This window comes from Streptomyces sp. NPDC055140 (assembly GCF_053607285.1).
Window position 1 is genome coordinate 56986 of sequence record NZ_JBSGTG010000010.1, and the last position, 111282, is coordinate 168267.

General features: G+C 71.5%; 98 protein-coding genes and 5 pseudogenes (2 of these 103 cut by a window edge). 38 read left to right on the forward strand and 65 right to left on the reverse strand.

From position 1 onward, the window contains the following. The 5 genes from scpA to ACWFR4_RS20490 form a co-directional block, all read right to left on the reverse strand. A protein-coding gene (gene scpA, locus ACWFR4_RS20470) for a methylmalonyl-CoA mutase (protein ID WP_453468409.1) crosses the window boundary here: on the reverse strand, window positions 1-1705 show its 5' portion. 482 nt of this gene lie to the left of the window's left edge; 1705 of the gene's 2187 nt are visible here — the first part of the coding sequence; the start codon lies at window positions 1703-1705; its stop codon lies beyond the left edge, outside the window. After that, window positions 1705-3513: a methylmalonyl-CoA mutase family protein gene (locus ACWFR4_RS20475; RefSeq protein ID WP_453468408.1), complete on the reverse strand. Its 1809-nt coding sequence runs from the start codon at window positions 3511-3513 to the stop codon at window positions 1705-1707. Before ACWFR4_RS20475 ends, scpA begins: the two co-directional genes overlap by 1 nt. Before the next feature lie 334 nt (window positions 3514-3847). After that, a complete protein-coding gene (locus ACWFR4_RS20480; RefSeq protein WP_453653769.1) occupies window positions 3848-5335 on the reverse strand; it encodes an amino acid permease in 1488 nt (495 codons plus the stop codon). Window positions 5336-5597: 262 nt separating this feature from the next. Further along, window positions 5598-6944, reverse strand: coding sequence for a diaminopimelate decarboxylase (locus ACWFR4_RS20485; RefSeq protein WP_453654026.1), 1347 nt, complete (start codon window positions 6942-6944; stop codon window positions 5598-5600). Window positions 6945-7245: 301 nt separating this feature from the next. Then, window positions 7246-8892 (reverse strand): PucR family transcriptional regulator, encoded by a 1647-nt coding sequence (locus ACWFR4_RS20490; protein WP_453653771.1) that lies wholly within the window; start codon window positions 8890-8892, stop codon window positions 7246-7248. A gap of 256 nt (window positions 8893-9148) precedes the next feature. On the opposite strand from ACWFR4_RS20490, the gene ACWFR4_RS20495 reads away from it, so the two are divergent. After that, the gene (locus ACWFR4_RS20495) at window positions 9149-10663 is read left to right on the forward strand and encodes an SDR family oxidoreductase (RefSeq protein ID WP_453464811.1); all 1515 of its coding nucleotides are present in this window, start codon (window positions 9149-9151) and stop codon (window positions 10661-10663) included. A 93-nt stretch (window positions 10664-10756) separates the two neighbouring features. Here the strand turns inward: ACWFR4_RS20495 and ACWFR4_RS20500 are convergent, their stop codons facing one another. Together ACWFR4_RS20500 and ACWFR4_RS20505 are read right to left on the reverse strand one after the other, a co-directional pair. Continuing rightward, window positions 10757-12064 carry an amidase gene (locus ACWFR4_RS20500; RefSeq protein ID WP_453464813.1) on the reverse strand — a complete coding sequence of 436 codons (1308 nt, stop codon included), beginning with the start codon at window positions 12062-12064 and terminating at the stop codon, window positions 10757-10759. 24 nt (window positions 12065-12088) lie between these two features. After that, a complete protein-coding gene (locus ACWFR4_RS20505) occupies window positions 12089-13363 on the reverse strand; it encodes a glycoside hydrolase family 10 protein (protein WP_453464816.1) in 1275 nt (424 codons plus the stop codon). 268 nt (window positions 13364-13631) lie between these two features. Between ACWFR4_RS20505 and ACWFR4_RS20510 the strand changes: the two genes are divergently transcribed. The 5 genes from ACWFR4_RS20510 to ACWFR4_RS20530 all read left to right on the forward strand — a co-directional run bounded on the left by ACWFR4_RS20510 (window position 13632) and on the right by ACWFR4_RS20530 (window position 18869). Beyond that, window positions 13632-14771, forward strand: a complete 1140-nt coding sequence (locus ACWFR4_RS20510; protein WP_453464819.1) for a peptidoglycan recognition protein family protein — start codon at window positions 13632-13634, stop codon at window positions 14769-14771. Window positions 14772-15637: 866 nt separating this feature from the next. Beyond that, a complete protein-coding gene (locus ACWFR4_RS20515; RefSeq protein WP_453464821.1) occupies window positions 15638-15913 on the forward strand; it encodes a hypothetical protein in 276 nt (91 codons plus the stop codon). 346 nt (window positions 15914-16259) lie between these two features. Next, a complete protein-coding gene (locus ACWFR4_RS20520; RefSeq protein WP_453464824.1) occupies window positions 16260-16466 on the forward strand; it encodes a hypothetical protein in 207 nt (68 codons plus the stop codon). Window positions 16467-16526: 60 nt separating this feature from the next. Continuing rightward, window positions 16527-16709 (forward strand): hypothetical protein, encoded by a 183-nt coding sequence (locus ACWFR4_RS20525; protein ID WP_453653773.1) that lies wholly within the window; start codon window positions 16527-16529, stop codon window positions 16707-16709. A gap of 687 nt (window positions 16710-17396) precedes the next feature. Then, complete coding sequence (locus tag ACWFR4_RS20530; RefSeq protein WP_453464827.1) at window positions 17397-18869, forward strand: sialidase family protein; 1473 nt, start codon at window positions 17397-17399, stop codon at window positions 18867-18869. A 362-nt stretch (window positions 18870-19231) separates the two neighbouring features. On the opposite strand, the gene exaC is transcribed toward ACWFR4_RS20530, so the two are convergent. From exaC to xylB, 7 genes are all read right to left on the reverse strand, one after another. Next, a complete protein-coding gene (gene exaC, locus ACWFR4_RS20535; protein ID WP_453464830.1) occupies window positions 19232-20755 on the reverse strand; it encodes an acetaldehyde dehydrogenase ExaC in 1524 nt (507 codons plus the stop codon). A gap of 54 nt (window positions 20756-20809) precedes the next feature. After that, entirely contained in the window at window positions 20810-22108 is a 1299-nt protein-coding gene (locus tag ACWFR4_RS20540) for a GAF domain-containing protein (RefSeq protein ID WP_453464833.1), read from the reverse strand. Window positions 22109-22265: 157 nt separating this feature from the next. Continuing rightward, complete coding sequence (locus ACWFR4_RS20545) at window positions 22266-22862, reverse strand: N-acetylmuramoyl-L-alanine amidase (protein ID WP_453464836.1); 597 nt, start codon at window positions 22860-22862, stop codon at window positions 22266-22268. 60 nt (window positions 22863-22922) lie between these two features. After that, window positions 22923-23954, reverse strand: a complete 1032-nt coding sequence (locus tag ACWFR4_RS20550; protein WP_453653775.1) for an acetamidase/formamidase family protein — start codon at window positions 23952-23954, stop codon at window positions 22923-22925. Beyond that, complete coding sequence (locus ACWFR4_RS20555; RefSeq protein ID WP_453653777.1) at window positions 23951-25477, reverse strand: APC family permease; 1527 nt, start codon at window positions 25475-25477, stop codon at window positions 23951-23953. Before ACWFR4_RS20555 ends, ACWFR4_RS20550 begins: the two co-directional genes overlap by 4 nt. 210 nt (window positions 25478-25687) lie before the next feature. Beyond that, window positions 25688-26893 carry an ROK family protein gene (locus tag ACWFR4_RS20560; RefSeq protein WP_453653779.1) on the reverse strand — a complete coding sequence of 402 codons (1206 nt, stop codon included), beginning with the start codon at window positions 26891-26893 and terminating at the stop codon, window positions 25688-25690. Window positions 26894-26969: 76 nt separating this feature from the next. After that, entirely contained in the window at window positions 26970-28409 is a 1440-nt protein-coding gene (xylB, locus tag ACWFR4_RS20565; protein ID WP_453653781.1) for a xylulokinase, read from the reverse strand. Window positions 28410-28573: 164 nt separating this feature from the next. Here xylB and xylA point away from each other — a divergent pair, with 164 nt between their 5' ends. Further along, on the forward strand, window positions 28574-29740 hold the full coding sequence (xylA, locus tag ACWFR4_RS20570) for a xylose isomerase (protein ID WP_453464851.1): 1167 nt from the start codon (window positions 28574-28576) through the stop codon (window positions 29738-29740). Between the two features lie 166 nt (window positions 29741-29906). Then, entirely contained in the window at window positions 29907-30440 is a 534-nt protein-coding gene (locus ACWFR4_RS20575; protein WP_453653783.1) for a GNAT family N-acetyltransferase, read from the forward strand. 24 nt (window positions 30441-30464) lie between these two features. Here ACWFR4_RS20575 and ACWFR4_RS20580 read toward each other — a convergent pair whose 3' ends face one another. The 5 genes from ACWFR4_RS20580 to ACWFR4_RS20600 form a co-directional block, all read right to left on the reverse strand. Further along, window positions 30465-31859, reverse strand: a complete 1395-nt coding sequence (locus ACWFR4_RS20580) for an NADP-dependent succinic semialdehyde dehydrogenase (RefSeq protein WP_453653785.1) — start codon at window positions 31857-31859, stop codon at window positions 30465-30467. Window positions 31860-31950: 91 nt separating this feature from the next. After that, window positions 31951-32415 carry an NUDIX domain-containing protein gene (locus ACWFR4_RS20585; protein WP_453653787.1) on the reverse strand — a complete coding sequence of 155 codons (465 nt, stop codon included), beginning with the start codon at window positions 32413-32415 and terminating at the stop codon, window positions 31951-31953. 139 nt (window positions 32416-32554) lie between these two features. Continuing rightward, window positions 32555-33847 (reverse strand): cation:proton antiporter, encoded by a 1293-nt coding sequence (locus ACWFR4_RS20590; protein ID WP_453468818.1) that lies wholly within the window; start codon window positions 33845-33847, stop codon window positions 32555-32557. A 4-nt stretch (window positions 33848-33851) separates the two neighbouring features. After that, window positions 33852-34337: a cation:proton antiporter regulatory subunit gene (locus ACWFR4_RS20595; protein WP_453468817.1), complete on the reverse strand. Its 486-nt coding sequence runs from the start codon at window positions 34335-34337 to the stop codon at window positions 33852-33854. Window positions 34338-34460: 123 nt separating this feature from the next. Beyond that, window positions 34461-36002, reverse strand: coding sequence for an ATP-dependent DNA ligase (locus ACWFR4_RS20600; RefSeq protein ID WP_453653789.1), 1542 nt, complete (start codon window positions 36000-36002; stop codon window positions 34461-34463). A gap of 198 nt (window positions 36003-36200) precedes the next feature. On the opposite strand from ACWFR4_RS20600, the gene ACWFR4_RS20605 reads away from it, so the two are divergent. From ACWFR4_RS20605 to ACWFR4_RS20620, 4 genes and pseudogenes are all read left to right on the forward strand, one after another. Beyond that, complete coding sequence (locus ACWFR4_RS20605) at window positions 36201-36284, forward strand: putative leader peptide (RefSeq protein WP_351255852.1); 84 nt, start codon at window positions 36201-36203, stop codon at window positions 36282-36284. Between the two features lie 251 nt (window positions 36285-36535). Next, window positions 36536-37096, forward strand: a complete 561-nt coding sequence (gene ssuE / locus ACWFR4_RS20610) for an NADPH-dependent FMN reductase (RefSeq protein ID WP_453469302.1) — start codon at window positions 36536-36538, stop codon at window positions 37094-37096. Window positions 37097-37160: 64 nt separating this feature from the next. Next, window positions 37161-37299, forward strand: a pseudogene (locus tag ACWFR4_RS20615) (LLM class flavin-dependent oxidoreductase); the annotation flags it as partial. Continuing rightward, window positions 37296-37487 (forward strand): annotated as a pseudogene (locus ACWFR4_RS20620) (LLM class flavin-dependent oxidoreductase); the annotation flags it as partial. The pseudogenes ACWFR4_RS20615 and ACWFR4_RS20620, both read left to right, overlap by 4 nt. Window positions 37488-37508: 21 nt before the next feature. On the opposite strand, the gene ACWFR4_RS20625 reads toward ACWFR4_RS20620, so the two are convergent. Continuing rightward, the gene (locus ACWFR4_RS20625) at window positions 37509-39032 is read right to left on the reverse strand and encodes an MFS transporter (RefSeq protein ID WP_453653791.1); all 1524 of its coding nucleotides are present in this window, start codon (window positions 39030-39032) and stop codon (window positions 37509-37511) included. A gap of 182 nt (window positions 39033-39214) precedes the next feature. Then, window positions 39215-39706, reverse strand: coding sequence for a glutathione peroxidase (locus tag ACWFR4_RS20630; protein WP_372560868.1), 492 nt, complete (start codon window positions 39704-39706; stop codon window positions 39215-39217). Between the two features lie 117 nt (window positions 39707-39823). Between ACWFR4_RS20630 and ACWFR4_RS20635 the strand changes: the two genes are divergently transcribed. The 4 genes from ACWFR4_RS20635 (at window position 39824) to ACWFR4_RS20650 (ending at window position 43890) form a co-directional block, all read left to right on the forward strand. After that, window positions 39824-40909 (forward strand): S-(hydroxymethyl)mycothiol dehydrogenase, encoded by a 1086-nt coding sequence (locus ACWFR4_RS20635; RefSeq protein ID WP_326709031.1) that lies wholly within the window; start codon window positions 39824-39826, stop codon window positions 40907-40909. Next, on the forward strand, window positions 40909-41541 hold the full coding sequence (locus ACWFR4_RS20640; protein ID WP_453653793.1) for an MBL fold metallo-hydrolase: 633 nt from the start codon (window positions 40909-40911) through the stop codon (window positions 41539-41541). Before ACWFR4_RS20635 ends, ACWFR4_RS20640 begins: the two co-directional genes overlap by 1 nt. A 134-nt stretch (window positions 41542-41675) precedes the next feature. Next, entirely contained in the window at window positions 41676-42254 is a 579-nt protein-coding gene (locus ACWFR4_RS20645) for an IS607 family transposase (RefSeq protein ID WP_453468261.1), read from the forward strand. Next, window positions 42247-43890, forward strand: coding sequence for an IS200/IS605 family accessory protein TnpB-related protein (locus ACWFR4_RS20650; RefSeq protein ID WP_453653795.1), 1644 nt, complete (start codon window positions 42247-42249; stop codon window positions 43888-43890). Before ACWFR4_RS20645 ends, ACWFR4_RS20650 begins: the two co-directional genes overlap by 8 nt. Here the strand turns inward: ACWFR4_RS20650 and ACWFR4_RS20655 are convergent. The 3 genes from ACWFR4_RS20655 to ACWFR4_RS20665 all read right to left on the reverse strand — a co-directional run bounded on the left by ACWFR4_RS20655 (window position 43887) and on the right by ACWFR4_RS20665 (window position 45336). Then, complete coding sequence (locus tag ACWFR4_RS20655; protein ID WP_453468259.1) at window positions 43887-44291, reverse strand: ATP-binding protein; 405 nt, start codon at window positions 44289-44291, stop codon at window positions 43887-43889. The genes ACWFR4_RS20650 and ACWFR4_RS20655 overlap by 4 nt on opposite strands. A 5-nt stretch (window positions 44292-44296) precedes the next feature. Next, the gene (locus ACWFR4_RS20660) at window positions 44297-44842 is read right to left on the reverse strand and encodes a VanZ family protein (protein WP_453653797.1); all 546 of its coding nucleotides are present in this window, start codon (window positions 44840-44842) and stop codon (window positions 44297-44299) included. 209 nt (window positions 44843-45051) lie between these two features. After that, window positions 45052-45336 carry a hypothetical protein gene (locus ACWFR4_RS20665; RefSeq protein WP_453653799.1) on the reverse strand — a complete coding sequence of 95 codons (285 nt, stop codon included), beginning with the start codon at window positions 45334-45336 and terminating at the stop codon, window positions 45052-45054. 145 nt (window positions 45337-45481) lie between these two features. Here ACWFR4_RS20665 and ACWFR4_RS20670 point away from each other — a divergent pair, with 145 nt between their 5' ends. Further along, window positions 45482-46177, forward strand: coding sequence for a DUF2470 domain-containing protein (locus tag ACWFR4_RS20670; protein WP_453653801.1), 696 nt, complete (start codon window positions 45482-45484; stop codon window positions 46175-46177). Here the strand turns inward: ACWFR4_RS20670 and ACWFR4_RS20675 are convergent. Then, complete coding sequence (locus ACWFR4_RS20675; protein ID WP_453468255.1) at window positions 46158-46457, reverse strand: hypothetical protein; 300 nt, start codon at window positions 46455-46457, stop codon at window positions 46158-46160. The genes ACWFR4_RS20670 and ACWFR4_RS20675 overlap by 20 nt on opposite strands. 72 nt (window positions 46458-46529) lie before the next feature. Then, window positions 46530-47618 (reverse strand): acyltransferase family protein, encoded by a 1089-nt coding sequence (locus ACWFR4_RS20680; protein ID WP_453653802.1) that lies wholly within the window; start codon window positions 47616-47618, stop codon window positions 46530-46532. 110 nt (window positions 47619-47728) lie between these two features. Between ACWFR4_RS20680 and ACWFR4_RS20685 the strand changes: the two genes are divergently transcribed. Continuing rightward, window positions 47729-48100 carry a hypothetical protein gene (locus tag ACWFR4_RS20685; RefSeq protein WP_453653804.1) on the forward strand — a complete coding sequence of 124 codons (372 nt, stop codon included), beginning with the start codon at window positions 47729-47731 and terminating at the stop codon, window positions 48098-48100. On the opposite strand, the gene ACWFR4_RS20690 is transcribed toward ACWFR4_RS20685, so the two are convergent. The 11 genes and pseudogenes from ACWFR4_RS20690 to gcvPA all read right to left on the reverse strand — a co-directional run bounded on the left by ACWFR4_RS20690 (window position 48085) and on the right by gcvPA (window position 60301). Further along, complete coding sequence (locus ACWFR4_RS20690; RefSeq protein WP_453653806.1) at window positions 48085-48876, reverse strand: SDR family NAD(P)-dependent oxidoreductase; 792 nt, start codon at window positions 48874-48876, stop codon at window positions 48085-48087. The two genes, ACWFR4_RS20685 and ACWFR4_RS20690, sit on opposite strands and share 16 nt — an antisense overlap. 8 nt (window positions 48877-48884) lie before the next feature. Beyond that, entirely contained in the window at window positions 48885-49547 is a 663-nt protein-coding gene (locus ACWFR4_RS20695; RefSeq protein ID WP_453469209.1) for a TetR/AcrR family transcriptional regulator, read from the reverse strand. Between the two features lie 70 nt (window positions 49548-49617). Next, window positions 49618-50658, reverse strand: coding sequence for a PhlD (locus ACWFR4_RS20700; protein ID WP_453653808.1), 1041 nt, complete (start codon window positions 50656-50658; stop codon window positions 49618-49620). Window positions 50659-50748: 90 nt separating this feature from the next. Next, window positions 50749-51576: a helix-turn-helix transcriptional regulator gene (locus ACWFR4_RS20705; protein WP_453653810.1), complete on the reverse strand. Its 828-nt coding sequence runs from the start codon at window positions 51574-51576 to the stop codon at window positions 50749-50751. Window positions 51577-52059: 483 nt separating this feature from the next. Beyond that, window positions 52060-53109 (reverse strand): hypothetical protein, encoded by a 1050-nt coding sequence (locus ACWFR4_RS20710; RefSeq protein ID WP_453653812.1) that lies wholly within the window; start codon window positions 53107-53109, stop codon window positions 52060-52062. Between the two features lie 93 nt (window positions 53110-53202). Further along, complete coding sequence (locus ACWFR4_RS20715) at window positions 53203-54414, reverse strand: DUF4032 domain-containing protein (protein ID WP_453468767.1); 1212 nt, start codon at window positions 54412-54414, stop codon at window positions 53203-53205. Window positions 54415-54548: 134 nt separating this feature from the next. Then, a complete protein-coding gene (locus tag ACWFR4_RS20720) occupies window positions 54549-55190 on the reverse strand; it encodes a GntR family transcriptional regulator (RefSeq protein ID WP_266933058.1) in 642 nt (213 codons plus the stop codon). 49 nt (window positions 55191-55239) lie between these two features. Beyond that, window positions 55240-55985 (reverse strand): annotated as a pseudogene (locus ACWFR4_RS20725) (SDR family NAD(P)-dependent oxidoreductase). 40 nt (window positions 55986-56025) lie between these two features. Continuing rightward, window positions 56026-57054, reverse strand: coding sequence for an ATP-NAD kinase family protein (locus ACWFR4_RS20730; RefSeq protein ID WP_453653814.1), 1029 nt, complete (start codon window positions 57052-57054; stop codon window positions 56026-56028). Window positions 57055-57314: 260 nt separating this feature from the next. After that, complete coding sequence (gcvPB, locus tag ACWFR4_RS20735; protein WP_453653816.1) at window positions 57315-58913, reverse strand: aminomethyl-transferring glycine dehydrogenase subunit GcvPB; 1599 nt, start codon at window positions 58911-58913, stop codon at window positions 57315-57317. Then, window positions 58910-60301: an aminomethyl-transferring glycine dehydrogenase subunit GcvPA gene (gcvPA, locus tag ACWFR4_RS20740; RefSeq protein WP_453653818.1), complete on the reverse strand. Its 1392-nt coding sequence runs from the start codon at window positions 60299-60301 to the stop codon at window positions 58910-58912. The genes gcvPB and gcvPA overlap by 4 nt, the downstream gene beginning before the upstream one ends. 154 nt (window positions 60302-60455) lie before the next feature. On the opposite strand from gcvPA, the gene ACWFR4_RS20745 reads away from it, so the two are divergent. The 6 genes from ACWFR4_RS20745 (at window position 60456) to ACWFR4_RS20770 (ending at window position 68773) form a co-directional block, all read left to right on the forward strand. Further along, window positions 60456-61793, forward strand: a complete 1338-nt coding sequence (locus ACWFR4_RS20745; protein ID WP_453653820.1) for an ABC transporter substrate-binding protein — start codon at window positions 60456-60458, stop codon at window positions 61791-61793. 4 nt (window positions 61794-61797) lie between these two features. Next, window positions 61798-62724 carry a carbohydrate ABC transporter permease gene (locus ACWFR4_RS20750; RefSeq protein WP_453653822.1) on the forward strand — a complete coding sequence of 309 codons (927 nt, stop codon included), beginning with the start codon at window positions 61798-61800 and terminating at the stop codon, window positions 62722-62724. Next, window positions 62721-63578 (forward strand): carbohydrate ABC transporter permease, encoded by an 858-nt coding sequence (locus ACWFR4_RS20755; protein ID WP_453653824.1) that lies wholly within the window; start codon window positions 62721-62723, stop codon window positions 63576-63578. Before ACWFR4_RS20750 ends, ACWFR4_RS20755 begins: the two co-directional genes overlap by 4 nt. Continuing rightward, window positions 63575-65608 carry a beta-galactosidase gene (locus ACWFR4_RS20760; protein WP_453653826.1) on the forward strand — a complete coding sequence of 678 codons (2034 nt, stop codon included), beginning with the start codon at window positions 63575-63577 and terminating at the stop codon, window positions 65606-65608. The genes ACWFR4_RS20755 and ACWFR4_RS20760 overlap by 4 nt, the downstream gene beginning before the upstream one ends. Beyond that, window positions 65605-67785: an MGH1-like glycoside hydrolase domain-containing protein gene (locus tag ACWFR4_RS20765; protein ID WP_453653828.1), complete on the forward strand. Its 2181-nt coding sequence runs from the start codon at window positions 65605-65607 to the stop codon at window positions 67783-67785. The genes ACWFR4_RS20760 and ACWFR4_RS20765 overlap by 4 nt, the downstream gene beginning before the upstream one ends. Before the next feature lie 64 nt (window positions 67786-67849). Then, window positions 67850-68773 carry a phosphotransferase family protein gene (locus ACWFR4_RS20770; protein ID WP_453653830.1) on the forward strand — a complete coding sequence of 308 codons (924 nt, stop codon included), beginning with the start codon at window positions 67850-67852 and terminating at the stop codon, window positions 68771-68773. On the opposite strand, the gene ACWFR4_RS20775 is transcribed toward ACWFR4_RS20770, so the two are convergent. Continuing rightward, window positions 68741-69667, reverse strand: coding sequence for a Gfo/Idh/MocA family protein (locus tag ACWFR4_RS20775; RefSeq protein ID WP_453653832.1), 927 nt, complete (start codon window positions 69665-69667; stop codon window positions 68741-68743). The genes ACWFR4_RS20770 and ACWFR4_RS20775 overlap by 33 nt on opposite strands. Beyond that, complete coding sequence (locus tag ACWFR4_RS20780; RefSeq protein WP_453654028.1) at window positions 69664-70590, reverse strand: DMT family transporter; 927 nt, start codon at window positions 70588-70590, stop codon at window positions 69664-69666. The genes ACWFR4_RS20775 and ACWFR4_RS20780 overlap by 4 nt, the downstream gene beginning before the upstream one ends. Window positions 70591-70720: 130 nt before the next feature. On the opposite strand from ACWFR4_RS20780, the gene ACWFR4_RS20785 reads away from it, so the two are divergent. From ACWFR4_RS20785 to ACWFR4_RS20800, 4 genes are all read left to right on the forward strand, one after another. After that, window positions 70721-71614, forward strand: a complete 894-nt coding sequence (locus tag ACWFR4_RS20785; protein WP_453465692.1) for a LysR substrate-binding domain-containing protein — start codon at window positions 70721-70723, stop codon at window positions 71612-71614. 189 nt (window positions 71615-71803) lie between these two features. Then, window positions 71804-73285 (forward strand): MFS transporter, encoded by a 1482-nt coding sequence (locus tag ACWFR4_RS20790; protein ID WP_453653834.1) that lies wholly within the window; start codon window positions 71804-71806, stop codon window positions 73283-73285. 4 nt (window positions 73286-73289) lie between these two features. Continuing rightward, window positions 73290-73928: a TetR/AcrR family transcriptional regulator gene (locus ACWFR4_RS20795; protein ID WP_453653835.1), complete on the forward strand. Its 639-nt coding sequence runs from the start codon at window positions 73290-73292 to the stop codon at window positions 73926-73928. After that, window positions 73925-74707: a nucleotidyltransferase domain-containing protein gene (locus tag ACWFR4_RS20800; RefSeq protein WP_453653837.1), complete on the forward strand. Its 783-nt coding sequence runs from the start codon at window positions 73925-73927 to the stop codon at window positions 74705-74707. The genes ACWFR4_RS20795 and ACWFR4_RS20800 overlap by 4 nt, the downstream gene beginning before the upstream one ends. A 57-nt stretch (window positions 74708-74764) precedes the next feature. Here the strand turns inward: ACWFR4_RS20800 and ACWFR4_RS20805 are convergent, their stop codons facing one another. The 4 genes from ACWFR4_RS20805 to ACWFR4_RS20820 form a co-directional block, all read right to left on the reverse strand. Further along, complete coding sequence (locus ACWFR4_RS20805) at window positions 74765-75544, reverse strand: arylamine N-acetyltransferase family protein (RefSeq protein ID WP_453653839.1); 780 nt, start codon at window positions 75542-75544, stop codon at window positions 74765-74767. A 109-nt stretch (window positions 75545-75653) separates the two neighbouring features. Further along, window positions 75654-76904 (reverse strand): cytochrome P450 family protein, encoded by a 1251-nt coding sequence (locus ACWFR4_RS20810; RefSeq protein ID WP_453653841.1) that lies wholly within the window; start codon window positions 76902-76904, stop codon window positions 75654-75656. A gap of 108 nt (window positions 76905-77012) precedes the next feature. Next, window positions 77013-77243, reverse strand: a complete 231-nt coding sequence (locus tag ACWFR4_RS20815) for a hypothetical protein (protein WP_453465681.1) — start codon at window positions 77241-77243, stop codon at window positions 77013-77015. A gap of 136 nt (window positions 77244-77379) precedes the next feature. After that, window positions 77380-78858 (reverse strand): cytochrome P450, encoded by a 1479-nt coding sequence (locus tag ACWFR4_RS20820; RefSeq protein ID WP_453653843.1) that lies wholly within the window; start codon window positions 78856-78858, stop codon window positions 77380-77382. A gap of 123 nt (window positions 78859-78981) precedes the next feature. Here ACWFR4_RS20820 and ACWFR4_RS20825 point away from each other — a divergent pair, with 123 nt between their 5' ends. Next, entirely contained in the window at window positions 78982-79590 is a 609-nt protein-coding gene (locus ACWFR4_RS20825; RefSeq protein WP_453468445.1) for a TetR/AcrR family transcriptional regulator, read from the forward strand. 19 nt (window positions 79591-79609) lie between these two features. Here the strand turns inward: ACWFR4_RS20825 and ACWFR4_RS20830 are convergent, their stop codons facing one another. The 3 genes from ACWFR4_RS20830 to ACWFR4_RS20840 form a co-directional block, all read right to left on the reverse strand. Continuing rightward, window positions 79610-81079, reverse strand: coding sequence for a SulP family inorganic anion transporter (locus ACWFR4_RS20830; protein WP_453653845.1), 1470 nt, complete (start codon window positions 81077-81079; stop codon window positions 79610-79612). Window positions 81080-81202: 123 nt separating this feature from the next. Next, window positions 81203-81580: a hypothetical protein gene (locus tag ACWFR4_RS20835; RefSeq protein ID WP_453468443.1), complete on the reverse strand. Its 378-nt coding sequence runs from the start codon at window positions 81578-81580 to the stop codon at window positions 81203-81205. 149 nt (window positions 81581-81729) lie between these two features. Then, window positions 81730-82899: a serine hydrolase domain-containing protein gene (locus ACWFR4_RS20840; RefSeq protein ID WP_453468442.1), complete on the reverse strand. Its 1170-nt coding sequence runs from the start codon at window positions 82897-82899 to the stop codon at window positions 81730-81732. Window positions 82900-83081: 182 nt separating this feature from the next. Here ACWFR4_RS20840 and ACWFR4_RS20845 point away from each other — a divergent pair, with 182 nt between their 5' ends. Beyond that, window positions 83082-83528 (forward strand): MarR family winged helix-turn-helix transcriptional regulator, encoded by a 447-nt coding sequence (locus ACWFR4_RS20845; RefSeq protein WP_116513140.1) that lies wholly within the window; start codon window positions 83082-83084, stop codon window positions 83526-83528. 105 nt (window positions 83529-83633) lie between these two features. Beyond that, window positions 83634-84035: a hypothetical protein gene (locus ACWFR4_RS20850; protein WP_266570640.1), complete on the forward strand. Its 402-nt coding sequence runs from the start codon at window positions 83634-83636 to the stop codon at window positions 84033-84035. 62 nt (window positions 84036-84097) lie between these two features. Here ACWFR4_RS20850 and ACWFR4_RS20855 read toward each other — a convergent pair whose 3' ends face one another. After that, entirely contained in the window at window positions 84098-84730 is a 633-nt protein-coding gene (locus ACWFR4_RS20855; RefSeq protein WP_453653847.1) for an LUD domain-containing protein, read from the reverse strand. Next, window positions 84727-85194 (reverse strand): nuclear transport factor 2 family protein, encoded by a 468-nt coding sequence (locus ACWFR4_RS20860; protein WP_453468440.1) that lies wholly within the window; start codon window positions 85192-85194, stop codon window positions 84727-84729. Before ACWFR4_RS20860 ends, ACWFR4_RS20855 begins: the two co-directional genes overlap by 4 nt. A 145-nt stretch (window positions 85195-85339) precedes the next feature. Here ACWFR4_RS20860 and sigJ point away from each other — a divergent pair, with 145 nt between their 5' ends. Further along, a complete protein-coding gene (gene sigJ / locus ACWFR4_RS20865; RefSeq protein WP_453653849.1) occupies window positions 85340-86266 on the forward strand; it encodes an RNA polymerase sigma factor SigJ in 927 nt (308 codons plus the stop codon). A gap of 19 nt (window positions 86267-86285) precedes the next feature. Here sigJ and ACWFR4_RS20870 read toward each other — a convergent pair whose 3' ends face one another. The 4 genes from ACWFR4_RS20870 to ACWFR4_RS20885 form a co-directional block, all read right to left on the reverse strand. Further along, on the reverse strand, window positions 86286-87770 hold the full coding sequence (locus ACWFR4_RS20870; protein ID WP_453653851.1) for a sialate:H+ symport family MFS transporter: 1485 nt from the start codon (window positions 87768-87770) through the stop codon (window positions 86286-86288). An 88-nt stretch (window positions 87771-87858) separates the two neighbouring features. Beyond that, window positions 87859-88551, reverse strand: a complete 693-nt coding sequence (locus tag ACWFR4_RS20875) for an N-acetylmannosamine-6-phosphate 2-epimerase (protein WP_453469556.1) — start codon at window positions 88549-88551, stop codon at window positions 87859-87861. Window positions 88552-88574: 23 nt separating this feature from the next. Further along, window positions 88575-89501 carry an ROK family protein gene (locus tag ACWFR4_RS20880; protein ID WP_453653853.1) on the reverse strand — a complete coding sequence of 309 codons (927 nt, stop codon included), beginning with the start codon at window positions 89499-89501 and terminating at the stop codon, window positions 88575-88577. After that, entirely contained in the window at window positions 89498-90457 is a 960-nt protein-coding gene (locus ACWFR4_RS20885; RefSeq protein WP_453469115.1) for a dihydrodipicolinate synthase family protein, read from the reverse strand. Before ACWFR4_RS20885 ends, ACWFR4_RS20880 begins: the two co-directional genes overlap by 4 nt. Window positions 90458-90936: 479 nt before the next feature. On the opposite strand from ACWFR4_RS20885, the pseudogene ACWFR4_RS20890 reads away from it, so the two are divergent. Beyond that, window positions 90937-91602, forward strand: a pseudogene (locus tag ACWFR4_RS20890) (IS200/IS605 family accessory protein TnpB-related protein); the annotation flags it as partial. Between the two features lie 147 nt (window positions 91603-91749). On the opposite strand, the pseudogene ACWFR4_RS20895 reads toward ACWFR4_RS20890, so the two are convergent. From ACWFR4_RS20895 to ACWFR4_RS20910, 4 genes and pseudogenes are all read right to left on the reverse strand, one after another. After that, window positions 91750-91884: pseudogene (locus ACWFR4_RS20895) on the reverse strand (exo-alpha-sialidase); the annotation flags it as partial. Window positions 91885-91926: 42 nt separating this feature from the next. After that, window positions 91927-92649: a FadR/GntR family transcriptional regulator gene (locus ACWFR4_RS20900; RefSeq protein ID WP_453469116.1), complete on the reverse strand. Its 723-nt coding sequence runs from the start codon at window positions 92647-92649 to the stop codon at window positions 91927-91929. 112 nt (window positions 92650-92761) lie between these two features. After that, window positions 92762-93187 carry a nuclear transport factor 2 family protein gene (locus tag ACWFR4_RS20905; protein ID WP_453653855.1) on the reverse strand — a complete coding sequence of 142 codons (426 nt, stop codon included), beginning with the start codon at window positions 93185-93187 and terminating at the stop codon, window positions 92762-92764. A 29-nt stretch (window positions 93188-93216) separates the two neighbouring features. Continuing rightward, entirely contained in the window at window positions 93217-94041 is an 825-nt protein-coding gene (locus ACWFR4_RS20910) for a slipin family protein (protein WP_453653857.1), read from the reverse strand. Between the two features lie 421 nt (window positions 94042-94462). On the opposite strand from ACWFR4_RS20910, the gene ACWFR4_RS20915 reads away from it, so the two are divergent. Then, on the forward strand, window positions 94463-95272 hold the full coding sequence (locus ACWFR4_RS20915; RefSeq protein ID WP_453653859.1) for a putative protein N(5)-glutamine methyltransferase: 810 nt from the start codon (window positions 94463-94465) through the stop codon (window positions 95270-95272). Between the two features lie 39 nt (window positions 95273-95311). Here the strand turns inward: ACWFR4_RS20915 and ACWFR4_RS20920 are convergent, their stop codons facing one another. From ACWFR4_RS20920 to ACWFR4_RS20930, 3 genes are all read right to left on the reverse strand, one after another. Continuing rightward, window positions 95312-96361 carry a PHP domain-containing protein gene (locus ACWFR4_RS20920; protein ID WP_453654030.1) on the reverse strand — a complete coding sequence of 350 codons (1050 nt, stop codon included), beginning with the start codon at window positions 96359-96361 and terminating at the stop codon, window positions 95312-95314. A gap of 129 nt (window positions 96362-96490) precedes the next feature. Further along, window positions 96491-98410 (reverse strand): tetracycline resistance ribosomal protection protein Otr(A), encoded by a 1920-nt coding sequence (gene otr(A), locus ACWFR4_RS20925; RefSeq protein ID WP_453468911.1) that lies wholly within the window; start codon window positions 98408-98410, stop codon window positions 96491-96493. A gap of 184 nt (window positions 98411-98594) precedes the next feature. Beyond that, complete coding sequence (locus tag ACWFR4_RS20930) at window positions 98595-99065, reverse strand: phosphatase domain-containing protein (protein WP_453653861.1); 471 nt, start codon at window positions 99063-99065, stop codon at window positions 98595-98597. Window positions 99066-99214: 149 nt separating this feature from the next. Here ACWFR4_RS20930 and ACWFR4_RS20935 point away from each other — a divergent pair, with 149 nt between their 5' ends. Further along, window positions 99215-100273, forward strand: a complete 1059-nt coding sequence (locus ACWFR4_RS20935) for a DMT family transporter (RefSeq protein ID WP_453653863.1) — start codon at window positions 99215-99217, stop codon at window positions 100271-100273. On the opposite strand, the gene ACWFR4_RS20940 is transcribed toward ACWFR4_RS20935, so the two are convergent. Both ACWFR4_RS20940 and ACWFR4_RS20945 read right to left on the reverse strand, forming a co-directional pair. Then, window positions 100209-100649, reverse strand: a complete 441-nt coding sequence (locus ACWFR4_RS20940) for an SPW repeat protein (protein ID WP_453468682.1) — start codon at window positions 100647-100649, stop codon at window positions 100209-100211. The genes ACWFR4_RS20935 and ACWFR4_RS20940 overlap by 65 nt on opposite strands. Before the next feature lie 76 nt (window positions 100650-100725). Beyond that, window positions 100726-101898 (reverse strand): dihydrofolate reductase family protein, encoded by a 1173-nt coding sequence (locus ACWFR4_RS20945; protein ID WP_453653865.1) that lies wholly within the window; start codon window positions 101896-101898, stop codon window positions 100726-100728. 157 nt (window positions 101899-102055) lie between these two features. On the opposite strand from ACWFR4_RS20945, the gene ACWFR4_RS20950 reads away from it, so the two are divergent. Continuing rightward, window positions 102056-102394: an ArsR/SmtB family transcription factor gene (locus ACWFR4_RS20950; RefSeq protein ID WP_453653867.1), complete on the forward strand. Its 339-nt coding sequence runs from the start codon at window positions 102056-102058 to the stop codon at window positions 102392-102394. Window positions 102395-102399: 5 nt separating this feature from the next. Further along, window positions 102400-102942 (forward strand): SRPBCC family protein, encoded by a 543-nt coding sequence (locus ACWFR4_RS20955; protein WP_453653869.1) that lies wholly within the window; start codon window positions 102400-102402, stop codon window positions 102940-102942. A gap of 57 nt (window positions 102943-102999) precedes the next feature. On the opposite strand, the gene ACWFR4_RS20960 is transcribed toward ACWFR4_RS20955, so the two are convergent. Next, on the reverse strand, window positions 103000-103644 hold the full coding sequence (locus tag ACWFR4_RS20960) for a LuxR C-terminal-related transcriptional regulator (protein WP_453653871.1): 645 nt from the start codon (window positions 103642-103644) through the stop codon (window positions 103000-103002). 210 nt (window positions 103645-103854) lie between these two features. On the opposite strand from ACWFR4_RS20960, the gene ACWFR4_RS20965 reads away from it, so the two are divergent. After that, complete coding sequence (locus tag ACWFR4_RS20965; RefSeq protein ID WP_453653873.1) at window positions 103855-107016, forward strand: cytochrome P450; 3162 nt, start codon at window positions 103855-103857, stop codon at window positions 107014-107016. A gap of 78 nt (window positions 107017-107094) precedes the next feature. Here ACWFR4_RS20965 and asnB read toward each other — a convergent pair whose 3' ends face one another. From asnB to ACWFR4_RS20980, 3 genes are all read right to left on the reverse strand, one after another. After that, a complete protein-coding gene (gene asnB / locus ACWFR4_RS20970; protein WP_453653875.1) occupies window positions 107095-108936 on the reverse strand; it encodes an asparagine synthase (glutamine-hydrolyzing) in 1842 nt (613 codons plus the stop codon). A gap of 276 nt (window positions 108937-109212) precedes the next feature. Beyond that, on the reverse strand, window positions 109213-110553 hold the full coding sequence (locus ACWFR4_RS20975; RefSeq protein WP_453653877.1) for an MFS transporter: 1341 nt from the start codon (window positions 110551-110553) through the stop codon (window positions 109213-109215). A 166-nt stretch (window positions 110554-110719) separates the two neighbouring features. After that, window positions 110720-111282, reverse strand: the final stretch of a protein-coding gene (locus ACWFR4_RS20980; RefSeq protein ID WP_453653879.1) for a TIGR03364 family FAD-dependent oxidoreductase. 622 nt of this gene lie beyond the right edge of the window; only the last 563 of its 1185 coding nucleotides appear in the window; its start codon lies off the right edge, out of view; its stop codon occupies window positions 110720-110722.

Consider the following 111282-nt stretch of genomic DNA (forward strand, 5'->3'; position numbering starts at 1 on the left):
TCCGGTACACACCCGAAATCGTACGGATCTGCCCGGCGTGGCGCCCGTACACCTTCTCCAGGGCGTCGGAGATCTCCCCGACGGTCGCCTTCGCGCGGGCCGCGTTCACGGCCAGCTCCAGCAGGTTGCCCTCGCCGGCCGCCGCCCGGGTGAGGGCGTCGAGTGCGTCCTGGCAGGCGGTGGCGTCGCGTTCGGCGCGCAGACGGCGCAGCTTGGCGATCTGCTGCGAGCGCACCGAGGAGTTGTCGACCTTGAGGACCTCGATCTGTTCGTCGGAGTCCACCCGGTACTTGTTCACCCCGATCACCGGCTGCCGCCCGGAGTCGATCCGTGCCTGCGTACGGGCGGCGGCCTCCTCGACGCGGAGTTTGGGAATGCCCGCGTCGATGGCCTGCGCCATGCCGCCCGCGGCCTCGACCTCCTGGATGTGCTGCCATGCGCGGCGGGCCAGGTCGTAGGTCAGCTTCTCGACGTACGCGCTGCCGCCCCACGGGTCGATGGCCCGGGTCGTGCCGGACTCCTGCTGGATCAGGAGCTGCGTGTTGCGGGCGATGCGCGCGGAGAAGTCGGTGGGCAGCGCCAGCGCCTCGTCGAGGGCGTTGGTGTGCAGCGACTGGGTGTGCCCCTGGGTCGCGGCCATCGCCTCGACACAGGTACGCGTGACGTTGTTGAACACGTCCTGCGCGGTCAGCGACCAGCCCGACGTCTGCGAATGGGTGCGCAGGGAAAGGGACTTGGCGTTCTTCGGGTCGAACTGCTTGACCAGCTTCGCCCACAGCAGCCGTGCGGCCCGCAGCTTGGCGATCTCCATGAAGAAGTTCATGCCGATCGCCCAGAAGAAGGAGAGGCGGGGTGCGAACGCGTCCACGTCCAGGCCCGCCTCCCGTCCGGCGCGGAGGTACTCCACGCCGTCGGCGAGGGTGTACGCCAGCTCCAGGTCGGCTGTCGCACCCGCCTCTTGGATGTGGTAGCCGGAGATCGAGATGGAGTTGTAGCGCGGCATCCGCTGCGAGGTGTACGCGAAGATGTCGGAGATGATCCGCATCGACGGCTTCGGCGGATAGATGTAGGTGTTGCGGACCATGAACTCCTTGAGGATGTCGTTCTGAATGGTCCCCGCCAGCTTCTCGGGCGGTACGCCCTGCTCCTCGGCGGCCACGATGTACAGCGCGAGTACGGGGAGCACGGCGCCGTTCATCGTCATCGACACGGTCATCCTGTCCAGCGGGATGCCGTCGAAGAGCTGCCGCATGTCGAGGATCGAGTCGATCGCGACACCTGCCATGCCGACGTCACCGGTGACCCGTGGATGGTCGCTGTCGTAGCCGCGGTGCGTGGGCAGGTCGAAGGCGACCGACAGGCCCTTCTGGCCGGCCGCGAGGTTGCGCCGGTAGAAGGCGTTCGACTCCTCGGCCGTGGAGAAGCCCGCGTACTGGCGGATCGTCCAGGGCTGGTTCACGTACATCGTCGGGTACGGGCCGCGCAGGTACGGGGCGACGCCCGGGAAGGTGTCGAGGAAGTCGAGGCCCTCCAGATCCTGCCCGGTGTAGAGCGGCTTGACCGTGATGCCTTCGGGGGTCTCCCACAGCAGGTCGTCGCCGTCGGTGGCCCGCTTGACCGCGGTGCGCCAGTCGTCTGCGCCGGCGCCGACGGCCGGTGTCCCGAGCTCTACCGCCGAGAAGTCGGGGACGGAAGGGATGGACATCAGGACACTCCCATGCGGTCGAGCGTGGCGGAGAGCACGGCCACGGCGTCACAGCCGGCGAAGACGTACGTGTCGACCCCGGCATACGGTCCGGGCCGGCCCGCCAGGGACACGTGCCGCGCGCCCGCGGCCCGCAGAGTCCCGGCGGTCGCCTCGGCCTGCTCCTCGTACACCGTGTCGCTGGAGCACAGGCACACCTCCTGGGCCCCGCTCTCCTCGAACGTGCCGTCGATGACGGCCTCGATGCCGCCCGCCTGGAACAGGTTGGCTGCGAAGGTGAGGCGCGCGGTGTGCGCGGTGGCCGGGCCCAGCGCGGCCAGATACACCCGGGGGCGGCAGCCGGTCGCCGCGAGGTGGCCGTCCGAGCGGGCCCGCAGAGCCTCGAACGCCTCGTCCCGCCGCACGCGGGGCAGGCCACCGGAGGGCGGAGCCTCGGCGGGCACGCGCTCGACCGGCTTCTCGCCGAGGTGCGGGAACTCGCTCACGCCGGTGATGGGTTCACGCCGATGGGCGAGCCGCACGCTGCGTGCCGCCCAGGTCTCGGCGAGCCGTTCGCGGACGAGACCGGAGCGCAGGGCAGCGGCCTGCCCGCCCTCGCGCTCGATGGTCCGGAAGAACTCCCAGGCGGCGTGGGCGAGTTCATCGGTCAGCCGCTCCACGTACCAGGAGCCGCCCGCGGGATCGATCACCCGGGACAGGTGCGATTCCTCGATGAGGATCGTGGAGGTGTTGCGCGCGATACGGAGGGCAAACCCGTCGGGCACACCGATCGCGCTGTCGAAGGGCAGTACCGTCACCGCGTCCGCACCGCCCACGCCGGCCGCCAGCGTCGCGACCGTGGTCCGCAGCATGTTCACCCATGGGTCACGCCGCGTCATCATCACCGGCGACGTCACGGCGTGCTGCAGCTGGGCGCCCGCCTGCGACGCCCCGCACACCTCGGCGACCCGGGCCCACAACCGGCGCGCGGCGCGCAGCTTGGCGACGGTCAGGAACTGATCGGCGGTCGCGGCGAACCGGAACTCCAGCTGAGCCAGGGCCTGTTGAGTGCTGAGCCCCGCTTCGGTGAGCTCGCGCAGGTATGCGACGCCGGTCGCCAGCGCGCAGCCGAGTTCCTGTGCGGCCGAGCCGCCCGCCTCGTGGTACGGCAGGGCGTCCACGGTCAGCGCGCGCAGTCCCGAGTACTGCCTGGCGCACAGCGCGGCCAGCTCGGTGACCGGCGCGCCGTCGTAGCGCAGCCCGGTGCGGGCCTCGTGGCCCAGCGGGTCCGCGCCGAGGTTGCCGCGCGCCGCGTCCGGGGCGATGCCCGACTCCTCGTAGAGGCGCAGCAATTGACGTGCGGCAGCGTCGACTTCGGCGCCGGCGTCGAGGACGATCGGAGCCAGATCCAGATAGACGCCGTCGAGGGCGCCGGGCAGCGCGGAGACGGGAATGCCGGAGGAGCCCACGGTGAGCCACAGAGAGGTGACGCCGTTCTCCAGGTCGGCCAGTACGGCCGCCGGGTCGGCGGCAGTGTGCCGTTGGCGCACGTCCCAGCCGCCGACGCTGTTCCCCTCGGCGCGTCCGCCGCGCACGAACGGCGCGAAGCCGGGCAGGCCGGTGGCAGGAGCGTCATCGCGCGCGGTGTACAGAGGGCGGGCGCGGAGCCCGTCCTCCAGCGCGGTGGACAGGGCGTCTTCCGCCGCGGAGCTCGAGACTTCCTTGCCCGACCTGTGCAGGACACCCGAGACCAGGTGCTGCCACTGCTCATATGTCGCGTCAGGAAACTCGGCCGCCAGGGAGAGCCCGTCGTCAGGCAGGACCGTCATGCTCGGATGCTAGGTCAGACCGACAGAAGAGCAGCACACCGTAGGGGTGTGACCTTGTTCTCCTTGCCCGGGGGGCGTGGGTCGTCTATTGGCCGGGAACCGGCTGCTGTCCGTGCATGACACGCATGGCATCGGCATGCATGCATGCCGGCTCTCGGTCGTCGCAGTCAAACGGCGCTGTTCGCACGCGAGTTGTTCCGCCGCCCAGTCGTCACCGACTGACGTTCTTCGCCGTTCACGCTGACGCAGGGCACCGTTGCCGACTCGCCGGGGCGCGGCGTATCGGCAACGGTGTCACCACCCGTGTCGTTCAGCCCTGTTGCTCGGCCGGGTGCTATTCGACCGCTCGATGTCCGGTCGCCTGCCGCTCGGCGACCCGGCCGCGGACCGCGAACCAGCCGATCACCAGGCCGATGGCGATCAGCGGGACACAGGCCACCGACCAGGCGGCGTCGCCGCCGTCGACGCACATGAGCACCACGACGACGCCGAGGAAGGCGAGCGTGAGCCAGGAGGTGAAGGGCGCGCCGGGCAGCCGGAAGGCGGGGCGCTCCAGCTCGCCGCGCAGCGCCTTGCGACGCAGCACCATCTGGCAGACCATGATCATCACCCAGGTGCCGATCATGGTGATCGCGGAGAAGTTCAGCACGATGGAGAACGCCCGCTCCGGCACGACGTAGTTGAGAACGATGCCGAGGATGTAGCAGCACGCGGTCAGCAGGACGCCGCCGAACGGCACGCCCCGCTTGTTCATCTTCGTGGTGAAGGCGGGCGCCGAACCGGCCAGGCCCATCGAACGCAGCACGCGGCCGGTCGAGTAGAGACCGGAGTTGCAGCTGGAGAGAGCCGCCGTGAGGATCACGAAGTTCATGATGCCGCTGATACCGGGAATGCCCAGCTTGCCCATCAGCGTCACGAAGGGCGACTCGCCGGCCTTGTACGCGGTCCACGGCAGCAGGAGGACGAGCAGCAGCACGCTGCCGACGTAGAAGAGCACGATGCGCCACGACACGGAGTTGATGGCGCGCGGGATCACCTTGCGCGGGTTCGCGGTCTCGCCGGCGGCGATGCCGACCATCTCGATCGCGGCGTACGCGAAGACGACGCCCTGGATGAGCACGACGGCGGCGAGCAGGCCGTTGGGCAGCATGCCGCCGTTGTCGGCGATCAGCTGCGGGCCCGTGCCGTGGCCGTCGACGGGGTGCCGGCTGGCCAGCAGCCAGCAGCCGATGGCGAGGAACGCCAGGATCGCGGCGACCTTGATGATCGAGAACCAGAACTCGAACTCGCCGAACCAGCGCACCGAGATGAGGTTCGCGACAAGCACCACAAGCAGCGCGAACAGGGCCAGCGTCCACTGTGGAATGTCCCGGAACGCCGCCCAGTAGTGCAGATACATCGCCACCGCGGTGATCTCCGCGATGCCGCTGCACACCCAGTGCAGGAAGTAGACCCAGCCCGCCGTGTACGCGGCCTTCTCGCCGAGGAACTCACGCGAGTACGAGACGAACGAACCGGACGTCGGCCGGTGCATCACCAGCTCGCCCATGGCGCGCGAGATGAAGAAGGCGAACAGGCCGGTGAGCGCGAAGATGACGACCAGCGACGGGCCGGCCGCGTGCAGCCGCTCGCCGGCGCCGAGGAAGAGGCCGGTGCCGATGGCGCCGCCGATCGCGATCATCTGGACCTGGCGGTTGCGCAGACCGGCCGTGTAACCCCCCTCGCGGATGGTCCCGGCCGCGCCGGTCGCGCTGCCCCCGGTCGCAGCGGCAGGGGCCTGCGCCGGCCGGGCCTGCGGCTCGGCTTGTGCTGTGTGCTCCATGTTTCTCCGACGTGCATAGCGGTACACCGCACCCCCGCGCACGCGAAAGCGAACGCCGGCAAGCGGCGCGGCATACCTGTTGGACAGGGCCCGTCCCCCCGTACGGCGGGCCGGCAGAGCGGGACAGCGGCGGACCTGGCGTGATGCTGTGCGGATCACGCCAGGAACGAAGCGTCCCGGTGGGGCGCCGCGGGATGACCACGCGGCGACAAGCCACCTTAAACCGTTTCCTGGGGCAACTTTTCCCAGGTGGAAAGCGCCCCTACGAAGAGGGCCGGTCGGTCAGCCCGAGCAGCGAAGCGGCCTGCGCCCCACCGGACTCCGCGACCACCTCGGCCACCGTCTGGGCGGGCCTGACCGGAGCGAACGTCACCACGCCCGCATCCGACACGACATATCCGTACACAGCGGGACGCGGAAGGCTGTTGTAGTGGAAATGGGTCGAAAAGTAGTAGGCCCCGGTGTCGTACAACGCGACCAGATCACCGGGCGCCAGCTCGGGCAGCTCCCGCTCCCGCGCCACCAGATCCCCGGCGAAGCAGCACGGCCCGGCGACGTCCTGCACCAGCGGCTCGGTCGTCCTGGACCGGCCGTCGGCGTCGTACGCGCCCACGCGCAGCGGCCACGACTCGGGCACGAACACGGTGCGCGTGGCCACCTGCGCCCCGGCGTGCGTGACGGCGATCCGCCGGCCGCCGGAGGTCTTGGTGTACTCGACGTACGCCATGATCAGCCCCTGCTTGGCCAGCAGCGAACGGCCGAACTCGGTGACGAGCGTGTAGCGCCCGTCGAACAGGCCGGGCACAGTCTCTCGCAGCAGCCGCGCGTACTGCGCGAAGGCCGGGGTCACCTCGTCCGAGGCGAAGTTCACGGGCAGGCCGCCGCCGATGTCGAGGGTGTCGATCTGCTGCCGGCCGACGTGCGCGTTGATCTTCTCCGCCAGCTCGTACGCGGCCCGCACCCCTTCGGCCATCAGTTCCAGGGCGACACCCTGGGAGCCGGTGTGGGTGTGCAGCCGGGTCATCCACGGGCGCAGCCGGTAGGCGTCGAGCACCCACTGTTCCGCGCCCTCGTCGCGCAGCGCCACGCCGAATTTGGACGTCGCCGTCGCCGTGCTCATCGCCCCGATCGAACCGCTGCCGACCTGCGGGTTGACCCGCAGCCCCACGGGCGCGCAGCCGACGCCGAGATCGGCGACGACGGCGTCGACACGGTCCAGCTCCTGCGGGTTGTCGGCGTTGACCGCGATGCCGTGGGCGAGAGCGTCGCGCAGCTCGTCCATCGTCTTGGCCGGGGAGTCGAAGACGATCCGCTCGGCGGGGACGCCCGCGGCGCGGGCCAGTTCCAGCTCACCCACGCTGGCCACCTCCGCGCCCACACCCTCCTCGTTCAGCAGCGCGAGGACCGGCACCAGCGAGGCGGCCTTCACCGCGAACGTGTGCTGCACCGAGACCCCGTCGAAGGCGAACGCCTCGCGCAGCTCGCGGGCGGCGCCACGGATCCCTTCCACGTCGAGCAGGCCGAGGACCGGCGCCTGCGCACCGACCAGGCCCTGCGTGGCGGCGGCGCGCACGGCCGCCTCCCTGCGGACGACGGATTCCGGGGCCATGGTCATGGGGTGTTCCTGCCTTCTCACTGCGCACTGCCGGCTACGTGCCCGGCGGATCGTTCGCCGGGCGGGCCGCCGACTCCGGCGGCCGCGGGCGGTGTCCACGCCACCGGCTCGTCGCCAGTGCGCTCCGCCCCGGTTCACTGTGCAGCCCCGAGCCCCGCGCTGTCTGCGTGCTCCGGCACGAAGTCCGGGCCGCTCCCGTCGTGGCCGCGCACAAGCGTCGGGCCCCGCCCACGTCTCCATGGTGCGCCCGCACGATGCGGAGGAGGAGGTCGTGGTGCGCCCGCACCACACCCGTTCAGGGCAGCGGGATCAGCCCGGCCCGCCGCAGCCCCAGCTCCACCAGCAGCCGCACGTCGGGATCGGTGAGGTCGATGCCGCACAGCTCACCGGCGCGGCGCAGCCGGTACCGCAGCGTATTGGTGTGGACCCCCACATAGCGGGCGGTGGCCGCCGCGTCACCGAAGAACACCAGGTGCGCGGCGACGGTGCGCGGGAGGTCAGTGCCGTGCCGCTCGTCGTGCTCGAGCAGTGCGGCCACCGCGTCGGCGGCCGACGGCACGTGCTCGGCGACCGCATCGGTCACCCGGAGCGCGTCCATGGCGAACCGGACGTCCTCGGCGCCGGCCGTCTCGGGCCCGCCGCGCTCGCGCAGCACCCGCAGCACCTGGGCGGCCCCCGCACGGGAGGCGGCGGCGTCGCCGAGCCCTCCGACGGCGGGCCCCACCGCGACCAGCGGCCGCACCCCGGCGCCGCGCAGTACGGCGGCCAGGTCGCGTGCCAGCCGGTCCACGCCGTCCCCCGCCCCGGTCCCGGCCACCAGGATGTCGAGCCGGTCGCCGTCGCGGTGAGCGAAGGCCGGGGTGTGATGCGCGGCGACGCGAAGGGAGGCCAGATGGAAGGCCCGGTCCAGTACGTCCGGTGCGATCGCGGTCGCGGTGGCGGCCATGAGTACGGTGCACGCCTGTCCGGCCTCGACCCCGAGCACGGCCGCCGCAGCGGACACGTCCGGCGGGCGCTCCTCGAACAGGGCCCGCACCGCGTACCGGCGGCGGCTGGCGGTAGTCCGGGACCGCAGCCGCTGGTGCAGCAGATGAGGTACGGCGATGACGGCCGCCTGCCGCAGCGCGTCCCGGGCCCGGGACGGCAGCGGTTCACCGTCGGCGGCCGCCCACAGCGACCCGAGGATCTCGTCGCCGGCCCGCACGGCGACGGCGAGGCGTTCGGGGAACCGCGCGTCCGCGGGCCGGTGCACCACGTCGCCGCTCGCCCACAGCGTGGTGAGGAAGCCGCTCTCGGCGAGTTCGGTCACCCGCCAGCTCGGCACCCGGCGGCCCAGGATCGTCAGCCTGCGCAGCGGGTCGGCAGTGTCGGCGGTCGGGGAGTACGCCAGGACGTTCGACTCGGGGTCCTCGACGGTGATCGCGCCGCCCACCAGCGCCGCCAGCGCCAGGGCGAGCCCCGGCAGATCACCGAGCGCCACATCGGCCGACGCCTCGCTGGGCGCCGCCGTACCGGTACGGGCGATGGCCGCCCGCAGCAGCCCGATCAGCTCACCCCACTCGATCCACGGGGCCCGGGCGAGCAGGGCGGTCGACACCTCGTCGGCCGCCTCGGCGAGCGACGGCGCGATCCCCTGGGGGCCACGCCGCAGCACCACGGCCGCCGCCCCGGCGCGGTCCGCCGCGCGCAGCACGCCCGCGGCACCCGGCGCGGACGTGTCGACGCCGGGCGCGATGAGAATCCGCCCCCGTGCCTGCAAGGTCTCGCCCTCGTCGAACACCCCGGCCCCGCTCACCGGCACGTCCGTGCCGCACGGCGCCCGCAGCACCTCGACCACGTCCGGCCCGGCCACACCGACGGCCTGCCCCAGCGTGGGCGAACCACCGCCGTGCGCGGCGGCGGCATCGGGCGAGGAGGGAGGGCCGGGCGGGGGAAGCTGCATGACCCAAGTGTCACCGATGCCGCCCGGCCGACGGCCCGGGGACAGCGCTCGCCCGGCTCCGGAGCCGGTCACGGCGCTGCCTTCCACCACTGTTTCGGCCGGGTGAGGCCGAGGGGTGTCCCGGGGATCACCGGGTACTCGGGCTGAGTTGTGCCGACCGTCCTCAGCGCGTTGCGGAGACATCCGCAGGGCGGCGGTCATGATCGAACGGGAGAACACAGGAGCAGCGTCGGATCGAGTGCGTGGAGAGATGGTCGTGGACACGGACGGAAAGCACAGCGCGGAGCAGCTGCACTGTCTGGTCACCGGAGCGTCCGGATACATCGGAGGGCGCCTGGTACCGGAACTGCTGGCGGCCGGTCACCGGGTTCGCTGCCTGGCCCGCTCGCCGGACAAGTTGCGTGACCACCCCTGGGCGGCCGCCGCCGAGACGGTACGCGGAGACGTCACGGACGCCGAGTCGGTCGAAGCGGCCATGCGCGGCGTCGACGTCGCGTACTACCTGGTGCACTCCCTCGGATCCGGCTCCGGTTTCGAGGACACCGATCGTCGCGCGGCCCGGATCTTCGCCGAGCGGGCGCACGCAGCCGGCGTACGGCGCATCGTCTATCTCGGAGGGCTCACTCCGCAGGACGTACCCGAGAGGGCTCTCTCCCCGCACCTGCGCTCCAGAACTGAGGTCGGTCGCATCTTCCTCGAATCCGCGGTGCCCGCCACCGTACTGAGGGCCGCTGTCGTCATCGGCTCGGGATCGGCGTCGTTCGAGATGCTGCGCTATCTGACCGAGCGGCTGCCGGTGATGGTCACCCCGAGCTGGGTGCACACCCGCACGCAGCCCATCGGGGTCCGCGACGTGCTGCGCTATCTCGTCGGCTCGGCCACCATGCCCGCCGACGTCGACCGGGCTTTCGACATCGGAGGGCCGGACGTCCTGACCTATCGGGAGATGATGCGCCGCTACTCCGAGGTCGCCGGACTGCGGCGGCGGATCATCGTGCCGGTGCCCATGCTCACCCCGCGGCTGTCCAGCCACTGGGTCGGCCTGGTGACCCCGGTACCGGCATCCATCGCCCGGCCCCTCACGGAGTCGCTTCGCCACGAAGTCGTCTGCCACGAGCACGACATCGCCCGCTACGTGCCCGACCCTCCGGGCCGGCCCCTGCCGTTCGACGAGGCCCTGGCCCTCGCGCTGCGCAGGGTACGGGAGGCGCAGGTCGCCACCCGGTGGTCGTCCGCCGCCATTCCCGGTGCGCCCAGCGACCCGCTGCCCACCGATCCCGACTGGGCCGGCGGCAGCCTCTACCAGGACGAGCGGGAACTGTCCGTCGAGGCATCCCGGGAGGCCCTGTGGAAGGTGATCGAGGGCATCGGCGGCGACAACGGCTGGTACTCCTTCCCGCTGGCCTGGGCGGTCCGCGGCTGGCTGGACCGGTTCGTGGGCGGAGTCGGCCTGCGCCGTGGACGACGTGACGCGGAGCGTCTGCGGGTCGGCGACTCGCTCGACTTCTGGCGCGTCGAGGAGATCGAGCCCGAACAACTGCTGCGGCTGCGCGCGGAGATGAGGCTGCCGGGTCTGGCGTGGCTGGAGATGTACGTCGAGACGGGCGCCGAGGGCCGTACCCGCTACCGGCAGCGCGCTCTGTTCCACCCCCGCGGCCTGCTGGGCCATGCCTACTGGTGGTCCGTCTCCCCTTTCCACGCCGTCGTCTTCGGAGGCATGGCCCGCAACATCACCCAAGCCGCTGCCAAGGGCATGAGCGCACGGAAGTAGGTCCCGCACCGGCCGCGTCCGGCACTCGTACCGCGAGCGAGACGGCGGCGAAAGCGCACACATACGTCACCGCCAGGAAGTGAGCCCGCGCGGTCAGCTGACAGCCGGCCGGCGACCGGCCCAGGGGAGTGCGAGTTCGAGGCTGCGGGACACCTGGAGCAGGAGGTCCTCCCGCCATGGCGCGGCGACGATCTGGATGCCGACGGGCAGGCCGGTGGCCTCGTCGTGGTGGACGGGGAGGGAGATCGCCGGCTGGCCGGTCACGTTGAACACCGACGTGAACACCCCCATCGGATAGCTGTTCCGTAATGCCCTCAGCGGATCGTCTTCGGTGCCCGTCCGCCAGGCACCGACGAGCGGCGGAAGGCAGGCCATCGACGGCGTCACGAGGAGGTCGAAGCCGGCGAGGAAGCCCTCGACGATGCGCCGCGACAACTGCTGTGTCCTCCGCACCCCTTCCGCGTACGCCCACGAGTCGATCGCGCGTGCCGCCTCACGCAGGACGCGATTGTGCGGCTCGACACGGTCCGGTGCCGCGAGCGTGATCCCGGCACCGCCGACGTTCCACAGGGTCGTGAACGCAGTGACCAACTCGTCGGTCGACGGCAGCGGAAGAGGGGTGTCGACGATGTGCCGCCCGGCCGATTCGAGCGTCCGAAGAGCGATGTCGACGGCTTCGATGCACGCCGGGTGCACGCGTATCCCGTCGATCGGGGAGTCGGTGAGCACACCGATCCGCAGCACGGTCGGCGGGACCGTCTTCATCGCGGCGGCGAAGGACGCCCGCGGCGTCGGCGGCGACCACCACGCGCCCGGATCGTGACGCGCCAGCACGTCGAAGGCCGCCGCGGTGTCCGCCACCGAGCGGGTGAGCACGCCGCCGGTGCCGAGACCCTCCACCTCCACGATGGCGTTCGTGACCAGGCCGCGGGTGGGTTTGAGGCCGACGAGGCCGTTGCACGACGCGGGGATCCGTATCGACCCGCCGCCGTCCTCGGCATGGGCGATGGGCGCCATCCCGGCGGCGACGGCGGCGCCCGCTCCGCTCGACGACCCGCCAGGCGTGCGGTCCGGGTCCCACGGGTTGCGCGAGATGCCCAGGGTGCCGCTCTCGGTGAAGGGCAGGCTGCCGAACTCGGAGGTCGTGGTCTTGCCGAGCAGGACGAAGCCCGCGTCCACGAACCGTCGCACGACCGGGTCCGATGCCTCGGCCGGTGTCCGCCCGGCGCCCGCGGACCCATGGGTGGTGGGCCAACCGGCGGCGTCAGCCAGGTCCTTCGCAGGTTCGGGAACGCGTCCGACCGGCTGGCCCGGCGGCCCCGGTACGGCTCGGACCTGAACGATGTCGAGTGAGCCCTGGTGCGGGATCTGCTGCCAGTTCCGGGTGACGTCGGCGCACATCGTGCAGTCGGCCAGGTGCTCAACTCATGGTGTGCGCACCCGAGTCGGGTAGTGGTCGGCGACCACCCGGCTCATCGCGCCGAGCGGATCGGCGGCGACCTGCGTGGCCGAGAAGTAGACGTTGCCGCGCACCTGTGGGTAGTGGGTGTCGAAGTCGAGGTGACGGGAGAGCTCGGCCTGGTCCTGCCACGCGGCGGGCTGTCCGGCGACACCGACCTTGTACAACGCCTCGCCTACGTAGAGCTGGACACGGGTGCCGGAGACGACGTTGGACCACCAGGGCACCAGCACGCCGTAGTCGGCGGCGGCGAACCCTATGTTCCAGTACACCTGCGGAACGATGTAGTCGATCCACTCCTCCTGAACCCACTTGCGGGTGTCGGCGTGCAGATCGTCGTAGGTCTGCACGCCGGCAGTGGTTGCCGAGCCCAGCGGGTCGGTGCCCGCGTTGCGCCACACGCCGAACGGGCTGATGCCGAACCGCGTCCGTGGCCGGATCCGCTTGATGCGCTCGGCCATCTCCCGCACCAGCAGGTCGGTGTTGTTGCGGCGCCAGGCGTCGCGGTCGGGAAAGCCTGTGCCGTAGCGGGCGTATGCGTCGTCGTCCTGGAACGTCTGCCCGGCGACGGGATACGGGTAGAAGTAGTCGTCCCAGTGGACCGCGTCGATCGGGTAGCGGCGGACCGCGTCGAGCATGGCGTCCTCGACGAAGCGGCGCACTTCGGGCAGGCCCGGGTTGTAGTAGAGCTTGCCCCCGAACGACACGACCCACTCCGGGTGGAGGCGGGCCGGGTGTGTGGGCGCCAGCGCGGTGACTTCGGTCGTGAGCGAGACGCGGTAGGGGTTGAACCAGGCATGCAGCTCCAGGCCGCGGCGGTGCGCCTCGTGCACGGCCGTCCCCAGCGGGTCCCAGCCCGGGTCGCGCCCCTGGACGCCGGTGAGGTACCGCGACCACGGCTCGTAGGGCGAGGGCCACAGGGCATCGGCGGTCGGCCGTACCTGGAACATCACGGCGTTCAGGCGCCGTTCGACCGCCACGTCCAGCAGGTCGCACAGCTCCTGCCGCTGCTCCTCGGGCGAAAGGCCCGGCGCCGAAGGCCAGTCGGTGTTGGCCACGGTGGCAATCCACATGCCGCGCAGTTGCCTGTGCCCGGCGCCGTGGCCGCCGGCTACCGGCGCGTGCTCCGTCCCGGCACCCGCAGCCGGTGTGTCCGCCGCCTGTGCGTTAACCGGCAGGGTCACGGCAGCGAGCGTGCCCGCGGCCGCGGCGGTGAAGGTTCTACGCGAGAGTCTCTCCATGTGTGCCTCCTGATCCTCCATCACGGTCCGCCGATAATGGGCCCGTTCTCTCCTTGGCGGCAACCACAAAATGGTCTAGTCCACTGTCGGATTCCTGCGGTTCTCTGCCCGGTGAGGGCTTGGCTGCGCAGTCGCCGGATCAGCTCAGCGGCGACAAGGCTGTTGGCGAAGAAACTCGTGAACTATGCCTGGTGGGCATGTCGTTCGCCGCATATTCTCCGACGGGTCGCCCCTCGACCCTGGTCTTTCCACTTACTTCGGAGTCCCCATGGTGACCCACGAGCACGAAGTCGATCGACGCACCCTGTTCCGGGTCGGCCTCGGCACGGCAGTTGCCGCTGTCGTCGGCACGGAGGTGGCGTTCCCCGCCGCTGCCGGTGCGACCCCCTTGCCACAGTTCCCCTGGATCATCGACTGCGACACCTGGGCTGCGCGGCCGCCGGCCAGCCCGATCCAGATCACCGGCAACACCACCAACAAGATCATCCTGCATCACATGGATTTCCCTAACGTCACGGACTACTCCCGTGAGCACGCCATGCAGCTGGCGCGTGACTGCCAGGACCTGCACATGGACACGAACGGCTGGGCGGACACCGGCCAGCACTTCACCGTCAGCCGCGGTGGCTACGTCCTGGAGGGTCGCCACCGCAGCCTGGAGACCCTCGCCGCCGGCGAGCACCAAGTGACGGCCGCCCACTGCCCCGGGGAGAACGGCAACGCCATCGGGATCGAGAACGAGGGCACATACATAACCGAGACCCCGCCCCCGGCACTGCTGCACTCACTGGTGAAGTTGTGCACCACGGTGTGCCGGCAGTTCCACCTGAACGCGTGGGACATCTTCGGTCACTGGGACTTCCGCCTGGGCACCGACTGCCCCGGCATCGCCTTCTACCGACTCTTCCCCCAGATTCGCAAGGGGGTACTGCATTCCATGGGCGTGTCGCCAGCCGCGGCACCGGCACGGCGCTGGCCGGACATCTGGCGGTTCGTCAACAGCCAGGTGGTACAGGTCGCCCAATACCTGCTGGTGAACGCCGGCTACAGCGACCTTTCCATCGACGGCGTGTTCAGCACCGAGATGAACACCGTCGTCGCCGACTTCCAGACCAGCCACGGTCTCGCTGTCACCCCCGACGCCACATTCGACACGGCCACCTGGGAAGCACTCGCGCCCTCCCTGGACAAGGACGCCTCCGGGCTGCCTGTCCAGGCCGTGCAGTATCTGCTCACCATCAAGGGCTACGCCGACACCGTCAGCATCACCGGCACCTATGACCACAACACCATGAAGGCGATCCAGGATATGCAGCGCCTGCACAGCCTCCACCCCGACGGCAGGGTCGACCTCAGCACGTGGTGTGCGCTGACCGGCGGCACCGTCCGTGAGGCTCTCACCCACTGAGCCATCTCCAGCCGACGGCCGACAACCGCACCCTCGATGAGCGGCCGCAAGGCCGCCCGTCCAACCTTCGCTTCCACGGCCATCACGGCGTCGACCTCGAAGCTGAGAACGCGGGCACCTGAAAACCCCGGGGGAATTCCGCTCAGTCCGGTCCGGTGACCAGGGGAAACCCGTGGTCACCGGACCGCGATGGTGTCCCGCCGAGTGGTGTGACAGCGATCTCCGCGTAGCCCTTGGTCATGGGGTGGCCACCGCGCAACTCTGTGGTGGCCCGTCGCGGCGATCGTCGCGGACAGCGTGCCCAGGCCCGCCGACCGCCAGGATCTGAGCTCCGCGCGGTATCTCCGCACGCTCGAGGAGCTGGCGGGCGGATTCGGGCGAGCGCAGGAAGTGCTGTCCCAGGTCCGCACGTACCTGGGAACCCCTGCTGCCTGCAACGCCGTGCGCGCGGCATTGGCTGCAGCAACGACGGCTGTGGCAGTGGCCGCCCTGCTGGCCCCCGCGAGCTGCCTCATAACCCACCGTCACGTCCAACGCCCCTTGTTAGGACCTCTAAGCGCAGGCTCGGTTACTCAGCGCGGCCGGTCCCGGGTGCCCAGGACGGGCGAGGGAGAGGATGCGACGCTGGAGTGAGGAGCCCGCGAGTGGAGGTCCGAGCGCGTCACATCCGGTCCTGGGCCCTCTCCTTCGGCCTGGTGACCGCGTCCCGGTACGGCTCAATGGCTGCGGCGCAGATCCGAGCGGTCAGTCTGTGAGACCGCCGGCCAGGGGCACCACTCACCGAGCGTCGCCAGGCGGCGTTACCGCGCGGATCCGGCCCGCCGGGACCAGGGCCGCGCGACCAACCCGGAAGGCAGGTGCGTCCCATGCGCACGTCGACCCGTATCGCCGGTGCCCTCACCGGCCTGACCCTCGCCCTCGGCGGTGCAGTCTTCGCCGCCCCCACGGTCCGGGCGGACATCCCCGCCTGCACACAGATGGCCGGACAGGCCGGAGCCACCGATTCCGGCGCCGTCACAGCGGCCTGCAGCCGTGGCGTGGTCGGAGACCTGCAGAGTTGTGTGTCCGGGCTGACCGGTGCCGGAGTGGCGGGCGGCGCCGCGACCGGTGCCTGCCGGGCTGCGGCCCACGAACCGCGTTAGCGGCCTCCCACGAACCGCGTCGGAGGACCGCTCGGCAGCCGGCCGCCGGTACCGGCCGGAGGCAGACCACGGCCCGTCTCCTCCCCGCCCCCCGGTGGGCAGCCTCGACGCCGAAAACATCGACGCCGCCCGGCTCCTCACCGACGCGCACGCGGCGTACCGATGCAGCCGTCGAGGGCGGTGACATCGTGCCTCTCCGGGGCCGGGCAGTCACCGCCCGGGCGCGGCGCCGACATCCCCTCGCGAGCCTCATGCGCAGCGCCCATGCTGAGTGGGAGGGCGCCGTCGTCTGGAGACTTGTCCTTCCCGAAGGCCGAACGAAGGCGCCTGAGAGGAGGAGGAAGTCATGCGCATGCGAAGAGTCCTGGGCCTCGCCCTGGCCGCGGCAACCCTTGCCGGCGTGAGCGCCGTCGGCGTTGCCGGCGCCGAGGCCGCCTCGTCTCCGAACATCACCAGAGACGAGTGCACGGCCGCCGGCGGCCAGGTCACGGCACGCCCCTACGCCGGCTACGTCTGCGCGATGCCTGACGGGACCTCGCAGCCGATCACTTGATCAGTCAGTGCACCGCTGGGCAACCACCCCGGCCGGTGCACCCGCCGCGGTGCGTACGGCGTGACGGCACCCGGTCCACCGTCAGGTGGCTCGCCCACGCCCGTCCCGACACCGCGGCACTCGCGATGGTGGACGCCGACCGCCTCGAAGCCCGGGCCGTCACCGCTTCGCGGCGTCCGCGACGTCATGAACACCGCGCTCGCCGCCGTCCTGAACGGCCTCGGCCACGTCGTCGTACGGTGACCGGCGAGGTTGTCCGGATTCTCCAACTGTATTGATCAGGAAGGTTGTTGACGCTCGGCAGGTCCTGAACACGGCGAAGACCTCCGGTGTGGTGGGAGTTGTCCAGGGACTCCGCACGGAGGTCTTCGTGTCCCACCGTGTTGCCCGGCGGACCGTCTTCGGCGGGCGGCTGCCGGTCCAGGGCGTCTGCTCGGGCCGACCGGTCGCGCATGGTGTGGCCCAGACGGGCACATCCCGTGCCACTGCCCACACTCAGGGCTCCACGACCACGACCGCTCCGGCCGTCCCCGACCCCCTTCCCGCGGGCCCCTCCTCGCCGCAGAGCCCCGCGTCTGCGACCCGCGCCGGATCCGTCGGCTCGGCCCCCACGGATCGGTCCGATACTGCGGCGTTCCGGCCTCGACCGTGCACCGGATCCTGGCGCGACACAGCTTGATACGGCCTGACGCGGCCTGAACCGTCCGGCCCGGCTCGACAGGCCCACCGGCCGGCTGGTCGGCCGCGCGGTGCTCCTCGACGACCCCGGGGAGGACTCCGTCGTTCGGCCCATCAAGGGCACCGGCGACAACGCCGAAAAGGATCAAGCGGAGTCGCCCCACCCCCACGTTCCGGTACGCCTCCGTGCCCCAGGCCGCCCCGATGACGGCGGTCCCGTACCCCGGCCGCGAGGCCCGGAGGAGATCCCGCATGCGCGTCTTCCTGCCCCTGACCGCCGTCACCACCGCCGCGCTCCTGCTCGTCACGGTCACCGGCGCGACTCCCGCCGCAGCGGACCGGAACCCCGACGGCACACGACTGGTCAAGGTGTCCCACGGCGACCCGTACGCGCACTGCACCATCGGCGCGAGGTCCCCCGACAGCGTCGTCTACCCGGCCACCGAGGTCGAGCCGTACCTGTCCGTCGATCCGCGCGACCCCAAGCGCGTGGTCACCGTGTTCCAGCAGGACCGCTGGAACGACGGCGGCGCCCGTGGCCTGGTGGCCGGCTGGACCACGGACGGCCACACCTTCCACCGGAGCACGCTGCCGTTCAGCCTGTGCGCGCCGGGCGGCGCGGACTTCGAACGGGCCACCGACCCCTGGGTGAGCACCGGACCGGACGGCATCGTCTACGCGAGCGGGGAGGGCGTCGACTTCACGAAGAGCACGCGCACCGGCCTCCTGGCCGTCACCTCCCGCGACGGCGGCCGCACCTGGCGGAACCTCACCACCACGCACGTCGACGGGCAGCCGTTCTTCAACGACAAGCCCTCACTCACCGCCGACCCCGTTCGCAAGGGCACCGCCTACCAGGTGTGGAATCGCCTCGACAACGCCCCGCCCGGTCCCAGCTCCCTCGACGGTCCGGGCTACATCTCCCTCACCCGCGACGGCGGCCGCACCTGGAGCGAGGCGAGGCGGTTCGTCGACACCAGCGCCGTGCCCAACACCCAGACCATCGGCCATCTGATCGTCGTCGACCGCCGCACCGGCACCCTGTACGACTTCTTCGACCGGATCACCTACGCCGACGACCTGAGCACCGTCCTCGAAGCCCGCTACGAGGTGGTCACCTCGACCGACGCCGGAGAGACCTGGAGCGCCCCGGTCACTGTGGCCCGGGACACCTCCGTACCGGAGGTCGACCCGAACGACCCCACCAAGCTGCTGCGCGCCGCGTCCACCCTGCCCAGCCCGGCCGTCGACCCCAGGACCGGCGCGCTGTACATGGCCTACGAGGGCTCGGACTTCTCCGGTGGAAAGTTCGACTCCGTCCAGCTCGTGCGGTCCACCGACCGTGGACGCACCTGGGGGACCCCGAAGCTGATCAGCCCCCAGGGCGTGCCGGCCTTCTCCCCGTCGATCGCGGTCGACGAGCGGGGCACGGTCGCGCTCACGTACTACGACCTGCGCTTCCTCAAGCCCGGCAACACCACCACCCTGCCCACCGCATACCAACTGGCCACGCTGCCGCACGGAAACCCGAAGCTCCGGACCGAACGACGGATCTCGCGGGTCTTCGACTGGCTGCAGGCGCCGTTCGCCGGGGGCTACTTCCTCGGCGACTACCAAGGCCTGGTGGCAGACGGCAGGGGAGTGCGTGCGGTACTCACCGAGACCCACTCCGGCGCACCACGGAACCGTACGGACGTGTACACCAGCCGCCTCCGCACCCGCTGACCGACGCGGACGCCGTCGGCCGGCCCGACCGCCGACGGCTGCGGACAGGCCTCGGACCCACTCCGTGACCAGCCCGATCGATGCGGTGGCCATGAGGTCGCCGACTCCGGCGAGGCCGGAGAAGGTGAGCGGGTCGGTTGGGCGGCGAGGCTTGGCCGCGTCCCGCCCGGCGGGGCGGGCCTGCTGCTCTGGGGTCGCATGAACGCGGTTTGGTTCGTGGCTGGTCCAGAAGTGGTGGTCAGAAGCGGGACAGGGGTGGGAGGAACTGGGCGGAACAGAGTGAATCGATTCTCGCTTCGAGCGAGTTGAGCCAAAGGCGCCTGCCGGGCAAAGGCCCAGGTCAGGCGCCTTTGCTCGAGCCTCTAGAAGAAGCCGAGACGCTTCGGCGAGTACGAGACGAGGAGGTTCTTCGTCTGCTGGTAGTGCTCCAGCATCATCTTGTGGTTCTCGCGGCCGATGCCCGACTGCTTGTAGCCGCCGAAGGCGGCGTGGGCCGGGTAGGCGTGGTAGCAGTTCGTCCAGACGCGGCCCGCCTGGATCGAACGGCCCGCCCGGTACGCGGTGTTGATGTCTCGGGTCCACACGCCTGCGCCGAGGCCGTACAGCGTGTCGTTGGCGATCTTGATGGCGTCGTCGTAGTCGGCGAACGAGGCGACCGAGACGACCGGGCCGAAGATCTCCTCCTGGAAGATCCGCATGCGGTTGTTGCCCTCGAAGATCGTGGGCTGGACGTAGTACCCGCCCGCCAAGTCACCGTCGTACTCGATGCGCTGACCGCCTGTCAGGACCTTCGCGCCCTCCTGCTGGCCGATGTCCAGGTAGGAGAGGATCTTCTGGAGCTGGTCGTTGGACGCCTGGGCGCCGATCATCGTGTCGGTGTCGAGCGGGTTGCCCGGCCTGATGGCCTCCGTGCGCGCGATCGCCGCGTCGAGGAACTCGTTGTAATGACCCTGCTGGATCAGCGCACGCGAGGGGCACGTGCAGACCTCGCCCTGGTTGAGGGCGAACATCGTGAAGCCCTCGAGGGCCTTGTCGCGGAAGTCGTCGTCCTTCGCCCACACGTCGTCGAAGAAGATGTTCGGCGACTTGCCGCCGAGTTCGAGGGTGACCGGCTTGATGTTCTCGGACGCGTACTGCATGATCAGCCGGCCCGTCGTCGTCTCGCCGGTGAACGCGACCTTCGCCACGCGTGCGCTGGACGCGAGCGGCTTGCCCGCCTCCACGCCGAAGCCGTTGACGACGTTCACGACACCCGGCGGCAGCAGGTCGGCGACCAGGCTCAGCCAGTAGTGGATGGACGCCGGGGTCTGCTCGGCGGGCTTGAGGACGACCGCGTTGCCCGCCGCGAGCGCCGGAGCCAGCTTCCAAGTGGCCATCAGGATCGGGAAGTTCCACGGAATGATCTGCGCCACGACACCGAGCGGCTCGTGGAAGTGGTACGCGATCGTGTCGTCGTCGATCTCGCTGAGCGAGCCCTCCTGGGCGCGCAGGGCACCCGCGAAGTAGCGGAAGTGGTCGATGGCGAGCGGGATGTCGGCGGCGAGCGTCTCACGGACCGGCTTGCCGTTCTCCCAGCTCTCGGCGACCGCCAGCTTCTCCAGATTCGCCTCCATCCGGTCGGCGATCTTGAGGAGGATGTCGGCGCGCGCGGTGGGCGACGTACGGCCCCAGGCGGGGGCGGCGGCGTGCGCCGCGTCGAGGGCGCGCTCGACGTCCGCCTCGGTGCCCCGGGCGATCTCCGTGAACGGCTTTCCGTTGACCGGGCTCGGGTTCTCGAAGTACTGGCCGAGGGCCGGCGGCACGTACTCGCCGCCGATGAAGTGGTCGTAGCGGGACTGGTAGGAGACGACTGAGCCGTTGGTGCCGGGCGCTGCGTAAAGGGTCATCTTGGCTGGCCTCCCGTGCGAGCCGCCCGCCGTTGGGCAGCTTTCGCACGGAGGCTAGGGGCGCGGACGTTGCAGATACGTTGCGTACGACGTCGGGGAGCCGGGCGCGGCCTGCTCCGCGTCGAGCTCCCTGAGGCGGGCCAGCACGGGCGGCGCGGGACGCACCGTGGCCAGCGCCCGCCACACGTCGAGATCCTCCTCGCCCCACGGCGCGTGCGCCCAGTCCGCCAGCAGGTCGGGGTCGCCCCGCGCGACGAGCGCGGCCCGCATCTCGTCGGTGAGCCTGCGCCGTATACGAACGACGGCCGGGGCCTGTGAGCCGGGGAGCAGCGGCCCGCCGAACGCGGCGGCCGCCGCCGTCACCGCACCCGTCCCCAGGCGCCGCTCGACCGTCCCGAAGTCGGACTCGACGGGGGACGCCAGACGGTAGGGGCGCGAGCCGAGGATGTCGGGGCCGAGCACCCGGCGCAGGCGCGCCAGTTCGGCCCGCAGCGTCACGGGCGTCACCGACTCGTCCTCGTACAGCGCGCACAGCAGCTCGTCGCCGGTCAGGCCCTCCGGGTGGCGGGCCAGCAGGACGAGGATCTCGCTGTGCCGGCGGCTGAGTCGGATCTTGCGTCCGGCGCTGGTGATGAGCAGGGCCTCGTCCCGGCCGAGCGCGGTGAGCCGGAGGCTGTCCGCGTCCGAGGGCGGCGGTGCGAGCAGCGCGAGCTGGGACTCCGCCGCACGGGCCACCGCCTGCACGAACGCCAGGCTGTGCGGATGGGCCAGCCCGTTCCCGCCCGTGATGTCGACGGCGCCGAGCAGCCGCCCCGAACGCGGATCGTGCACGGGGGCCGCCGCGCAGGTCCACGGCTGGACGCGCCGGATGAAGTGCTCGGCGGCGAACACCTGGACGGGCCGGTCCACCGCCACGGCCGTACCCGGTGCGTTCGTCCCCATCGCCGTCTCCGACCAGCGCGCACCCGGCACGAAGTTCATCGTCCCCGCCCGCTGCCGGGTCGTCCGGTCGCCCTCGACCCACAGCAGCCTGCCGTGCGCGTCGCACACGGCGAGCAGATGCTCGCCGTCCCGGGCGAACGTCCCCATGAGTTCACGGAACAGCGGCATGACCCGGGCCAGGGGATGCTCGGCGCGATACGCCCCGAGATCGCCGTCGCTCAGCTCCACCGACGCCGACGCGTCCGGGCTGACGTGCGCCCCGGCGGAGCGCCGCCAGGAATCGGCCACCACGGAGCGCACCGGCCGGGACATGGTCCCCGCGGCGGTGAACCTCTCGTGCGCGCGGCGCAGGACCCGGACCCGCTCGGACGGATCGGTGCCCGGCTCCAGGGCCACCCATGGATCGGTCAAGTCGGCCTCCCCGGCGGGCGATGCGGCGGTGCATCGCTGTGGGGACATCGTCGCGCCGGGGACGCATACGGACAAGCGTCCCGACACTGATCCGCACGGATGCGTCACAGTGCGTGCGCGCCGGGCAGGCCGACCCCGCTGCGGTCCTGCCCGCTCCTCAGGCGAAGTTGACCATTCGGATGTAGCGGGACCAGTCCCAGTACGGGCCTGGGTCCGTGTGGTCCGTGCCGGGGACCTCGGAGTGTCCGAGGATGTGTTCGCGGTCCATCGGAATGCCGTACTTGGCGCAGATCGCGGCCGTCACGTTGGCGGACGACTGGTAGAGGGCGTCGGTGAAGTACTCCGGCCGGTCGACCCAGCCCTCGTGTTCGATGCCGATGCTGCGGGTGTTGTAGTCCCAGTTCCCCGCGTGCCAGGCGATGTTGCGCTCGCGGACGCACTGGGCGATATGGCCGTCGGACGAGCGGACCACGTAGTGCGCGGAGACCTGCTTGGCCGGGTTCTGGAAGATGGCCAGGGCGTCGGCGTACGTCTCCTGGGTGACGTGGATGATCACGTAGTTCAGGGGATAGGTGGTGGGGCGGCTGGACGCCGTGTAGTTGGAGGTGCTGGCCGGGACGGACTCAGCGCCCGGATAGTCGACGGCCTGCGCTCCGGCAAAGGCGCGGGCGGCGGGAAACAGGGCTGCGGGCACGGCGGCGAGGGCGCCGGCCTGGAGTAACCGGCGCCGGCTCGGAAGTGGCCTTCGGTCCATGACGGGTCTGCCTCTCTGGTGGGGGCGGTGGGGCAGGGCCTTGTCAACGATCGTGTGTCGTCAGAAGGTGCGGTGGTCCGGGCGGGGGAGCGTCGCGGCGACGTCCCTCAAGTGCGCGTGCAGCCCACGGTGGGTGTCCCGTGCCGGCAGCCATTTCTTACGGAGCTTCGCCACGCACGTGTAGTTCGTGTCGCAGACGTTGGCGAGCGGAGACTCGACGGTCTGCGAGGCGAACTGGTACGCGTCGAGTTCACTGAAGCCGTAGTCGCGCTCCAGCCAGCGCACCAGGTCGAGTTGGGATATCCGGAACGCGTCCTCGAGGGGCCGCGCCGACCCCGTCGAGATGATGTGCGTGTCGGACTCGATGCGCGGCCACGGTGTGGCGACGCCCTTGAGGAGCTCGACGATCACGACGGTCCGCATGGCGCACTCGACGGCGACGCCGCACGTCTCACCCTCGCCCTGCCGCGCGTGCCCGTCGCCGAGGCTGAGCAGCGCACCCTCGACATTCACCCCGAGATAGCAGGTGACGCCCGCGCGCATCTCCGGCGAGTCCATGTTGCCGCCGTGCGCGTCCGGGACGAGGGCCGAGCGGACCTCGAGGTTCGCGGGCGCGACGCCGACCGTTCCGTGCATCGGATCCATGGGCAGCTCGACCTGGAGGTCGCTGTCGTGCGCGGTGAACCGGGCGGTGCGGCGCTCCCGGTCGAGGTGCCACATCCATACGACCTCGGGCAGCGGCGGCTGGAGTGTTGCCGTGGTGTGGGTGGACGTGAGCGCGCCGAAGAGCGGGACCGTCGTGGACGCCGCCCAGTCGCGGGCCGGTTCGACGGACACGAAGTGCACCGCGACCGTGTCACCGGGTTCGGCACCCTCGATGTGGAAGGGCCCGGTCTGCGGATTGAGGAACGGGAACTCGCACACCTGCGACACCAGGTCCTTCTCGGACCGCACCCGCCCACCGAAACAGTCCTCCGTGTACAGGTCCAGGACCGTGCCCGGCGCGATCCTGGCGACGGGTGGCGCCCCGCCGAACGTGTAGGCGTACTCGCCCGGTTCGGGCCGCACGGTCAGGATCCGGGGGTCGCTCATCGCTGTACTGCTCCGCTCTGTGAGGTGGGCGCGTCAGGGTCCGCGCCCCGGTCCAGTTCTCCGTCCGGCGCGTCGTCGTCGAGATGGACGCGTCCGGTCTCCGCGATACGTTCCGGATGGCGCCGCACGAGCACTGCGAGCACCACGATCCCCGCGAGCATCCACAAGGCGACGACCGGGCCCGCGTAGGACACCGGCGCCGTCAGCTCCGACACGAAGTCGAAGACCGGCAGGCCCGCGGCCGTCAGCAGCGCGGGCACGAAGGCGACGATGCCGAGGAGCGGGAAGACGAGATGGCGCACCGGGCGCAGCGCGGAGCGACCGCGACGCAGGAAGTACCCGGCACAGGAGAGGTTCGCCACGATGTACACGCCGATGATGACCGTGACGATCACCGTCGCCAGGAGCAGGAACGCCGTCACCGGGTCGTAGGCGAAACCGAGCCCGAGCATCGCCGCGACCGCGACGACGAACTGGACGGCGACGCCGGTGACGGGGGAGCGGCGCTGCGGGTGCAGGCGCGCGAAGCCGCGCGGGAAGACGCCGATGCGGCCGAGAGCGAACGCCGTGCGCGTCGAGACGTTGGCGCACGCGTTGGCGTTCGCGATCGTCGAGTTCACCACGGCAAGGAACACCAGGACCCAGAAGAGGCCGAACGACGCGCGGGCCACGCCCTCCCACGACGCGGCGCCCTGCGCCCCGAACGTCGCGAACTTGCCGGGCCCGAAGTACACCGACATCGCGTACGTCGTCAGTACGTAGAAGAGCCCGATCGCCAGGGCCGCCCCGAGGACCGCCCGGTGCATGGTGCGCCGTGGGTCGCGGGTCTCCTCGGCGAGGGGCGCCGCCGCCTCGAACCCGGCGAACGCCAGCACCGTGTACACCGAACCGGCGAAGACGCCGCTCAAGCCCTCGTACCCCGGTGCCGTGTGCGAAGTGCCGAACACCGAAAGGGTGTTGTGGCTGCCGGCCTTCGAGATCAGCAGGATCGCGAACGCCAGGAAGACGACCACTTCGAAAGCGCCGAGCACCGTCCCGAAGCGGGCCGACGCCCGCACGCCGAAGTAGCCTGCCACAGCGATGATCACCGCTCCGGCGAGCGACCACGGCCACCACAGATCCGCGGGGTACGACGACCACTCGTTGTGCAGCGTCCCGGCCGTGGTGAAGCCCAGTTGGAGCAGAAGCAGAGGCGGCACGAGGGCCTCCACGAACACATAGCCCCAGCCGACGAGGAACCCCACGCTCGGATGGAGGCCGCGCGCGGCGTACGTCGATACGGAGCCGGCCGCGGGCAGTTCGCGTGCCAGCTCCGCCACGCACGACGCCGTGAACAGGCAGGCCACCAGCGCGATCAGCACGGACAGCGGCAGACTGCCGCCCGCGAACGCCGTACCCGCCGGGATCGACGCGGCGACCGCGGCCGCCGGCGCCATCGCCGTAATGCTCTGGAACAGGACCTCGCGCAGCCCGATCGCCCCGCGCCGCAGCCCCGTACCGCTCTGAACGCTTGCCCCCGACACCTGAATCCCCCGATCCACGTGGACGCGCGCCACCGCGCCGAGGCGGTGGCGTCCCGCGTGAATTACGTTAAGGGCCTTGGCGGTTGGGGCGGAAGAGGGCGCGGCACGCCTGTGGATAACTCGCCGGCTGTGAACAACCGCACGTCAGAGGTCCGAACCTCTGGCACTTCCCGCGTCACGGCGCAGGGGCTTCCCACGACCACCGGCGTCCTATGCGGCCACCGCCACCGGATCGTCGAGCACCGCCCGCACCACCGAGTGCGCCGCCCCCAGCAGAGGGCCGTCGGACCCCAGGCGCGACACCGTCACCCCGGCGGCCGGCGTCGCCGTCCGGCGCGTCAACTCCCGTTCCAGCGCGGGCAGTAGCCACGGAGCGAGTCGCGACAGCGCCCCGCCGAGCACGACCGCCCGAGGATCGAGGAGGTTCACCGCCCCGGTCAGTGCGATACCCAGGGCTGCCCCGGCCCCGCGCAGCGCCCGCCGCGCATCCGTGTCCCCTGCCGCGGCGCGCTCGGCGAGCAGGCCCACCCGGTCCTCGCCGGGCCCCAGCCCGGCCGCCCGCAGCACGGCCTCCTCGCCCGCGTACTGCTCCAGACAGCCGCGCCCTCCGCAGGGGCACGCCGGGCCCTCCGGGCGAACCGGAACGTGCCCCAACTCGCCCGCGAATCCACGGGTTCCGCGCAGCAGTTTGCCGTCGACGACGAGCGCGGCGCCGATGCCGATCTCGGCCGAGACGTGCAGGAAGTCGGCTGGGGTGTCCTCGCCGAGCCAGAGCTCGGCGAGGGCCCCGAAATTCGCCTCGTTGTCGACGCTCAGCGGCAGAACGGAGAGTGCCTCGGTCGGCGTCGGCAGCAGCGCGGAGACGTCCGTGTCGTGCCAGTCCAGGTTGGGCGCCCGGACCACCGTGGGGGTGCCGCGCGCGACCAGGCCCGGCACCGCGACCGCGAGGCCCGCCGGGCGCAGCCCCTCCTGTTCGGCACGGGCCGTCACCTCCCGGACCAGCACCGACAGTTCCTTCAGGACGGGTCCGGGCGCGCGCCCGCGGTTGGCGACGCGCCGCACGGCACGCGCGCGTACTGCGCCGCTCAGATCGACCGCGCACGCCGCGAGATGGTCGACGCCCACCTCGGCCCCGATCCCGGCGGGGCCGCGGCGGCTGACCGCGAGCGCCGAGCCGGGACGCCCGACCCGGCCGGGCCGCTGCGGGCCGAGCTCCTCGATCAGACCCGACCGGATCAGTTCGTCGACGAGAGTCGAGACCGCGGCCCTGGTCAGCCCGATGTGCTGGGCGACCGTGGCCCGTGACAACGGGCCGTCGGTGGCGACGGCGTGCATGACCCGCGAGAGGTTGCGCCGGCGCATGCCCTGCTGGGTGTCGGGCGTGCCGGGCCGGGGCTCGTGCAGTGGTGCGGTCATGCCTCCGGACGCTCCCATGGGGTCGGGCCGGCGCACGGGGCCGTCGGCCTTCCTGGATCCTCGGTCGGCCGGGTGGTCAGCGCGGGCCCCTGTCCAGGAGCGGGGCCGCGTCGGAGAGTACCCCGGAGATCCGTGCCAGCGCCGCCGCGTCCTGCTCCACGGGGTCGAGAACCGGCCCCTGCGCCGTGCCCCAGCGCCGGGCCACCGCCGCCGGATCCTCCCCGGTCAGCAGCCCGGCGGCCTGTGCCGCGGCGCCGAGCGCGACCAGCTCACGGGCCTCGGGCACCTGCACGGCGCGACCCGAGAGCCGTCGTACGGTCTGCTGCCAGGCCGTTCCCCGGGCGCCGCCCCCGATGAGCAGCAGTGGCACGGACAGGTCGGCGTCTGCGTCGAGGACGAGGTCGAGCGCGCCCAGGAGCGCGTGGACGGCGCCGTCGTAGGCGGCCTGCAGAAGCTGCCCTCCCGTGGTGTCGTGCCGCAGCCCGTGCAACAGTCCTGAGGCGTTCGGCAGATCGGGGGTGCGCTCGCCGTCCAGGTACGGCAGCAGCGTGATGTCGCCGCCGGGTTCCACGGCCTCGCGGTCCAGGCCGAGCAGCGCGGCGACCCGGTCGACGGCCAGCGTGCAGTTCAGGGTGCACGCGAGCGGCAGCCAGTCGCCGCGCGCGTCGGCGAAGCCGGCGACGGTGCCGGTCGGGTCCGCGGGACGATGCCGCGACACCGCGTACACCGTGCCTGACGTGCCGAGGCTGAGGACGGGGGTGCCGGGCCGGAGGCCGAGGCCGAGAGCGGCCGCCGCGTTGTCGCCCGTGCCGGCGGCCACCAACGTCCCCTTGGAGAACGGCAGTTCGCCCGAGCCGTGGACGGTGCCGGCCACCTCTCCGGGGCGTACGACCCGGGGGAGCAGCGCCGGATCGAGGCCCACGCGCGCGAGGATGTCGTCGTCGTACGACTCCGTGGCCGATGCCCACCAGCCCGTGCCCGAGGCGTCGCCCCGGTCCGTCGTGCCGTCGCCGGTCAGCCGCTGTGTGAGGTAGTCGTGCGGCAGCCGTACCGCGGCCGTGGCGCGTCCGGCGTCCGGCTCGTGCTCGGCCAGCCACGCCCACTTCGTGACGGTGAACGAGGCTCCCGGCACGCTGCCCACCCGCTCGGCCCACGCCTTGGGTCCGCCCATCTCGTTGATGAGGCGGCGGGCCTGGGGCGCCGAGCGCACGTCGTTCCAGAGCAGTGCGGGACGCACCGGCCGGCCCGCGGCGTCCAGGGTGACCAGGCCGTGCTGCTGACCTCCGACCGACACCGCGGAGGCCCGGTGCGCCGCGTCCCCGCACTGGCGCAGCGCCTCGCACAGGGCGGTCCACCACTGCTCGGGGTCGCTCTCGCGGCCCTGCCCCGCGCTCACCGTGTGCGGTGCCTGGCCGCTCGCCACGACCGCGCCCGTGGCGGCGTCGACGACCAGGGCTTTCGTGGACTGCGTGGAGCTGTCCACCCCGACGACGAGTGGTCCATCGGCTGATGACATCCGGCTCTCCCGTTCCCGACAAGACGATTCCGTGGCTGTCCGAGGTACCTGTGACAGAGCGTTCACCCAATGCTCTCCCGAGATGCCTCTTCCCAGCGACGTGTCCGCATACTAATTTGTAAAGTGCCATGACGAAATAGGCGTGACTGACGAGGAGCCGCGACATGACGTACCGACCCACCCCCGACGACAAGTTCAGCTTCGGCCTGTGGACGGTCGGCTGGCAGGGACGCGACCCGTTCGGCGACGCCACCCGCGCCGCGCTCGACCCGGCCGAGTCCGTGCGGCGCCTGGCCGACCTCGGCGCCTACGGGGTGACGTTCCACGACGACGACCTGATCCCCTTCGGGGCCTCGGACACCGAGCGCGAGTCACACGTCAAGCGCTTCCGCCAGGCCCTCGACGCCACCGGCCTGATCGTCCCGATGGCCACCACGAACCTCTTCACGCACCCCGTCTTCAAGGACGGCGCGTTCACCGCGAACGACCGTGACGTGCGCCGGTACGCCCTGCGCAAGACCATCCGCAACATCGATCTCGCCGTCGAGCTCGGCGCGAAGACGTATGTCGCCTGGGGCGGCCGCGAAGGCGCCGAGTCGGGCGCGGCCAAGGACGTACGGGCTGCCCTCGACCGGATGAAGGAGGCCTTCGACCTGCTCGGCGAGTACGTCGTTCAGCAGGGCTACGACCTGAAGTTCGCGATCGAGCCGAAGCCGAACGAGCCGCGCGGCGACATCCTCCTGCCCACCGTCGGCCACGCCCTCGCGTTCATCGAGCGCCTGGAGCGTCCCGAGATGTACGGCGTGAACCCGGAGGTGGGCCACGAGCAGATGGCGGGGCTCAACTTCCCGCACAGCATTGCCCAGGCACTGTGGGCGGGCAAGCTCTTCCACATCGACCTCAACGGCCAGACGGGCATCAAGTACGACCAGGACCTCCGCTTCGGCGCGGGCGACCTGCGCTCGGCGTTCTGGCTGGTCGACCTGCTGGAGAGCGCCGGGTACGAGGGGCCGCGGCACTTCGACTTCAAGCCGCCGCGCACGGAGGACTACGACGGGGTGTGGGCGTCGGCCGAGGGCTGCATGCGCAACTACCTGATCCTGCGCGAGCGTGCGGCCGCGTTCCGGGCCGACCCGGAGGTTCAGGAGGCGCTGCGCGCGTCGCGGCTCGACGAGCTGGTGCAGCCCACGGCCGCCGACGGCCTGTCGGGGCTGCTCGCCGACGAGTCCGCCTTCGAGGGCTTCGACGTGGAGGCGGCCGCCGCCCGCGGCATGGCCTTCGAACGCCTCGACCAGCTGGCGATGGACCACCTGCTGGCGGCCCGGGGCTGACGGTCACGCGCGCGTGGTGCCCGACCGGCCCCCACGCGCGCGTAGTGTCCGGTTCGGCCCTCGCCAACTCCCGTGCGGGGGTCGAACCATGACTGAATGCCTCAGCCGTTGACCCCGGCTCCACGCGGTGCACCGGTACGTGTGAGGCGTCTGTGATACTCCGGCGATGGACGTACGTACCACGGCAGAAGCGGAACGGCCTGGTCAGGAGAGCCCCGAGGCATCCCGGCCACCCCGCGTCCGGTGGGAGCTGAGGGCTGCCGGACCCGCCGACGTGGAGCCGATCGCCGAGCTGCGCGCCATTGTCATGCGACCGGACCTCGTGCGCCTCGGCCGCTACGACGAGCATCGAGTGCGCCGGCGGCTGCGCGACACCTTCTCCGAGCTGTACACCTCCGTCGTCCTGGCCGACGGCGCGTTCGCGGGCAGCGTCACGATGCGCCCGGCGCCGTCCGGCGGCCAGTGGATCGAGCACTTCTACCTCGCCCCGGAACACCAGGGCCGAGGCCTCGGCACGTCCGTCCTGCGCGCACTGCTCGACGGTGCCGACGCAGCGGGCGAGACCGTACGCCTGGACGTCGTCCAGGGGAGTGCGGCCCGCCGCCTCTACGAGCGCCACGGCTTCACCCTCGAATCGGAGGACCCGATCGACGTGTTCATGGTGCGTGCCCCACGGGTCATGCCAGAGGCCCGCACCTGACCTCAAGGGCGCGTCGCGGACGGTTCACGCCCCCACCCATACCGTGGTGATGTTGCAGAACTCGCGGATTCCGTGGGCGGAGAGTTCTCGGCCGTAGCCGGAGCGCTTGATGCCGCCGAAGGGGAAGGCCGGGTGCGAGGCGGTCATTCCGTTCACGTAGACGCCGCCCGCCTCGATGTCGCGGGCGAAGCGGTCGATCTCCGCGGCGTCGTGTGTCCATACGTTGGAACTCAGCCCGAACGGTGAGTCGTTGGCGAGGGCCACGGCCTCGTCCAGGTCGCCGACGCGGTACAGCGTGGCGACCGGGCCGAAGGTCTCCTCGCGGTGGATGCGCATGTCCTGCGTGATGTCGGTGATGACCGTCGGCTCGTAGTACCAGCCGCTCTTGGCGTATGCCTCCGGGCGTTGTCCGCCGCACAGCACCGTCGCGCCGCACTCCACGGCGTCGTCCACGAGTTCCTCCAGGTCGGCGCGGCCCTGCTCGCTGGCGAGCGGCCCGACGTCGGTGTTCTCGTCCATGGGGTCGCCGACCCGCAGGGCCCGCATCCCGGAGACGAACAGCTCGGTGAACTCGTCGTAGACGTTCGTGTGCACGATGAACCGCTTCGCCGCGATGCAGGACTGCCCGTTGTTCTGCGCCCGCGCCGTCACCGCGACCTTCGCCGCCTTCGCCACGTCGGCCGACGGCAGCACGACGAACGGGTCGCTGCCGCCCAGCTCCAGGACCGTCTTCTTGACCTCGTCGCCCGCGATCGAGGCGACGGACCGCCCCGCCGGCTCGCTACCGGTCAGCGTCGCCGCCACGACCCGCTCGTCCCGCAGCACGCCCTCGACCGCGCGGGAACCGATGAGCAGCGTCTGGAAGCACCCGTCCGGGAACCCGGCCCTGCGGAACAGGTCCTGGAGGTAGAGCGCGGTCTGCGGCACGTTCGACGCGTGCTTGAGCAGTCCTACGTTGCCTGCCATCAGGGCGGGCGCGGCGAACCGTACGACCTGCCACAGCGGGAAGTTCCACGGCATCACGGCGAGGACGATGCCCAGCGGCCGGTAGCGCACATGGGCGCTGACCGCGCCGGAGTCCTCCACGTCCCGGGCCGAGGGGTGCTCGTCGGCGAGGAGCTCCTGGGCGTGCTCCGCGTACCAGCGCATCGCCTTCGCGCACTTCGCGGCCTCCGCGCGGGCCGCCACGACGGGCTTGCCCATCTCGGTGGTCATGACGCGCGCGATGTCGTCACGGTCCGCGTCGAGCAGGTCGGCGGCGGTCTGGAGCAGCCGGGCCCGTTCGAAGAACGTGGTGGTGCGGTACGTGCGGAACGTGCCGGCGGCGAGGAGGAGCCGGTGCTCGATCTCCTCGTCGGTCAGGGCGTCGTACGTCTTGAGCGTCTCGCCGTTCGCGGGGTTGACCGTCGCGATGGGCATGGGGGTGACCTCCTCTGCGCGGTGCTTCGACCTTGCCGCGCCTCGTCGCGCAGCGCAACGCGGACGGGCCGTGTACCCGGTGGCGCGTGCGTCAGACGTGCTCGGCGAGCCGGTCGAGGAAGACGGCCTGCGCCTGCACGACGAGGGCGCGCCCGGTGTCGAGCCCGAGCCAGGCCGCGCGGTCCAGCTCGGGGAACTCGGCCATGCGCCCCGAGCCCTTCGGCCACTCCATCGTGAACGTGCCGGGCACGAAGCCGTCCAGGTCGAGGTCACCCTCCACGGCCCACACGGTGACGTGCTTGCCGCCGGACTGCACGGTGTCGCCGAGCGGCACCGGCGTGCCGTCCGGCGGTGCAACGCCCAGTTCCTCCTGGAACTCCCTGCGCGCCGCCGCCCACGGCTCCTCGTCGTCCTCGTACTCGCCCTTCGGCACGGTCCACGCACCGGCGTCGCGCCGCTCCCAGAACGGGCCGCCCATGTGTCCGAGCAGCACCTCGGTACCGGCGGCCGTGCGCCGGAACAGGAGCAGGCCCGCGCTCTGCTTCTTGTACGCCATGGCACCAGTGTCGGCGCGCTACATGTGAACGGCTCCCTCCGCGGCGGCCTCCGAGTGCACTGCGAATCAATCCCGGTAGCTCTCCACGGCCCGTTCCGGGCGGCGACCTGGATGGTCGACGCCCGGGCGGGTGACCGGATCAGGAGGAGGAGTTCGAGGTCCGCCCGGACGTGCCGTGCGCCTCCGCCTCGGGGCCGACCGGATCCTGCGCGTCCCGCGGCGCGGGCACGATCCCCGTACCGGCGGTGACCGTCGCGGCCGGTGCGTCGCCGCGGTGCCGCCACCGCGAGACGCGCATCGCGACGGGCTCGGTGAAGCGCGCCGTCAGCGGCCCGACGATGACGAGGATCAGGACGTATGCGGTCGCCAGCGGGCCGAGCCTGGGCTCGATGCCGGCCGTGACCGCGAGGCCCGCGATGACGATGGAGAACTCGCCGCGCGCCACGAGCGCGCCGCCCGCGCGCCAGCGGCCCTTGACGGAGATCTTTGCCCGCCGCGCCGCCCAGTAGCCCGTCGCGATCTTCGTGCAGGCCGTGACGACCGCGAGAGCGAGCGCCGGAAGCAGGACCGGCGGAATGCTCGCCGGGTCGGTGTGCAGCCCGAAGAAGACGAAGAACACCGCGGCGAACAGATCGCGCAGCGGCAGCAGCAGTGAGTGGGCGCCCTCGGCGACCTCACCGGACAGGGCGATGCCGACGAGGAACGCGCCGACGGCCGCCGACACCTGGAGCTGCTGCGCGATCCCGGCGACCAGGATCGTCAGACCGAGCACCACCAGGAGCAGCTTCTCCGGGTCGTCGCTGGAGACGAACCGGGAGATGAGCCGCCCGTAGCGCACGGCGAGGAACAGGACGAGGCCCGCCGCTCCGAGCGCGATGGCCAGGGTGACACCGCCCGCCGCCCAGCCGACTCCTGCGAGCAGAGCCGTGATGATCGGCAGATAGACGGCCATCGCCAGGTCCTCGAGGACCAGGATGCTGAGGATCACCGGGGTCTCCCGGTTGCCGACCCGGCCGAGGTCGCCGAGCACCTTGGCGATCACACCCGACGAGGAGATCCAGGTGACACCGGCGAGGACGACGGCGGCCACGGGGCCCCAGCCCATGAGCAGCGCGGCCACGGCGCCGGGCAGCGCGTTGAACGCGCAGTCGACGAGGCCCGCCGGGTACTGCGTCTTGAGGTTGCTGACGAGGTCGCTGGCCGTGTACTCCAGGCCCAGCATCAGCAGCAGCAGGATGACGCCTATCTCGGCGCCGATGGCCACGAACTCCTCGCTCGCGCCGAGCGGGAGCAGCCCGCCTTCGCCGAACGCGAGCCCCGCAAGCAGATAGAGGGGGATGGGTGAGAACCGGAACCGCCCGGCGAATCTGCCCAGCAGGCCGAGCGCGAGGATGATCGCCCCGAACTCGATGAGGAACACCGCGGAGTGCATCCGATCACTCCCTTCCGAGTATCGTCGCCGCCGCTTCCACGCCCTCGCGGGTGCCGATGACGATCACGGTGTCCCCGCCGGCGAGCCGGAAGTCGGGGGTGGGTGACGGGATCGCCTCGGCGCGCCGCAGCACGGCCACGATCGAGGCGCCGGTCTCGGTCCGCAGCTGCGTCTCGCCGAGCACGCGCCCGTTCCAGTGCGAGGTCGCGCCGATCTCGATGCGCTCGGCGACCAGGCCCAGATCGGTGGTGTGCAGCAGGTTCGGGCTGTGGTGGGACGGCATCAGCGCGTCGATCAGCGCGGCCGCCTCACCGGATGTCAGCTTCAGCGACAGGTCGCAGGCGTCCGGGTCGTCGGTCCGGTAGGCGCTCAGGGTGCGCCCGCCGTCCCGGTGCGCGACCACCGACACCTGGCGTTGGTCGCGGGTGGTCAGGTCGTACCGGAAGCCGATCCCCGGCAGTGGCGTGCGGCTCAGACGTGAAGCGGCCACAGCTCTCCCCTTGTCCGTGCTTGTCCTGGATGATGCATGGCACCTGCAAGTACAGGGCGCCGGGTGTCACCCTATCGGCCTCAATATTTGGCAAAGAAACGGTCTTGTTGCGGCGTTGCACACCTACTGCGCCGGGTGTGCGGCGAGCACCGTCTCGACCGTGTCCGCGTCCTGGGCCGCCTTGTCCTCGCGGTAACGCACGACGCGCGCGAAGCGGAGCGTGACGCCGGCCGGGTAGCGGGTGGACTTCTGCAGACCGTCGTAGGCGATCTCCACGACCAACTCGGGGCGCACCGTGACGACATGGCCGTCGTCGCTCAGGGCCAGGTCCCGCAGCCGCTCCGTCTGCCAGGCGAGCAGCGCGTCCGTGAGCCCCTTGAACGTCTTGCCCAGCATCGCGAAGGAGCCGTCCGGCCTGCGGGCGCCGAGGTGCAGGTTCGACAACTTGCCCGTGCGCCGGCCGTGGCCCCACTCCGCCGCGAGCACCACCAGGTCCAGCGTGTGTACGGGCTTCACCTTCAGCCAGGACGCGCCGCGCCGCCCCGCGCTGTACGGGGAGTCGAGCGCCTTCACGACGACGCCCTCGTGGCCACGCCGCAGGGTGTCGGCGAAGAACGCGTCGGCGGCCGCGCGGGCCGCCGCGTCCTCTCCGTCCGGTACGACGACGCGGCGTACCCGCATCGCCTCCGGCACCAGCAGCGCGAGGCGCGTGTGGCGCTCGGCGAACGGCAGATCGAGCAGCTCGTCCCCGCCCGCGTACAAGACGTCGAAGAACACCGGCACCACGGGAACGGACCCCGCGGCCGTCGCCACGTCCACCCGCGAACCCACGCGGCTCGCGATCTCCTGGAAGGGGCGCGGCCGCCCGTCCCCGTCCAGCGCGATGACCTCGCCGTCGAGGACGAAGCGGTCCCCGTCGAGCCCTGCCGCCGCGGCGGTGACCTCGGGCAGGCGGTCGGTGATGTCGTCGAGCGTGCGCGTGTAGACGCGTACGACGTCGCCGTCGCGGTGCACCTGTACGCGGATGCCGTCGAGCTTCTCCTCCACCGCGCAGGCCCCGAGCTTGTCGGCGGCCTCCCCGACCGAGGACGCGCTGTGCGCCAGCATGGGGAACACCGGGCGCCCGACGGTCAGTTGGAATTGGCTCACCGCGTCCGGGCCCTCGGCCAGCACGGCCTGCGCCACCACTTGGAGCGACCCGGTCAGCATCACCGCGCGTCGCACCTCCTCCGGCGGCGCACCGGTCGCCTGCGCCAGCCCCTCCTGCGCCACCGCGTCGAGAGCCCCCTGCCGCAGCTCACCGGTGAGCAGACCGAACAGGAACCGCTGCTCCTCCTCGGTCGCGGCGCCCATCAACTCCCCGACGAGACGGGTCCGTTCGGCCTGCGACCCCGCGCCGGCGACATCGCCGAGCGCGGTCAGCGCGGCGTCGACGTCCTGGACCGTCAGCCGGGGCTGCGCGGCAGGCTCCACCGGATCGCGCAGCACCCGCCACCCGACGCCGAGGCGCCCCTGCGGGAGGCGTCCCGCCAGGTAAGGGATCACGATCGGTACGTCGTCCGGCTCCGCCGCCCGGAAGAGCTCGGCGAGCAGCGCGATCTTCCGCGACCGCGCCGTGGTGGCCGCGACCTCCTGAGACACCTGTGCGAGCCGGGAGAACAGCATGCAGCCATCCTGCACCGGGCCGCGGTGCGGCGCACGAGGGTAAGGGCACCCGCCGATAAACCGCACTCCCCGAAGGGTTGTCGAAGGGAACTCGTCCTTCGCGGTTTATCCCGGCCCATGGGGAAGTCTGTTCCGCGATGCGAGACCGGCACGGAGATTTCTTGACCGGCCCGACTTGCCCCTGGTTGGATCGTTCGCATGAACACGAGACTGGACCTCACGCGGCGACGCCATGTCGACCTCGCGCGCGTCTCCAGCTCCTTCTGTTGTCGCGCCCTCTGACGGGTCTCCCGCGCCCCGGCCACCAGGCCGCCTCCGCGGCAGCCGGCGCCGTCGAACCTCCGTCGTGCCGATCGATATCCGCATGGCTCCCCACCGCACCGCACCGCACTGAACCGCACCGTGTATTCGGTGCGCCTTCGGCATGCGTGAATTCCTGATTTCCGTACCCCTGCGTGTCCCGCGTTCCCGCGTCCGCGTCTTTCACCGTCCCTGCATTCCGCGTGCCGAATTCCAGCCCGAAGGGTCCCGTCATGGCCACCGTCCTCTCCATTTCCGGAAGTCCCTCCGCCACCTCCCGCACGGCGCGACTCCTGCGCCATCTCGACGCGCGACTCGAAGCGCAGGGCCATGACGTCATAGCCCTCGACGTCCGCACCCTGCCCGCCGAGGCACTCCTCGGCGCGGACTTCGCCCACCCGGCCATCGTCGAGGCGACCGAGCTCCTCGCCCGCGCCGACGGCGTCGTCGTCGCGACTCCCGTCTACAAGGCCGCGTACTCGGGTCTCCTCAAGGCGCTCCTCGACCTGCTGCCGCAGTACGGCCTCGACGGCAAGACCGTGCTGCCGCTGGCCACCGGCGGCACCACCGCCCATGTCCTGGCCCTCGACTATGCGCTGCGGCCCGTCCTCAACTCCATGGGCGCCGACCACATCGTCCAGGGGTGGTTCACCCTCGACAAGGACATCACCGTCGCACCGGACGGCACGGTCAGCGTCGCGCCGGGGTCCGCCGAGGCGCTCAGCCGCGTCGTCGACCAGTTCTCCGGAGCACTCACGCGCACCGCGCGGCCGCTGCTCGCCGCGGCGAGCTGACCCGCCGACTCCCGCCCCGCCACCACCTGTTGGCACAGTTGTCCTCCACCATCGGAGTCCGCCCGTGTCCCTCACCTTCCTGGTTTCCGCCGACCAACGGCGACAGCCGCCACGTGGTCGGCGGCGGCCACGGCACACCCGCGACCGTGGCGGGCGGTGACCGGGCCCCGTCCATCGGCCATCTCACGCAGATCGCCCGCTCGCCGACCGCGTCGAGGAGTACCACCGCATCGGCATCGACGCGGTCGTGATCTCCGGATATCCGCATCTGGAGGAGGCGTACTGGTTCGGGGAGGGCGTCCTGCCGCGGCTGCACGCGCGCGGGCTGTGGGCACACCCGCACCGGGGTGCGGCAGCGCCGACGGTGGCCCAGGTCCCGTTCGGGAGCTGAGCCGGGCCGCAAGCTCCGCCGCTACAGCACCTCCCGCCGGTCCCGCTTGTGGGTCCCGGGCTCCAACGCCGGTGCCGCCACGCCGAGATGCGAGCGGCACTGTGGCTTCGGCGCCTCCTCCAGCCGAGGGCGGACCGCCGCCGGACGGATGAACACGAGGGCCGTCGCCGAACCCAGTGCGAACAGCAGGGCGCAGCCCAGGGCGGCCCGGTGGAACGACGTGTTCACGGAATCCGGCCGCGTGTACGCGTCCCCGGACAGGCCGACCGCCAGCGGCAGCGCCGCCACCACGAGGAGCTGCGCGACACGGGCCGCCGTGTTGTTGACGCCGCTGGCGAGCCCGGCGCGGCCCGGTTCGACCGAGGCCAGGACCGTGGCCGTCAGGGGCGCGACGAACACGCTCATGCCCAGGCCGAGGACCCCCACCGCGGGCAGCACATCGGCCACGTACGACGAGCCGGGCTCGATCCGCAGCATCAGGAGCAGGCCCACCGCCGCGATCAGCGGCCCGGCGACCAGGGGCGGCGTCGGCCCGACACGGCGCGCGAGATCGCCCGCACGGGGGGAGAGGAGCAGCATCAGGACGGTGATCGGGAGCGTTGCCATACCCGCCTCCAGCGCGCTGTAGCCGAGCGCGATCTGGAGCTGTACGGGCAGCAGGAACAGGATGCCGCCGATCGCCGCGTACAGGCACAGCGTCATCGCGTTGGCCGCGCTGAACAGCCGGGAGCGGAACAGCGAGGGCGGCAGCATCGGGTTCGCGCGCCGGTGCTCCACGGCAACGAAGGCGACGCCGGCGGCGACACCGAGCACAGCGGGCAGCGCCGTCGACACGACGGACGCGCCGCCGGACGACCCGATGAGCGCGTAGCTGATGCCCACCAGGCACAGGGCGGCGAGCGTGGCCCCCGCCATGTCGAAGCGGGTCCCGGCGACCTCGGCCTCACGGCTCTCCGGCACGTGCCGCACCGCGATCAGCAGCACGACCAGGGCCAGCGGCACATTGATCAGGAAGATCCACCGCCATCCGGGACCGTCGATCAGATACCCGCCGAGGAACGGTCCGAGCGCACCCGCCACACCCGTGAGCCCCGACCAGGCGCCCACGGCCCGCGACTGGTCGTCGGGGTGGAACGAGGACCGTACGAGGGCCAGCGACCCCGGTGTCAGGAGCGCACCGCCGACACCCTGCAGCGCGCGGGCCGCGATGAGGACCCCCTGGTCGGGGGCGAACCCGCACAGCGCCGACGCGACCGCGAACCAGGCCACGCCGAGCACGAGCGTGCGCCGCCGCCCGATCCGGTCGCCGAGCGCGCCGCCCCACAGGAGCAGGGCGGACAGCGTCAGCATGTAGGCGTTCACGACCCATTGGAGGCTCGACAGGGAGGCGTCGAGGTCGCGCCCGATCGTCGGCAGGGCGACGTTCACCACCGTGCCGTCGAGCATCGCCATCCCGGAAGCCAGGACGACACAGGCGAGGATCCAGCGGCCCCTGGCGGAGGAGAGCCGGATTCCGGGAGCGGATTCGACGGGTTCGGGTGTCATCGCAGCCATTGTCGTGGACGCGGGGGAGCGTCGCGGGACCGCCGCGCGGCGGAGGGGTTCCGCCGGCTTCGCCGGACCTGACCTGCTCGGTCACGGCGCCTGCGACAAGCCCCGCGCCGACTCCTCGGAGCGGGGCTCGCAGGAGGCGAGCGAGGTTCCGCAGCCCCGCCGGTGCCCGGTACCTACTTCGGGAGGTTGGCCTCGATCGCGGCGACCACCTCGGGGGCGTCCGGCACCACCTGCGGCGAGAAGCGGGCGACGACCTCACCCTTGGGGGAGAGCACGAACTTCTCGAAGTTCCAGCGGATGTCCCCGTCGTGGCCCTCCGCGTCGGCGGTGGTGACCAGACGCTCGTACAGCGGGTGGCGTCCTTCTCCGTTCACCTCGACCTTCTCGGTCATCGGGAACGTCACGCCGTACGTCGCCGAGCAGAACTCGGCGATCTCCTCGGCGCTGCCGGGCTCCTGGCCCATGAACTGGTTGCAGGGGACCCCGAGCACGCTGAAGCCGCGGCCCGCGTACGCGGCGTGGAGCTGCTCCAGGGCCGCGTACTGCGGGGTGAGGCCGCACTTCGAGGCCACATTGACGATGAGGACGGCCTTGCCCTCGTACTGGGGGAGGTCGGCGGGGCCACCCTGGAGGGCGGCGATCTCGACATTCTCGTAGACAGACATACTTCGGATGCTAGCGACCCGTGAGGCCGCGCTCCTCGTCACCCCGGCCCCGGGACCGGGGCCCATCTGTGAAGATGGCGAAGAACGATGCGACGAGCGAGTGGAGGACTGATCGTCATGGCGCAGCAGGTGCGAGGCGTGATCGCGCGGGCCAAGGGTGAGCCGGTGCGGATCGAGACGATCGTCGTGCCGGATCCCGGGCCCGGTGAGGCCGTGGTCAAGGTCCAGGCGTGCGGGGTCTGTCATACCGACCTGCACTACCGGGAGGGCGGCATCAACGACGAGTTCCCGTTCCTGCTCGGTCATGAGGCGGCCGGTGTCGTCGAGGCGGTCGGCGAGGGTGTCACCGAGGTCGCGCCGGGCGACTTCGTGATCCTCAACTGGCGTGCCGTGTGCGGCCAGTGCCGTGCCTGCCTGCGCGGGCGCCCCCAGTACTGCTTCGACACGCACAACGCGAAGCAGAAGATGACGCTCCTCGACGGTACGGAGCTCTCGCCCGCGCTCGGTATCGGCGCGTTCGCCGAGAAGACGCTCGTCGCCGCCGGCCAGTGCACCAAGGTCGACCCGGAGGCGTCGCCCGCCGCCGCGGGACTGCTCGGCTGCGGCGTCATGGCCGGCCTCGGCGCCGCCATCAACACCGGCAACGTGGGCCGCGGCGACTCCGTCGCCGTCATCGGCTGCGGAGGTGTCGGCGCGGCGGCCGTGACCGGCGCCCATCTGGCCGGCGCCGGGAAGATCATCGCCATCGACATCGACGACAAGAAGCTGGCGACGGCGAAGAAGCTCGGCGCCACGCACACCGTCAACTCCCGCTCCACCGACCCGGTCGAGGCCGTGCGTGAGCTGACCGGAGGCTTCGGCGCCGACGTCGTCATCGAGGCGGTCGGCCGCCCGGAGACCTACAAGCAGGCCTTCTACGCACGCGATCTCGCCGGGACCGTCGTCCTCGTCGGCGTCCCCACGCCCGAGATGCAGCTCGAACTGCCCCTGCTGGACGTGTTCGGGCGCGGTGGCGCGCTCAAGTCGTCCTGGTACGGCGACTGTCTGCCCGCGCGCGACTTCCCGATGCTGATCGACCTCTACCGGCAGGGGCGGCTCGACCTCGACACGTTCGTGACCGAGACGATCGCCCTGGAGGACGTGGAGAAGGCGTTCGAGCGGATGCACCACGGCGACGTGCTGCGCTCGGTGGTGATCTTCTGATGGCGGGCGCGCGCATCGAACACCTCGTCACGTCCGGCACGTTCTCCCTCGACGGGGGCATCTGGGACGTCGACAACAACGTGTGGATCGTCGGCGACGACAGCGAGGTCGTCGTGATCGACGCGGCGCACGACGCCGACGCGATCGCGGAGGCCGTGGGCGACCGGAGGCTCGTCGCCATCGTGTGCACCCATGCCCACGACGACCACATCGACGCGGCGCCCGCGCTCGCCGAGCGCACCGGCGCGCCGATCCTTCTGCACCCCGCGGACACGGAGCTGTGGAAGCAGAAGCACCCGGACCGCACACCTGACGGAGACCTCTCCGACGGTCAGCAACTGACTGTGGCGGGCGTGGAGTTGACCGTGCTGCACACACCGGGGCACTGCCACGGCGCGGTCAGCCTGTACGCGCCGGACCTCGGTGCCGTCTTCACCGGCGACACCCTGTTCGCGGGAGGCCCCGGGGCGACGGGCCGGTCGTTCAGCGACTTCCCGACCATCGTCGAGTCGGTCAGGGAGCGGCTCCTCACGCTGCCGCCGGAGACCGTCGTACGGACCGGGCACGGCGACAGCACGACCATCGGAGCCGAAGCACCTCACCTGGAGGAGTGGATCGCCAGGGGACACTGAGCCGGGCGATCGGGCCGGGCGGCAGACGGAGTGCTGCCGCCCGGGTCTCCCCGGCCGTCAGGGGTCTGGAACTGCTCTCGACTAAGTGTCCATAAGTGTCCTTTAGGTGTTACGAGTGTCGTATGGTCTGGTGTATGAACCTGACGGAATGGGCACGCGCACAGGGGGTCGCCCCGCGTACTGCGTACCGCTGGTTCCGTGAGGGCACGCTGCCGGTCCCTGCGGAGCGAGTGGGGCCGCGCACGATCTTGGTGAACATCGACGCGAACACCTCACAGTCCGTGACCGGTGGCGTGGGCCTGTACGCCCGCGTCTCCTCCCACGAGCAGAAGGCCGACCTGGAGCGGCAGACCGCACGCTTGTCGGCATGGGCCGCGAAGGCCGGGCATAAGGTCGTGCGCGTCGAATCCGAGATCGCTTCGGGCATGAACGGCGCCCGCGCCAAGGCCCGTCGCCTGCTGGCCGACCCGGCGGTGACCACCGTAGTGGTGGAGCACAAAGACCGGTTGGGCCGCATGAACGTCGAACTCGTTGAGGCCGCTCTGGCCGCAACAGGCCGTCGACTCGTTGTGCTGGATGACGGCGAGGTCGAAGACGACCTGGTGCGCGAAATGGTGGAGGTTCTGACCTCATTCTGTGCCCGCCTGTACGGCAGCCGCAGTGCGAAGAACCGTGCCAAGAAGGCACTGGAAGCGGCGGCTGCCGATGACTGACAAGAAGAAGAAGCTCCGCACCATCGACCCGCCGTTCGTTGCTGTCGGCCCGTTGGGTGTGGCGTTACGCGACCGCCTCAAGCACCTCACACCAAAGGACGAGAAGGTGTTGCGTCTGGTCGGCGAGCACCAGGGCCGCCTGGCCTCTCTCGACCTCAAGGCCCGTTGCGAAGCCGGGCACAAGCACAACAACGACGCGTGGGCATCCCGCAAGCGTGACCTGACCGAGCAGTCGTCGTCGCGTATCGCGGGTGCGATCACGAAGGCCACGCACGACCAGTACGGCCTGGCCCGACGCTGTCTGCTCGCCCATGTCCAGAGCCTTGAGGCCGGTATCCGCATGCTGCGACACCGCCTGTCCCTCCCGATCGGGGAGAAAGGCAGCAAGCGGGCGCCGGGCGGGTACCGGTCCAAGGGCGAGTGGTTCCACAAGTCCCGCCGCCTGGCCACCCTGGAATACCGCCTCGACATGGCCCGCGACGACTGGAAGACCGGTCGTGTCCGTGTCGTTCGCGGCGGTCGGCGGCTGCTCAGGAACCGGCACAACCTTCAGGCCGCGCAGCTCACCGAGCGCGAGTGGCGTCAGCGTTGGGAGGCTGAGCGCTGGTTCCTCGCCGCAGACGGCGAGTCCGGAAAACGCTTCGGTAACGAGACGATCCGCGTCACCCCTGACGGCGAGGTGTCGATCAAGATGCCCGCCCCGCTCGCCCACCTGGCCAACAGTAGGCATGGCCGGTACGTTCTTGCCTCCAAGGTCGTGTTCGCGCACCGTGGGGACGAGTGGCGCGACCGCACCGAGGCCAACCGTGCCGTCGCCTACCGCATCCACTGCCACGTTGGGCGGGGCCGCTGGTACCTCACCGCTTCGTGGACCAGGCCCGTCGTGCAGACGATGCCGTCGGCCACCGCTTGCGCCAAGGGCATGGTCGGCGTCGACACGAACGCCGACCACTTCGCCGCCTACCGGCTCGACCGGCACGGCAACCCGGTCGGCGACCCGCGCCGCTTCCACTATGACCTGTCCGGCACCGCCGACCACCGCGACGCCCAGATCCGGCACGCCCTCACTCGCCTCCTGCACTGGACCAAGCAGACCGGCGCGCAGGCGATCGGCATCGAAAACCTGGACTTCGCCGCCGAGAAGACCCGCGAGAAGCACGGCCGCAAGAAGCGGTTCCGGCAACTCATCTCCGGTATACCCGCCGGCAAGCTCAAGGCCCGCATCGTCTCCATGGCCGCCGAGCACGGCATCGCCATCGTCGCCGTCGACCCGGCATACACCTCGATGTGGGGCGACCAGCACTGGCGCAAGCCCCTGATCAGCAAGACTCGCAGCATGACTCGCCATGACGCCGCCTCGGTGGCCATTGGCAGGCGCGCCCTCGGGCACCCGATCCGGCGACGGACGGCACCGCCTCAGCATCACCAGAGTGATGGTGCTGGGCATCGGACCGTCCAGGCCGATCGTGGTGAGCGAGGGCGTGAGGAAACCCGCCGCCCTGTCGCGGAGCGTGCACACGATGCGCGTTGCCGGACAGGGACAACGAGAACGCGGGGGACCAGCGCATCCAAAACCGTTCGGGATGCGCGCAGTTCCGGGACGTGGGTACAAGGCTCGCTCCCGGACACTGTTTAGGAACGGTGGGCGAGTACCGCGCGTACCGTCTTTCCGCCGTAGGGGTCGCTCACCACGCTCATTCGGCGCGACAGCGCGTCCACGAGCGAGATGCCGCGGCCCGACTCCGCGGACAGCGAGTCCGGCTTGAGGCGCGGGTGGTGCGGGCTGTCGTCATGGACGGAGACGGTCAGCTCGTCCGCGTCCAGGCACAGACTCATACGGCAGTGACTGCCCTTGATCCGGGCCGCGTTGGCGACCAGCTCCGAGACGACGAGCACCGCGTCGTGCGCGCCGGCCGCGCTCCGTCCCGCGAGAAAGTCGTGGGTGAGACGCCGGGCCCAGCGGGCCGAGCCCGAGCCCTGCGGCAACAGGTACTCCACGCGTGCGGGCCGCCGTACGGCGCGCTTGGGCGCACGCATGACGATCACTTCCTTCCGTCGCCTGTGGCACCGGGTGTTCCCCGGTATCGAGCCCCATTCCCCCGCAGCCTGATCGCCAAGCGGTTACGGCCCGACGGCCGTGCGAGGGCGTGGTAGTTGTGTCCGATGCGGCGCCCGAGCAGGAAGTAGGCGATCAGGGCGCCCGTCGTGTTCAGGATCACGTCGTCCACGTCGAAGGCGCGCCCCTCGACGATCGCGCCCTGCGCCAGCTCCACGAGCGCCATCACGAGGACCGTCACCGCGAGCACCCGCATCATGCGGCCCTTGCGCGCCACAAGCACCGGCAGCAGCAGCCCGAACGGCGCGCCGAGCAGCAAATTCCCGCCGATCTGCTTGCACGCGCCGAGGAACGTGTACGACTCGGCGTACTGGCGCAGGGAATGTCCGGGCCGCATGTTGGACCCGGCGACGTCCGCCGACGCCGGGGACGGTGTCAGGGTCAGCCGGGCGAGGACCGCGGAGAACGCCACGAGGGCCACGAACGCGCAGCCGGCGATGAGCGCCCGGGCGACGATCCGCCCCCACGACACCGGCTTACGTGTCGCCGGCTTACGTGTCGCCGTTTTCCGTGCTGCCGGCTTTCGCGGCGCGCGCTTCCCTGTCACCCGCTTCCATGCCTCGCCCTTACGCTTCTGGCCCTTACGCTCCTGGCCCTTTCGCCGACGTGCCGCAGTCTGTGGGGTCATGGGGGCCGGTTGCCCCGGCGCGCCCCGGCCATTCCGGCTCGGGCTTCTTCGCGTCAGGTCTTCGTCTCCGGCGGATGCGCCAGGGAGTCGAGGAACCGTCGCAGCGCGGGAGGTCCTTCGCCGCAGCGGCTACGGTCGACGTGCGGTATCGACAGCTTCCCCAGGCGCAGGTCCTGCGTCTCCAGGGCCTGCGCCAAGTGCAGTCGTTCCAGGGCGCGTTCGGCAGCTGTCTGACGTACGTACTCGACCACCGTCACGCCCAAGTGGTCCGCGTGCGAGCGGACCGCGTCGTACTCGTCCGGTGTGAAGAGGTCCCGCAGAAGGGCAGTACCGTCCATGGCCGCATGATGCCGCTCCCGACCGACGCGCGCGGGCGTATGGCATATTCACCGCCCGATCGCGTGGCGTTCGCCGCCCTCGCGCGTACTGGCCCCCTCCGCGAATCTCCGATAAGTTAGGCAAGGCTTACCTAAGGAGGTTCGGATGGGTGTCCGACAGATCAGTACCGCCGCTCCCACCGCGGCGGCACGCGCGCGATCAATTCTGGCCACCGCCTGGTCGTGCGAGGTGACGACGGACATCGGGCGGGAGGACCTCGTCGGATCCCATCGCGTCACCGACGAGGGCGAGGTACGGATCCAGCCCCCGGCCGACAGCCTTCTGTCCGCCGCCGTGCTCTGCGCGCCCCGCGGCGAACCGACCGCGCTCATCGAGTTCGCGGACGCCGCGCCGGTGCCCGTCAGAGACCGGATCCGGGCGCGCCTATGGCTTTCCGGGTCACTCGAACCCGACGGCGAACAGTTCGTGCTGAGGCCGATCCGCGTCGTGCTCCAGACACGTACCGGCCGCGTCGGCATCGAACTCGACGAACTCGCCGAGACCGCACCCGATCCCCTCACCGCGGCCGAACCCCGCCTGCTCACCCATCTCGCCGACTGCCACCCCGAAGCCGTCGAACAGCTCACCCGGCTCGTCGACGTGGACAGCCTCCACGGCGTCGTGCGGGTCCAGCCCCTGACTGTCGACCGGCACGGGCTCACCCTCCGGCTCGAACGCGTCCGCGGCCAGGCCGATGTACGCCTCCCGTTCCACGCGCCCGCCGATGACCTGGGGCAGCTGAACGAGCGGATGCACGCCCTGCTTTCCTCGGCGCAGGCGATCAGCCGCCGTCGCAGGTGAGGTCCGCGGCGCGCATGAAACCGAGCGGCGCGCCGTTGTCCGTACGCGAGATCTGCCACAGCTCGTCCGCGCCCTGCCGTGTGCCGTTGACCGGGACACCCGGGTCCAGATGGCCGACGATGTCCGTCCACGGGTTGTTGCCCGCGTAGATCGGGGCGTCCTCGTGCGTGGCGAAACACGTGCCGCCCGCGTGCGCCGTCCCGCCGAGCACGGGCACGGAGGCGAGGAGCAGCGCGGCGGGCAGCAGGAGCCGGGAGCGGAGGAAACGGGTGCGGATCACGGGAGTGCCCTTCTGAAGGTCCGGGGGAGGCCCGGGGTGGGTCCGGCTGTAGGCCCGACGAACGGGCACAGGCTAGGGGTGCAGGACCCGCTCGCCGGGGACGCCGGACACCGGCGGTTCGGCCTCCCGAACCGGATCGGTACGCCGGAACGCCCACGGGACGCGCGGCTCCACGGCGAACCGGAAGCCCCGCCGCACAGGAGACGTACACAGAAGGGTGATGACGCCGACCGCCACGGCCGTCACCGCCAGTTCACCCGCCGGGGTGTGCAGCCACGGGTGGTCGTACCAGCCCCAGAAGCGCGACGACTTGATGAGGAAGCCGTGCAGCAGGTACGCGTACAGCGTCCCCGTGCCCAGCGTCGTGAACAGTGTCGTGCGTCCCGGCACCCAGGCCAGGAAACAGGCGCTGAGGACGACGGCGAGGGCGAACAGGGCCGGTGTCGTGACCAGTCCCGCCCAGGCGGGGGCGCCGAGGCCGGTGACGCTGCCCCGGTGGTAGAACCAGCCCGCGTCGAACCAGGGAGCCACCGCGTACGCGGCGACCAGCGCCCCGGCGGCCACGGGCAACGCCCACAGCCGGGCCCGCCGCGTGCGCAGCCGCTCGAAGTGCTCGGGCCGCAGCGTCAGTCCCAGGACGAAGAACGGCAGGAAACCCACCACCCGTTGGAGTGCCAGGTCACCTCCCGCGTCCGGCGCCGTCGACGCGAGCGCCGCCAACGCCAGGGCGACCGGCACAGGGTGTCGTAGTTGCAGCCAGAGGGGAGTAGTGAGCCGCCAGATGAACAACGCGACCAGGAACCACATCAGATACCAGGGGTCGAGCAGGCTGATCGGATACCCCGGATCGTCCTGCGCCCACCGGTAGAACAGCGTGTACGCGATCTCGAACAGCACGTACGGCACCACGACCCCGCCGACGAGGCGGCGCAGCCGGCCCGGCGCCATGTCGAAACTCCGTGAGAAATAGCCGGAGATGAGGGCGAACGCCGGCATGTGGAAGGCGTACACGCCGAGATACACGGCCGTCACCGTGCGGCTCCCGTACGTCAGTGGTTCCCACGCGTGCCCGCACGCCACGAGCACGATCGTCAGGTATTTCGCGTTGTCGAAGTACGGGTCCCGTGCTCCCTGTGTGCCCGGTCCGTGCCGCCTGTCCATCGTTCCCCTTGAGCCCCTCGCGGTACATGACCCTTGGTGCCCTGCCCGATAGGGCCCGTTTCATGACACACTCCCGGGTGCCCTTTTTTCCGACCCTTCGGAAGTTCGGGATGAGCAGCAGGAAGCTGATCACGGCGGCGCGTGTGGTGACCGGTCCCGACAGCCGTTGTGTCGAGGACGGCGCTGTCCTCACGGACGGGGACACCGTCGTCGCGGTAGGGAGACGCACCGAGGTCGAGGCCCTGGCGGACGAGCGGGACAAGCGGGACGAGCGCATCGCGCTGCCGGCGCCGCGCGTCCTCGACACCACGGAGGCCGCCGACGCGCTGGGCGCCGGCGGCCGCGCGGGACTGCTCGCCCCCGGGCGTCCGGCCGACCTGATCGCCGTGTCCGGCGACCCGCGCGCGGGCCTCGAGGCGCTCACGGACCTGCGGTTTGTCATGAGCCGGGGAGAGCTGATCGCACCTCAGCGCGCGGTGTAGGCGCCGTCCACGAGGTGGTAGCTGCCGTGCACGAAGGAGGCGCGGTCGGAGAGCAGGAACGCGATCAGTTCGGCGACCTCCTCGGCGTGACCGAGGCGGCCCGCCGGGTGCAGCGCCGTCAGCGCGTCGTACGCTTCCTGGTCCATCTGCCGCAGCAGCGGGGTGTCGATGAAGCCGGGGCCGACCGCGTTCACGCGGATGCCCTTCGCCGCGTACTCGGTGGCCGCGGTCTTCGTCAGGCCGACGACGCCGTGCTTCGCGGCGACGTAGGCGGGGGAGCCGGCGAAGCCGACCGAGCCGAGGATCGACGCGACGTTCACGATGGCGCCACCCTTGCCGGACGCCTCGATGGCGGGCAGCTCGTGGCGCATCGAGTAGAAGACGCCGTCGAGGTTCGTGCGGACGACGCGGTTCCAGACATCGATGTCGTACGCGCCGGTGGGGGCGCTCTCGCCGCCGATCCCGGCGTTGTTGACGGCCAGTTCGAGGCCGCCGAAGGTGTCGACGGAGAATTTCACCGCGGCCTCGACCGACTCCGGCTTCGTGACGTCCACGGCGACGGCCGCGGCGGTGATGCCCTCGGCCGTCAGCTCGGCGGCGGCCTTCTCGGCGCCGTCGGCGTTGTAGTCGGCGATCACGATGTTCGCGCCGCCACGGCCCAGGCGGCGGGCGGTGGCGAGGCCGATACCGGAGGCGGAGCCGGTGACGAGGGCGGTCCTGCCGGCGAACTCGGTCGCGTAGTCGCTGACGGGTGCCGGGGTGTTCGTGGTGCTCATGGTGCTGTTCACTCTCTGGTTGCGATGTGGGGGGCCGACGCGAGGACGGCCTCCCCGGTCAGGGCGTCGTAGGCCTGCCCCACCAGGTCTGCGAGATCTGTGTCGTGCCCGCCGCCGCGGGCCCACTGGCGCAGGGCGGCGGTGAGCACGCCGGCCGCGGCGCCGACGACGACGGCCGGGCGCAGATCCCGGTCCCGGTCGGTGCCGAGCCGGTCGGCGATGATGCGCACGGACTCGTCCTGGGCGTCCACCCGGAGGCGTTCGTACGCGGCGAAGAGCGCCGGTTCCGTGTCGAGGGCCGCGAGCAGGGCGCGCATGTGCGGCCTGCGGTGCGGGGCGGACGGTTCCGCCAGCCACTGCTCGACGGCCCTGCGGTAGGCGAGCATCGGGGGCTCGCTCGCGGGGCGGGCGCGCAGGGCCGCGTTGATCCGGTCGGCGTCGGTGCGGGTGAAGTCGAGGGCGGCGTCCTCCTTGCCCCCGAAATGGCGGCTGAAGGTGCGGCGCGTGACGTCGGCGCGGTCGGCGATGGCCTCTACGGTGACGGCGCCCAGACCCCGCTCCAGCACGAGCCCGACGGCCGCGGCGGCGAGCGCTTCCCGGGTCTGCCGGGCCTTGCGCTGCCGACGGTCCTCGACGGGTTCTGTGAGGGGAGCGGGGTCCTTCGCCTTCATGTCTTCGAGCGTACACCCATGATGTCCCAATGGGACATGTGTCTCGATGGGACATGAGGGAAGCGGTGTGTCAGGCGTGCCAGTGGCCGTGGAGGGCGGCGGTGGTGAAGCCGGGCCCGTAGGCGACGGCGACGCCTTCGGTTCCGGCGGCGGGAGGCGCGGTGTGGGTGCGCTCCAGGACCCGGAGAATGCTGACGCCGCCGAGGTTGCCCTCCTCGGAGAGGGTGTCCGTGGAGTGCCGGGCGGCCTCGGGGGTGAGGCCCAGGGCAGTGGCTGTGCCGGCGATGATGCGTGGACTACCGGGGTGGATGACGACGAAACCCGGAGCGCGCGTGCCGACCCAGTCCAGGAGTGCGGGCAGTACGTCGTCCGTGGCCGCGAGGGCCCTCTTGGTGGATTCGAAGTGCAGCCCGTCGGTGTCGATCCGGCCGCTGTACCGGTCGAGACTGTCCGGCAGGACATGCTCAAAACTGTCGTCGATCGCGAGACCGGGCGCGAGCGGCTCGCCGCTGACGATCGTCGCGGCGGCCGAGTCGCCGAACAACGACTTGTAGATCATCGATTCGATGCTGGTGTCGTTGTGGTTGTACACGCTGGAGATCGTCTCCGAGGCCACCACCAGGACCTTGCTTCCGGGGCGTGCCGCGACGAGGTCGGTCGCCCGGATGAGGGCTTGGGTGCCACCCGCGCAGGCCAGTGTCGTGAGTGCCACTCGCCGTACGGTCGGCCGTAGCCCGAGCCGGGCGACGAGATGGGCGTCGAGGTTGGGCACGGACCAGCCCGTGGAGTGGGTGGTGACGATCGCGTCGATGTCTCCGAGCGGCACTCCCGTGCTGTCGAGTGCGGTCAGCGCGGCCTGTTCCGCCATGCCGAGGGCATCACTGAAGGCGGCCTCGGCGCGCTCGCGTACTCCGGCCGAACCCGAGACCGTGGGGGAGTCCAGGGGGCGGGTGAAGTACCGCGTGCGCACTCCGCAATTGGCGAGGACGCGCAGGATCACTGCGAGTCTGGGGTGATCCGGGTGACGGTTGCGGATGTCGTCGGTTATGTCCTCCGTGGTGACCTTGTGGGCTCCGAGGACGGTTCGTGGCATCGAGACGAAAGCGGGCACGGTGTCTCCCACAGGGCTGGGTCGGGATGTGGGGGGTGCCGCTCAACGTACTTCACCGCGTTTCGCCCGTCCCCAGTGGACGGACCTTGATCACCTCCATCCGCCCCGGAGCATCGGCGTACGCGTGTGGGAGCGACGTGTGCCGGGATGGAAGACAAGGATGATCAGGCGTGCGCCCGGAGCAGTCATAGGCTGCGCGGCGCACATCGTCACCCAGCCGGGACCGTGCACCGCGTGCATCAGGGGGCGTTCGTCCCCGTCGGGGTGGATGGAGGCGCCGCCCGACTCGTAGATGGGCGCGGCCTCGGGGTCCGCGAGGACTTCCTTCTCGATCTGGCGCAACGTGTCGTCGCGCGGCCTGGAGGCGAGGGCCGCCCGAAGCTGTGGCATCACCAACGGGGCCCAGGCCGTATGCCAGTTCGTCAAGGACTTGCGGCCGTCGGGATCCAGGAGCATCCAGCGCATCGTGTTCCCCGGCATGCGACTGCCGGGGAAGAGGGCGCGGAAGGGCTGGTTCCAGGCGAGGAGATCCCAGGATGCGTCGGTCACGTACGCCATGTGTCCGATACCTTCGACCGCCTCCTGCCACACCCCGGGCACCTCCTTCCCGGACGAGGGGTGGAGCGGACCCGGTGGGTCCCGGCGCAGTGCGTACCGGCAGAGAAGCACCCACTCCTGCTCGTTGAGGCCGAAGAGCTGTGCGACGTCGTGCAGCAGTTCCGCGGGCGGGTTGGGGTAACTGCCCGATTCCAGCCGGTGGTACGTCCCCAGGGTCCGGTGGAGCAGCTGGTCCACCTGGTGCTGGGAGAGGCCGGGGGCGCGCCGGCCCTGGCCTGTGGGGCGGATGAAGCCGTGGGATTCGGGGGCTATCAGGGCGCGCCGTTCACGGAGCAGGGCGCGGAGCGCCGTCTTGTTCATGGTGGGTAATCCCTTGAGGTCCACGCCGAGTTGAGCGAGTGCAGTCTAATTACTCCCATCACCTTTGGTAATAAACATTGCCCGAAGAAAACGATCAGCCGGTGCGTCATGATGGAGCCCGTGGGGTCGGCGACCTGCTGGTTTGAACGCCAGGGGCCGCGCGGCCACGCCGATGGGACACCTGGACCGGGACGCTCGAAAATGGCTGAATTTCCCGGTGTTGGGTATCCGTCGAACCCTCGGATCTGTTTCGGGAACAGTGCAAGGCCAGTTGTCATATTCCGATCCATGTGACCGGAAAGTGCATCGCTTGGCCCAGTTCGGGCACTTCTCCCGGGCAGATCGAGGGCTCACTGGCTGCGGCCGGTGCCGTCACTCGCCATTACGTAGCGGCCACGGTACCGGCCGCCCGCGCATGCGCCGTCGCGCACGCGGGCAGGCCGCAGGGCGGGGCCGGCGAACCGACCCCGCCGCACCGCGCACTCACCAGTCGCCGTCCGCCACGGGCTTGCCCGCGTCCCCCAGGGGCTTGACCTGGTGCGCGCCGGGCGCCTGCCACGGCTCGTGGTCGTCGCCGAGCCAGTCACCCGCCGGCTTCACCGCCCCGAGTGTGTCCGTCGGCGCGAGATCCTCGGCGCCCTCGTCGTAGTAGTCGAACCAGGGCAGCCCCGCCCTCGTGTACGCGGCCCGGTCCACCGGCGACGGCGGCGGCTCCTCGCCCGTGATACGGCGCCAGTCCGGCGGCGTCACCAGGTGCACGAACACGCGGCCCGCGGCCGCTTCGGCCCAGTCGGACCCGGGCCGGTCGTCCCGGAACACCTGCTGGCGCATCGTGCCGCCCGCGCCGAGCCCCATCGAACGCGCCGCCTGAGCCTGCGGTGCCGCACCCGGCGCGGCCGGCATCGGTGCCGCCCCGTAACCGCCGGACGACCCCATCCACTCCATGCCGCCGGGAGCCGGCGGCACCGCCCGCGCGGCCGCCTCCCGCTTGCGAGCCTCCTCCGCGCGCCAGGCCCCCAGCGCCGGCTCGGTCAGAGCGAAGGCCTGGAGCTGGATCCCGCCCCAGGTCTCCTCGCCGGTGACCTGGCCCTCGACCGTGGCGCCGAGCCCCAGGGGCAGCGCCACGAACTGACGTACCGTGCCCTTCCCGGACTTGATGCCGTCGAGCCACGGCTGGCGTGGCAGCACCACGTAGTTCTGCGGATCCCGGGACAGCCGGCTGCTCCACGGCAGACCCGAGATGGCGCACACCTTGCCCGCACCCACCTGGAGCGCGGCCGGTTCGGCCGTCCCCGCGAAGCTCAGCCACATGGCCTCGCGCAGGTACATCGGCAGCATCACGCCGCCGCGCGCCCGCCACTGAGGCGGCACCGAGCCGGCGTAGTCCTCGACCCGGCGCACCGGGAACTCGCCGAGCCCCGGCGGCAGCGGATGCGTTCCGGTTTCCGGCAGCCGCAGCGTGCGTACGAACCGCACCCGCGCACCGCCCGGCAGCACCAGGCTGTTCCCGTCGACCCGCACACTCCCGGTCATGATCGTCTCCCCTCGTCGCGCGTCTTCCTCGGTGCTACCACGACGGGTCCGCGCCACCGGTTCCGTCCTTGACGATCTTCGTTGCGGGCGCGGTCAGGGCCGCGACCGGCCGGCAATGTTCCTGACGTAGTCCTCGACCGCCGCGTCGAGACCGATGTCGTGCTGCGCCCGCTCGGACAGGTACCAGCGGTGTTCGAGCAGTTCGTGGTAGAGCTCGGCCGCGTCCGTCCGGTCCGGCACGTGGTCGCGTACCGCGCGCACGGTCGGCCGGAACACGTCGCGCACCCATCGGTGAGCGAGGACCTCGGCGCGCGCTCCCAGGGGGTCGCCCGGAGCGTAGTCCTCCTGCGTGGCCATCCAGCTCTCCAGGTCGTTCAGGAGCCGTCGCGCCTGGTTCTCCTCGGCGTCCATGCCGGTGAGGCGCAGGAGTTGGCGCTGGTGGTGGCCCGCGTCCACGACCTTCGGCACGAACGTGACGGTGTCCCCCCGGTCCGCGTGCGAGATCTGCATCTCCGCGACGTCGAAGCCCAGATCGTTGAGGCGGCGGATGCGGCGCTCCATGTAGTGGTGCTTGCCCGCCGGGTAGACGGAGGTACGCGTCAGCTCCGTCCAGAGCGCGTCGTAGCGCTCCCCGATCTCCGTGCCGAACGCGATCGGGTCGATGGACGGGTGCAGGGCCCCGGACGCCTCGAGGTCGAGCATCTCGCCGCTGATGTTGACCCGGGCGAGCTCGATGTCGTACGCGCGCTGCCCGTCGCTGAGCCGGGGGTGCAGCTCCCCGGTCTCGGCGTCCACGAGGTAGGCGGCGTACGCGCCCGCGTCCCGCCGGAACAGGGTGTTGGACAGCGAGCAGTCCCCCCACGCGAATCCCGCCAGATGCAGCCGCACGAGGAGGACGGCCAGGGCGTCCATCAGACGGTGCACGGTGCCGGGGCGCATCGTCGTCTCGAACATGGAGCGGTAGGGGAGCGAGCCGCCCAAGTGGCGTGTGATGAGGACGGGTTCGAGAGGCGCTCCGTCGGCGTCCGTGCGGCCGGTGACCACGGCGAGGGGGTCGACCGCGGGTATCGCGAGACGGTCGAGGGTGCGCAGGAGTTCGTACTCGCGCAGCGCGGGCCGCTCGGCGAGTTCCTTCACGGCCACGACCTCGCTGCCCGCACGGGCGTATCGGACGACGTGGCGCGAGATGCCACGGGGGAGCGGCACCAGGTATTTGTCCGGCCACTCCTCCAAGGGGACATGCCAGGGGAGTTCGAGGAGGAGGGCCGGATGTTCGGGGTTGGTGGCGCTGATCTGCAAAGTCATGCGGTCACAGTCCCTGGGTCGCACGGCGGGTCCGGAGTGATCGGACCCCGAAGGGGCGGCGCGGGTCAAGACCGGTGGCGGACCGGCCCCAGGGCTTCGCGGGGGGCCTGCCCCACGCCGCCCCGGACTCGGGCTCAGTCCTTGAGGTGTTCCAGGATCCGGTGCATGCCGCTGTTCCAGTTCTCCTTGAGCGCCACGACCGCCGCGTCGAGGTCGCCGCGCTGGAGGCACTCGGCGATCCGCTCGTGCTCCACGGCGGAACGCTCCAGGATGTCCTGGTCGCCCAGGGCCACCCGCTCGTAGCGGTGCATCGTCACCTTCAGGGAGGTGATCAGCTTCATCAGGCGATCGTTCGTGCAGCCCGACAGAAGCAGGTCGTGCCACGCGTCGTCGTACCGCTCTATGACGTCGTGCGGCGCCTGCGGAGCCGAGAACGCGCGCGCCTCCTCCAGCAGCCGGGGAGCCGTCGCCGCCAGATGCTCGGGGTCGCTGGACTCAAGGGCCAGCGCCTCCAGCGTCGCGACGATCGCGGACAGGTCACGGAACTCCTGCGCGCTGAGCGCGGTGAAGCGGAAGCCCTTGCCGCGCTCGCTGGTGATGACGCCCTCGCGCTCCAGCGTGATCAGGGCCTCGCGCAGCGGAGTACGGCTGACGCCGAGCTCGGTGGCGAGCTGCCCCTCGTTGATCGGCTCGTTGGTCGCGATCGTGCCGCGCCCGAGGCGCTTGATCAGTTCCTCCTTGACCTGTTCGCGCAGCGGGCGGTTTTCGATTGGCATGTGAGGCTGCCCTCCCCTTCGGTCCGGTCGATTATCCGCTACCGGCGGGTTACGCGGTACCGGCGCCGTCGACCGGGATGATCGCCCCGCTCAGGAACGCCGAGGCGTCCGAGGCGAGGAACGCCACGGTCTGCGCGATGTCGCGGGGCTGCCCGATGCGGCCGAGTGGACGGTCGGCCGCATCGGCGTAGAACGCGTCGGAGCTCTCGCCGAGCTGGCGGGCCTCCTCCGCGAGCATGCCGGTCGCGGTGTCGCCGGGACAGACGCAGTTCACGCGGATGTTGTCGGGGCCGTGGTCGATGGCCATCGCGCGGGTCATGTTGACGACGGCGCCCTTCGAGGCGCAGTACGACACGGCCCGGCCGCCGCCCGGATGCCCCAGCCCGAGCCGGTGTTGACGATGGAGCCGCCGCCCCGCGCCGCCATCCCCGGGATCACCAGGCGGCTCATCAGCAGCACCGAGCGGATGTTCACGGCCATCACCAGGTCCCAGTCGTCCTCGGTGATCTCGCAGACCGTCGAACGGCGGATGATGCCGGCGTTGTTGAAGAGCACGTCCACGCCGCCGAACCGCTCCTGCGCCGTGTTCACCACGGACTCGCAGTCCTCGCGCCGGGACACGTCGCAGCGCACGAACGTCCCTCCGGCGTCCTTCGCCGTCTGCTCGCCGGCCTCCGTGTCGATGTCGGCGATCACCACGCGGGCGCCGAGCTCGGCGAGGACCTGGGCGGTGGCGCGGCCGATACCGGCTCCGCCGCCGGTGACGATGGCGCGCTTGCCGTCAAGGGAGATCATCTTGGGCTCCTTGTGTCCGCTGTCGGGGAGGGCTGGGTGGTCATGTGGCGAGCCGGTACAGCGACGTACGCCGCCTGCCGGTGATCACGGGGAGGTGGCCGGCGAGCTCCGCGTCCAGCGCGTCGTCGCCGGTGTCGAGGAGGAGGGGGCGGCCGGCGAGCGCGGCCAGTTTCTGTTCGCCGCACACCACGAGCAGACAGCCGCGGCCGCCTGCCGCGCGCAGGACCCGGGGCGAGATCTGCTGGTTGCCGCGGCCGAGGAGGAAGCCCTGGCCGCCGATGGGGGACAGCGCGATCCACGCGGGACCGAGCCCGAGGAGGGTGTCCTCGGTGGCGTCGCGGGCCACGACGCGCGGCGGCCGGACGGGATGGAGGCGCAGCACGTCGACGCCGGTGAGGGAGACGTCCGCGCCGAGCGCGGCCGCGACGGCGCGGGTGGTGCTGCCGGGGCCGAGTACGAGCAGACCGTCGCCGACGCGCTCGGCGACGTCGGCCGCGATGCCGCCGACCGCCTCCGGCGCGGTGGCGGTGCTGCCGGTCTTGCGCTGCTGCACGCGGACGGGCAGGTCGGGGACGCGGAGCCAGCCGAAGAGCCGGGACGTGACGCGGCCCTCGTTCAGGGCGTCCTCGTCGCGGTCCATCACCTCGGCGTCCCGCAGGCGTACGGCTCCCTTGCGGGCCAGCCACGCGGCGGCGACCTCGCCCGCGGCGCGCGGGCTGACGGCGAAGACGGCCGAGTGCATCTTCACGCCGGTCGGGACGCCGAGCACGGGGCAGGGCTCGTCCCCCAGAGCGGCGAGCACGTCCCGCGCGGTGCCGTCGCCACCGGCGAAGAGCAGCAGATCGACGCCCTCGGCGACGACGGCGCGCACCGCGGCGGCCGTGTCCGCGGCCGAGGTGTCCCGTCCGTGCCCGGCCGCGTACACGACCCGCGTGGGAAGCCCGGCGGACGCGACGGCATCGGCGCCCAGGAAACCGTCGGCCGTCACGACGAGGACGCCTGAGCCCGATCCCGACCCCGAGCCCGACGCCACGTCCGAGCCCGACGCCACGTCCAAGGTCGACCCCAAGCTCGGAGCCACCCCCCGCCGTGGTCGCCCCGCACCCGCCAACTCGCTCAATCTCAGGGCGAGTTCACTCATCGCGGCCGCCGCGCGCGTCCCGGCCTGAGGGCGTGCCCCCAGCGAGAGCGCCAGGCGGGGCCGGTCAGGGGTGTCCGTGCCGCCGAGGCCCACCCGGCCCCCGAGCCCGGCGACCGGGTTGACCACCAGGCCGATCCTGGGCGGCCGGGTCCCCTGCGTCGGGGTCGCTCGGCGCGCCGGAGCCGCGTTCAACGGGTCGCCTCACCGAGCACCTTGCGGCGGTACGCGCGCCACGAGACCGCCCACGTCGCCGGGTCGTCCAGGGCCTCGGGGCGTACCCGGTGGATGGTCGAGCGGTGCGGGGCCGTGCGCACGGTCTCCGGGTCCTCGTAGGCCTCGCGCGCGATCTCCGCGAGGATCGCCGCGTACTCGTCGAGGTCGGCACGCGTGTAGGACTCGGTCGGCTCCAGTGTCATGGGTTCCGGCACGACGTACGGGTGGTGGCTGGTCCAGTAGTGCGTGCCGAAGTCCGCGGCGCGCAGGCCGATGTCCTCGGAGTGCAGCCCGGTGTCCTCGTGGAGCTTCTCCCAGCTGTAGCGGACCTGCTCGACGCGCGGGCGCCCGGCCGCGTAGGGGATCGAGACGCCGGGGATCTGCCGGACCTTGTGCAGGAGGTAGTTGTTGTTGAGGACGGCCGTCTCGGCGGCGGCACGCAGGCCCTCCGCGCCGAGTGACATGATCCAGGCGTAGGCGCGGACGAGGTTCGGAACGACCCCGTGGAACGGCCGCATCTTGCCGACCGACTCCGGCCGGTCGTCGTCCAGGCCGTATGCGCCCGTCTTCGGGTCGAACTCGACCGTCGGGCGCGGCAGATAGGGGGCGAGGTCCCGGGTGACCGCGCATGCGCCGGCCGCGGGACCACCGCACGCGTGCGGGGTCGAGAACGTCTTGTGCAGATTGAAGTGGCACAGGTCGAAGCCCGCGTCCCGTGCGCGCGTGATGCCGAGGACGCCGTTCGCGTTGGCCTGGTCGTACGAGCACAGGCCGCCCGCCTCGTGCACGATCCGGACGAACTCCTCGATGCGCGGGTTGTAGATGCCCGTGTCCTCTGGGTTCGTGATGAGGAGGGCGGCCGTGCGGGGGCCGACCGCGGCCTTGAGGGCATCGATGTCCGGGTAGCCGTCGGCGTCCGGGTGGAGGGTGATGACCTTGAAGCCGGCGGTCTTCGCGCAGGCCGCGTTCGACGGGTGGGAGAAGATCGTCGTGATCACCTCGTCACGCTGCTCCAGCTCGCCGCGCGCGGCGAAGTAGGCGCGGATCATGGCCACGTTCGTGTAGATCGCGGCGGAGCCCGCGCCCGGCTGGAGCGAGACCCGGTCCATGCCGGAGATCTCTTTGAGGAGCTGTTCCAGGCTGTGCATGATGCCGAGAACGCCCTGCACGGTGTCCTCGTCCTGCAGCGGGTGCAGCGCGGCGATCCGCGGGTCGCGCACGAACTGATCGTTGACCTTGGGGCTGTACTTCATGGTGCAGGTGCCCTGGCCGACATCGATGTTGAGGTCGGCGCCGAGGTTCTCCTGCGACAGGCGCAAGTAGTGGCGAAGGACCTGCTGTTGGGACATCTCGGGCAGGGCGGGCGGTGCGGCGCGCCGCAGGGCGGCGGGTATCCCGACCTGGCCGACGGACGGATCGGCGGCGGGCACGAGGACGCCCCGCTCGCCCGGCGAGCCCAGCTCGAAGATCAGCCTCTCGTCCCAGGACGCCTGCTGGAAGCGGCGCAGGCGCGGCTTGTCGGCGACGCGCGCCTCCTCGGGTGAGACGGACACGGGCGTGTGCACGGCGGTCACTTGACGATCTCCTCGAGGGTCGCGGCGAGCCGGTCGATGTCGGCCTTGGTGTGGACTTCGGTGACGCAGTACGCGGCTTCGCGTGGGCCGGTCGGGGTGCCGCCGAAGATGCCCCGCTCCTTGAGGTCGGTGCGGATCTCGGCGGAGGTCCTGCCGCCCGTGTAGCGGACGGTGAAGTCGGCGAAGTGCAGGGCGTCGCCGTACGGGACCTCGACACAGGGCACCTCGGCGAGGCGCCGGCGGGCGTAGGCGGTGAGCGAGAGGATCGTGTCGCCGATCTCCCGCATGCCCTGCGGTCCCATCAGCGCGAGATAGACCCCGGCGCCGATCCCGTGGAGCGCGGCGGCCGTGCCGACCCACTCCTTGCCCTCCTCGCGCAGCGCGAACGAGGTCCGCTCGTAGGCGACATCTCCGAAGCCGTACTCGCCCTCGACAGTCGTCGGTACGAGACCGAACAGGCGGGACGGATATTCGGCGACCAGTGGCTCCTCGTCCCGCGTGGCGATGAAGCCCGCGTTGCCGCCACCGAAGCTCTGGTGGAGGCCGAGCGGCTGGATGTCGCCGCATGCGATGTCGGCGCCGTACGCGGACGGCGGCGCGAGTACGCCGAGTGTGAGCGGGTTGCAGCCCACGACGTACAACGCCCCTGCTGCGTGGGCGAGTTCGGCAAGCCGTGGCAGTGCCTCGTCGACGATGCCGAGCGCCGAGGGAGCGTCCGCGTACACGGCGGCCACGTCGCCGGCACGGAGCGCCGCGTGTACGGCGTCGAGGTCGGCGCAGCCGGTGTCCGGGTCGACAGGGACGACGGTCACGTCGTGGTCGGGGCGCACGTAGTCGCGTATCCGGGAGAGCTTGTCGGCATCGACGGCCGTGGCGACGACCAGGCGGCGGCGGCCCGTGATCCGGCCGGCCATGCGCAGCGCGGTCCCCGAGGCCTGGAAGCCGTCGTACACCGGGACGTTGACGACCTCGACATCGAGCAGCTCGGCCATCATCGACTGGTACTCCCACAGCGCCTGGAACCGGCCGTGGTCCTCGTAGGGCTCGCCCGCGTAGGCCGTGAGGAACTCGCTGCGGTTGACCACCTCGTCCACGACCGCGGGCACGTGATGCTGGTAGCAGCCGGAGCCGAGGAAGCTGAGCGCCTGGCGGGTCGAGGTGTTGCGGCTGAGCAACTCCTCCATGTGGCGGGTGAGTTCGGCCTCCGAGCGCAGCGGGGCCGGCAGGTCCAGGGGGCGGTGCAGCCGGATGGCGTCCGGGATGTCGGCGTAGAAGTCCTCGACGCTCGCCGCGCCGATCTCCTCGAGCATCGCCTGCCGTACGGCGGGGACCGCGTTCGGGATGTAGGGGTGGACGTACGTGGGGGCGGAGTCCTGGGGTGACGTCATGCCGCGCCTTTCGCGTGAGCCGACTCAGTCATGGCAGTCATGTCAGTCATGAACCACAGCAGCAAAAGTCTTTGGGTGTACACCTCTTGACGGCGAGCTCTGTCATTCAGTGTTCTGAATACAGCATTAGGCATTCAGGCTCCAGGAGGCAAGAGTGTCAACGAGACCCACCCGACGGGCAGTTCTGGTCACAGGTCTGGCGACCGCGGCGACGTCCCTGGTCGGCGGATGCGCCATGGGAGGCGCGGGCGGCGGAGGCACCCGCGACATCAGCGGCAAGGAGGGGGACGGGAAGGACGAGGTCAGCGGAGAGATCACCGTCTGGTCGTGGGACGTTGCAGCCAAGGCCATGAAGCGCCTCGCCCGCACCTTCGAGGAGCGCCACCCCGGCACCACCGTCGATGTCGTCGACATCGGCTACGACAACGCCTACGACAAGATCACCGTCGGCCTGCGTGGCGGCTCGGGCCTCGCCGACGTCCTCACGGTCGAAGGCAGCTACATGCCGCGCTACACAGCCAACTTCCCGAGCGGGTTCTACGACCTGACGAGCCTCGGCGGCCGCTACGGAGGCGACTTCGACCGCGCCGCGTGGCGCACCGTCACCGGCAAGGCAGGCGCCGTCCTCGCCCTTCCCTGGGACATCGGCCCCTGCGCGCTCTACTACCGCACGGACCACTTCCGTGCCGCGGGAGTCGACCCCAAATCCCTGCTGACCTGGGACGACTATGTGGCGGCGGGGGTACGGATCAAGAAGGCCACCGGCCGCAAGCTGCTCATCCTGGACTCCACCGACGCGGGCATCCTGCCGATGCTGCTCCAGCAGCAGGGGCAGTCGTACTTCAAGGGTGGCCGGGTCGCCGTCGACACACCCGAGGCCGTGCGGGCCATGACGCTGATGAAGACCCTGCACGACAAGGGGCTCGTCGACTACGAGAAAGGCTGGGACGGGCTCGTCACCGGCACCAAGGAGGGCAAGGCCGGCACCACACCCACCGCCGCCTGGTGGACGGGCACACTCACCGAGGAGATGCCCGAACTGAAGGGGAAGTTCGGCGTAGTCCCCCTGCCCGGATTCACCGCCGACGGCATCCGCACGTCGAACATCGGCGGCTCCACTCTCAGCGTCCCCGCGCAGAGCAAGAACCCTCGCCTGGCCTGGGCGTTCATCGAGTTCCTGCTCACCGGCAAGGCGAACCAGGTCTCGATGCTGAAGCGGGAGGGCCTGTTCCCGGCGTATCTTCCGGCGCTCGACGACCCGTATCTGAGTGCGAAACAGGAGTACTTCGGCGGGCAGGCGGCCCTCGACGTGTTCGCCCGGCTCGCCCGCAGCATCCCGCCCGTCGAGAACAACAAGGACGACGCGAAGGCCTCCGACATCATGATCTCGGCCGTCAACGGCGTGATGCTGCGCGGCAAGGACCCCCGCGCCACCCTGAGTTCGGCGGCCGGCCAGATCGCCGCCGCCACCGGACGCGAGAGGGTGAAGTAGCCCGATGGCCGTCCAGACCACCTACGACCGGCCGGTCGCGCCCGCCCGCGCCCCTGCCGCCCCCCGCCGCAGGCGCCCGCGCCGCGTCGCCTGGATCTTCGCCGGACCGGCCGCCGCGCTCTTCGCGCTCTTCTTCGCCTATCCGCTCGGCGCGAGCCTCCTGCAGAGCTTCACCACCGAGGACGCGGGCGCCACCCGCTGGGTCGGCCTCGACCAGTACCGGCGCATGATCCACGACCCCGCCTTCGTCGAGTCCCTGCTCAACACGGGGCTCATCCTCGTCGTCCAGGTCCCGGTGATGATCGGTCTCGCCCTCGTCCTCGCCGTCCTCCTCAACCAGTCCTGGCTGCGCTTCCGCGGCACGTGGCGCGCCGTCCACTTCCTGCCCGCCGTCACCACACTCGTCGCGTACGCCGTCGTCTTCCAGGTCCTCCTCAAGACCGACGGAGGACTCGCCAACCAGGTGCTCGCCGCGGTCGGCATCGGCCCGGTCGACTGGCTCAACAGCCCCACCTGGGCCCGCATTTCGCTGATCGCGTCCCTGACCTGGCGCTGGACCGGATACAACGCGGTCATCCTGCTCGCCGGACTCCAGGCCATCGGCAAGGAGCAGTACGAGGCCGCCGCCATCGACGGCTCGGGCACCCTGTCCACGTACACGCGGGTGATCCTGCCGCAGCTGCGCCCCGTCGTCCTGTTCTGCGTGGTCACCTCCACCATCGGCACGCTCCAGCTCTTCGACGAGAACTACGTCCTCACCCGCGGCGGCCCGGACGACGCGACGCTCACCCCGGTCGTCTACCTCTACAAAGTCGGTTTCCAGCAGCTCGACTTCGGCTATGCCGCCGCCATCGCCTGGGTCGTCGTGGCCCTCATCGCAGCGATCTCCGCCCTCCAGTACGTCGCCTTCGGAAGGGAGCGCCGCCGGTGACCGCCCTCCAGCAGGCCCCCGTACGCGTCCACCCGGCCCGGCGCCTCGGCCGCCTCGCCGTGCGGCTGTTCCTCGCGGCCGGCGCCGTCGTCAGCCTCGTGCCGTTCCTCTGGATGGCGATCGCCGCGACGCACTCCACCTCCGACCTGTTCCACTCGCCGCCGCCGCTCCTGCCCGGCGGACGCCTGCTCGACAACCTCGCGCGGCTCCAGGACACCATCGGCTTCGGCCGCGTCCTGTTGAACAGCCTCGGCATCGCCGTCGTCCACACCACGCTCAGCTCGCTGATCTCCGCCATGTGCGGCTACGGACTCGCCAAGTACCGTTTCCGCGGCCGGGGCCTGCTGCTCGGCGCCGTGCTCGCCACCATGATGATCCCGTTCCAGGTGCTGCTCGTCCCGCTGTTCCAGATGATGGCGAGCGTCGGCTGGATCGACTCCTACCAGGCCGTGATCCTGCCGTTCCTGGCCAACTCCTTCGGCATCCTTCTCATGCGCCAGGGCTTCGTCGACTTCCCCGACGAACTCCTCGAATCGGCCCGCATCGACGGCTCCGGCGAGCTGCGCACCTTCTACCAGGTCGTCCTGCCGTGCGTGCGCCCTCAACTCGGCGCCCTGGTCATCTTCACGTTCATGGCGCAGTGGAACAGCTTCATCTGGCCCCTGCTCATGCTCAACTCGGAGGACAGGTACACCGTGCCCGTCGCGCTCAACACCCTCACGGGGCTCTCCCACGTCGACTACTCGGGCCTGATGCTCGGCTCGCTGCTCGCGACGCTGCCGCTCATGGCCCTCTTCCTGCTCTTCCAGCGGCAGTTCGTGGCCGGACTCCTCGGCGGGGCGGTGAAGGGATGAGCCGTCTCACCCGGGTCCCGGGGGTCCTGTACGGCGGTGACTACAACCCCGAGCAGTGGCCCGAGGACATCTGGGCCGAGGACGCGAAACTGATGCGCGAGGCCGGCGTCACCATGGTGACCGTCGGGGTGTTCTCCTGGGCCAGGCTCCAACCCAGCCCGGACACCTGGGACTTCGCCTGGTTCGACCGGCTCCTCGACCTGCTGCACGCCCACGGCGTCGCCGTCGACCTGGCCACCGCCACCGCGTCACCACCGGCCTGGCTCGTGCGCGCCCACCCCGGGATCCTTCCGGTCACCGCCGACGGCGTACGCCTCGAATTCGGCTCGCGCCAGCACTACTGCCCGTCCTCCCCCGAGTACCGCGCCGCCGCCCTCCGTCTGACCCGCTCCCTCGCCGAACGCTACGCACACCACCCGGCGCTCGCCCTGTGGCACATCCACAACGAGTACGGCGACCACGTCACCGAATGCTTCTGCGCCCGCTCCGCCGGCCACTTCCGCACCTGGCTCACCGACCGCTACGGAACGATCGATGCCCTCAACCACGCCTGGGGCACAGCCTTTTGGTCCCAGCGGTACGGCACCTACGACGAGATCGAACCACCGCGTACCGCACCGGGACCGGTCAACCCGACGCAGCTCCTCGACTGGCGCCGCTTCTGCTCCGACGCCCTCCTGGACTGCCACCGAGCCGAGCGCGAGGCGCTGCGCGAGCTGAGCCCGGACACCCCGGCGACCACCAACTTCATGTCGATGTTCAAGGCCCTCGACTACTGGAAATGGGCCGAGCACGAGGACCTCGTCTCCGACGACGCGTACCCGGACCCCGCCGACCCGCGCGCCCACATCAACGCCGCCCTCAACTACGACCTGATGCGCTCCCTCAAGGGTGGCAAGCCCTGGCTGCTCCTGGAGCAAGCACCGTCCGCGGTCAGCTGGCGCCCGGTCAACGTCCCCAAGAAGCCCGGCCTGCAACGCCTCTGGTCCCTCCAGGCCCTGGCCCGCGGCGCCGACGGCATCATGTACTTCCAGTGGCGCGCCTCCCGCGCGGGCGCCGAGAAGTACCACAGCGCGCTGCTCCCGCACCGAGGCACCACCTCCCGGGGCTGGCGCGAGACCGTCCGCTTCGGCGCCGAACTCGCCCGGCTGGGCGAGGTCACCGGCGCCATCACCCCGGCGGACGTGGCGATCGTCCTCGACTGGGACTCCTGGTGGGCCCTCGAAGCCGACGACCACCCTTCGGCCCGCATGCGCTGGCCCGACCTCCTGCGCCCCTGGTACGCGGCGCTCCACACCCGCGCCGTCACCGCCGAGTTCGTACCCCCGCACGCGGACCTCACCGGCTACCGGGCGGTCCTCGCCCCCAACCTCCACCTGCTGCGGCCGGAGAACGCCGAACGCATCGCCGCGTACGTCCACGGCGGCGGCCACCTGGTGTGCGGCCCCTTCAGCGGTGTCGTCGACGGTCACGACCACATCCACGACGGGGGCGCGCCCGGACCGCTGCGCGACGTACTCGGCATGTGCGTCGACGAGTTCTGGCCTGTCCCCGACGGGGAGACCGTGCGCCTGGCCTCCGGCGCCGAGGCCACCCTCTGGAGCGAGTGGCTCGAGACGGAAGGCCCCGACACAGAGGTCGTCGACTCGTACGCGACCGGAGAGCTCACCGGCCGTCCCGCCGTCACTCGTCACCCCTACGGAAGCGGAACCGCGTGGTACGTCAGCGCGCACCTCGGCGACGGCATCGGCGCGGTCCTCGACAACGCGCTGAGGGCCGCCGGCGTACGACCCGTGCTCGACGTCCCCGAAGGGGTCGAGGCAACCGTCCGCACCGGCGAGCACGCCACGTACCTCTTCGTCCTCAACCACACCGACCACGACACTCGGACGCCGCTGACCGGCGCCTTCCACGCGGGCGGCACCGATCTGCTCACCGGCGCCACCGTCCACGGCCACATCACGCTCGGCCCGCTCGGCGCCGCAGTTCTGCGCATCGCCACCCACACCCCGGGAGAGAACCAGAAGTGATCAGACACCGGCACCTGAGCGCGCTGACCGCACTCCTCCTCGCCGGCGGCGCCCTCGCCGCACCGCAAGCGGCCTCCGCCCGTCAGCACCCGGCGCCGCCGCCCCCGTACGCCGACGTCCTCGACCTGCACGGCACCCCGGCCGCCGCCCTGCCCGGCGACGACGAGGACAACAACCCCATCACGGTCTTCGCCGATCGAGGGGCGTGGCACGCCTACGCGCTGCCGAAGGCCGGGGACAAGGACGCCTACGGCGGCTTCTCCGGGCCCCTCTACATCGCCCAGGAATACCCCTGGTGGCTCAGCAAGTCCTTCAGCCGCATCCGCCTCACCGAACACGGCCGCACCCTCGACCTGTCCGGCGGCGGCACACCGCGGTTCACATCGCTGCCCGGCCGGCTCCTCCAGACGTACGACCTCGGCCGCGGACTCACCCTCAGCCTCGAACTCCGCTTCGCCACCGACCGCAGCGCCCTGGTGCGCGCCCGGATCCGCAACACCGGCACGGTGCCCCGCACCCTGGGCGCCGACTGGACGGGCAGCCTGCTGCGGCCGGCCGACAGGCCGATGCGCGATGCGCCCTCGCTGACCGCGACCCGCTCGGGCGTCGGCGTCGACTTCGCCAAGGTCCGCGAGACCTGGGACTACCTCACCGACGGCACGGAGCGCTTCGAGGTCACGCACAAGGACCGCGTCCGGACCACCGTGGACGGCGACACCTACCGTACGGAGGCCACCGAGCCGGTGACGCTCGCGCCGGGCCGGTCGCACAGCTTCGACTGGACCGAGTCCTACACCTTCACCACTGCCGAGCGGACCCGCGAGCAGGCGAAGGTTCGCGACGTCCTCGACCGTCCGGCGGCCGTCGTCTCGGCAGGCGACGCTCGCTGGCGCGGCTACATCGCCGGCGTGACCCGGGGCGTTCCCGCCGACCGGCGGCGCACAGCCGTGAAGTCCCTGGAGACCCTCGTCACCAACTGGCGCGGCGCGGCGGGGCAGATCAAGCACGACGGGATCACGCCGTCGATCTCCTACAAGTGGTTCACCGGCGGCATCTGGGCCTGGGACACCTGGAAACAGGCCGTCGGCACCGCCCGCTTCGCGCCCGATCTCGCCGAGTCGCAGATCCGCTCCATGTTCGACCGGCAGATCAGGGCCGACTCCACGACCCGCCCCCAGGACGCGGGGATGATCCCCGACGTCATCTTCTACAACGACCCCGCGCGCGGCGGCGGCAACTGGAACGAACGCAACTCCAAGCCGCCACTGGCCGCCTGGGCCGTGTGGGAGGTGTACGCGAAGACGGGCGACAAGGACTTCCTGCGGGAGATGTACCCGAAGCTCGCCGCCTACCAGGCGTGGTGGTACCGCAACCGCGACCACGACCACAACGGCCTCGCCGAGTACGGCGCCACCGTCGACGCCGCCAACAACTCGCCCGAGGAACGACGCCTCGCCGCGGCCTGGGAGAGCGGCATGGACAACGCGCCGCGCTTCGACGCGGCCCTGGGCACCGACGTCGTCGCCAACCACGCGGCCGACGGAACACTCCTCGGATACTCCCTCACACAGGAGTCCGTCGACCTGAACTCCTATCTCGCCGCGGACCAGGGCTATTTGGCGCGCATCGCGGGTGCGCTCGGCCACGGGTCCGACGCCGGGCGGTGGAAGCGCCGGTCCGCGACGACCGCCACCGCCGTCCGCACGACGATGTACGACCCCGCCGACGGCTGGTTCCACGACACGGCACTCGGCACCGGCGCCCCCCTCACGGCCCGCGGCCGCGGCATCGAGGGCGCGGTCCCGCTGTGGACCGGCACCGCCTCCAAGGCGCAGGCCCGCGCCGTGCGCGACAAGCTCACGGACCCGGAGGAGTTCGCGACGGCCGTCCCGTTCCCGACCGTGTCGAAGAGCTCCCCCTACTTCTCGCCGACCGCCTACTGGCGCGGCCCCGTCTGGTTCGATCAGGCCTACTTCGCCCTGGGCGGCCTGCGCCGGTACGGCTACGACAAGGACGCGGACGCCCTGACGGACCGGCTCCTCACCCATGCCTCGGGCCTCACCGGCAACGGTCCGATCATGGAGAACTACGACCCGACGACAGGAGCCCCGCTCAACTCGCCCAACTTCAGCTGGTCGGCCGCCCTGCTGCTGCCGATGCTGACGCGGGGCCACTAGGGTCTTTCCGCCGGGCGCCGAAACCCCGTTGAGGCCCGCCGGGCCCGGTCCTAGGGTGCGGACCATGCTGCCCCTCGTGGAAACCGACGAGCAATGGGACGCCGTGGTCCCCGACGAAGCGGTCATGCGGCGGGGAGCGGACGACCTCTGCGCCCGGCTCGGCCTCGCCGGCCTCCCGCTCACGCGCTACGAAGCGGGCTCCCGGCCCGTCTACGCCGTCGGTGACGAGCATGTCCTGAAGCTGTTCCCGGCGGCCTCGGCGGAGGACGGCGTCACCGAGGCCCGGGTCCTCGCCCACCTCGAGGGCAGGCTCCCCGTGCCCACCCCCGAGGTCCGCTCCGCGGGCGCGTACGAGAACGGGTGGCACTACATCCTCATGTCCCGGCTGCCCGGCGAGGACCTGGCAGTGGCCTGGCCCGACATCCCGCGCGCCGACCAGGATCGCATCGTCACGGAGGCCGGAGCGTGCCTCGCCGCGCTGCACGCCCTCGACCCCACGCCCCTCGCCGGAGCGGTGGGCCCGGGGGACTGGGACACGTTTGTGGGCGAGCAGCGCGCGGGCGCCGTACAGCAGCAGCGCGAACACGGTCTCACGGAGGGCTGGTTGGAGCAGATCCCCGCCTTCCTCGACTCCGTCACGCTGCCGTCCGGGCCCGAACGCGCTCTGCTGCACACGGAGTTCATGCGTCAGCACCTCGTCGTCGGCCCCCGGAACCGCACTCTGACCGGACTCCTCGACTTCGAGCCCGCCATGATCGGAGACCCGGCCTACGACTTCGTGGCCGTCGGCCTGTTCGTCACCCGGGCCGACCCGCGCCTGATGACCCGCTTCACCGAGGCGTACGGCCGCGCTTTCGCGGCCCGCACCGTGACGGCGTACACACTTCTGCACGTGTACAGCGATCTGCCCTGGTACCTGCGGGAACTGCCCGCGCCGCCGGAGGCGACGTTCGACTCACTCGCCGGGGCCTGGTTCGCCGCCGGATGACGCGAGGCGGGCCTCCGCCGCCGCGAGGATCTCCGTGACGCGCAGCGCGAAAGCGGCGTCGCAGGCGTGCGGCCGGCCCGTGCGCACGGACTCCAGGAGCGCGTCGACCGCCACGCCGAACGCGTCGACCGACGCACCGCCCGTCGGCATCGCCACGATGCCGGACTCCCCCCGCAGCTCCACGTCGACGCCCGCCGCCTTCGCCGGAGTCGTCAGACTCAACGCGGCCGTGGCGGACGCGCCCGACGCATGCGCAAGGACCAGATGCACGGTGTCCGCCGGGCCCCGCGCGGCCGTCACGGACGTGACGTCCCCGAGCACCGGAAGCAGTACGGACAGAGCATGCGGGCCGACGTCCCACAGGGCGCCGCGCCCGACCCGCCACGGGGACGCGGTCAGCTCCGACGTGTCGCCGGGGGTGTACAGGGACCCGTACCAGTCGGCCCGGCCCGTGAACCAGTCTCCCTCGGCGGCCTGTTGGGCCAGCCAGTCCGATGTGACGGTCGCGAAGCGCAGCGTGAAGAACACGACGGACGCGACCCCCGCGGCTCGTACGGCGTCCACGACCTCCCTGGCCGCGGGCACCGACGTGGCCAGCGGCTTGTCGAGGAGGAGATGACAGCCCGCGGCGGCGGCCCGTGCGGCGAGCGGTGCCTGCACGTCCGGCGGCACCGCGAACGCCACCGCGTCGCACGCCGCGAACAGCGCGTCGACGTCCTCGAAGACCCGCGTCCCATGGGCGGCGGCGACCTCGGCCGCGGCCTCGGGCCTGCGCCCCCAGACGCCCACGAGATCCGTCTCCGGGTGGGCGCGCAGAGCGGCGGCGTGCGTCTTCGAGGCCCAGGTGCCGGTGCCGACGAGCCCGACGCGAAGGGTGGTGGCTGCAGAAGTCATGGTCGGCAGTATGGCTGGCGTGTGGCGGAGGGAACAGGAACGGCCGCCGTGCCGGAGGCCTCACGCGTTCCCTTTCGGGCCGAGGCCATTCGCGTCATCCCGACGCCGCCCAGCACGACCGCCATCCCCGCCACCACCCGCGCCGACAGGTCCTCGCCGAGCACGACGGAGCCCAGCGCCACCGAGACGACCGGCAGGAGGTAGCCGACCGTCGCCGCACTCGTCGGGCCCTCGTCCGCGATCAGACGGTAGTTGAGGTAGAACGTCACGCCCGTGCCGAAGATCCCGAGGACCGCCACCGCGACGACGCCCGTCAGGTCGACATCGGAGGAGGGCGAATCGCCGAAGGGCAGCGCCAGCACGCTGAGTGCCGTCGCGGTCGTCAACTGCGCCGAGGACAGGGCGATCGGCTGGACACCGGGCCCGGTGAGCTTGCGCCCCATGTACGCGAACGCCACCGCGTAGCTCGCCGCGGCCGCGAGCAGGGCGAGCGCGCCCCAGCTCGCGAGGCCCGCTCGCTGCCACGGCGCGAAGATCAGCGACGTACCGGCGAAGCCGAGCAGCAGACCCGTCAGCCGCAGCGGTCGCAGACCGCGCTCCGACCCGAGGGCGACGCCGATCAGTAGTGACCACAAGGGAGTTGTGGCGTTGAGTACGCCGGCGACGCCCGAGTCGACGGTCTGCTCGCCGAAGCCGAAGAGGGCGAACGGGACCGCGTTGCAGAAGAACGCGGCGACCACGAGGCGGCCCCACGTGCGGTGGTCGCGGGGCAGCCGCTGCCCGGTCGCCCGGCTCAGCGCGAACAGGACGCCCGCGCCGAGCGCGCACCGCACCACGACGATGTGCACCGGCGAGAACCCGTGCTGAAGCGCCAACTTGATCCACAGGAACCCGGAGCCCCACAGGAGCGCGAGCACCCCCATCCGCACCGCCGCGCCGCGTCCACCGAACACCACGCACCTCCCGTTCGTCGTCGTCCTGGCTTCGTACGCTCCCTCACCTGACTCAACAGGACAAGTGAAAAGTCCTGGACCTACTGTTAACCTCTCCTACATGCTCGATGTGCGACGTATGCAGGTCCTGCGCGCCGTGGTCACCAGCGGCTCGGTCACCGCCGCGGCGGCGAACCTCGGCTACACGCCGTCCGCCATCAGCCAGCAGGTCGCCGCCCTGGAGAAACAGGCGGGCACGGCGCTGCTCGAACGCGTCGGCAGAGGAGTGCAGGCCACAGAGGCGGGGCGGCTGCTCACGCAGTACGCGGACGCCATCAGCCGCCAGGTCGCCGAGGCCGAGACCGCACTCGCCGACCTGCGCGACGGCCGCACCGGCACACTCGCCGTGCGCTACTTCGCCACCGCCGGAGCCGCGCTCGTGGCGCCCGCCGTGGCGCGCCTGCGCGAGCGGCACCCCGGCGTGCGCGTCGACCTGAGAGTGACCGACCCCGAGGATCCGCTGCCCGAGGTGCGGCAGGGGCGGGCCGACGTGGCCGTCGTGGTGCGCACGCGCGATGTGCCGCCCACCGGGATCCGCATGGGCCACCTGGCCGACGACCCCTACCGTGCCGTCCTGCCCAAGAACCATCCGCTCGCCGAGCGGCGCGTCATCGACCTCGCCGAACTCGCCGACGAACCCTGGGTCGACACCGAGGGCGTCGCGGGCCCCTGTCACGAGATCGTCCGCGACGCCTGTGCCGCCGCCGGATTCAGCCCTGACTTCTCGGTCGCGAGCCAGGACTACGCGACTGCCCAGGGCTTTGTCGCCGCCGGAATGGGTATCGGCCTCATGCCTCTGATGGGCCTCAGGAACCGGCACCCCGACATCGTCCTGCGCAAGGTCCGCAAACCGGAGCCGATCCGGGTGATCTGTGCGGCCACCCGCGACACGGCCCCCACGCAGCCCGCCCTCCAAGGGTTCGTCGAGGCGGTGCGGGAGGCTGCGACGGGCTGAGGACCGGGGTTTCGAGGGCTGAGCTGAGGGTGTGGGCGGAGATGCCGGGGCTTGTGCCGGGTGTGCGGGACTTTGTCCGTGCGTTCTGGTCAGATGCGAGCGCTCTGGTGAATACTGATTCACCACGTAGGTGAATAGAAATTCACCCCACCTCCCTCCCCCGCCCTCGAGGCGTCCACCGGAGCGCTCATGGAGCCCGCGATAAGCCCCGACATACGCCCCGAAACAGCCCCGCTGCCTGGCCTGCGCGGCCGGCTCACGATCCCGGTCCTCGCCTTCGGCGGCATCCTCATGGCCGTCATGCAGACCGTCGTGGTCCCGCTGCTCCCCGACCTGCCCCGGCTGACCGGAGCCTCACCCGGGGCGGTCTCCTGGACGGTCACCGCGACCCTCCTCGCCGGCGCCGTCCTCACCCCCGTGCTCGGCAGGGCGGGCGACATGTACGGCAAGCGGCGCGTCCTGCTGCTCGCGCTGGGCCTGATGACCGGCGGGTCGGTGCTGTGCGCGCTCACCTCCGACATCCGCGTCCTGATCGCGGCCCGCGCGCTCCAGGGCGCGGCCGCCGCGGTCGTCCCGCTCTCCATCAGCATCCTGCGCGACGAACTCCCGCCCCACCGCACGGGATCCGCGGTCGCCCTCATGAGCTCGACCGTGGGCATCGGCGCCGCGCTCGGCCTGCCGCTGGCGGCCCTGATCATCCAGTACGCGAACTGGCACGTCATGTTCTGGGCGACCAGCGCCCTCGGCGCGCTCGGCCTCGCCCTCGCCTGCTGGGCCGTGCGCGAGTCGCCCGTACGCGAACCGGGCCGGTTCGACACACTCGGCGCGGCCGGGATCGCCGGCGGCCTGGTCTGTCTGCTGCTCGCCGTGTCGCAGGGCGGCCAGTGGGGCTGGGGCAGCGCCCGCGTGGTCGGCCTGTTCGCCGGAGCCGTCGTGATCCTGGCGCTGTGGTCGTGGCAGCAGCTGCGGGCCGAACGTCCGCTGGTGGACCTCCGGCTCGCCGTCGGCCGCCGCGTCGGCCTGCCGCACCTCGCCGCCCTGATCGCCGGATTCGCCTTCTACGCCAACTCGCTCGTCACGGCGCAGCTCGTCCAGGCGCCCAGGTCCAGCGGCTACGGGCTCGGCCTCTCCATCGTGCAGACCGGTCTGTGCCTGCTGCCCAACGGCGTGATCATGCTGCTCCTCTCGCCGGTGTCGGCCCGCGTCTCCGCCGCGCGCGGCCCCCGCGTGAGCCTCGCCATCGGCGGCGCCGCGATGGCGCTCGGCTATGTCGTCCGCATCGCCGACAGCCGCGACCTGTGGGTGATCGTCCTGGGCGCCGCCATCGTGTCGACCGGCACCACGTTCGCGTACTCGGCGCTGCCCACCCTCATCCTGCGGGCCGTGCCCGCGGGCCAGACCGCGTCGGCGAACGGCGTGAACGTCCTGATGCGGACCATCGGCCAGGCCGTCTCCAGCGCAGCGGTCGCCGCGATCCTCGTCCACCATGCGACCGGCGCCGGCTTCCCCTCGCTGCGCGGGTATCAGATGGCCTTCGTCATGGCGGGTGCGGTCGCCCTCGTGGTCATAGCGGCGGCGTTCACCGTCCCCGCCGACGCGGCGGACAATGGAGGGCGCGGGTCCGTCAGCGGCACGACCGCGCGGACGGACAAGGCCCTCGAAGGAGCGTGACCCCGTGACGAGCCCGGCCCCGACGGCATCCGCCGAGGCGCAGTCCGCCTCCGGCGTGACCGGCGACCACCGTTCGGAGCCGGCACGCCGCGACGCCGAGGCGACCAAGGCCGCCATCATCCGCGCGTGCCGCCACCTCCTCGCCCGGCACGCGCACACCGACATCACCCTCAAGGCCGTCGCCGAGCGCGCCGGGGTCAGCGCCCCGCTGATCCTCAAGTACTTCGGCAACAAGGACGCCCTGTTCTCCCAGGTCATGAACTTCGAGGCGGACGTGGAGGTCTTCCTCGACGCGCCCCTGGAAGACCTCGGCCGGCACATGGTGCGCCACCTCCTCACCGGCCAGTCCGAGCACGGCGCCGATCCCATCCTGCGCATCGTGTTCGCCCCGCTCCACGGGGAACAGGGCGACATCCTCCGCGCCAACTTCCGTACCCAGGTAAGCGACCGCCTCGCCGAGCGCCTGCGCGGACCGGACGCGGGCCTGCGCGCCGAACTCGCCGTCTCCCTGCTCCTCGGCCTCGGCGTCATGTACGGCATCGCGCGCGGTCCCCATGTGCGCTCCGCGCCCATCGAAGAGATCACCGAACGCTACGGATCAGCCGTGCAGGCCCAGTTGACTCCTGGCACACTGACCGGATGACCACAGCGGAGGAACATCCGGCGGCCACGTCCGACCTGCTCGCCCGCTTTCTGACCGGGCTCCGCGAGGCGCTGCTCGCCCCGTTCTCGCTGTGGGCGCACGGGTCGCTCGCCGGCGGGGACTACCAGGAAGGGCGCAGCGACCTCGACCTCGTCGCGGTCGTCCCGCACCCGCTCAAGCCGGACGAGCAGACACGGCTCACCACGCTGCACGAGGGAATCGACGCCGAACTGCCCCTCGCGGCACACCTCCACTGCTCCTACATGCCGCACGGCGACCTCGGCGACCCTGACCGTACGCACTTCACCTGGGCCCACCGGGATGCCTACGCCCGCACGGTCACGCCCATCACCCGGCGCGAACTCCACACATTCGGCCGCGTGCTCCACGGGGACCCGATCGCGGGCACTCTGCCGCCGGTGGACGACCGCACGCTCAGGGAGTACATCCTCGCCGACCTGGCCGGCTACTGGCGGCCCAGGACCGGACGCCCCGAGCTGTGGCTGGAGAACGTCTGGGTCGACCTGGGACTGATGGTCCTGGCCCGGGCGACGGTCACCCTGCGCGACGGCACCCTCATCAGCAAGGCCGAGGCACTCGCCGTCCTCACCGAACTCGGCGCACCCGCCGACGTCGTGGCGGACATCGAACGCCGACGGTACAAGGGCGGCCCGGCCGACACCGACCCCGAGTGGCTCGCGCGGCGGGCGGAGCTGACCCTCGGCTGGCTGGCCCCCGCGCTCGACCGCACCGTCGCCGCACACACCGCCGACGGCTGAGAGCCGGAGTACCGGAGAGACGCCGAGCCGGAGAGCTGCCGAGCCGGAGGGCCGGATTCAGGCGGTCGGATCCGTCGGCAGCCGGTCGAGATCGATGCCGAACGATTCGCGGTACGTGTCGAGCACCTCCCGGTCGGACGTGAGCTCCGTGCTGTGGCGCTCGCCGCCGGCCGTCGTCTTCAGCGTGCGGCCGCTCAGGGTCAGCCGGCCCTCGTCCGTGACCAGCGAGCAGACCAGCGACCGCGTGAACGTGGACTGCGGCGACGTGGAGTTGTACCAGCAGCCGACCTCGAAGTCGCCCAGCTCCCGCGGGCGTTGCTCGAGGAGGTACTCCGGCACCCTGTCCTTGGACACGCGCAGGTCGCCGTCCTTCGTCTCGGCGATCCGGAAGATGCCACCAGGATCCCGTTGCTCCCCGCGCTCACCGAGGTCGAGCGGGAAGTGGCTGTGCGCCCCGAAACCGACGTCCGCGAGCAGAGCGGCCCCGTCGACGGTGCGGACGCGGAGGGCGAGATGGTCGTACGGGATGCCGAGGTGTCCCTCCTTGCCGTACACCCGGGCCTGGAGCAGGGACACCTCGAAGCCCAGCGCGGTGAGCAGCGCCGCGAACCCGCCGTTGAGCTCGTAGCAGAAGCCGCCGCGGCGGCGGTCCACGAGCTTGGTGACGATCGCGTCCTCGTCGATGGAGATGCCCTCGCCCAGGTGGATCGAGAGGTTCTCGAACGGGACCGCCCGCTGGTGCGCGAGGTGCAGGGTGCGCAGCGCTTCTGCGGTCGGCGCCGCGGGGCGCGGTGTCGCGATGCGGCGGAGATAGGCGTCGGTGCGTGAGGCGTCCATAGGGCCAGTCTGGAGGGCCGGGCGGACCTGGGCCACGGGCGGAGGGACTGTATCGGCCCAGGTCGCGCGGCCTAGGACCAGCGGACCAGGAACCCTGAGGAGCCGTCCGTCAGGCCGGCCCGGCCACCGGCCGCAGGCGCACCGGGAGTTGGTCGACGCTGTTGCCCACGAAGCCCGCCTTACGCGCGAGCTCCGCGTCGGGCGCGGCCAGATCGAGGTCGGGGAAACGGGTGAACAGGCGCTCCAGGGCGACGGTGGCCTCCAGACGGGCCAGCGGTGCCCCCAGGCAGTAGTGCGGGCCGTGGCCCAGTGAGAGATGGCGGGCGGCCGAGGCGCGCGTGACGTCGAAGCGGTCCGCGTCCGGGCCGTGCGCGCTCCGGTCACGCCCCGCCGCCGAGTAGCCCGCGAGCACCGGGGTGCCCCGGGGGATCACCGTGCCGTCCACCGTCACATCGCGCTTCGGGTAGCGGAACGGGAAGTAGCTGACGGGGCTGTCCCAGCGCAGCGTCTCCTCCACCACGTCGGACCAGGACGCCTCGCCCGACAGGACGAGGTCGAGCTGGTCGCGGTGGGCGCACAGGGCGCGCACGGCGTTCGTGATCAGGTTCAGCGTCGTCTCGTGCCCGGCGATGATCATGAGGAGCAGGGTGCCGATCAGCTCCTGCTCGCTCAGCCGGTCGCCGTCCTCCTCGCGCGCTGCGATCAGCGCGCTCGTCAGGTCGTCGCCCGGCCGGCTCGTCCGGGACGCGGCGACCGCCGCGAGCACGGAGACCAGCTCACGGTTGGCGGCCACCGCCTCGCGCGGGCCGATGTCGGTGGCCACGACCTGGCCCGACAGATGGTGCAGTCGGCCCCTGAACTCCTCGTCCACACCGAGCAGTTCACAGATCACGCTCATCGGGAGCGGCAGCGCGAACCGCCGCCGCAGCTCCACGATGTCCTCGCCCTCCGTGGCGGCCGCCTCCAGCCCGTCGAGCAGCTCGCCGGTCAGCTCCTCGACGCGCGGCCGCAAGGCCTCGACGCGGCGCGTGGTGAACGCCCGGCTCACCAGCGACCGCAGCCGCCGGTGGTCCTCGTCGTCCGCGGTCGTCATGCCCTGCACGGTCGCGAACGTCATGAGCGGCCAGCCGTCGGGTATGCGGCCCTCGCCCAGCGCGGTGAAGTGCCGGGCGCTCTTGGCGACATCGGGGTGCGCGAGGAAGTCCTTGAGGGCGTCGTGGCCGAGGACCACCATGCCCTCGACGTCACCGGGCAGCACGACCGGAGCGACGGCGCCCCGGTCGAGCAGTCGCGCGTTCGCCGCGTGCGGGCAGCCACCGGCCGGGTCGATACGGTGCGGGACCACGGGTGGGATCGTCAACGGAGCTCTCCTGAACGGTCGCGGGAACGCGGGAACGCGGGAATCAGACGCACGCACGCCACGTACGGACGAACGCACGTGCCTCACCTACGGACGAGTACACCTACCTCACGTATGAACACGCGTCTCCGTTCCCAAGTCGTACAGCTTCTCGAGCAGCCAGGCCTCGTTTCCCATGAGTCCCGCCCTGTCCAGGGCCTCGTCGGCCTCCGCGATCGGCAGGGCGAGCAGCGAGGCGGCGGTCGCCGGCTCGCATCCGGTCAGTGCGGCGCGCGCGGTGTGCAGCAGGCGCAGGCAGGCCTGGGCCGCGGCGAGTTCGGCATTCCTGGTCGCGTTCATGTCGATGGGCCCCTCAGCTCGGCGAAGACGTGAATGTGGAGACATGTGCCTCCACTCTTGCGCACGGGTCTGACAATTCGCCTTCGACGCGAGGGCTGAGAAGGGGTGCTCGGTCGCCGAACTCGGTCGATCGAACTCAGTCCGTACGGACCTTCGCGCGGCGTCCCAAGTTGAGCCGCAGGCCTTCCGGCATCAGCGTCAGGCGCTCCGCGACGCGCAGCCGGTAGTCCGGTTCGGGGTGCAGGTCGTAGCGGCGCAGCAGCAGGCCGAGTACCAACGTCGCCTCGTGCAGGGCGAATTGGCGGCCGATGCACGCACGGGCCCCGGTGCCGAACGGCTTGAAGACATGCGGGGCGCGCGAGCGCACCGCTGCCGGAGCGAAGCGGTCCGGGTCGAAGGCCTCCGGGTCGTCGCCCCACGCCTCCGGGTCGCGGTGCAGGAGCGATGTCAGGACCAGCGCCCAAGCGCCCCTGCGCATCGGGTGGGTGCCGCCGAGCGTCGTGTCGACGGTGGCCTCGCGGGCGAACGCCGGAGCCGTCGGCCACAGCCGCAGGGACTCGTCGAGAACGCGGCGCAGATAGCGGAGCTTGGCCACCTGCTCGTACGCGGGCTCGTCCGCGTCGCCCCATACGCGCTCCACCTCTTCGCGCGCCTTCGCGAGGACGTCGGGGTGGTGCGCCAGATAGTGCAGCGCGAACGACAGTGCGCCCGATGTCGTCTCGTGCCCTGCGACGAGGAACGTGATGACCTGGCGCCGGATGTTCTCGGGGGAGAGGCGCTCCCCGGTGTCGGGGTGGGCGACCTCCAGCATGCGGTCGAGCAGGTCGCCCTGCCCGGCGGAGGGCGATCCGGACGCGGCCCGCCGCGCGGCGACGACGTCGTCCACGGTCCGGTTGAGATACGCCATGTCCGCGGCGTTGCGCCGCTCCGCGCCCCGCAGGAGCAGAGGAGCGAGCGACGGCGGCACCACGTTGCGGCGCTGCGCGAACGACAGCGTGCCGACCATCGCGGTCACGAACCGATGCGGCCGCTCGCGCTCGAACGACCCGAAGTCATGGCCGAATCCGGTCCGCGCGATCGTCTCCAGGGTCAGCTTCGTCATGTCGCCGGGCACGTCCACGGCCAGGCCCGCCGCCTCCCGGGCGTCCCAGGCCGCCGTCAGGCGTCCCGCGACGTCCAGCATCAGCGGGTGGTAGCCCTCCATGGCGTCGCGGCCGAAACCGGGAGCGAGCACGTCGTGCGCCAGCTGCCAGTTGGGCTCGTGGTTGTACGCGGTGAAGAGGCCGTCACCGGCCACCGGCCGCAGATTGGCGACGCCCAGGCCGACATGCTTGGCGAAGCGGGACTCGTCGGCCATGTCGGCGGCGAACCGCGCGCCCCAGACGAACACGATCTCGTTCCCGAAGGCCTTGCGGCGGAAGACCGGCCCGAGTTCCTTGCCGATCCGCATCGAATCCTGCACCGGCGTGCGCACGTTCGCGCCGAGGATGTCGCCGACGAGGGGAACGCGTCGCGGCGGGTGCGGAATCCGGTCGAGTCCGGGCCAGCCGAGCTCGGCACTGCGAAAGCCCTTCGGCGGTGTCGAGTCCGTCGCCGGCCGCGTCAACTGAGCCATGATCCCCACCTGTTGGACGTAGAGAGTGCCTGTACCCGACCGTTGTTATACGTCGGTTCAATACGCTCCCCAGTGTGGTCCCGCTATTGAATTCACGTCAAGTAATGCGAGTAAGGTGCTGCCATGGCCGCCAGGGAGCAGGAGCGCACGCGCCGCAGGCTGAGCACCGAGGAGCGCCGCGAGCAGCTGCTCAGCGTGGGCGCGCGGCTGTTCGCACAGAGCACGTACGACGATGTCTGGATCGAGCAGGTCGCCGAGATCGCCGGCGTCTCGCGCGGGCTCCTCTACCACTACTTCCCGACGAAACGGGACTTCTTCGCCGCCGTCGTCCAGCGCGAGAGCGAGCGGATGCTGCGCCTGACAGCGGCCGTTCCCGGGATCCCCGTGCGCGACCAGATCACCGTGGGCCTGGAGACGTTCCTCGGCTATGTGGAGGCACACGGCGAGGGCTTCCGTGCCTTCCACCGGGCCGAGGCCGCGGGTGACCCGGCCGTGCGCGAGGTGTACCGGCAGGGCCTGGCCGCGCAGGAGCGCCAGATCGTCGAGGCGCTCGCCGCCGACCCCGACCGGTCCCATATCGACGGCGAATCCCCCGTGCTCCGGCTCGCCGTACGCGGCTGGCTGGCCTTCTTGGTGGCCGTGTGCCTCGAGTGGCTCGACGAGCCGGAGCTGTCACGGGATCAGGTGCGCGACCTGTGCGCGCGGGCCCTGCTCGGGGCGATCACGCCGTAGCGCGCCGCGAAGGCCGGTCTCAGCCCCCCGGAGTGGCCTGGCCCGGGGTGACCTTGACGGGCTCCGTGCCGGCGCCGCTGTGCCGGTCCGCCCAGTTCCGCAGCGCCGTCCCGAAGGCGTGGTCGAGGTGGTGAAGACCGGACAGGTCGAGCACGACGGGCCGGTCCTGCGGCAGCGCCTCCAGGCTGTCGAGGATCTTCGGTAGCCGCAGGAACGTCGCGTTGCCCGTCAGATACACCTGGATCGGCCCGGCCCCCTTGTCTATGACGTCGAGCCGCACGTGCGAGGCCTCCCACGCCGTCTTGGCCACCGCGAGAGCGAGGCCGACGAGCACGCCCTCGAACATGCTGACCGCGACGATCGACACCGCCGTGACGACCAGCACCAGCGCCTCACCCCGGTGGTCACGCCACAGCCCCGCGATCTGCCGTACGGGGATCAGTTTGCCGCCCGCGTGGACCAGGACGGCCGCGAGCGCGGCGACCGGGATCACGCCGAGCGCGGCGGGCAGCAGCGCCGCGAACAGCAGCAGCCACACACCGTGCAGGACCCGGGAGGCCTTGGTGCGGGCGCCCGCCTGGACGTTGGCGGCGCTGCGCACGATCACCGCCGTCATCGGCAGCGCGCCGAGCAGCCCACACACCGTGTTGCCGGCGCCCTGCGCGATGAGTTCCTTGTCGTACGAGGTGCGCGGCCCGTCGTGCATCCGGTCGACGGCGGCCGCGCTGAACAGGCTCTCGGCGGAGGCGATGAGGGTGAACGCGAGGACGGTGCCGACGACCCCGACGCTCGCGAGCTGTCCGAACGCGTCGGCGCCGGGCGGCTGTACGGACTCCATCAGACCCTGTACCTCGACCCGCGCGACCGGCAGCCCGAACCCGGCGGCCGCGAGTGTCGCGAGCCCTACCGCGGCGAGCGGCGCAGGCACCACCTGGGCCGCCTTGGGCAGCCGCTTCCAGCCGAGCAGCACGACGACCGTGCCCACGCCGATGGCGAGCGCGGTGAGCGCGTTCGGTGAGATGGCCGAGTCGATCAACAGCCCGGGCAGTCCGGCGAGTTTGTCGATACCCGACGCGGGCGCCGGTGTGTCGGCCATCGCGTAGAGCTGCCCGGCGATCAGGACGAGGCCGATCCCGGCGAGCATGCCCTCGACGACCGCTACGGAGATCGCCCGGAACCAGCGGCCCAGGCGCAGGCTGCCCATGAGGAGCTGGAGCAGCCCCGCAGCGAGCACGATGACGCCGAGCACCGGCAGGCCGTACGCCTGCACGGCCTCGTACACGAGCACGGTGAGCCCGGCCGCGGGCCCGCTCACCTGCAGACTGCTGCCGGGCATGGAACCGGCCACCAGACCGCCCACGATGCCGGTGACGAGGCCCAGTTCGGCCGGGACGCCGGACGCCACGGCCACGCCCACGCACAGCGGCAGGGCGACCAGGAACACGACGAGAGACGCGGCGAAGTCCTGCCGCGGTACCAAACGCTTCACGAGCGCATACCTCCAGCGCGCCCCCGTACGGGGCGCGTAGTCCTACACGTGCGGAGTGTCACGGAAGGCGGGCAGGAGGGTGCGCCGAAGACGCGGGGAAACTGCTCCTGCCCTCGGGCGCTCTCAGCAGCGGAAGACCTGGAGTATGACGGGGAGGGAGTCGGCCGCCCGTCTCGGCTGGCGGTGCGGGGACCTTTCCCCGGCGCCCGCCGTCGGCGCGACACCCGGGTCCCCGGCCTGGACCTGCCACGGGCACGCGGCCCCGCGCACGATGCCGTCGGGCACGTACTCCTCCGCGCGGTACCGGTCACGGGGCAGGTAGTGGTGGGACGAACTCCGGGGCAGCTCGGTGGCGTCGCAGGTGGCGACCGGGCCGCCGGTGTGCGTCACCGGCTGGTGTGCGGACGCGGACGGGGCGCCCTTGACCAGGAGTTGGAGGACGAGCATGCCGACGGTGAGGGCCATCAGGCAGGCCCTCGCTGTCGTCGTGCCCCGTGCCATCCGGTCGGCCCCCTGGTCGCGTCGCCTCGTGATCTTCCTGGGCGGTCAGCAGATTAGCCTGGCGAACTGCCCATGTGGTTACCGTAAGGTTGCGCGGCGGTAAGGGGGCGCAGGACGGCGCGTGGTGGCCGGTTTCCGGCGGTCGGATCTCAGCCGAGAGCGTCGTACACCGCGCTGATCAGGGCCATCTTGCGCGGGTCGTCGGCGATATGAGGGCCCATCCGGTTCATCACATAGCCCATCGCGACACCCGACTCGGGGTCGGCCGATCCGAACGAGCCGCCGAAGCCGTCGTGTCCGACCGCGCGCGGGTTGGGCCCGTACGAGCCGTTCGGTCCGCTCAGCCAGAGCCCGAGACCCAGCTCCGTCTCGTGCGTGAATCCGGCCCCCAGGACCAGGTCGCGGCAGCTGCCCTGACCCTCGCGGATCCGCTCGGCGCCCTCCGGCGACAGGATCTGCCGGTCGCCGGAGCGGCCCTTGCCCGCGACGATCGCGTACAGCGCGGCGACGGCGCGCGCCGTGCCGTGACCGTTGGCGGCCGGGATCTCGGCGGCGCGCCATGCCGCGGTGTTCGCCTCCGACGCGCCGGCGATCGGGTTGGTCAGTGCGGCGAGGGCGGCGGGCGCCAACTGGGAGAAGATCGCGGCCTGTTCGCTGGTGGCCTGCGCGCGCGGGTGCACCAGTTCCGCCGCGCGGCCCGCCTCCTTGTCCGGCAGTCCGATCGTGAAGTCGATGCCGAGCGGGCCCGTCACCTCGCGCTCCAGGAACGCACCTGGCAGCAGACCGCTGACGCGCCGGACGACCTCGCCGACCAGGAACCCGTACGTCAGCGCGTGGTAGCCGGAGACCGAGCCGGGCTCCCACCAGGGCTCCTGCGCCGCGAGCCGGGACGTGGTGAGCTCCCAGTCGAAGAGCTGCTCCAGGGAGTGCGACTCGCGCAGCCCGGCGAGCCCGGCCCGGTGCGACAGCAGATGACGTACGAGTACGCCTTCCTTGCCGGCCGCGGCGAACTCGGGCCAGTACGTGGCGACCGGCGCGTCCGGGTCGAGCAGGCCGCGGTCGATGAGGATGTGGGCGCACAGAGCCGTCGGGCCCTTCGTCGTCGACCACACGTTGACGACCGTGTCGCGTTCCCACGCGCGCGTGCGGGCCGCGTCGGCCCAGCCGCCCCACAGGTCGACGACGGGCGCGCCGTCGATCAGGACGGTGACGGCCGCGCCCAGCTCCTCGCGCTCCTCGAAGTTCTCCTCGAAGGCGGCGCGAACGGCGTCGAAGCGTGCGTCGCAGTGTCCTTGGATGCCGGGCGCGTGCTGGGTCATGGGGTCTCCGTGGGCCGAAGCGGTGAGGGAGGACGAGTTGGAACGGGTCCGCAGGAGGTGAACATACCGACTGGTCGGACCAGCGGGAAGAGGGGCGGCGGCCGATGGTTTCCGCGCGTCGGCCCGTCAGGCGAAAACGGGCGAAATTGCAAGGCTGCCTGTCGGCCTTCTACGGTGGGGCCATGCAGCGAGAACCCGCGGACGAGCCGCTCGCCGAACAGGTGGCCGCCGATCTCTCCACCGTCGTCGGACGGCTGCTCAGACGACTGCGCACCGCGTCGCCCGACAGCCTCCTCACCCCGACGCAACGGACCGTACTGGCCCGCCTCGACGGAGAGGGCCCCGCCACCACGGCCGCGCTCGCGCGCGCCGAGTACGTGCGGCCTCAGTCGATGCGGCTCACCCTCGCCGCCCTGGAGGAACGGGACTTCGTGGCGCGCACGCCCGACCCGGACGACGGCCGCCAGTCCGTCGTCGCCATCACGGAGAGCGGCCGGAGCACCCTTGCCTCGGTCCGCGCGGCCAAGCACGGCTGGCTCGTCCAGGCCCTGGCCGGCGAGCTCGACGAGGCCGAACTGCGCACGCTCGCCGAGGCCACCGCGCTCATGGAGCGGCTGGTGGAGAAGTGAGCGGTACGGGGAACGGGCGTCCCGTCTCCCGGAGTTGATCTACGTATGGCATTCTCCTCCCGAGCGTCGGCGGGCACCGGCCCGCCGGCAAGGGGAGGGAACATCATGAAGACCCGAAGCACCGTGATCAGAGCGCTCGCCACCGGTGCCTGCGCGATCGGTCTCGTGGCCGGCCTGCAGGGCCAGGCCTGGGCCGGGACGGTCACCATCTACGCGCCCAGCGGTGCCGGCAGCGCCACGTGGAACGCCGACCCGGACGGCTCGACCCCCGGCGACGCGATCCGCGCGTGCGACACCAAGTCGGACGGCTGGGGCATCGAGACCGCGCTCGACTACAACTATGACGGCATCATGGACCGGCGCGTCGACACCCGTGGCCACACCGCCGGTTACTGCAGCCCGTGGAAGGGCGGAGACCTCACCGAGGGCAGGACCGTCCGCATGTACGTCACGCCGGTCAGCGGATCCAGCTACGGCCCCTCGACGTACATCGACGTCACGGCCTGACAGCCACACGCGCCTTGAGCCTCCCCCGGCGTCAGCTGGGGGAGGCTGCGTCAAGCGTCGGTTCAGAACCCGATCGCCTCGCGGAGCAGCAGGACGATTCCCTGGCCCGTGAGGGGTTGCGCGTTGAGGACCAGGAGTTGGTTGACGGAGCTGGGCTGTCCGTACACCTCCAGGGCGCGGGCGGTTTCGAGCGGGAGGGCGTGTTCCTCGAGGCGGCGCAGCGCGGTGTCCAGGTCGGGCACCACCTTCTGCGCCCCGACGATCCAGATCGCGCGCCCGGCGCCACCGGCGTACGCGGGCAGCTGGCTTCCGCTGGCCGAGGCCACCACGAGGGAGCCGGTCTCGGTGAGCGCGGCGACGCTGCCCACGACGACGTCGGGGACGGCGACGAGGCGCCGGATGTCGTCCGCCTCGGTGACCCGGTCCATGGTCACCGCGCGGGGCTTGACGGCAGCCCGGTACCGGCCGCTGGTGTTGATGTCGTCGTCGATGCCGGCCAGCCGCAGCGTCTCGCTGGCCGCGGTGAACACACTGGCGTCCTCCGGGATCAGCTCCTCGACCCGGGTCCGCGCGGCGGCGGCGTCATCGAGGATCTCGACGGTGAAGCGGTGCGCCGCCAGCGCGGCGGCCGCCCGCTCCAAGCGGTCCGCGGACGCGGGGTCGGTGAACTGTGCGGTGGGAGTCGAGACGGTCATCGTGCCTCCTGGATCGCGTGGGGGTTCCCGGCCGGCGCCGAGCCCGTCAGCGGGGTGGTGTCGAGGTACCTGATCTCGTAGACCCGCTCGGCGAACCTCCAGCCTTCGTCGGTGCGGCGGTAACGGTCGTGGTAGATCGCGTAGTTGAGGCCCTGGAAACCGCTCTGCAAGCGCGCGATCTCCTGCATGTAGGCGCGGCCGGTCGCGGTGTCGCCGTCGATCCGGATCACGCCCGGATGCGTGTTCTGCACGAAGAAGTCCCACTGGGCCTGGAGCCGCTCGCCCCCGGTGCGGATCTCCTCCCGGCCGGTCATCTCGATGGAGGCGTCGGGCATCCGCAGCACGCCGTCCTCCGTGAACAGGGACGCGAGGCGGGCGCGGTCGCGCATCATCACCGCGTCGGTGAACTCACCGCGCAGCGCCTCGATCTCTACGCGATCGGCAATCGCTTGAAAGTCGGTCATCGGCTTCCTCCGTTCCGTATGCCTGTGACGACAACGCAGCCCTCCGGAATGTGAGGCGACGGGAACGACGTCACATTCCGAAGGCCTGTCCCGTCGAAGAGATGGAGGGCATGTACGAGGCCGAGGCAAGGGAGTGCGCGACACCATGACCAACCGATCCGAGACGGCACACGGTCATCCGCCCGATCCGGGCCTGGACGCGATCATGAGCGAGCGGCGCCAGCTGATCAATCTGGCGTACCGGCTCCTCGGCTCGCTGGCCGACGCCGAGGACGTCGTGCAGGAGACGTACGTCCGGTGGTACGGCATGGACCGGCCGCAACGGGATGCCATCGAATCCCCCGGCGCCTGGCTGACGACGGTCGCGAGCCGCATCTGCCTCAATCTGCTCGGCTCCGCCCGTGCGCGCAGGGAGCGGTACGTGGGCGAGTGGATCCCCGAGCCGCTTCCCGAGCGCCGGGAGTGGACCGACGGCGCCGCGGCGGACCCGGCGGACCGGATCACCCTCGACGAGTCGGTCGACATGGCCTTCCTCGTCGTACTGGAATCCATGACGCCGGCCGAACGCGTCGCCTTCATCCTGCACGACGTCTTCCGTTACGCGTTCGCCGAGGTGGCCGAGATCGTCGGCCGCACACCGGCGGCCTGCCGCCAACTGGCCTCCTCGGCCCGCCGCCGCATCCGTGACTCGCAGGCCCCCGCCGGGCCGACGACCGCGCAGGCCGGCATCGTCCGGGAGTTCAAACAGGCCTGGGCGGCGAAGGACGTGGGCGCCCTCGTGGGCCTCCTCGACCCCGACGCCACCGTGATCGCCGACGGCGGGGGCCTGGTCGGCGCCCTGCGGCGGCCGATCACGGGTCGCGAGCGGGTCGCCCACGCCTATCTCAACGTCGCCCGCCTCGCGCCCGACCTGACTCTCCTGGAGCGCACGGTCAACGGCCGGCCCGGCCTGGTCGCCCAGCAGGACGGCGTCACCGTCACCGTGTTCGCGTTCCGCGTCTCCGGCGACCGGATCACCCACATCTGGGCCGTACGCAACCCGGAGAAGCTTCGCCCCTGGACAGAGGGCTGACGGTGGCGGGGCCCGTGTGTCAGCGGGACGCCGCGGGGACCGCATCGGAGGACGCCGACGACGCGGTCTGCGGTGTCGCTTCCGCGAGGTGGTCGACGGTGCCGTCCGGGTCGGTGAGGCGGTTCAGGCGTCCCGGTACGTCGAAGCCGACCAGCAGGACCACGATCACCGTCCCCGCGAAGGTCAGCACGGCCAGGGCACGCCCCAGGTCCATGCCCGCGGCGAGATGCGCGCCGAGCACCGGCGCAACGGCCCCGCCGAGCGCGCCCACGTTGTAGGTGAACCCCAGCGCGGCGGCGCGGTTCTCGGTGGGGAAGTGGCCGCCGATGTACCGGGGCAGCAGCCCGGAGATGCCGAAGCTGGTCGCCTGGAGCACGAAGAGCAGGGCGCCGAGCAGGAGAAGGCTGTCGCGCACCGCGAACACCGGGAAGACGAAGACCAGCGAGGCGAGCAGCGTCAGCGCGTACGCCTTCTTCGTGCCCATCCAGTCCCCGGCGAAGCCCGCGAGCCAGCAGCCCGCCATCGTGCCGAAGCCCGCGAAGTACAGCGCGTCGGTGACCTGTTCCGGCGAGTAGCCCAGCTCGGTCTTGAGGTACGTCGGCAGCAGCGCCTGGATCGGCCACGAGTACAGGAACGCGAAGAAGATCGTCACGATCATCGACACGTAGAGCAGCCAGCTCCTGCGCCCGCCCAGCTGCACGGCGAACGCGATGAGCGCGGCCGCGGCCACGAAGGACAGCACGGGCACGAGCCCGTCGCCGACAGGCGTGAAGACGGCGAACAGCGAGACGGTGGCCGCCACGGCGAGGACGACGTTCACCGTCGCCCTGGCGGGGGTCGCGAACAGCGGCCGGAACGGGTTCGGCCGCTCCTTCTCGGCCTGCTTGCCGACCGACTCGTTCCAGTCCGCCGCCTCCGGCAGCGCCCGCCGCATCCACAGGGCGACGGCGATCGGGAGGAGGCCCACATAGAACATCCAGCGCCAGCCCATTGTGGGCACGACCCAGTTGTAGACCTGAGCGGCGAGCACCGAGCCCATCGAGAAACCCGAGATCAGGAAGCCGCTGGCCCGGTTGCGCACGCGTGTGGGCCAGCTCTCCATGACATACGTGGCGCTGGCGCTGTACTCGCCGGCCATGCCCATCCCGATCGCCAGGCGTGCCACGAACAGGCTCGTGTAGTCCCACGCGAAGCCGCACGCGAAGGTGCCCAGGGAGTACAGCAGGATGCTGAGGACCATCGAGAGCTTGCGGCCGTACCGGTCGCCGAGCGCGCCCAGGACCGCTCCGCCGAGCCAGCGCGTGATGAACGCGCCGGAGATCAGACTCGCGGCCTGAACGGTGCTCAGGCCGAAGTCCGAGCTGATCTCGGTCAGCACGAGGGTGATCAGGACGAAGTCGAACCCGTCGAGGACGTAGCCGATCCAGGCGGCGAAGAACGCCTTCCACTGGGTGCGGCTCACCTCGCGGTACCAGGGGAGCGGTGGCTTGGCTGCGGTGTGCACGATTACTCCAGGATGCCGGAAGGACTCGCCGTCGAGTCCCGTCTGCGGTGTGGGGTGCGGTACGGCCTGAGTGGGGGTTGAGCGGGAACTACTTACGGGGGAGCGAGGTCACGAAACGCGAGGTCAGCGCGGTGGGTGCGGTGATCGCGGTGCCGACGACGACGCTGTGCGCACCCCGAGCGAGCGCCAGCGCGGCCTCTTCGGGGGTGCTGATACGGCCTTCTGCGACGACCGGGACGGCCAGCGCGGCGGAGAGCGCGGCCACCAGATCGAGGTCGGGACCGTCCTGGCGCGGGGAGCCGGGCACGTAGCCGGACAGCGTCGTCGACACGAAGTCCGCGCCGGCGGCGGCCGCGGCGACGCCCTCGTCGAAGGACGCCACATCGGCCATCACCAGGGCCCCGGCGGCGTGCACCGCCGCCACGATGTCGGCGAACGTACCGCCGTCGGGCCGGGGGCGCGCGGTCGCGTCGGCGGCGACGACGTGGGCGCCCGCCTCGGCGACGGCCAGCGCGTGCCGGACGGTCGGCGTGATGTGGACGCCGGTGTCCCCGTCCTTCCACAGTCCGATGAGCGGCAGGTCGACGGCGGCGGAGATCGCGGCGATGACCTCGGGTTCGTTGGCCCGGATCCCGGCCGCCCCGCCGGCCGTGGCGGCCCGGGCCAGCCGTACGAGGGTGCCGGTGTCGCGCATGGGATCTCCGGGCGGCGCCTGACAGGAGACGATCAGCCTGCCGTTGAGCAGGTCGGCGACGTGGGACGAGGGCGCGGGGTCGTTCATCGAGGTCTCCAGGGAGGGGATGTTCAGGACGGCGGCGCGTGCAGCGGCACTTGGGAGGGCAGCCGCGCGGCGCCGATGACGGCGGCGTCGGCCCCGAAGAGGGGCCTTGAGGGCCGTAGCCGGGCCAGGGGCGGCATGAGTTCGGCGGCGAACGCCTCGGTCAGCGTGTCCCAGTAGAGCGGCCCGATGCGCGGCACTCCGCCGCCGACGACGACCCGGTCGGGCCCGAGCGTGTTGGCGAGCCCGCCCAGGACCCGGCCCGCGGCGACCGCGCCGGTCACGATGGCACGCGCGGCCGGTTCCTCACCCGACGAGGCCCGCTCGGCCACGGTCTCCAGGCGGCTCACGGGGCGGCCCGTGAGCCGCCCGTACAGCGCGGCGATCCCCGGTCCCGAGGCGACGGCCTCCAGATGCCCTGTGCCGCCGCAGGTGCAGGGCAGCCCCGCCGCTTCGGGGCTCGGCACATGGCCGAGATGGCCGGCGATGCCCGCGATTCCGTGCACCATGCGCCCGCCCACGGCCACCGCGCCGCCGACACCCGTGCCGATTGCCGCGTAGACGAGGGACGCGCCCGCGCCGGCGGCGGCCAGTTCGGGGGCCGCCGTCGCGCGTACGTCGTTGTCGCACGCGACCGGGAGGCCCGTACGGGCCGCGAGACCGGCGGCCAGTGCCGTGCCGGCCCAGCCGCGGATCGAGTCCGTGGCGCTGGTGACGGTGCCCGTCACCGGGTCGATCACCCCGGCCGCGGCGACCCCGAGGACGCCGGGGCCGGTGCCGCCGTCGACCGAACGGGCCGCGGCGGCGAGCGCGTCGAGCACGGCGTCGGGTCCGTCGGACGCGGGCGTGGCCCGCGTGTGCCGGGCGAGGACCGTGCCGTCCGGGGCGACGAGCGCGGCGGCGATCTTCGTGCCTCCGAGGTCGAGGCCGATCGCCGGACCCGTGACCGTCATCGGACCGGCGCGAGCCCGGCGGCCCGCAGGTGCCGCGCGACCTCGGCGACGGACTCCTCACCGAGCTGGATCTGCGGGAACGCCGTGTCGCCGCACTCGATGACCCCGAGGAGCCGCAGGGCCGCCTTGAACGAGCCGAGCGCGGACGAGCTGCGCCCCATGTCGGCCTCGGGGCCCACGTCGACCATGCCGAACAGCGCCACGAGACGCTCCTGCTCCTTGGCGGCGAGCGCCCAGTCACCGGCCAGTGCGGCGTCGTAGAGGCGCACGTATCCGGCGGGGTCGACGTTGCCGATGCCGGGTACGACGCCGTCCGCGCCTGCCAACAGGGCGCAATCCACGGTGAGTTCGGCTCCGGTCAGGACGGAGAAGTGCGGGGCGGGCCCGCCCGTGCGGCCGTCGCGGCCGCCGAGCTCGACGAGCAGCCGGCGCAGCCCGCCCTCGTCGCCGCTGCTGTCCTTGAGACCGGCGAGCGTGCCGTCCTCGGCGAGCTCCCGCACCAGCGACGCCGGGAGCTTGCTGTGGACGGCGACCGGGATGTCGTACGCGAACAGCGGCAGGTCCACGCTCGCGTGCAGGGTGCGGAAGTGGCCCGCGATCTCCTTGGGGTGGGTGCGCGTGTAGAAGGGCGCGGTGGCGACCAGGGCGTCGGCGCCGAGCTCGGCGGCCACGCGCGCGTGGGCGATGACGCGCGCGGTCGTCGTGTCGATGACACCGGCGAGCACGGGGACCCGGCCCGCCGCCGCCTCCACGACGGTACGAAGGGTGACGGCACGCTGCTCGTCGGTCAGATACGCGACCTCGCTGGTCGAGCCGAGGGCGAACAGTCCGTGCACGCCGCCCGCGACGAGGTGCTCGACGAGACGGGCGAGGGAGGCGGTGTCCACCTCACCCGTCTCGTCGAGGGGGGTGCAGACGGGCGGGACGACCCCGCGCAGGGGTGCGGTCAGGGGCATGGCGGCGCTCCGGGTTCTCTTCGGTTCAGAGGGGGTAGGGCATCAGACGTAAGACGTCCTACGTCCTGGCGTCACCTTAAGTCGCACCCCGCGGGGGCGGTCAAGGGGTATTCAACTGTTTTTGATTTTCAACTCATTACAGAGCACAAGCGCATATATGCGAGTGCATCCCGATCTACTCGGTGACACCAAGTGAGTTGCCTGGACGTTCGAGAGGGGAACGCGTGACCTCCCTCCGCGTGGTTCGTTGTCCGGTATGGCAAGCGGGTCAGAGGGTGGAGCGGGGTGGGTGGGGTGCGCGGGAGGACGGGGCGGTCAGTTTCGGGGCTGCGTGTGCCCGCCCGCCCGCCCGCCCGTTCGTCGCGCCAGGGCCTTCTGGTGTGGCGGTACGTGACCGTCTCAAGCACCTCACGGCCGCGGATGAGCAGGTCCTCACGTTGGTCGGCGTGCACCTGGGCGCGCTCGCGTCACGGGATCTCATGTCACGTTGCCGGGATGGTCTGCAGCATTCGGCGCAGACGTGGGCGGCGAGGAAGCGGGAGCTGACGGCGCAGTCGTCGTCCAGGTGGGCGGGTGCGCTCACGAAGGCCACACATGATCAGTGGGCGCTGTCCCGGCGCGGACAGATGGCACACATCCAGAACCTCGAAGCCGGAATCAGGACCATCGCGCACCGCCTGTTGCTGCCGGTCGGGGAGAGTGGCAGCAAGCGGGCTCCGGGTGGTTACCGGTCCCGGAGAGAGTGGCACGCCAAATCCCGCCGCCTTGCAGCACTGGAGCACCGTCTCGCGTCGGTGCGGGCCGACCGGGAGGCCGGGTGGGTGCACGTAGTACGCGGCGGCAAGCGTCTGATGAACAACCGCCACCACCTGGCCACGGCCCAGCTCAGCGAGCAGGAGTGGCGGCAGCGGTGGGAGGCGGAGCGCTGGTTCCTGCAGGCGGACGGCGAGTCGGGCAAGCGGTACGGGAACGAGACGATCCGCGTCTGCCCCGACGGCGAAGTGTCCATCAAACTCCCGGCCCCGCTCGCCTCGTACGCCAACAGCAAGCACGGCCGGTACCTGCTCGCTGCAAAGGTGCGGTTTCCGCATCGCGGCCAGGAATGGCGAGACCGCGTGGAGGCAAACCGGGCAGTCGCCGTTCGGGGCACACGACTGAGCATGGGTTCTGGCAACAGGACTCACTCCCGCTCAGTCTCTAGGAACGGTAGAGGTCACATTCCCACGGCGGTCACCCGGCCGCAGGGATTGTGTGGTCACGCGGGCGTCACCGGCGCCCGCACCGGCCGCCTGCTTGTGCGGGCCGTGGCGCAGCTGGATGCCCTCACCGGACGCGGCGAACGGGCCGCCCCACGCGGGGTTCTTGACCATCGATGTGATGCGGCGGTGCCAGGTCGCGCCGTCGTCGTCCGAGTAGCTGTGGTCGGCGTGAGGAGGTCGGGATCGTCCTACGGGCGCCGCAGGGGACCGTCAAGAGCGCGTGCGGGCCTCGGAGATGCGCCGTCGGACCGGCGCGTAGTGCTCACCGATGGCCTGGACGAACGCCGCCGCGTCGCCCGCGCGGGCCGCCGTCACGATGCTGTGGTGCGCGGCGACGGTCTCCGCCTGCTCGGTGTGCGTGAAGCCGTCGATCTGCGGAGCCACGATGGCGTACACATCCCAGAACGCCATCGAGAGCTGGCCCATCAGGTCATTGCCGAGCGGTGCGACGAGCAGGGCGTGGAATGCGCGGTCGGCCTCGATGAGCCCCTGGCTGTCACCGCTGACACCGGCGTCGCTCATCCGGGTCACCAGACGTTCCAGCGCGTCGAGTTGCTCGCCGCTGAGCGACGCGACGATCCGCTCGGCCATGCCGCGCTCGAACAGCTCACGCACATCGACGAGGTCGGCGAGCACCTGCACGTCGTCGTCAGGGCTCAGCAGCCCCCGGAACGTCAGGCTCTCGACAAGGGCGGACAGGCTCAGGTGCCCCACGTACGTGCCGTGGCCGTGCCTGACCTCGACGATGTCGAGCGCGTGCAGGATCTTGACCGCCTCGCGGACGCTGGACCGGCTCGCGCCGAGCGCCTCGCACAGCTCCGTCTCCGTGGGCAGCGGATCGCCGGGGTGCAGCCGGTTCTCGAGGATGTACCGCTTGATGCCGTCGGCGACTTCCTGCCGGAGCAGTGGCCGGACCGGCCTGGCACCGGGCATGAGCGGTCTCCCCACCTCTGGACGCACCTGGACCCGCCGCCCGGGCCGTTTCTACGCTACCAAGGCATCGGACATCAGATGTCCCGGGTCGGACGGACGAGGAACGCACCCCTCAACGTGTCGGGCTGTCCGCTTCCCCGAGGAACAGTCCGCCCTCGGGTTCCTGCCGACCGCCGCTCTGGTGCCAGTAGTCCCGCGTCTCGACGGCGAGGCCGTCACCACGGAACCGTACGAACACGCAGCCCGCCAGCGTCGAGACCTCGCCGCCCTCCTCCGCCACCACCCGGAACTCGGCGACGGCCAGTCCGTCCGGGCCGACCACCGGCGGTCCGAACCGCACGTCGAGCGGGCGCTCGTCCTCGAACGACCAGCGCAGATAGTCGGCGAGCGCCGCCCGCCCCCGGTGCGGCTCCCTGAACGGCATCGAGCGGTGCACGCAGTCCTCCGCGTAGAGGGCGAGGAGCGCCGGGACGTCGTGCCGCGCCCACCCCCGCTCCCAGGTCCCGACGAACCGCCGTGCCGCGTCAGCTGTGTCCATGCCGGTGCGAACGCGCTTGTGTGGCGCCGTCATTCCTCGGGGCTCGCCGGCTTCTCGTGTCCGCCCTCCTCGACGGCGGGCGGTGGGGGAGCGGGCTGCTGGGCCCGTTCAAGGAACCGCAGGAGCTCTACCGGGAAGGGCAGTACGAGGGTCGAGTTCTTCTCGGCGGCGACGGCCACCACGGTCTGCAGGAGCCGGAGTTGGAGCGCTGCGGGCTGTTCGGACATCTGGGCCGCCGCCTCGGCGAGTTTCTTGGAGGCCTGGAGTTCGGCGTCCGCGTTGATGATGCGGGCGCGCCGCTCGCGGTCGGCCTCGGCCTGCCGCGCCATGGACCGCTTCATGGTCTCGGGCAGCGACACGTCCTTGATCTCGACCCGGTCGATCTGCACGCCCCAGCCGATGGCCGGGCTGTCGATCATCAGCTCAAGGCCCTGGTTCAGCTTTTCGCGGTTCGAGAGCAGGTCGTCGAGGTCGCTCTTGCCGATGATGGACCGCAGCGACGTCTGCGCCATCTGCGAGACCGCAAACCGATAGTCCTCGACCTGCACGATCGCGTTGGCGGCGTCGACGACCTTGAAGTAGATGACGGCGTCGACCCGCACCGTGACGTTGTCCCGGGTGATGCCGTCCTGCCCGGGCACCGGCATCGTGACGATCTGCATGTTGACCTTGTGCAGCCGGTCGATACCGGGAATGACGGTGGTGAACCCCGGTCCGCGGATGTTCCCGTGCAGCCTGCCGAGGCGGAACACCACGCCCCGCTCGTACTGCTTGACGACACGGGCCGCCGCGGCGGCGTAGACAGCGCAGACCGAAGCGGTCGCGGCCACGGCCGTGAGCAGTTCCGCCAGCATGGCGACCCCCTGTCCTTGAGTCGTCCGGCTCGATGTGCGGAGGCCGGCTCGGGGTGGGTGAGCCGGCGCGGTGTGCGGAGGCAGGCTGGTGTGCCTAATCAACGATATGCCCGAAATGTTCGATAAGGCGAGGAGTGGTCGACGGTCACGCGGAGTGATTGCCCCCCGCCTCCCGGCGCACAAGGAACGGGCACTTCGGCGGCCGGTCGGCAACCCGCCGGCGGCCCCAACTCCCGGCCGGGCCACGGCGACGACTGGGGTAGTGTTACCGCTCCCAGCAGCGCTTCGGCCGAGGAGGTGAGCCCCATTACCGCTGTGTCAGGTCGGGTGCTCCCTTCGCAGACCCCGGCGGTCCACCGGACGTAGGTGGCCGCAGGTCGTCGGGAGCCCCATCGGCATCCCGAAAGGTCATGCTTCATACATGTCGGTTCACCCGTCACCCCCGTCACACCACCCCGCCGTCGTCGCCACACTGCGAGCAGCGGGCTGCGTCTTCGCCGAGGAAGAGGCGGACATCCTCCTGTCGACGGCCAGTACGCCGGACGAACTCGCCGCTATGGTCGAGCGCCGCGTGGAGGGCCTGCCCCTCGAACACGTCGTCGGCTGGGCGGAGTTCTGCGGTCTGCGCATCACGCTCGAACCAGGTGTCTTCGTACCGCGGCGCCGCACCGAGTTCCTCGCCCGCCAGGCGGCCGCCCTCGCACCCGCCGGGGCCGTCGTGCTCGATCTGTGCTGCGGCAGCGGTGCCGTGGCCGCCGCGCTCGCCACCCACGCCGACCCCGCCGAACTCCACGCGGCCGATCTGGACCCGGCAGCCGTGCGCTGCGCCCACCGGAACGTGTCGCGTTTCGGCGGCGAGGTCCACGAGGGCGACCTGTACGGGCCCCTGCCCGCGGCACTCAGGGGCCGCGTCGACATCCTGGCCGCCAACGGCCCTTACGTCCCCACCGGAGACGTCGCCCTGCTCCCGCCCGAGGCCCGTGTCCACGAGCGGCGCATGGCGCTCGACGGAGGCGCCGACGGGCTCGACATCATGCGCCGCGTCGCGGCCGGGGCCCCTCAGTGGCTCGCCCCGGGCGGACACCTCTTCGTGGAGACCAGCGAACAGCAGGCCGCCGAGGCCGTCGCGGCGGTCACCCGCAGCGGTCTGTCGGCCCGGGTGGTGACGGACGACGACCTGTACGCCACCGTGGTCATCGGGACGAAGCGGGGTGCGGCGGGGGAGAGGTAGGGAGCCTGCGCGGGGGGCGTCACACCCTGCGCCCCGCACCTACCCCGCCCGGCTCGGTACCCGGCGCGTTCGTGTCCACTCGAGGAGTTCGTCGGCCGGCCACGTGTTCACCACGCGGTCGGCCGGTACCTCGCACTCCTCGGCGCGGGCGCAGCCGAGGGGCTGCCAGTCGAGCTGGCCCGGGGCGTGCGCGTCCGTGTCGACGGAGAACAGCGTGCCCGCCGCCACGGCCTCGCGCAGCAGCCGGCGGGGCGGGTCGAGGCGTTCGGGGCGGCTGTTGATCTCGACCGCGGTGCCCGACTCCGTGCACGCCGCGAACACGGCCTCCGCGTCGAACTGCGACTCGGGGCGGCCCCGCCCCACCCTGTTCCTTCCCGTCACGAGCCGTCCCGTGCAGTGTCCGAGCACGTCGGCGAGCGGGTTCGTCACCGCGGCCACCATCCGGCGCGTCATCGCCGGAGCGTCCATACGCAGCTTGGAGTGGACCGACACGACGACCACGTCGAGCTGGTCGAGGAGTTCGGGTTCCTGGTCGAGGGACCCGTCGGCGAGGATGTCGCACTCGATGCCGGTGAGCAGCCGGAAGGGCGCCCAGCGCTCGTTCAACTCCGCCACTACGGCCAGCTGTTCACGTAACCGCTCCGGCGACAGGCCGCGCGCCACCGTCAGGCGCGGAGAATGGTCGGTCAACACCGCCCAATCGTGCCCGAGGGCGATCGCCGCGCGGCCCATCTCCTCGATGGTGCTGCCGCCGTCCGACCAGTCGGAGTGCAGATGGCAGTCGCCGCGCAGCAGCGCGCGCAGCCGCTCACCGCCCTCGGTGAGCGGCGCCGCCGCACCCTCGCTCTCCAGGCGCTCCAGATAGTCCGGCACCTCGCCCGCCAGCGCCTCCCGCACCACCTGCGCCGTCTTGGGCCCGACCCCCTTGAGCGATTCGAGCGTCCCGGCCGCGACGCGCTCGGCCACCTCCCCGTCCGGCAGCGCACCGAGCACCTGGGCGGCGGTACGGAAGGCTCCGGCCCGATACGGGGGCGCGAGCGTGCGCTCCAGGAGGAAGGCGACCCGCTCCAGCGCCTCGACGGGCTCCATCGCCATGGCCTGCGCCACCTCCCGCTCACGCGTCGCGTCCCGCTTCCCTCCAGCGTGGCTCACCCCCGCGTGCGCCGCGACACGCGGGAGTCCCGGGGCGCGGGGGCATGGCGCGGGCGGAACCGTTGCCTACGCCGCATGCTCCGGCGTACGCACGAGTCGGTCGCCGGACACCCGGGACCACCACACGCCCTCCCCGCGCGTCAGCCCCGGCAGAGCGAGCTCGGCCTCCCGGACCTTGCGGGCCGGAAGCGTGCCCGTGACCACCCAGGACGTGGTGCCGCCCGTCGTGTCACCGAACTCGGCCTCCGCGGCGGAGAGCCGGGCGGTCACAGCGGCGAGGGCGTCCAGCGGGATCTCCGCCTCGAACGAGTGCACCGGCTCGTGCACCGTCGTCCCCGCCCGCTCCAGAGCGCGGCGCAGGACGAGCCGCGTCAGTCCCCGGAAGTCCCCGGCGACACTGATCGGCGAACAGAACCCGGAGCGGACGAGCGTGACCCGGCAGTCCGTCACGGGCCACCCGCGCGGCCCTTCGGCGAGCGTCGCGTGCACCGTGTCCTCGACGGCCTGGTGGAACGCGCGGGGCAGCGCGCCCAGCTCCGTCTCGTACGCGAAGACCCGCCCGGATCCCCGTGGCCCCGGCTCCACGCGCAGCCCGACCGTCGCACAGAATCCCGTCTCGCGACTGTTCGTGATGTCCTCGTACACCTCGACGGTGCCGGCGGGTCGCTCGACGCAACGGATGCGGCTCGGCTCGAAGACGGCCTCGATGCCGTAGTCCTGGACGAGGGTCGCGGCCAGGACCTCCTTCTGCACCTCGCCGTAGAGCAGCAGGGCGGTGCTTCCGTCGGGCGCGGCCTCCGCGTGGATGAGCGGATCCTGCCCCGCGATGTCGAGGAGCGCGCTCCGCAGGGCCGCCGAGCGGCCGGGGCGCACCGCGCGTACCAGGGTCTCCAGCGTGGGCGGCGCGAAACCCGGCGCCCGGCCGGGGCCGTCGCGCGGGCCGAGCCGGTCGCCGACCCGGACGTCCGGCACTCCCCGCAGCTCACCGATGTTCCCGGCCGTGAGGGTGTGGGTCGTTCGCCCCACCACGTCGAGGCCGGTGGCCCGTCCGGGGATCTCGGTGACAGAGCCGTCGGACGTGTCCCGCAGGAACGTCACTCGCTGACGTTCCGTCACCTCCCCTTCGTACAGGCGGAGATAGGCCACTCGCCCGCCAGTCGGGCCGCGTCGTACCGCGAAGACGGTGCCGCGCGGTGCGGCTTCGGAGGCCCGTACCGCGGGAGGGGCCGGGATCAACCGGGGGATCTCCTGGACGAGTTGGGCGACGCCCTGACCGCCGAGGGCCGAGCCGAACAGGACGGGGTGCACGGAGCCGTCCGCGGTGCGGGCCGCCAGGGCGCGGCGCAGGTCGGCGGTGGTCGGTTCGGGGCCGTCGACGAGGCCTGCGAGCACCGAGTCGTCGACCTCGGCGAGCGCTTCCGCGACAGCGGCCCGTACGGCCGGGTCGGTGAGGCGCCGCGGGTCTGTCCGGGCGTGCGGGGTGCCCGCGTCGTGGACCTCCGTGAGCGGCACGACGTGCGGGGTCAGACGGCGGCGGACCTCGTCGAGCAGCGCCTCGTCCCGCGCGCCCGCCCGGTCGATCTTGTTGACGAAGACGAGCGTGGGCAGCCGCAGCCGGCGCAGCGTCCTCAGGAGGACACGCGTCTGGGCCTGGACACCCTCCACGGCGGACAGCAGGAGCACGGCGCCGTCGAGGACTTCGAGGGCGCGCTCGACCTCGGCGATGAAGTCGGAGTGCCCAGGGGTGTCGATCAGGTTGATCTGGACGTCGCCGACGGTGAACGCGGCGACGGCCGAGCGGATCGTGATGCCGCGCTGCCGCTCGATCTCGCCCGTGTCGGTACGGGTGTCGCCCGCGTCGACGCTGCCGAGGCGGGTGATCGCGCCGGTGTCGAAGAGGAGGCGCTCGGTGAGGCTGGTCTTACCGGCGTCGACGTGGGCGAGGATGCCGATGTTCAGGGTGTGCCGCGGGGGCTGGGTATGCATGGAAGGTCGAGTCCTCGAAAGAGTTCGTCCGGTCAGGGCGCTGAACTGCTTCGAAGGAATGACGCATTCCGTGCTCCAGGGCTGTCGGGGGCGTGGCCCGACCATGATGCGGGGCGACGGCCGGACCGGCGCAACTCATTTTCCGGCGCCGGCGCCCGGCGCTGTCCGGTTCCGGCAAGTGGTGTCAGCCCGAGAACTGCCGCACGTACCGCTTCTGCCAGGGCGTCTCCACCGCATGCGCGTCGTAGTTCCCGCGCACGAACTCCACGGCGCGCTCGGCCGGTACGCCGTCCAGGACGGCCAGGCAGGCCAGCGCCGTCCCGGTCCGCCCGCGGCCACCGCCGCACGCGAACTCGACCCGCTCCCCGGCGGCCCGCTCCCACGCCTCCGTGAACACCTCCCGGGCCTTTGCACGGTTGCTCGGCAGCCAGAAGTCGGGCCACCGCAGCCACCGCGACTCCCACGCGACGTCGGGCGGCCGCCGGCCGAGGAGATGGACCGCGTACGAGGGTGAAGGGCCCGGCGGGAGCGGGCGGCGCAGGCCGCGCCCGCGAACCGTCCGTCCGGAGGGCAGAAGCAGCACGCCTGCGGCGCCCGTTTCCCAAGGGCCCCCGGCGCCCGTTCCGGACGCCGATCCGGGATCGAACTCGTTCATCTGCACTCCACCCCATCCGCGACTGCTCGGCCTCCACCATGTCCAGGACGAGCCATCGTCTCCCCAAATCCATTGATCTTTCCGCGACTTGGCTGCCGACGGTGACAGACTCGACGGACGCGTGACCGTGACTCAGGGGAAGCGAGAGCATGCGTAAGGGCGTGACCGAGAAGAGGCGTCTCCCGGCGGCCGGGCGCGCGCTCGTGCCGCTGCTCGCGACGGTACTCGTCGCGCTGCTCGCCGGGACCTGGCTCATGTCCGGTGCCCTCGTCGAAGCCGCCGGGCCCCTGACGGTCGCCATGGGGCGCACCGCAGTGTGCTGCGTCGTCCTCACCGCCTTCGCGGCCGCCCGCTCCTCGGGGCGCGCGCAACTGCGTCAAGTGGTCCAATGCCCTTGGCTGGTCTCCCTGTTGGCCCTGCTCGGCTTCGCCGGATACGCGGCGGGCACCCTCCTCGCCATCCCGCGCGTCGGCACCTCCCTCACGAACCTCGTCGTCGCCCTCATGCCGTGCGCGGGCGTGGCGATCGGCGCGCTCTGGTTCGGCGAGCGTGCGAGCGCACGCTCCGTGGCGGGCGCCCTCCTCGCGACGGCGGCGACCGGCGCCTACGCGGCACTCGGCGGCCACGGCACCCTCGACGCACCGGGCCTGCTCCTCGCGCTCGCCGGGATGCTCGGGTTCGCGGTGTACGGGTTCCTCTACCGGCGCACCCTCGCCGGTCTGCCACCACTGGCCGTACTGCCGGTGCTCCTCGCCGTCGCCACCGTGATGCTGCTGCCCCTCGCCCTGCCGGGGCTCCTCGCGCATCCCCCGTCGCCGGCGCAGTGGGCGGGGATCGCGCTGCTCGGGGGCGCCGTGTACGCCCCCGCTTATCTGGTGCAGCACCGGCTGATCCTGCTCAAGGGGCCCGTGTTCACCGCCGCCGTCCAGCTCGCCGTGCCGTTCACGGTGCGGACAGGCGACTGGGCTCTGGGCACGGAGGGTGCTCCGGGAGCCACCGAGGCCGCGCTGCTCGCCGCCGCGTGCGCGGGCATCGCCCTTGTCACCCTGGAGCGGCGACGGCCCGGGAGCGGTGTGAGCGCTCCCGGGCCGTCCGTGACTCCCGATTCCGTTGGATCTGCCGACTCTTGTGGGGCGGCGTCGCCTACTGCGTTGCCCGGCTGTTCTTCATCGACAGGGTCGCGCACAAGAGCCCGAGCACGACGATGAGACCACCGATGATCACGTTGTTGAGGATGACTCCCAGGTCGGGGCTGGATCCCACGATCCACGGCGCGATGATCATCCAGGCGCCCATGGCGCACATGGCCCAGCTGAGGCCGTACATCCGGGTCGGGGTGACGGCGAACCCGACGGCCAGGACTCCGATCGCGATGCCCATGATCAGGTTATGGGTCGCGAGCTGGGGCTGGGTGGCACTGTAGTGGACCACGAAGGGGGAGATGGCGCAGTAGAGACCGATCAGGAAGACCGGTGCGTCCATGAGCGCCACATCGCGGCCACCGAGTACGCGCGCGTACCGGTCCCGCATTTCCGAGACATCAGGGTGACTGGAGAGGTCAGGCCTGTGGTGAACGTCGGCCATGAGAATCGACTCCTTAGGTTTCGAAGTCTGACCGTGTCGCGCGGCGGATTGCCACGCACCCTCATTCTGCGCTTATTTATTCCTTATGTGTACTTGTGGCCGGAATGAGGTGCCGATTGGGGCGAATTGCCGCCTCGGCTAGGTCCGGGATCTCCGCGACGGCCACGCCCGCGTCCTCCAGGATTCCGATGCCGTCGGCGCCCGCCACGAAGGTGTCGGGCTCCCGCCAGGCCGTCACCACGCGCCGCGCGCCCGCGTCGAGGATGAGCCGCGCGCAGGGCTTGGGCCGTGACGCGCGTCGGGCGCACGGTTCGAGGCTGCTGTAGACGGTGGCGGTACGCAGCCGGGGGTCCGCCGGGTCGATCTTGGTGAGCGCCGCCTCCTCCGCGTGCACGACCGGATCGCCGCCCTCCCGAGAGTGCCCCCGTGCCAGCTCCGTGCCGTCACTCGCGACGATCACCGCACCGACGCTGAATGCCGTCTCGGAGGGCGGGCAGTCCGCGGCGAGGGCGCAGGCGAGGGCGAGCCAGTGCCGGTCGGCCGCGGTGGGGGAGCCGTCGGTGCCCGGCGCGCAGGGCGCGTACCGCATCAGCACCACGTCGCCGACCGGGCGGGTCTCCAGGAGCCGCATCCGGTGCAGGCTGCCGCCGGGGTACGCGCCGGGGCCGAAGAGCCGGGGCGCTTCCGGTTCGCCCACGACGAGCGGCGCCAGGGCCAGCTGCACCTCGTCGGCCAGGCCGAGCTGGAGCAGTTGGGTGTGGACCCGGGCGCCCCCCTCCACCATCAGGCGCCGTACGCCGTGCGCCGAGGCCAGGTCGTCGAGCACCCTCGCCCAGTCGACGGTGTCCCCGAGGGTGACCACCTCGGCGAGCGCGCCGAGCCGCTCCCGCGCGAGGACCGCCCCGGCGTCGGTGGTGTACACGACCTTGTCGCCGCCCGTCGTCCAGAACGGGTCCCCCGCGTCCAGGTCGCCCGAAGCGGTCACCGCCACCTTCAGCGGATACGCGGGCAGCCCGGCGGCCACCCGGTCGGCGCGCCGCTGCGCCGACTTGACCAGGAGCCGCGGCCGGTCGGCCCGCAGAGTGCCCGCCCCCACGAGGATCGCGTCGCACGACGCGCGCACTGCGTCGACCCGGTCGAAGTCCTCGGCGTTGGACAGGAGCAGGCGCTCGGGCCCCGTGTCGTCCAGGCAGCCGTCGAGCGAGACGGCGGCGGACAGCAGGACGTACGGGCGGGACGGCTGGGACATGGCGGCTCCGGGTCCGGGTGGCGAGAGCTGTGCTGCTTCAACCTTCGAACACTATCCGGGAGCTGCCGCGGCCGAGGGGGTCGTCACCGCTGGCACGGTGGGTGCAGGACGCTTACATTCCTTGACCGGCATATAACCGATGAGGCATATTGGATCCATGCCCGCGCCCGCCGTCTGGACCGCACTCGCCGACCCGCACCGCCGCGCCATCGTCGCGCTGCTGCTCGAGCGTCCGCGGCCCGTCGGTGAGATCGTCGAGGCGTGCGGCCTGAGCCAGCCCAGCACCTCGAAGCACCTGCGGGTTCTGCGCGAGGCGGGCCTGGTCGACGTCGAACAGGAAGCCCAGCGCCGCGTCTACCGGCTCGACCCGGGGCCGGTCGCCGAGCTCGACGCCTGGCTCGAGCCCTACCGGCGCCTGTGGAACGACCGCCTCGACGCGCTCGGGCGCCGCCTCGACGCCCACGCCCCCGAGGACGACGAACCAGCGAAGGACTGAAGGCCATGACGACCCCGCACCCCGGCTCCACCGGCAGCTACGCCCCGCTCGACGACGGCCGCCCCGCCGTCCGCTTCACCCGCACGTACGACCACGCGATCGAGCGGGTCTGGCGATACGTCACCGACCCCGCCGAACTCGCGCACTGGTTCCCCTCCCAGGTCGAGATCGAGCTGCGCGCGGGTGGCGTGATCCGTTTCCACGGCGACCCGAACATGCCGGAGTCGACCGGCCGCGTCCTCGCCGTGGACGCGCCGCGCCACCTCTCCTTCAGCTGGGGCGGCGACGAACTCCGCTTCGACCTGGAGACGCTCGACGAGGGGCACACCCGTTTCACCCTGACCAATGTCCTGGAGGCCGCCGACACCGCGGCCCGTAACGCCGCGGGCTGGGAGGTCTGCCTCGACGCCCTGGACGCGGCCGACCGCGGCGAGAGCGTCGACGGCCCGCACGCGGGGACGCTCGCCCCGTGGAAGGTCCGCTACGACGCCTACGTCGAGGCCGGATTGCCTTCGGGCGCGCCGGTCCCGGGCATGGACGAGGCATAACCCCGTCCCTTACGGAGAGCCGTCAGCCGTCAGCCGTCAGCCGTCAGCCGTCAGCCGTCAGCCGCCCGGTGCCGCGGCGCGCGGTGGCCACACCCCGGGCGCCAGCACGCCCGACGCGTAGGCGCGCGCGACCAGTTCCGTACGGTTCGTCGCGCCCCACCGCCGGGACAGCCGCCGCAGGTGGTAGTTGACGCCGTCCGTGGTCAGGCCCGTATCGCGGGCCGCCTGCGCCGTGGTGGCACCGGCGGCGAGCAGCTCAAGGATGCGCGACTCGGCCGCCCCTGCCGTCGCCTTCGGCCGGTCGGGAGCGGCCGGGCGCTCGCCGTCGACCCGCAGCATGACGAGCAGATCCGGCGTCCGGTCGACGGTGTCGCTGACCGGGTCCACCGTCAGTTCCCCCTCCCGGAGCGCCCCGTCCGGCGTCTTCCAGGTGACCGAGACCTGATAGCGGGAGCGCCGCCGCAGACGCAGCGCCTCGGCGATCCGGTGGAGCTGCGACTCGTCCCGAGGGCGGAACAGACGCAGGATGTCCCGGCCCTTCAGACGGCCGGGGGTGGTGTCGCACTCGGCGGCCATCGCCGCGTTCGCCAGCATGATCGTCCCGCGTGGTCCGCACACCGCGACGGGCATCGGGATCCGGTCGAAGAGCAGCATCGCGCGATTGCGCCACAGCACCCCGTCCATCGCGTACCCCTTTCGCATGTCACGTCCGGTCTCATGTCGCGGCCGGTCCTACGGCACGGCCGGGCCGACGCCAGGCCGGTCCTTTGTCACGTCCGCCGGGCGAGCGCAAGCGCGGCGCGCCGCAGGCCACTACACAATCATGTAGTGCGGCGGCCCGGCCCGGCGGGGCCACGGGATCAAGCTGGACAGGCACCGAACTCCGTACCGCGAAAGGCAGTTGCCGCCCCCATGCCCGACTCCGCGCTGCTCCCGCCGGCCCCCACCGACGGCCTTCCGCTCATCGACATCTCCGCCACGGGTCCCGGACCCGCGCCCCTCCAGCAGGCCATGGAGCTGTCCCGCCGCCACGGCCCCGCGCTCGTGCGAAGGCTGCACGGCCGCGACGCACTCTTCGTCAGCGACCTCGACCTCGTCACCGAACTCGCCGACGAGACCCGCTTCGCCAAGCACGTGGGCCCCGCCCTGGAGAACGTCCGCGCCTTCACAGCCGACGGCCTCTTCACCGCCTACAACGACGAACCGAACTGGGCCCGCGCCCACGACATCCTCATGCCCGCCTTCGCTCTGGGCTCCATGCGGACCTACCACCCCGTCATGTACCAGGTGTCCCGCCGTCTCATCGAGTCCTGGGACCACGCCGCGCACTCGGGCAGCCCCGTGGACGTGCCGGGCGACATGACGCGCATGACCCTCGACACCATCGGACTCGCGGGCTTCGGCTACGACTTCGGATCCTTCGAGGGCTCCGAGCCGCACCCCTTCGTGGAGGCCATGGTCCGCTGCCTCGAATGGTCGATGAAGCGTCTCGCCCGCACGCCCGGCTCCGACCACTCGGCCGCCGACGCCGCGTTCAAGGCCGACGCGGACTATCTGGCACAGGTGGTCGACGAGGTCATCGCGGCGCGCGCCGACGCACCCGAAGGCGACGACCTGCTCGGTCTGATGCTCACCGCCCGCCACCCCGACGGCTCCGCGCTCGACACGGCGAACATCCGCAACCAGGTCATCACCTTCCTCATCGCGGGCCACGAGACCACCTCGGGCGCGATGTCCTTCGCCCTCTACTACCTGGCCAAGCACCCGGCCGTGCTCGACCTCGTACGCCGGGAGGCCGACGCCCTGTTCGGGGACGCGGCCGACCCCGAGCCCACCTTCGACGAGGTCGGCCGGCTCACGTACACACGACAGGTGCTGAACGAGGCTTTGCGTCTGTGGCCGACCGCGGCCGCGTTCAGCCGCCACGCGCGCGAGGACACGCTCCTCGGCGGACGCATCCCGCTGCGCGCCGGGCAGGCCGTCACTGTCCTCGCGCCGATGCTGCACCGGCAGCCGGTGTGGGGCGACAACCCGGAGCTGTTCGACCCCTCCCGGTTCACGCCCGAGGCGGAGGCCGCACGCTCACCGCACGCCTTCAAGCCGTTCGGCACCGGTGAACGCGCCTGCATCGGACGGCAGTTCGCGCTCCACGAGGCGACGATGCTGCTCGCGCTCCTGGTGCACCGTTACCGGCTCATCGACCACGCCGACTACGATCTCACGGTCAAGGAGACGCTGACGCTCAAGCCGGAGGGCTTCACCCTCACGCTCGTCCCGCGCACCTCCGCCGACCGGAACCACCCGGCCCTGCCCGGCCACGCGCCGGTCGAGGAGCGGACGGCCGCACCGGACAAGCTGCCCGCGCGGGTGCGGCCCGGCACCGGGGTGCTGTTCCTGCACGGCAGCAACTACGGGACCTGCCGCGGCCTCGCCGAGCAGCTCGCCGACGATGTCGCCGCGCTGGGCTGCGACACGGCCGTCGCGCCGCTCGACACCCATGCGGGAGCGCTGCCCACCGACCGTCCCGTCGTCGTGGTCGCGGCCTCCTACAACGGCCGGCCCACCGACGACGCGGCCGAGTTCGCCACCTGGCTCGACGGTGCGCCGGACGGCGCCGCGAGCGACGTCACCTACGCGGTCCTCGGCGTGGGCGACCGCAACTGGGCCGCCACCTACCAGCACGTCCCGACCCGCATCGACGAACGGCTCGACGCACTCGGCGGCAGCCGACTGTGCGAGCGCGCCGCGGCCGACGCCTCCGGCGACCTCAACGCGACCGTCCGCACCTTCACGACGGGACTGCGCGCCGCGCTCCTCACGCAGTACGGGGACCCCGACGCCGCCGACACCGCTGAGCCCGAGGATGCGTACGAGATCCGGGAGATCGGTGGTGGGCCCCTCGATGCCGCGGCCGCCCGGCACGGGCTCGTCCCGTTCACCGTCACCGAGGCAAGCTCCCTCACCGCGCCCGACCACCCGCGCACCAAGCGCTTCGTACGTCTCGTGCTGCCGGAGAGCGTCACGTACCGCACGGGGGACCATCTCACCGTGCTGCCCGCGCAGGATCCCGCGCTTGTCGAACGGGCGGCCGCCGCTTTCGGAATCGGCCTGGACACGGTCCTCGACATCAGGGCCCGCCGCCCGCGCCGCGACGGGTTCGCGCTCGACCGTCCGCTGACGATCCGTGAACTACTCACGTCCCACGTCGAGTTGGGGCAGATCCCCACCCCGGACCAGGTGGCGCTGCTCGCCGAGGCCAACCCCTGCCCTCCCGAGAAGGCAGCGCTGGGGGCCCTCACCGACGACCCGCGCACGCTCGTCGAACTCGTGGAGGACCACCCCGCGCTGCACGGCGCCCTGACCTGGCCGCAGCTCCTCGACCTGCTGCCGCCGCTGAAGCCCCGGCACTACTCGATCTCGTCGAGCGCCGAGTGGAGCCCCACACACGCCGACCTCATGGTGTCCGTCCTCGACGCCCCCGCCCGCTCGGGCCGCGGCCGGTTCCGCGGCACCGGATCGACGTACCTGGCCGGGCTCCGGCCCGGTGACACGGTGCTCGCCCGCGTCCAGCCCTGCCGCGAGATCTTCCGCGTCCCGAACGACTCCGAGACCCCGGTCGTCATGATCGCCGCGGGGACGGGTCTCGCGCCGTTCCGCGGCGCCATCGCCGACCGCGGCGCCCTGCTCGCCGCCGGTACCCCGCTCGCGCCCGCCCTGTGCTATTTCGGCTGCGACCACCCCCGCGGTGACTTCCTGCACGCCGACGAACTGCGCGCCGCCGAGGCCGCGGGCGTCGTCTCCCTGCGCCCCGTCTTCAGCGAGGCACCCGAGACGGGCCACGCCTTCGTCCAGCACCGGGTGGCCGCCGAGGCCGACGAACTGTGGGCGCTGCTCGGGTCCGGGGCGCGCGTCTACGTCTGCGGTGACGGTGCCCGGATGGCGCCCGGCGTCCGTGACGCGTTCCGCGCCCTGTTCCGCGACCGCACGCCGGGAGCCGACGACGCCGAAGCGGAGCGCTGGCTGGCCGGTCTGATCGCTGACGGACTGTACGTGGAGGACGTCTACGCGGGCTGAGGACTCCGCGCATAGGGCGCCGCGCCCCGGCGGCAGCGTACGGCCGACGCCGCACGCTGCCGCCGGGGCGGACCGGGTTCAGGAAAGGGTCAGCTCCGGGCTGTACAGGTCGAGCCAGAGCGCGAGGTCCAGCGTGCGTTCGAGCCCGCGCCGGGACGCCTGCGTGATCTGCGGTGCCTCACGGTGCGCGGCCCGCGAGACCCGCTCCCGGTCGACCAGGTCGAACACCCGGTGCGAGGGCCTGGCGAGCAGATCCTTCGCGTGGTTCTGGAGCGCGACGGCGTACTTCGGGTCCTGCGTCGACGGATACGGGCTCTTCACCCGGTCGTACACCGACTTCGGCAGCACGTCCGCGGTCGCCTCGCGCAGCAGGCTCTTCTCCCGGCCGTCGAACGACTTCAGCGACCAGGGCGTGTTGTACACGTACTCGACGAGGCGGTGGTCGCAGAACGGGACCCGCACCTCCAGGCCGACGGCCATGCTCGCGCGGTCCTTGCGGTCGAGCAGGACCCGCACGAACCGGGTCAGGTGCAGATGGCACATCCTGCGCATCCGGTACTCGAAGTCGCTCTCGCCGTCCAGGCGTTGGATGCCGCGCACGGCACCGGCGTAGCTGCGGCGGACGTATCCGTCCAGGTCGAGGGCGCCGGCCAGGTCGCCGCGCAGGACGTCGGAGTCGTCGCCGAAGTGCTGGGACATGCGCACCAGCCACGGGAACGTGTCGGCACTGCGCGCCTCCTCGTCGAAGAACTGGAGGTAGCCGCCGAACACCTCGTCGGCGGACTCGCCCGACAGGGCGACCGTCGAGTGCTCCCTGATCGCCCGGAACAGCAGATAGAGCGACGCGTCCATGTCGCCGAAGCCCGCGGGGATGTCACGGGCCCGGATCACCCGGGCCCGGACCTCCGGGTCGGCCAGCTCGTTCGAGTCGAGGACGATGTCGCGGTGGTCGGTGCCGGCGGCCTTTGCCACGTCGTGCACGTACGGGGTGTCGGGCGTGCCGCGCATCTCGTCGGCGACGAAGTTCTCCGTCTGGCCGACGAAGTCCACGGCGAAGCTGCGTACGGTCTCGCCCTGTTCACCGAGCTGCCGCGCGGCGATCGCCGTCATGGCGGACGAGTCGAGGCCACCGGACAGGAGCGTGCAGCGCGGCACGTCGGAGACGAGCTGGCGCCGCACGATGTCGTCGAGGAGCGAGCGCACGGTCGCGATCGACGTGTCGCGGTCGTCGGTGTGCGGGCGGGTCTCCAGTGTCCAGTACGCCCGCTGCCGCAGTCCGCCGCGGTCGACGGTCACGATGGTGCCCGGCTCCACCTCGTGCATCCCGTCCCAGACGGCGTGACCCGGCGTCTTCACGATGGTGAAGAGCTCCCGCAGACCGTCGAGCGTCACCCGCGACTTCACGAGCGGATTGGCGAGGATCGCCTTGGGCTCGGACCCGAACAGGACGCCGTCCGGAGTCTCGTAGAAATAGAACGGCTTGATGCCCATGCGGTCCCTGATCATCACGAGCTTGTTCTCGCGGCCGTCCCAGACGGCGAACGCGTACATGCCGTTCAGGCGCTCGGCCAGCGCCTCGCCCCACTCCAGGTAGCCGCGCAGCACGACCTCGGTGTCGGAGTCGGTGGTGAACCTGTGCCCGCGTCCGGTCAGTTCGCTGCGGAGTTCCGTGTAGTTGTACGTCTCGCCGGAGTACACGAGCGCGACGGTGCCGCGCGGCGTCTCGGCGGTCATCGGCTGGCGCCCGCCTGGCAGGTCGATGATCGCGAGCCTGCGGTGGCCGAGCGCCGCGGGCCCCTCGGTCCACGTGCCGCGGTCGTCCGGGCCGCGGCACTCCATCGTCTGCGTCATCGCATCCAATGTGTCGGCCGACGCGCGCAGGTCGCGATCGAAGGAGACCCAGCCGGTGATGCCACACATACGTTCCTCCTGCATGCCGTTCCGGCGCCGAATCAGTTGTATCCAGCACCTATATGTCGAGCGTGTGACATGGCGCTGTGTACGGTCAACGCGCCGGCAACCCGGTGGAGGCCGGTGACCCGACGGTTTCGGCCGCTCCTTGCTTGACAGGGCGGAACGGTCCCCATCGCAAATCGCGACGGCGCGCCGGTCATTGCCGGAATGCGGGCGGGCCGGACGGGCGGGATCCGGCCAAGGGCAAAAACTTGATCAACCCCGGGCCGGACCCCGCGGTCCTCAGGCCGTCACGGCCGTCCGGTTCCAGTGCGGCAGCATGACCACTCCCGCGAGTGCCGCGGCGGCGGCGAAGCCGTAGAAGAGCACGGTGGTCGAGAGGAAGCCCGGGAGCAGGCCGCCGAGGATCGCGCCGACGGAGCCGCAGCCGTTGACGAAACCGGTGGCGGTGCCCGCACCGGCCGTGCCTCCCGAGTCGACGGCCGCCACGCCCGCGATCAGGGCGTCGGCGGCGTAGAGGCCGAAACCGATCACGGCCAGGACGGCGACCATCGTCCCGGTACTGCCGGTCGCGGTGAGGGGCACGAACGCCGCGAGCGTCACCATCAGCAGACCGAGCGAGAGGACGCACGGCGGCACACGCCGGGAGGAGAACAGGCGATCCGAGATCCAGCCGACCGTCATCGGCGCGAGCACGCCGGCCACGCCGAACGCCACCGGGATCAGCGTGGCCTCCAACTTGCCCACCCCGGGCAGCCGTTCACTGACGATCACCGGGCCCCACAACAGGAGCGCGTACCGGGCGGGCTTGAGCAGGAAGTACGCGGCGCTCAGCGTCAGGACCATCCGGTCGCGCAGGATCTCGCGGTAGATCTCGCGCGAGGTGGGCGGCGCCTCGGTCGGCTCGGGCGCGGCGCCGGACTCGGCCGTCGTCTCCTGGGCGTCCGGCCTGGGGAGACCCACGTCCGCAGGCTCGTTGCGCTGGAAGACGACGAACAGCGCGAGTACGACGGCCAGCGTCGCCGACCCGGCCAGGAACGCCGCGTGCCAGTTGTCGAAGACCGAGTACGCCCACCAGCCGAGGAACGGCGGCGCCGCGAGGCCGCCGAACGCGTAGTTCGTGCACCACAGGCCGAGGATCCGGCCGCGCTCCTTCACCGGCACGAAACTGGTCACGTTCTTGCACAGCGGGGCCCAGCCCGTCGACTGTGCGAGCCCCTGCACGGCCATCGCGATGCCGAACACCACGAGCGAGGTGCTCAGGCCGATGACCGCCGACGCGACCACCGCGCCCGCCATCCCGCCGATCACGACGACCCGCGGCCCGAACCGGTCCGCCCACGAGCCCCACGCGAACTGCCCCACCGCGTACGCCGCGAGATACACGGCGTCGATCAGTCCGAGCGTGTGGGACGTGAGGGTGTGGTTGACCGCGGGGTCGTCCAGAATGCCGAGCTTGGCGACCGAGAACGCCTGCCGGACGAAGTAGAAGCCCGCGTACGCGATCCAGGTGACGGCGAAGATCTGCCAGCGCCAGCGCAGCGACCGCCGGGCGGAGGCGGGGTCTGCCGCGGGGGACCGGAGCGGGTCGGGCGCGACCCCTGGCCGGGTGCCGTCGGGCATGGTGGTCTCCTTGTCCTCGGTGCCTGGTGAGCCATGAGTGCGGGGGGTGACGTGCCGCAGTGCTACGCAGTGCCGGGCCCCGCGCCGCGAGACGTGCTCACGGCGCGGGCTGCCCTCTGTGCCGGGGTGGAGTGGCGGTGGCCGGGACCTTGTCCGCGGCGGGCGGTCAGGCCGTCGAGGCCAGGGACTCGTCGAACGTGGCGGCGGCGAGGCCGAACGAGAGCGTCATGCCGATGCCCGAGGTGACCGAGATGGCCCGTACGCCGGGTGCCATGTCGCGGACCAGGAGCGGGCCGCGGCCGCTGCTCGCGTAGACGCCCTGCCAGCGTTCTGTGACCCGCAGAGCACCGGCGCCGAGGACCCCGGCCGCCGAGTCGAGGAGCAGCCGCGCCGTCGGCTCGTCCTCGAACGGGGTCGTGGTCCGCCCGTAGGCGTGGGAGTCCCCGACCAGGACCGTGCCGTCGGGCAGGCGGGTGAACATGACGTTCGCGACGACGTCGAGCAGCTCGGGGCTGTGGCCGATGACCTCCTCGCGCAGCCTCTGCCCCGACGGCATGGCCGTGAAGGCGTCGTAGCGCAGCATGGACGTGGCGGTCAGGATCGCCGCGTCCGTACGGAAGGCATCGGGAGCCGTGACCCGCGCCATGGTGAGGCGGCAGCGCTCGATGCCGTGCTCCTCCGCCGCCGTGGGGTACAGGCGGTCCAGGTCGTGGCCCACGCAGACGAGGA

What these genes read in the sequence shown, in the direction of transcription:
- ACWFR4_RS20945 (WP_453653865.1), bottom strand. Translation starts at nt 101,898, where the DNA reads ATGTCCCAGCCGTCCCGCCCGTACGTCCTGCTGTCCGCCGCCGTCTCG.
- ACWFR4_RS20805 (WP_453653839.1), bottom strand. Translation starts at nt 75,544, where the DNA reads ATGGACGCCTCACGCACCGACGCCTATCTCCGCCGCATCGCGACACCG.
- ACWFR4_RS20965 (WP_453653873.1), top strand. Translation starts at nt 103,855, where the DNA reads ATGCCCGACTCCGCGCTGCTCCCGCCGGCCCCCACCGACGGCCTTCCG.
- ACWFR4_RS20590 (WP_453468818.1), bottom strand. Translation starts at nt 33,847, where the DNA reads ATGCACTCCGCGGTGTTCCTCATCGAGTTCGGGGCGATCATCCTCGCG.
- ACWFR4_RS20680 (WP_453653802.1), bottom strand. Translation starts at nt 47,618, where the DNA reads ATGGACAGGCGGCACGGACCGGGCACACAGGGAGCACGGGACCCGTAC.
- ACWFR4_RS20715 (WP_453468767.1), bottom strand. Translation starts at nt 54,414, where the DNA reads ATGACTTTGCAGATCAGCGCCACCAACCCCGAACATCCGGCCCTCCTC.
- ACWFR4_RS20705 (WP_453653810.1), bottom strand. Translation starts at nt 51,576, where the DNA reads ATGAACAAGACGGCGCTCCGCGCCCTGCTCCGTGAACGGCGCGCCCTG.
- asnB (WP_453653875.1), bottom strand. Translation starts at nt 108,936, where the DNA reads ATGTGTGGCATCACCGGCTGGGTCTCCTTCGATCGCGACCTGCGCGCG.
- ACWFR4_RS20650 (WP_453653795.1), top strand. Translation starts at nt 42,247, where the DNA reads ATGACTGACAAGAAGAAGAAGCTCCGCACCATCGACCCGCCGTTCGTT.
- ACWFR4_RS20900 (WP_453469116.1), bottom strand. Translation starts at nt 92,649, where the DNA reads ATGCCCGGTGCCAGGCCGGTCCGGCCACTGCTCCGGCAGGAAGTCGCC.
- ACWFR4_RS20575 (WP_453653783.1), top strand. Translation starts at nt 29,907, where the DNA reads ATGGACGTACGTACCACGGCAGAAGCGGAACGGCCTGGTCAGGAGAGC.
- ACWFR4_RS20710 (WP_453653812.1), bottom strand. Translation starts at nt 53,109, where the DNA reads ATGACCGGGAGTGTGCGGGTCGACGGGAACAGCCTGGTGCTGCCGGGC.
- ACWFR4_RS20875 (WP_453469556.1), bottom strand. Translation starts at nt 88,551, where the DNA reads ATGAACGACCCCGCGCCCTCGTCCCACGTCGCCGACCTGCTCAACGGC.
- ACWFR4_RS20760 (WP_453653826.1), top strand. Translation starts at nt 63,575, where the DNA reads ATGAGCCGTCTCACCCGGGTCCCGGGGGTCCTGTACGGCGGTGACTAC.
- ACWFR4_RS20815 (WP_453465681.1), bottom strand. Translation starts at nt 77,243, where the DNA reads ATGAACGCGACCAGGAATGCCGAACTCGCCGCGGCCCAGGCCTGCCTG.
- ACWFR4_RS20910 (WP_453653857.1), bottom strand. Translation starts at nt 94,041, where the DNA reads ATGCTGGCGGAACTGCTCACGGCCGTGGCCGCGACCGCTTCGGTCTGC.
- ACWFR4_RS20750 (WP_453653822.1), top strand. Translation starts at nt 61,798, where the DNA reads ATGGCCGTCCAGACCACCTACGACCGGCCGGTCGCGCCCGCCCGCGCC.
- ACWFR4_RS20485 (WP_453654026.1), bottom strand. Translation starts at nt 6,944, where the DNA reads ATGGCCCCGGAATCCGTCGTCCGCAGGGAGGCGGCCGTGCGCGCCGCC.
- ACWFR4_RS20785 (WP_453465692.1), top strand. Translation starts at nt 70,721, where the DNA reads ATGCTCGATGTGCGACGTATGCAGGTCCTGCGCGCCGTGGTCACCAGC.
- ACWFR4_RS20625 (WP_453653791.1), bottom strand. Translation starts at nt 39,032, where the DNA reads ATGACACCCGAACCCGTCGAATCCGCTCCCGGAATCCGGCTCTCCTCC.
- ACWFR4_RS20845 (WP_116513140.1), top strand. Translation starts at nt 83,082, where the DNA reads ATGCAGCGAGAACCCGCGGACGAGCCGCTCGCCGAACAGGTGGCCGCC.
- ACWFR4_RS20505 (WP_453464816.1), bottom strand. Translation starts at nt 13,363, where the DNA reads ATGGAGAGACTCTCGCGTAGAACCTTCACCGCCGCGGCCGCGGGCACG.
- ACWFR4_RS20630 (WP_372560868.1), bottom strand. Translation starts at nt 39,706, where the DNA reads ATGTCTGTCTACGAGAATGTCGAGATCGCCGCCCTCCAGGGTGGCCCC.
- ACWFR4_RS20490 (WP_453653771.1), bottom strand. Translation starts at nt 8,892, where the DNA reads ATGCAGCTTCCCCCGCCCGGCCCTCCCTCCTCGCCCGATGCCGCCGCC.
- ACWFR4_RS20935 (WP_453653863.1), top strand. Translation starts at nt 99,215, where the DNA reads ATGCGTAAGGGCGTGACCGAGAAGAGGCGTCTCCCGGCGGCCGGGCGC.
- ACWFR4_RS20860 (WP_453468440.1), bottom strand. Translation starts at nt 85,194, where the DNA reads ATGACCGACTTTCAAGCGATTGCCGATCGCGTAGAGATCGAGGCGCTG.
- ACWFR4_RS20975 (WP_453653877.1), bottom strand. Translation starts at nt 110,553, where the DNA reads ATGCCCGACGGCACCCGGCCAGGGGTCGCGCCCGACCCGCTCCGGTCC.
- ACWFR4_RS20940 (WP_453468682.1), bottom strand. Translation starts at nt 100,649, where the DNA reads ATGGCCGACGTTCACCACAGGCCTGACCTCTCCAGTCACCCTGATGTC.
- ACWFR4_RS20545 (WP_453464836.1), bottom strand. Translation starts at nt 22,862, where the DNA reads ATGGACCGAAGGCCACTTCCGAGCCGGCGCCGGTTACTCCAGGCCGGC.
- ACWFR4_RS20580 (WP_453653785.1), bottom strand. Translation starts at nt 31,859, where the DNA reads ATGCCCATCGCGACGGTCAACCCCGCGAACGGCGAGACGCTCAAGACG.
- ACWFR4_RS20550 (WP_453653775.1), bottom strand. Translation starts at nt 23,954, where the DNA reads ATGAGCGACCCCCGGATCCTGACCGTGCGGCCCGAACCGGGCGAGTAC.
- ACWFR4_RS20770 (WP_453653830.1), top strand. Translation starts at nt 67,850, where the DNA reads ATGCTGCCCCTCGTGGAAACCGACGAGCAATGGGACGCCGTGGTCCCC.
- ACWFR4_RS20695 (WP_453469209.1), bottom strand. Translation starts at nt 49,547, where the DNA reads ATGAAGGCGAAGGACCCCGCTCCCCTCACAGAACCCGTCGAGGACCGT.
- ACWFR4_RS20670 (WP_453653801.1), top strand. Translation starts at nt 45,482, where the DNA reads ATGGGTGTCCGACAGATCAGTACCGCCGCTCCCACCGCGGCGGCACGC.
- exaC (WP_453464830.1), bottom strand. Translation starts at nt 20,755, where the DNA reads ATGACCCTTTACGCAGCGCCCGGCACCAACGGCTCAGTCGTCTCCTAC.
- ACWFR4_RS20655 (WP_453468259.1), bottom strand. Translation starts at nt 44,291, where the DNA reads ATGCGTGCGCCCAAGCGCGCCGTACGGCGGCCCGCACGCGTGGAGTAC.
- ACWFR4_RS20515 (WP_453464821.1), top strand. Translation starts at nt 15,638, where the DNA reads ATGCGCACGTCGACCCGTATCGCCGGTGCCCTCACCGGCCTGACCCTC.
- ACWFR4_RS20510 (WP_453464819.1), top strand. Translation starts at nt 13,632, where the DNA reads ATGGTGACCCACGAGCACGAAGTCGATCGACGCACCCTGTTCCGGGTC.
- ACWFR4_RS20500 (WP_453464813.1), bottom strand. Translation starts at nt 12,064, where the DNA reads ATGTGCGCCGACGTCACCCGGAACTGGCAGCAGATCCCGCACCAGGGC.
- ACWFR4_RS20560 (WP_453653779.1), bottom strand. Translation starts at nt 26,893, where the DNA reads ATGACCGCACCACTGCACGAGCCCCGGCCCGGCACGCCCGACACCCAG.
- gcvPA (WP_453653818.1), bottom strand. Translation starts at nt 60,301, where the DNA reads ATGACGTCACCCCAGGACTCCGCCCCCACGTACGTCCACCCCTACATC.
- ACWFR4_RS20790 (WP_453653834.1), top strand. Translation starts at nt 71,804, where the DNA reads ATGGAGCCCGCGATAAGCCCCGACATACGCCCCGAAACAGCCCCGCTG.
- xylB (WP_453653781.1), bottom strand. Translation starts at nt 28,409, where the DNA reads ATGTCATCAGCCGATGGACCACTCGTCGTCGGGGTGGACAGCTCCACG.
- ACWFR4_RS20905 (WP_453653855.1), bottom strand. Translation starts at nt 93,187, where the DNA reads ATGGACACAGCTGACGCGGCACGGCGGTTCGTCGGGACCTGGGAGCGG.
- ACWFR4_RS20800 (WP_453653837.1), top strand. Translation starts at nt 73,925, where the DNA reads ATGACCACAGCGGAGGAACATCCGGCGGCCACGTCCGACCTGCTCGCC.
- ACWFR4_RS20585 (WP_453653787.1), bottom strand. Translation starts at nt 32,415, where the DNA reads ATGGCGTACAAGAAGCAGAGCGCGGGCCTGCTCCTGTTCCGGCGCACG.
- ACWFR4_RS20780 (WP_453654028.1), bottom strand. Translation starts at nt 70,590, where the DNA reads ATGGGGGTGCTCGCGCTCCTGTGGGGCTCCGGGTTCCTGTGGATCAAG.
- ACWFR4_RS20955 (WP_453653869.1), top strand. Translation starts at nt 102,400, where the DNA reads ATGACGACCCCGCACCCCGGCTCCACCGGCAGCTACGCCCCGCTCGAC.
- ACWFR4_RS20850 (WP_266570640.1), top strand. Translation starts at nt 83,634, where the DNA reads ATGAAGACCCGAAGCACCGTGATCAGAGCGCTCGCCACCGGTGCCTGC.
- ACWFR4_RS20685 (WP_453653804.1), top strand. Translation starts at nt 47,729, where the DNA reads ATGAGCAGCAGGAAGCTGATCACGGCGGCGCGTGTGGTGACCGGTCCC.
- ACWFR4_RS20475 (WP_453468408.1), bottom strand. Translation starts at nt 3,513, where the DNA reads ATGACGGTCCTGCCTGACGACGGGCTCTCCCTGGCGGCCGAGTTTCCT.
- ACWFR4_RS20835 (WP_453468443.1), bottom strand. Translation starts at nt 81,580, where the DNA reads ATGGCACGGGGCACGACGACAGCGAGGGCCTGCCTGATGGCCCTCACC.
- ACWFR4_RS20690 (WP_453653806.1), bottom strand. Translation starts at nt 48,876, where the DNA reads ATGAGCACCACGAACACCCCGGCACCCGTCAGCGACTACGCGACCGAG.
- ACWFR4_RS20915 (WP_453653859.1), top strand. Translation starts at nt 94,463, where the DNA reads ATGTCGGTTCACCCGTCACCCCCGTCACACCACCCCGCCGTCGTCGCC.
- ACWFR4_RS20775 (WP_453653832.1), bottom strand. Translation starts at nt 69,667, where the DNA reads ATGACTTCTGCAGCCACCACCCTTCGCGTCGGGCTCGTCGGCACCGGC.
- ACWFR4_RS20720 (WP_266933058.1), bottom strand. Translation starts at nt 55,190, where the DNA reads ATGCCAATCGAAAACCGCCCGCTGCGCGAACAGGTCAAGGAGGAACTG.
- ACWFR4_RS20605 (WP_351255852.1), top strand. Translation starts at nt 36,201, where the DNA reads ATGAACACGAGACTGGACCTCACGCGGCGACGCCATGTCGACCTCGCG.
- ACWFR4_RS20665 (WP_453653799.1), bottom strand. Translation starts at nt 45,336, where the DNA reads ATGGACGGTACTGCCCTTCTGCGGGACCTCTTCACACCGGACGAGTAC.
- ACWFR4_RS20855 (WP_453653847.1), bottom strand. Translation starts at nt 84,730, where the DNA reads ATGACCGTCTCGACTCCCACCGCACAGTTCACCGACCCCGCGTCCGCG.
- ACWFR4_RS20635 (WP_326709031.1), top strand. Translation starts at nt 39,824, where the DNA reads ATGGCGCAGCAGGTGCGAGGCGTGATCGCGCGGGCCAAGGGTGAGCCG.
- ACWFR4_RS20885 (WP_453469115.1), bottom strand. Translation starts at nt 90,457, where the DNA reads ATGCCCCTGACCGCACCCCTGCGCGGGGTCGTCCCGCCCGTCTGCACC.
- ACWFR4_RS20825 (WP_453468445.1), top strand. Translation starts at nt 78,982, where the DNA reads ATGGCCGCCAGGGAGCAGGAGCGCACGCGCCGCAGGCTGAGCACCGAG.
- ACWFR4_RS20920 (WP_453654030.1), bottom strand. Translation starts at nt 96,361, where the DNA reads ATGGAGCCCGTCGAGGCGCTGGAGCGGGTCGCCTTCCTCCTGGAGCGC.
- ACWFR4_RS20640 (WP_453653793.1), top strand. Translation starts at nt 40,909, where the DNA reads ATGGCGGGCGCGCGCATCGAACACCTCGTCACGTCCGGCACGTTCTCC.
- ACWFR4_RS20820 (WP_453653843.1), bottom strand. Translation starts at nt 78,858, where the DNA reads ATGGCTCAGTTGACGCGGCCGGCGACGGACTCGACACCGCCGAAGGGC.
- ACWFR4_RS20530 (WP_453464827.1), top strand. Translation starts at nt 17,397, where the DNA reads ATGCGCGTCTTCCTGCCCCTGACCGCCGTCACCACCGCCGCGCTCCTG.
- ACWFR4_RS20930 (WP_453653861.1), bottom strand. Translation starts at nt 99,065, where the DNA reads ATGAACGAGTTCGATCCCGGATCGGCGTCCGGAACGGGCGCCGGGGGC.
- ACWFR4_RS20480 (WP_453653769.1), bottom strand. Translation starts at nt 5,335, where the DNA reads ATGGAGCACACAGCACAAGCCGAGCCGCAGGCCCGGCCGGCGCAGGCC.
- ACWFR4_RS20880 (WP_453653853.1), bottom strand. Translation starts at nt 89,501, where the DNA reads ATGACGGTCACGGGTCCGGCGATCGGCCTCGACCTCGGAGGCACGAAG.
- ACWFR4_RS20645 (WP_453468261.1), top strand. Translation starts at nt 41,676, where the DNA reads ATGAACCTGACGGAATGGGCACGCGCACAGGGGGTCGCCCCGCGTACT.
- ACWFR4_RS20840 (WP_453468442.1), bottom strand. Translation starts at nt 82,899, where the DNA reads ATGACCCAGCACGCGCCCGGCATCCAAGGACACTGCGACGCACGCTTC.
- ssuE (WP_453469302.1), top strand. Translation starts at nt 36,536, where the DNA reads ATGGCCACCGTCCTCTCCATTTCCGGAAGTCCCTCCGCCACCTCCCGC.
- ACWFR4_RS20960 (WP_453653871.1), bottom strand. Translation starts at nt 103,644, where the DNA reads ATGCGAAAGGGGTACGCGATGGACGGGGTGCTGTGGCGCAATCGCGCG.
- ACWFR4_RS20950 (WP_453653867.1), top strand. Translation starts at nt 102,056, where the DNA reads ATGCCCGCGCCCGCCGTCTGGACCGCACTCGCCGACCCGCACCGCCGC.
- sigJ (WP_453653849.1), top strand. Translation starts at nt 85,340, where the DNA reads ATGACCAACCGATCCGAGACGGCACACGGTCATCCGCCCGATCCGGGC.
- xylA (WP_453464851.1), top strand. Translation starts at nt 28,574, where the DNA reads ATGACGTACCGACCCACCCCCGACGACAAGTTCAGCTTCGGCCTGTGG.
- ACWFR4_RS20600 (WP_453653789.1), bottom strand. Translation starts at nt 36,002, where the DNA reads ATGCTGTTCTCCCGGCTCGCACAGGTGTCTCAGGAGGTCGCGGCCACC.
- ACWFR4_RS20520 (WP_453464824.1), top strand. Translation starts at nt 16,260, where the DNA reads ATGCGCATGCGAAGAGTCCTGGGCCTCGCCCTGGCCGCGGCAACCCTT.